The 112,941-nt window shown below is 62.1% G+C and carries 110 protein-coding genes and 1 tRNA gene (2 of these 111 cut by a window edge); 47 read left to right on the top strand and 64 right to left on the bottom strand.

Annotated elements, in window-relative coordinates; all coding sequences use genetic code 11:
• Positions 1–1,621, top strand: the 3' portion of a protein-coding gene (locus EOA19_RS06345; protein ID WP_128303043.1) for an EAL domain-containing protein. The gene continues 521 nt to the left of window position 1, outside the view; the window shows 1,621 of its 2,142 coding nt (coding positions 522–2,142); its start codon lies off the left edge, out of view; the stop codon is at positions 1,619–1,621.
• A gap of 12 nt (positions 1,622–1,633) precedes the next feature.
• Here EOA19_RS06345 and EOA19_RS06340 read toward each other — a convergent pair whose 3' ends face one another.
• On the bottom strand, positions 1,634–2,524 hold the full coding sequence (locus EOA19_RS06340; RefSeq protein WP_128303042.1) for a fatty acid desaturase family protein: 891 nt from the start codon (positions 2,522–2,524) through the stop codon (positions 1,634–1,636).
• 111 nt (positions 2,525–2,635) lie between these two features.
• Between EOA19_RS06340 and EOA19_RS06335 the strand changes: the two genes are divergently transcribed.
• Positions 2,636–3,547: a LysR substrate-binding domain-containing protein gene (locus EOA19_RS06335; RefSeq protein WP_128303041.1), complete on the top strand. Its 912-nt coding sequence runs from the start codon at positions 2,636–2,638 to the stop codon at positions 3,545–3,547.
• Between the two features lie 18 nt (positions 3,548–3,565).
• On the opposite strand, the gene EOA19_RS06330 is transcribed toward EOA19_RS06335, so the two are convergent.
• The 5 genes from EOA19_RS06330 to EOA19_RS06310 form a co-directional block, all read right to left on the bottom strand.
• Positions 3,566–3,838 carry a DUF3303 family protein gene (locus EOA19_RS06330; RefSeq protein ID WP_127268533.1) on the bottom strand — a complete coding sequence of 91 codons (273 nt, stop codon included), beginning with the start codon at positions 3,836–3,838 and terminating at the stop codon, positions 3,566–3,568.
• A gap of 18 nt (positions 3,839–3,856) precedes the next feature.
• Positions 3,857–5,320, bottom strand: coding sequence for a RimK family protein (locus EOA19_RS06325; protein WP_023812882.1), 1,464 nt, complete (start codon positions 5,318–5,320; stop codon positions 3,857–3,859).
• On the bottom strand, positions 5,320–6,423 hold the full coding sequence (locus EOA19_RS06320; RefSeq protein ID WP_127257394.1) for a peptidase C39 family protein: 1,104 nt from the start codon (positions 6,421–6,423) through the stop codon (positions 5,320–5,322). Before EOA19_RS06320 ends, EOA19_RS06325 begins: the two co-directional genes overlap by 1 nt.
• Positions 6,424–6,733: 310 nt before the next feature.
• On the bottom strand, positions 6,734–7,525 hold the full coding sequence (locus EOA19_RS06315) for an anti-sigma factor (RefSeq protein WP_023812880.1): 792 nt from the start codon (positions 7,523–7,525) through the stop codon (positions 6,734–6,736).
• Positions 7,522–8,040: an RNA polymerase sigma factor gene (locus EOA19_RS06310; protein ID WP_023812879.1), complete on the bottom strand. Its 519-nt coding sequence runs from the start codon at positions 8,038–8,040 to the stop codon at positions 7,522–7,524. Before EOA19_RS06310 ends, EOA19_RS06315 begins: the two co-directional genes overlap by 4 nt.
• Positions 8,041–8,259: 219 nt before the next feature.
• Between EOA19_RS06310 and EOA19_RS06305 the strand changes: the two genes are divergently transcribed.
• Both EOA19_RS06305 and EOA19_RS35810 read left to right on the top strand, forming a co-directional pair.
• Positions 8,260–8,511 carry a type II toxin-antitoxin system Phd/YefM family antitoxin gene (locus EOA19_RS06305; RefSeq protein ID WP_023812878.1) on the top strand — a complete coding sequence of 84 codons (252 nt, stop codon included), beginning with the start codon at positions 8,260–8,262 and terminating at the stop codon, positions 8,509–8,511.
• A gap of 179 nt (positions 8,512–8,690) precedes the next feature.
• Entirely contained in the window at positions 8,691–8,900 is a 210-nt protein-coding gene (locus tag EOA19_RS35810; RefSeq protein ID WP_245273265.1) for a hypothetical protein, read from the top strand.
• A 50-nt stretch (positions 8,901–8,950) separates the two neighbouring features.
• On the opposite strand, the gene EOA19_RS06295 is transcribed toward EOA19_RS35810, so the two are convergent.
• The 14 genes from EOA19_RS06295 to rpoZ form a co-directional block, all read right to left on the bottom strand.
• Positions 8,951–11,695: a DUF2339 domain-containing protein gene (locus tag EOA19_RS06295; protein ID WP_128303040.1), complete on the bottom strand. Its 2,745-nt coding sequence runs from the start codon at positions 11,693–11,695 to the stop codon at positions 8,951–8,953.
• 112 nt (positions 11,696–11,807) lie between these two features.
• Positions 11,808–12,326 carry a PaaI family thioesterase gene (locus tag EOA19_RS06290; protein ID WP_128303039.1) on the bottom strand — a complete coding sequence of 173 codons (519 nt, stop codon included), beginning with the start codon at positions 12,324–12,326 and terminating at the stop codon, positions 11,808–11,810.
• The gene (gene recO / locus EOA19_RS06285) at positions 12,323–13,099 is read right to left on the bottom strand and encodes a DNA repair protein RecO (RefSeq protein ID WP_023812875.1); all 777 of its coding nucleotides are present in this window, start codon (positions 13,097–13,099) and stop codon (positions 12,323–12,325) included. Before recO ends, EOA19_RS06290 begins: the two co-directional genes overlap by 4 nt.
• Positions 13,100–13,231: 132 nt before the next feature.
• Complete coding sequence (locus EOA19_RS06280) at positions 13,232–14,389, bottom strand: porin (protein WP_023812874.1); 1,158 nt, start codon at positions 14,387–14,389, stop codon at positions 13,232–13,234.
• An 811-nt stretch (positions 14,390–15,200) separates the two neighbouring features.
• Positions 15,201–15,335: a hypothetical protein gene (locus EOA19_RS36375; protein WP_281040470.1), complete on the bottom strand. Its 135-nt coding sequence runs from the start codon at positions 15,333–15,335 to the stop codon at positions 15,201–15,203.
• A 190-nt stretch (positions 15,336–15,525) separates the two neighbouring features.
• Positions 15,526–16,452, bottom strand: a complete 927-nt coding sequence (gene era, locus EOA19_RS06270) for a GTPase Era (RefSeq protein ID WP_128303038.1) — start codon at positions 16,450–16,452, stop codon at positions 15,526–15,528.
• A complete protein-coding gene (gene rnc / locus EOA19_RS06265) occupies positions 16,449–17,201 on the bottom strand; it encodes a ribonuclease III (RefSeq protein ID WP_128303083.1) in 753 nt (250 codons plus the stop codon). Before rnc ends, era begins: the two co-directional genes overlap by 4 nt.
• Positions 17,201–17,950 carry a signal peptidase I gene (gene lepB / locus EOA19_RS06260; RefSeq protein WP_013532585.1) on the bottom strand — a complete coding sequence of 250 codons (750 nt, stop codon included), beginning with the start codon at positions 17,948–17,950 and terminating at the stop codon, positions 17,201–17,203. Before lepB ends, rnc begins: the two co-directional genes overlap by 1 nt.
• A gap of 78 nt (positions 17,951–18,028) precedes the next feature.
• Positions 18,029–18,442, bottom strand: a complete 414-nt coding sequence (gene acpS, locus EOA19_RS06255; protein ID WP_128303037.1) for a holo-ACP synthase — start codon at positions 18,440–18,442, stop codon at positions 18,029–18,031.
• A complete protein-coding gene (locus tag EOA19_RS06250; protein ID WP_128303036.1) occupies positions 18,439–19,038 on the bottom strand; it encodes a DUF2062 domain-containing protein in 600 nt (199 codons plus the stop codon). The genes acpS and EOA19_RS06250 overlap by 4 nt, the downstream gene beginning before the upstream one ends.
• Positions 19,039–19,293: 255 nt before the next feature.
• A complete protein-coding gene (locus EOA19_RS06245; protein WP_128303035.1) occupies positions 19,294–19,695 on the bottom strand; it encodes a VOC family protein in 402 nt (133 codons plus the stop codon).
• Positions 19,696–19,745: 50 nt separating this feature from the next.
• Positions 19,746–20,324 carry an orotate phosphoribosyltransferase gene (gene pyrE / locus EOA19_RS06240; protein ID WP_128303034.1) on the bottom strand — a complete coding sequence of 193 codons (579 nt, stop codon included), beginning with the start codon at positions 20,322–20,324 and terminating at the stop codon, positions 19,746–19,748.
• 50 nt (positions 20,325–20,374) lie between these two features.
• Positions 20,375–22,603 (bottom strand): bifunctional (p)ppGpp synthetase/guanosine-3',5'-bis(diphosphate) 3'-pyrophosphohydrolase, encoded by a 2,229-nt coding sequence (locus EOA19_RS06235; RefSeq protein WP_023812864.1) that lies wholly within the window; start codon positions 22,601–22,603, stop codon positions 20,375–20,377.
• Between the two features lie 128 nt (positions 22,604–22,731).
• Positions 22,732–23,133, bottom strand: coding sequence for a DNA-directed RNA polymerase subunit omega (gene rpoZ, locus EOA19_RS06230; protein ID WP_023812863.1), 402 nt, complete (start codon positions 23,131–23,133; stop codon positions 22,732–22,734).
• Between the two features lie 324 nt (positions 23,134–23,457).
• On the opposite strand from rpoZ, the gene EOA19_RS06225 reads away from it, so the two are divergent.
• The 4 genes from EOA19_RS06225 to EOA19_RS06210 are packed head-to-tail and all read left to right on the top strand — an operon-like array spanning position 23,458 to position 25,373.
• A complete protein-coding gene (locus tag EOA19_RS06225; RefSeq protein WP_023812862.1) occupies positions 23,458–24,039 on the top strand; it encodes an NYN domain-containing protein in 582 nt (193 codons plus the stop codon).
• 11 nt (positions 24,040–24,050) lie between these two features.
• Positions 24,051–24,707: a uracil-DNA glycosylase gene (locus EOA19_RS06220; protein WP_128303033.1), complete on the top strand. Its 657-nt coding sequence runs from the start codon at positions 24,051–24,053 to the stop codon at positions 24,705–24,707.
• Between the two features lie 58 nt (positions 24,708–24,765).
• Positions 24,766–25,077: a type II toxin-antitoxin system RelE/ParE family toxin gene (locus EOA19_RS06215; RefSeq protein WP_023812860.1), complete on the top strand. Its 312-nt coding sequence runs from the start codon at positions 24,766–24,768 to the stop codon at positions 25,075–25,077.
• A complete protein-coding gene (locus EOA19_RS06210) occupies positions 25,068–25,373 on the top strand; it encodes an addiction module antidote protein (protein WP_023812859.1) in 306 nt (101 codons plus the stop codon). The genes EOA19_RS06215 and EOA19_RS06210 overlap by 10 nt, the downstream gene beginning before the upstream one ends.
• 55 nt (positions 25,374–25,428) lie before the next feature.
• On the opposite strand, the gene EOA19_RS06205 is transcribed toward EOA19_RS06210, so the two are convergent.
• Genes EOA19_RS06205 through dapA form a run of 3 tightly spaced genes read right to left on the bottom strand, consistent with a single transcriptional unit; the run spans position 25,429 to position 27,538 of the window.
• Complete coding sequence (locus tag EOA19_RS06205) at positions 25,429–26,136, bottom strand: GH25 family lysozyme (protein ID WP_128303032.1); 708 nt, start codon at positions 26,134–26,136, stop codon at positions 25,429–25,431.
• Between the two features lie 15 nt (positions 26,137–26,151).
• Entirely contained in the window at positions 26,152–26,631 is a 480-nt protein-coding gene (gene smpB, locus EOA19_RS06200) for an SsrA-binding protein SmpB (RefSeq protein ID WP_013532594.1), read from the bottom strand.
• 25 nt (positions 26,632–26,656) lie between these two features.
• Positions 26,657–27,538, bottom strand: coding sequence for a 4-hydroxy-tetrahydrodipicolinate synthase (gene dapA, locus EOA19_RS06195; protein WP_023812857.1), 882 nt, complete (start codon positions 27,536–27,538; stop codon positions 26,657–26,659).
• Between the two features lie 408 nt (positions 27,539–27,946).
• Here dapA and EOA19_RS06190 point away from each other — a divergent pair, with 408 nt between their 5' ends.
• Both EOA19_RS06190 and EOA19_RS06180 read left to right on the top strand, forming a co-directional pair.
• Positions 27,947–29,998 (top strand): lytic transglycosylase domain-containing protein, encoded by a 2,052-nt coding sequence (locus EOA19_RS06190; protein ID WP_128303031.1) that lies wholly within the window; start codon positions 27,947–27,949, stop codon positions 29,996–29,998.
• Positions 29,999–30,275: 277 nt separating this feature from the next.
• The gene (locus tag EOA19_RS06180) at positions 30,276–31,175 is read left to right on the top strand and encodes an alpha/beta hydrolase (protein WP_128303029.1); all 900 of its coding nucleotides are present in this window, start codon (positions 30,276–30,278) and stop codon (positions 31,173–31,175) included.
• Between the two features lie 59 nt (positions 31,176–31,234).
• On the opposite strand, the gene EOA19_RS06175 is transcribed toward EOA19_RS06180, so the two are convergent.
• On the bottom strand, positions 31,235–32,329 hold the full coding sequence (locus tag EOA19_RS06175) for a site-specific integrase (protein WP_128303028.1): 1,095 nt from the start codon (positions 32,327–32,329) through the stop codon (positions 31,235–31,237).
• A gap of 234 nt (positions 32,330–32,563) precedes the next feature.
• Positions 32,564–33,739, bottom strand: a complete 1,176-nt coding sequence (locus EOA19_RS06170) for a porin (protein ID WP_128303027.1) — start codon at positions 33,737–33,739, stop codon at positions 32,564–32,566.
• A gap of 471 nt (positions 33,740–34,210) precedes the next feature.
• Here EOA19_RS06170 and EOA19_RS06165 point away from each other — a divergent pair.
• From EOA19_RS06165 to EOA19_RS06155, 3 genes are all read left to right on the top strand, one after another.
• Positions 34,211–34,301: transfer RNA gene (locus EOA19_RS06165), tRNA-Ser, on the top strand.
• 233 nt (positions 34,302–34,534) lie between these two features.
• Complete coding sequence (locus tag EOA19_RS06160; protein WP_128303026.1) at positions 34,535–34,777, top strand: GIY-YIG nuclease family protein; 243 nt, start codon at positions 34,535–34,537, stop codon at positions 34,775–34,777.
• A 123-nt stretch (positions 34,778–34,900) separates the two neighbouring features.
• Positions 34,901–36,088 (top strand): porin, encoded by a 1,188-nt coding sequence (locus tag EOA19_RS06155; protein WP_128303025.1) that lies wholly within the window; start codon positions 34,901–34,903, stop codon positions 36,086–36,088.
• 168 nt (positions 36,089–36,256) lie between these two features.
• Here the strand turns inward: EOA19_RS06155 and EOA19_RS06150 are convergent, their stop codons facing one another.
• On the bottom strand, positions 36,257–37,936 hold the full coding sequence (locus EOA19_RS06150) for a sulfotransferase (protein ID WP_128303024.1): 1,680 nt from the start codon (positions 37,934–37,936) through the stop codon (positions 36,257–36,259).
• A 127-nt stretch (positions 37,937–38,063) separates the two neighbouring features.
• Between EOA19_RS06150 and EOA19_RS06145 the strand changes: the two genes are divergently transcribed.
• Positions 38,064–39,176 carry a pyridoxal phosphate-dependent aminotransferase gene (locus tag EOA19_RS06145; protein ID WP_128303023.1) on the top strand — a complete coding sequence of 371 codons (1,113 nt, stop codon included), beginning with the start codon at positions 38,064–38,066 and terminating at the stop codon, positions 39,174–39,176.
• Between the two features lie 36 nt (positions 39,177–39,212).
• Here the strand turns inward: EOA19_RS06145 and EOA19_RS06140 are convergent, their stop codons facing one another.
• Positions 39,213–40,205: a helix-turn-helix domain-containing GNAT family N-acetyltransferase gene (locus tag EOA19_RS06140; protein ID WP_128303022.1), complete on the bottom strand. Its 993-nt coding sequence runs from the start codon at positions 40,203–40,205 to the stop codon at positions 39,213–39,215.
• 163 nt (positions 40,206–40,368) lie between these two features.
• On the opposite strand from EOA19_RS06140, the gene EOA19_RS06135 reads away from it, so the two are divergent.
• The 6 genes from EOA19_RS06135 to EOA19_RS06105 all read left to right on the top strand — a co-directional run bounded on the left by EOA19_RS06135 (position 40,369) and on the right by EOA19_RS06105 (position 47,042).
• Positions 40,369–40,653 (top strand): acylphosphatase, encoded by a 285-nt coding sequence (locus EOA19_RS06135; protein ID WP_128303021.1) that lies wholly within the window; start codon positions 40,369–40,371, stop codon positions 40,651–40,653.
• A gap of 70 nt (positions 40,654–40,723) precedes the next feature.
• Positions 40,724–41,374, top strand: a complete 651-nt coding sequence (locus EOA19_RS06130) for a TetR/AcrR family transcriptional regulator (RefSeq protein WP_128303020.1) — start codon at positions 40,724–40,726, stop codon at positions 41,372–41,374.
• A gap of 67 nt (positions 41,375–41,441) precedes the next feature.
• Positions 41,442–42,605: an isovaleryl-CoA dehydrogenase gene (locus tag EOA19_RS06125; protein WP_128303019.1), complete on the top strand. Its 1,164-nt coding sequence runs from the start codon at positions 41,442–41,444 to the stop codon at positions 42,603–42,605.
• A gap of 2 nt (positions 42,606–42,607) precedes the next feature.
• Positions 42,608–44,215, top strand: a complete 1,608-nt coding sequence (locus EOA19_RS06120) for a carboxyl transferase domain-containing protein (protein ID WP_128303018.1) — start codon at positions 42,608–42,610, stop codon at positions 44,213–44,215.
• A gap of 195 nt (positions 44,216–44,410) precedes the next feature.
• Positions 44,411–44,779, top strand: a complete 369-nt coding sequence (locus tag EOA19_RS06115; protein ID WP_128303017.1) for a hypothetical protein — start codon at positions 44,411–44,413, stop codon at positions 44,777–44,779.
• A 280-nt stretch (positions 44,780–45,059) separates the two neighbouring features.
• Complete coding sequence (locus EOA19_RS06105) at positions 45,060–47,042, top strand: acetyl/propionyl/methylcrotonyl-CoA carboxylase subunit alpha (protein WP_128303016.1); 1,983 nt, start codon at positions 45,060–45,062, stop codon at positions 47,040–47,042.
• Between the two features lie 76 nt (positions 47,043–47,118).
• Here the strand turns inward: EOA19_RS06105 and EOA19_RS06100 are convergent, their stop codons facing one another.
• Both EOA19_RS06100 and EOA19_RS06095 read right to left on the bottom strand, forming a co-directional pair.
• Positions 47,119–48,240, bottom strand: a complete 1,122-nt coding sequence (locus tag EOA19_RS06100) for an ABC transporter substrate-binding protein (protein WP_127270990.1) — start codon at positions 48,238–48,240, stop codon at positions 47,119–47,121.
• Positions 48,241–48,634: 394 nt separating this feature from the next.
• Entirely contained in the window at positions 48,635–48,901 is a 267-nt protein-coding gene (locus EOA19_RS06095) for a sel1 repeat family protein (protein ID WP_013532614.1), read from the bottom strand.
• Positions 48,902–49,350: 449 nt separating this feature from the next.
• Here EOA19_RS06095 and EOA19_RS06090 point away from each other — a divergent pair, with 449 nt between their 5' ends.
• The 5 genes from EOA19_RS06090 (at position 49,351) to EOA19_RS06075 (ending at position 53,008) form a co-directional block, all read left to right on the top strand.
• Positions 49,351–49,692 carry a DUF2147 domain-containing protein gene (locus EOA19_RS06090; protein WP_023812839.1) on the top strand — a complete coding sequence of 114 codons (342 nt, stop codon included), beginning with the start codon at positions 49,351–49,353 and terminating at the stop codon, positions 49,690–49,692.
• Between the two features lie 225 nt (positions 49,693–49,917).
• Positions 49,918–50,076: a hypothetical protein gene (locus EOA19_RS35215; RefSeq protein WP_164892865.1), complete on the top strand. Its 159-nt coding sequence runs from the start codon at positions 49,918–49,920 to the stop codon at positions 50,074–50,076.
• A 39-nt stretch (positions 50,077–50,115) separates the two neighbouring features.
• Positions 50,116–50,310 carry a hypothetical protein gene (locus tag EOA19_RS06085; protein ID WP_128303015.1) on the top strand — a complete coding sequence of 65 codons (195 nt, stop codon included), beginning with the start codon at positions 50,116–50,118 and terminating at the stop codon, positions 50,308–50,310.
• Positions 50,311–50,426: 116 nt separating this feature from the next.
• Complete coding sequence (locus EOA19_RS06080; RefSeq protein WP_245486076.1) at positions 50,427–51,890, top strand: AMP nucleosidase; 1,464 nt, start codon at positions 50,427–50,429, stop codon at positions 51,888–51,890.
• Positions 51,891–51,991: 101 nt separating this feature from the next.
• Positions 51,992–53,008, top strand: a complete 1,017-nt coding sequence (locus tag EOA19_RS06075; protein ID WP_245486074.1) for an endonuclease/exonuclease/phosphatase family protein — start codon at positions 51,992–51,994, stop codon at positions 53,006–53,008.
• Positions 53,009–53,012: 4 nt separating this feature from the next.
• Here EOA19_RS06075 and EOA19_RS06070 read toward each other — a convergent pair whose 3' ends face one another.
• From EOA19_RS06070 to EOA19_RS35210, 3 genes are all read right to left on the bottom strand, one after another.
• Entirely contained in the window at positions 53,013–53,612 is a 600-nt protein-coding gene (locus EOA19_RS06070) for a DUF922 domain-containing protein (protein WP_023812834.1), read from the bottom strand.
• 129 nt (positions 53,613–53,741) lie between these two features.
• On the bottom strand, positions 53,742–55,421 hold the full coding sequence (locus EOA19_RS06065) for an electron transfer flavoprotein-ubiquinone oxidoreductase (RefSeq protein WP_127292621.1): 1,680 nt from the start codon (positions 55,419–55,421) through the stop codon (positions 53,742–53,744).
• A 63-nt stretch (positions 55,422–55,484) separates the two neighbouring features.
• Positions 55,485–55,631 carry a hypothetical protein gene (locus tag EOA19_RS35210; RefSeq protein ID WP_155930595.1) on the bottom strand — a complete coding sequence of 49 codons (147 nt, stop codon included), beginning with the start codon at positions 55,629–55,631 and terminating at the stop codon, positions 55,485–55,487.
• A 10-nt stretch (positions 55,632–55,641) separates the two neighbouring features.
• Here EOA19_RS35210 and EOA19_RS06060 point away from each other — a divergent pair, with 10 nt between their 5' ends.
• Positions 55,642–56,286 (top strand): hypothetical protein, encoded by a 645-nt coding sequence (locus tag EOA19_RS06060; RefSeq protein ID WP_128303013.1) that lies wholly within the window; start codon positions 55,642–55,644, stop codon positions 56,284–56,286.
• 187 nt (positions 56,287–56,473) lie between these two features.
• Here the strand turns inward: EOA19_RS06060 and EOA19_RS35205 are convergent, their stop codons facing one another.
• Both EOA19_RS35205 and EOA19_RS06055 read right to left on the bottom strand, forming a co-directional pair.
• Positions 56,474–56,635, bottom strand: coding sequence for a hypothetical protein (locus EOA19_RS35205; protein WP_164892863.1), 162 nt, complete (start codon positions 56,633–56,635; stop codon positions 56,474–56,476).
• 35 nt (positions 56,636–56,670) lie between these two features.
• Positions 56,671–57,048 (bottom strand): hypothetical protein, encoded by a 378-nt coding sequence (locus tag EOA19_RS06055; RefSeq protein WP_128303012.1) that lies wholly within the window; start codon positions 57,046–57,048, stop codon positions 56,671–56,673.
• A 352-nt stretch (positions 57,049–57,400) separates the two neighbouring features.
• On the opposite strand from EOA19_RS06055, the gene EOA19_RS06050 reads away from it, so the two are divergent.
• Together EOA19_RS06050 and EOA19_RS06045 are read left to right on the top strand one after the other, a co-directional pair.
• Complete coding sequence (locus EOA19_RS06050; RefSeq protein WP_128303011.1) at positions 57,401–58,270, top strand: uracil-DNA glycosylase; 870 nt, start codon at positions 57,401–57,403, stop codon at positions 58,268–58,270.
• A gap of 54 nt (positions 58,271–58,324) precedes the next feature.
• Positions 58,325–59,137: a helix-turn-helix transcriptional regulator gene (locus EOA19_RS06045; RefSeq protein WP_128303010.1), complete on the top strand. Its 813-nt coding sequence runs from the start codon at positions 58,325–58,327 to the stop codon at positions 59,135–59,137.
• Here the strand turns inward: EOA19_RS06045 and EOA19_RS06040 are convergent, their stop codons facing one another.
• Together EOA19_RS06040 and EOA19_RS06035 are read right to left on the bottom strand one after the other, a co-directional pair.
• Entirely contained in the window at positions 59,138–60,115 is a 978-nt protein-coding gene (locus tag EOA19_RS06040) for a DMT family transporter (protein WP_128303009.1), read from the bottom strand. It abuts the gene before it with no gap.
• Positions 60,112–62,418 carry a xanthine dehydrogenase family protein molybdopterin-binding subunit gene (locus tag EOA19_RS06035; RefSeq protein WP_128303008.1) on the bottom strand — a complete coding sequence of 769 codons (2,307 nt, stop codon included), beginning with the start codon at positions 62,416–62,418 and terminating at the stop codon, positions 60,112–60,114. Before EOA19_RS06035 ends, EOA19_RS06040 begins: the two co-directional genes overlap by 4 nt.
• A 156-nt stretch (positions 62,419–62,574) precedes the next feature.
• Here EOA19_RS06035 and pepN point away from each other — a divergent pair, with 156 nt between their 5' ends.
• The 3 genes from pepN to EOA19_RS06020 all read left to right on the top strand — a co-directional run bounded on the left by pepN (position 62,575) and on the right by EOA19_RS06020 (position 68,093).
• On the top strand, positions 62,575–65,220 hold the full coding sequence (gene pepN, locus EOA19_RS06030) for an aminopeptidase N (RefSeq protein ID WP_128303007.1): 2,646 nt from the start codon (positions 62,575–62,577) through the stop codon (positions 65,218–65,220).
• A 182-nt stretch (positions 65,221–65,402) separates the two neighbouring features.
• On the top strand, positions 65,403–67,724 hold the full coding sequence (locus tag EOA19_RS06025) for a PAS domain-containing sensor histidine kinase (RefSeq protein ID WP_128303006.1): 2,322 nt from the start codon (positions 65,403–65,405) through the stop codon (positions 67,722–67,724).
• A 108-nt stretch (positions 67,725–67,832) separates the two neighbouring features.
• Positions 67,833–68,093, top strand: coding sequence for a type II toxin-antitoxin system prevent-host-death family antitoxin (locus EOA19_RS06020; protein WP_023812822.1), 261 nt, complete (start codon positions 67,833–67,835; stop codon positions 68,091–68,093).
• 485 nt (positions 68,094–68,578) lie between these two features.
• Here the strand turns inward: EOA19_RS06020 and EOA19_RS06010 are convergent, their stop codons facing one another.
• The 4 genes from EOA19_RS06010 to EOA19_RS05995 form a co-directional block, all read right to left on the bottom strand.
• The gene (locus EOA19_RS06010; protein WP_128303005.1) at positions 68,579–71,539 is read right to left on the bottom strand and encodes a bifunctional [glutamine synthetase] adenylyltransferase/[glutamine synthetase]-adenylyl-L-tyrosine phosphorylase; all 2,961 of its coding nucleotides are present in this window, start codon (positions 71,537–71,539) and stop codon (positions 68,579–68,581) included.
• Complete coding sequence (locus EOA19_RS06005) at positions 71,539–73,017, bottom strand: HAMP domain-containing sensor histidine kinase (protein ID WP_023812819.1); 1,479 nt, start codon at positions 73,015–73,017, stop codon at positions 71,539–71,541. The genes EOA19_RS06010 and EOA19_RS06005 overlap by 1 nt, the downstream gene beginning before the upstream one ends.
• A 7-nt stretch (positions 73,018–73,024) precedes the next feature.
• Positions 73,025–73,699, bottom strand: a complete 675-nt coding sequence (locus EOA19_RS06000) for a response regulator transcription factor (protein ID WP_023812818.1) — start codon at positions 73,697–73,699, stop codon at positions 73,025–73,027.
• Positions 73,700–74,049: 350 nt separating this feature from the next.
• Positions 74,050–75,603: a Do family serine endopeptidase gene (locus EOA19_RS05995; protein WP_128303004.1), complete on the bottom strand. Its 1,554-nt coding sequence runs from the start codon at positions 75,601–75,603 to the stop codon at positions 74,050–74,052.
• 196 nt (positions 75,604–75,799) lie between these two features.
• Here EOA19_RS05995 and EOA19_RS05990 point away from each other — a divergent pair, with 196 nt between their 5' ends.
• Together EOA19_RS05990 and EOA19_RS05985 are read left to right on the top strand one after the other, a co-directional pair.
• Positions 75,800–76,069, top strand: coding sequence for a CopG family ribbon-helix-helix protein (locus EOA19_RS05990; protein WP_023812816.1), 270 nt, complete (start codon positions 75,800–75,802; stop codon positions 76,067–76,069).
• Positions 76,066–76,374 (top strand): type II toxin-antitoxin system RelE/ParE family toxin, encoded by a 309-nt coding sequence (locus tag EOA19_RS05985; protein WP_128303003.1) that lies wholly within the window; start codon positions 76,066–76,068, stop codon positions 76,372–76,374. The genes EOA19_RS05990 and EOA19_RS05985 overlap by 4 nt, the downstream gene beginning before the upstream one ends.
• Here the strand turns inward: EOA19_RS05985 and EOA19_RS05980 are convergent.
• From EOA19_RS05980 to EOA19_RS05940, 9 genes are all read right to left on the bottom strand, one after another.
• Positions 76,371–76,835, bottom strand: a complete 465-nt coding sequence (locus EOA19_RS05980; protein WP_128303002.1) for a cytochrome c-type biogenesis protein — start codon at positions 76,833–76,835, stop codon at positions 76,371–76,373. The two genes, EOA19_RS05985 and EOA19_RS05980, sit on opposite strands and share 4 nt — an antisense overlap.
• Positions 76,832–78,823 (bottom strand): heme lyase CcmF/NrfE family subunit, encoded by a 1,992-nt coding sequence (locus EOA19_RS05975; RefSeq protein ID WP_128303001.1) that lies wholly within the window; start codon positions 78,821–78,823, stop codon positions 76,832–76,834. Before EOA19_RS05975 ends, EOA19_RS05980 begins: the two co-directional genes overlap by 4 nt.
• A gap of 32 nt (positions 78,824–78,855) precedes the next feature.
• Positions 78,856–79,299 carry a cytochrome c maturation protein CcmE gene (gene ccmE / locus EOA19_RS05970; RefSeq protein ID WP_023812812.1) on the bottom strand — a complete coding sequence of 148 codons (444 nt, stop codon included), beginning with the start codon at positions 79,297–79,299 and terminating at the stop codon, positions 78,856–78,858.
• Positions 79,300–79,307: 8 nt separating this feature from the next.
• Positions 79,308–80,447 carry a c-type cytochrome biogenesis protein CcmI gene (gene ccmI, locus EOA19_RS05965; RefSeq protein ID WP_023812811.1) on the bottom strand — a complete coding sequence of 380 codons (1,140 nt, stop codon included), beginning with the start codon at positions 80,445–80,447 and terminating at the stop codon, positions 79,308–79,310.
• Between the two features lie 93 nt (positions 80,448–80,540).
• Positions 80,541–80,978, bottom strand: a complete 438-nt coding sequence (locus tag EOA19_RS05960; RefSeq protein ID WP_023812810.1) for a hypothetical protein — start codon at positions 80,976–80,978, stop codon at positions 80,541–80,543.
• Between the two features lie 186 nt (positions 80,979–81,164).
• Positions 81,165–82,598, bottom strand: a complete 1,434-nt coding sequence (locus EOA19_RS05955) for an ATP-binding protein (protein ID WP_128303000.1) — start codon at positions 82,596–82,598, stop codon at positions 81,165–81,167.
• Positions 82,582–83,247 (bottom strand): response regulator transcription factor, encoded by a 666-nt coding sequence (locus EOA19_RS05950; protein ID WP_023812809.1) that lies wholly within the window; start codon positions 83,245–83,247, stop codon positions 82,582–82,584. The genes EOA19_RS05955 and EOA19_RS05950 overlap by 17 nt, the downstream gene beginning before the upstream one ends.
• Before the next feature lie 118 nt (positions 83,248–83,365).
• A complete protein-coding gene (locus tag EOA19_RS05945) occupies positions 83,366–83,668 on the bottom strand; it encodes a hypothetical protein (RefSeq protein WP_127257297.1) in 303 nt (100 codons plus the stop codon).
• 175 nt (positions 83,669–83,843) lie between these two features.
• Positions 83,844–84,251: a DUF3168 domain-containing protein gene (locus EOA19_RS05940; protein ID WP_128302999.1), complete on the bottom strand. Its 408-nt coding sequence runs from the start codon at positions 84,249–84,251 to the stop codon at positions 83,844–83,846.
• Between the two features lie 290 nt (positions 84,252–84,541).
• Between EOA19_RS05940 and EOA19_RS05935 the strand changes: the two genes are divergently transcribed.
• Positions 84,542–85,327 (top strand): fumarylacetoacetate hydrolase family protein, encoded by a 786-nt coding sequence (locus tag EOA19_RS05935; protein ID WP_128302998.1) that lies wholly within the window; start codon positions 84,542–84,544, stop codon positions 85,325–85,327.
• Here the strand turns inward: EOA19_RS05935 and EOA19_RS05930 are convergent.
• From EOA19_RS05930 to EOA19_RS05910, 5 genes are all read right to left on the bottom strand, one after another.
• Complete coding sequence (locus EOA19_RS05930) at positions 85,324–86,130, bottom strand: ABC transporter permease (protein ID WP_128302997.1); 807 nt, start codon at positions 86,128–86,130, stop codon at positions 85,324–85,326. The genes EOA19_RS05935 and EOA19_RS05930 overlap by 4 nt on opposite strands.
• Positions 86,130–86,963 carry an ABC transporter permease gene (locus EOA19_RS05925; protein WP_128302996.1) on the bottom strand — a complete coding sequence of 278 codons (834 nt, stop codon included), beginning with the start codon at positions 86,961–86,963 and terminating at the stop codon, positions 86,130–86,132. Before EOA19_RS05925 ends, EOA19_RS05930 begins: the two co-directional genes overlap by 1 nt.
• Before the next feature lie 25 nt (positions 86,964–86,988).
• Positions 86,989–88,104 carry an ABC transporter substrate-binding protein gene (locus EOA19_RS05920; RefSeq protein WP_128302995.1) on the bottom strand — a complete coding sequence of 372 codons (1,116 nt, stop codon included), beginning with the start codon at positions 88,102–88,104 and terminating at the stop codon, positions 86,989–86,991.
• A 67-nt stretch (positions 88,105–88,171) separates the two neighbouring features.
• On the bottom strand, positions 88,172–89,266 hold the full coding sequence (locus EOA19_RS05915) for an ABC transporter ATP-binding protein (RefSeq protein WP_128302994.1): 1,095 nt from the start codon (positions 89,264–89,266) through the stop codon (positions 88,172–88,174).
• Between the two features lie 119 nt (positions 89,267–89,385).
• Entirely contained in the window at positions 89,386–90,282 is an 897-nt protein-coding gene (locus EOA19_RS05910) for a LysR substrate-binding domain-containing protein (RefSeq protein ID WP_023812801.1), read from the bottom strand.
• 84 nt (positions 90,283–90,366) lie between these two features.
• On the opposite strand from EOA19_RS05910, the gene EOA19_RS05905 reads away from it, so the two are divergent.
• The 6 genes from EOA19_RS05905 to EOA19_RS05880 all read left to right on the top strand — a co-directional run bounded on the left by EOA19_RS05905 (position 90,367) and on the right by EOA19_RS05880 (position 98,233).
• Positions 90,367–91,950 carry an amidohydrolase gene (locus EOA19_RS05905; RefSeq protein WP_164892862.1) on the top strand — a complete coding sequence of 528 codons (1,584 nt, stop codon included), beginning with the start codon at positions 90,367–90,369 and terminating at the stop codon, positions 91,948–91,950.
• Between the two features lie 22 nt (positions 91,951–91,972).
• Positions 91,973–92,905, top strand: a complete 933-nt coding sequence (locus EOA19_RS05900; protein ID WP_128302992.1) for a dimethylarginine dimethylaminohydrolase family protein — start codon at positions 91,973–91,975, stop codon at positions 92,903–92,905.
• 238 nt (positions 92,906–93,143) lie between these two features.
• The gene (locus EOA19_RS05895; protein WP_128302991.1) at positions 93,144–94,583 is read left to right on the top strand and encodes an FAD-binding oxidoreductase; all 1,440 of its coding nucleotides are present in this window, start codon (positions 93,144–93,146) and stop codon (positions 94,581–94,583) included.
• 230 nt (positions 94,584–94,813) lie between these two features.
• Positions 94,814–96,967 (top strand): penicillin-binding protein 1A, encoded by a 2,154-nt coding sequence (locus EOA19_RS05890; protein WP_128302990.1) that lies wholly within the window; start codon positions 94,814–94,816, stop codon positions 96,965–96,967.
• 119 nt (positions 96,968–97,086) lie between these two features.
• Positions 97,087–97,671, top strand: coding sequence for a DUF1214 domain-containing protein (locus tag EOA19_RS05885; protein WP_128302989.1), 585 nt, complete (start codon positions 97,087–97,089; stop codon positions 97,669–97,671).
• On the top strand, positions 97,664–98,233 hold the full coding sequence (locus EOA19_RS05880) for a DUF1254 domain-containing protein (RefSeq protein ID WP_128302988.1): 570 nt from the start codon (positions 97,664–97,666) through the stop codon (positions 98,231–98,233). The genes EOA19_RS05885 and EOA19_RS05880 overlap by 8 nt, the downstream gene beginning before the upstream one ends.
• Here the strand turns inward: EOA19_RS05880 and EOA19_RS05875 are convergent.
• The gene (locus EOA19_RS05875; protein WP_128302987.1) at positions 98,230–98,418 is read right to left on the bottom strand and encodes a hypothetical protein; all 189 of its coding nucleotides are present in this window, start codon (positions 98,416–98,418) and stop codon (positions 98,230–98,232) included. The genes EOA19_RS05880 and EOA19_RS05875 overlap by 4 nt on opposite strands.
• A gap of 188 nt (positions 98,419–98,606) precedes the next feature.
• Here EOA19_RS05875 and EOA19_RS05870 point away from each other — a divergent pair, with 188 nt between their 5' ends.
• Positions 98,607–99,644: a hypothetical protein gene (locus EOA19_RS05870; protein WP_128302986.1), complete on the top strand. Its 1,038-nt coding sequence runs from the start codon at positions 98,607–98,609 to the stop codon at positions 99,642–99,644.
• On the opposite strand, the gene EOA19_RS05865 is transcribed toward EOA19_RS05870, so the two are convergent.
• The 3 genes from EOA19_RS05865 to EOA19_RS05855 all read right to left on the bottom strand — a co-directional run bounded on the left by EOA19_RS05865 (position 99,622) and on the right by EOA19_RS05855 (position 102,701).
• On the bottom strand, positions 99,622–99,969 hold the full coding sequence (locus EOA19_RS05865; RefSeq protein WP_128302985.1) for a DUF1491 family protein: 348 nt from the start codon (positions 99,967–99,969) through the stop codon (positions 99,622–99,624). The genes EOA19_RS05870 and EOA19_RS05865 overlap by 23 nt on opposite strands.
• A gap of 229 nt (positions 99,970–100,198) precedes the next feature.
• The gene (locus tag EOA19_RS05860) at positions 100,199–100,996 is read right to left on the bottom strand and encodes a peptidoglycan-binding protein (protein WP_128302984.1); all 798 of its coding nucleotides are present in this window, start codon (positions 100,994–100,996) and stop codon (positions 100,199–100,201) included.
• Complete coding sequence (locus EOA19_RS05855) at positions 100,971–102,701, bottom strand: ATP-binding protein (RefSeq protein WP_023812790.1); 1,731 nt, start codon at positions 102,699–102,701, stop codon at positions 100,971–100,973. The genes EOA19_RS05860 and EOA19_RS05855 overlap by 26 nt, the downstream gene beginning before the upstream one ends.
• 536 nt (positions 102,702–103,237) lie before the next feature.
• Between EOA19_RS05855 and EOA19_RS05850 the strand changes: the two genes are divergently transcribed.
• On the top strand, positions 103,238–103,591 hold the full coding sequence (locus tag EOA19_RS05850; RefSeq protein WP_023812789.1) for a DUF5330 domain-containing protein: 354 nt from the start codon (positions 103,238–103,240) through the stop codon (positions 103,589–103,591).
• Positions 103,592–103,691: 100 nt separating this feature from the next.
• Positions 103,692–104,120: a SufE family protein gene (locus EOA19_RS05845; protein WP_127292519.1), complete on the top strand. Its 429-nt coding sequence runs from the start codon at positions 103,692–103,694 to the stop codon at positions 104,118–104,120.
• A gap of 141 nt (positions 104,121–104,261) precedes the next feature.
• Here EOA19_RS05845 and EOA19_RS05840 read toward each other — a convergent pair whose 3' ends face one another.
• A complete protein-coding gene (locus tag EOA19_RS05840) occupies positions 104,262–104,687 on the bottom strand; it encodes a MucR family transcriptional regulator (RefSeq protein WP_128302983.1) in 426 nt (141 codons plus the stop codon).
• A 440-nt stretch (positions 104,688–105,127) separates the two neighbouring features.
• Positions 105,128–105,496 carry an SH3 domain-containing protein gene (locus tag EOA19_RS05835; protein WP_128302982.1) on the bottom strand — a complete coding sequence of 123 codons (369 nt, stop codon included), beginning with the start codon at positions 105,494–105,496 and terminating at the stop codon, positions 105,128–105,130.
• Between the two features lie 180 nt (positions 105,497–105,676).
• On the opposite strand from EOA19_RS05835, the gene EOA19_RS05830 reads away from it, so the two are divergent.
• The 3 genes from EOA19_RS05830 (at position 105,677) to EOA19_RS05820 (ending at position 108,990) form a co-directional block, all read left to right on the top strand.
• Positions 105,677–107,800: a S9 family peptidase gene (locus tag EOA19_RS05830; protein ID WP_128302981.1), complete on the top strand. Its 2,124-nt coding sequence runs from the start codon at positions 105,677–105,679 to the stop codon at positions 107,798–107,800.
• On the top strand, positions 107,797–108,423 hold the full coding sequence (locus EOA19_RS05825; RefSeq protein ID WP_023812785.1) for a LysE family translocator: 627 nt from the start codon (positions 107,797–107,799) through the stop codon (positions 108,421–108,423). Before EOA19_RS05830 ends, EOA19_RS05825 begins: the two co-directional genes overlap by 4 nt.
• A gap of 159 nt (positions 108,424–108,582) precedes the next feature.
• Positions 108,583–108,990: an SET domain-containing protein-lysine N-methyltransferase gene (locus tag EOA19_RS05820; protein WP_023812784.1), complete on the top strand. Its 408-nt coding sequence runs from the start codon at positions 108,583–108,585 to the stop codon at positions 108,988–108,990.
• Here the strand turns inward: EOA19_RS05820 and EOA19_RS05815 are convergent.
• The 4 genes from EOA19_RS05815 to EOA19_RS05800 all read right to left on the bottom strand — a co-directional run bounded on the left by EOA19_RS05815 (position 108,987) and on the right by EOA19_RS05800 (position 112,292).
• Entirely contained in the window at positions 108,987–109,937 is a 951-nt protein-coding gene (locus EOA19_RS05815; protein ID WP_128302980.1) for a cytochrome c, read from the bottom strand. The genes EOA19_RS05820 and EOA19_RS05815 overlap by 4 nt on opposite strands.
• A 9-nt stretch (positions 109,938–109,946) precedes the next feature.
• On the bottom strand, positions 109,947–110,384 hold the full coding sequence (locus EOA19_RS05810; RefSeq protein ID WP_023812782.1) for a cytochrome c: 438 nt from the start codon (positions 110,382–110,384) through the stop codon (positions 109,947–109,949).
• Between the two features lie 326 nt (positions 110,385–110,710).
• Positions 110,711–111,307 carry a superoxide dismutase gene (locus EOA19_RS05805; protein ID WP_023812781.1) on the bottom strand — a complete coding sequence of 199 codons (597 nt, stop codon included), beginning with the start codon at positions 111,305–111,307 and terminating at the stop codon, positions 110,711–110,713.
• A 106-nt stretch (positions 111,308–111,413) separates the two neighbouring features.
• Positions 111,414–112,292 (bottom strand): branched-chain amino acid aminotransferase, encoded by an 879-nt coding sequence (locus EOA19_RS05800; protein ID WP_127292503.1) that lies wholly within the window; start codon positions 112,290–112,292, stop codon positions 111,414–111,416.
• 157 nt (positions 112,293–112,449) lie between these two features.
• Between EOA19_RS05800 and EOA19_RS05795 the strand changes: the two genes are divergently transcribed.
• A protein-coding gene (locus EOA19_RS05795) for a haloacid dehalogenase type II (protein WP_128302979.1) crosses the window boundary here: on the top strand, positions 112,450–112,941 show its 5' portion. 171 nt of this gene lie beyond the right edge of the window; 492 of the gene's 663 nt are visible here — the first part of the coding sequence; it begins with the start codon at positions 112,450–112,452; its stop codon lies off the right edge, out of view.

Here is a 112,941-nt window from a genome sequence, read left to right as displayed (position 1 = left end):
GCTGATGTATGACGCCGACGGCAAGATGATCGTGCGCAACGGGCGTTTCCTAGAACTCTACAACGTCACCGCGGCGGACTTCCCGCTTGGAACGACGCACCGCGACGCGCTCGAACGATTGCTGGAACTCGGCATCTATACGAAGATCGATGTCGACAGCGAAGTCGCCAAGACCGAGGCCTGCCTGGTGGCGAAAAAAATGCATTCGGCCTATCGGCATCTTACAGACGGCAGGACGGTTCTGGTCACCCGCCAGCCGATGAACGGCGGCGGTTGGGTGGCGACCTTTGACGATGTTACGGAGCGCCGCCGTACCGAAGAGCGCATGACCCATCTTGCGCATCACGACATGCTGACCGGACTGCCCAACCGCTCGATGTTTCGCGAACGGCTCGACCTTGCGCTGGAGGACACGGCGGCCACGCCGCTGGCGATCTTCTCGCTCGATCTCGATCGCTTCAAGGCGGTCAACGACACTTGGGGACATCCGGCCGGCGACTGGCTGCTGAAGAGCGTGGCCGAGCGGCTGCAGCGCTGCCTTCATAATGAAAACGACGTCGTTGCCCGCTTCGGCGGTGACGAATTCGTCATCATCCAGTTCAATTTCAAGGGCATTGCCAATGCTGAAAAACTCGCGAAGCGCATCATCGAGACAATAGGAAAACCGTTCCGCGACAAGAGCCGCGAGATGCATATCGGCATCAGCCTGGGCATAGCGGTTTTCCCCGACGACGGTGGAGATGCCGACACGCTGCTGAGGAACGCCGATACAGCGCTTTACCGGGCGAAGAGCGAAGGGCGCAATCAGTATCGATTCTTCGAACCCGGAATGGACGCTATGGTACAGGCACGGCGTGCGCTGGAGATCGACCTCGAGACCGCGCTGCCGCGCCAGGAATTCGACCTCGACTTCCAGCCCATCATGAACATCGCATCCGGGGAGATCGTCGGCGCGGAAGCCTTGATGCGCTGGCATTCGCCGACACGCGGCACGGTGGCGCCGGACAGCTTCATTCCGGTCGCCGAAGACACTGGATTGATCGTGCCGCTTGGCGAATGGGCGCTGAGGAAAGCTTGCACGGCGGCGGCCGACTGGCCCGCCGGCCTGCGCGTCGCGGTCAATGTCTCGGCCGTGCAACTTAAAAGCGGCAGCTTCGCCCGCAGCGTCATCTCGGCGCTGGCTTTCTCCGGCGTGCCAGCCGATCGGTTGGAACTGGAGATAACCGAAACCGTGCTGATGGACGAAAGCGAGGCGGTGCTAAGGACGCTGCGGCAGTTGCGCGAACTCGGCGTCCGCATCGCGCTGGACGATTTCGGCACCGGCTATTCCTCGCTCGGCTACCTCAGGCGTTTTCCCGTCGACAAGATCAAGATCGATCGTTCGTTCATCCACGACCTGGGCAATCGTGACGCCGCGGCGATCGTTCGCACCGTCATCGGGCTGGGCGCCGAGCTTGGCATCACTGTCACCGCCGAGGGGGTCGAGACCGAGGTGCAACTCGACATCCTGCGCGGCAATGGCTGTACCGAGGCGCAGGGCTATCTGATCGGCGTGCCGTCAACGGCCGCCGAGATCCAGCGTCTGTTGAAATCCCGAGCGCTCCACAGCCAGACCGGCTGAGGCCGGCCATCGTCAACGCAGCGTGTCGATGTATTTGCCGTGGAAGCTGACATAGCCGGGCTCGACCACCTTGAGATGCCGCCCGATCAGTGCATGAAACTGCGGCAGTTGATGAAACGGCACGCCGGGATAGGCATGATGCTCGGCATGGAACGGCATGTTCCACGCCAGCTTGCGGACCAGCCAGTTGGTCAGCGTGGTCCGGGTGTTCTCCAGCATGTTGGCGACGAACGGACAACGGCCGTGCTCGGCCAAGAGATAGAGGCGCAGAAACGGCTGTCCCAACAGCGCGGGCAGGATCCAGACATAGAGAAGCACCGAGAGCTGGAAATAGACGGCCAGCAGAATGACCACGGCATAGAAGGCAATCATGGCACGCGCCTCGATGCGCACCTTGTCATAGCCCTTGGGTGGAACGTAGCTTTCCCGGCCGCGGTCCATCGCGTTGGCATAAAGCGTCTTGAGGTGGCCCCACCACAATGGAATGCCGGATATGTGGACAAGATATTGCCGCCATGTCTCCGGTTTGGGAAAGGCCAGTTCCGGGTCGTTCTGCGGGTCCTGCGTGTATCGATGGTGGGCGAAATGGAAATAGCGAAACCAGTCCGCCGGCAGCGCGATCGCCAGGCTGCACACCCGCGCCATGGCATCGTTCAGCCATTGCGACTCAAAGGCCGTGCGATGGACCGTTTCGTGCAGCAGCGTGAACAGGAAGACGATGAGGAAACCTTGCGGCAGCATCAGCAGTGGCCAGAACGGCACCTTGACGGCGATCAGCGATCCGACGACCACGATCGCGCCCCAATGAGCAGCAAGCTGAACGAGGCCCGCAACATCAGACTTGGCGGTCAGCCGATTGCGCTCCTCCTGCGTCAGCGATGAAATTACGTCACGATGATCCACGTGCTTCGATCCAGACTGGAGTTTGATGAACCCACTGTAGCCAATGAACAACCTTTCCAAAAACGACGATTTCTGCAATCTAGATAAGCTGAACTTATCTATTCGGTGATTATGGCCGTACCTCCCTCTCTCAAAGGGCTTCAAGCTTTCGAGGCTGCGGCCCGTATAGGCAGCTTTGCCGCGGCGGCGGAAGAGCTTTCGGTGTCGGCCGCTGCCGTCAGTCAGCTCATCCGCACGGTCGAGGAGCAGATGGGCCGCAAGCTGTTCCACCGCGTCAACCGGCGCGTCGTCCTCACCGAGGCCGGCGTCGAGATGCTGCCCAGGCTGACCATGGCCTTCCAGGAGATCGGCAGCGTCGCGCGCCAGCTGGGCGGCGATACGTTCCGCCCACGCCTTGTGGTGTCGGTGCCGCCATCCATGGCCATGGGTTGGCTTTCGCAGCGTCTCGCTGGTTTTGCCTCAAGCCATGGCGTCGTCGACATATCGCTCAGAGGCGACGACGACCCGGTGCCGTTCGACCGTGAACTGATCGACATCAGGCTCTCCTATGGGCCGCATTATCGCGAGCACCCGACCGAGGACATCGTCCAGGACGCAGTCTATCCCGTGTGTGCCCCCGGGCTGGCGGACACAATCAAACCCGAGGGCCTGGCCAGCCTGCCGCTTATCCACACGGGCTGGGGACCGACTGGTGCGTCCTTTCCGTCCTGGCACAACTGGTTCGAGGCGGCCGGCATCGAGCCCGGCCGGGCAGCGCAGCGGGGCCTCTCGGCCAACTCATCGCGCGCGGCACTCGACCTTGCCATTTCGGGATTGGGCGTGGCGCTGGCGCAAGGGATCTACTGTGCCGCGGCGCTGGCAGACGGCCGACTTGTCAGGCCCCTCGCCCAGGCACTGGAGCTGCGCCAGCCCTATTGCCTGACGATCCCGGAGCGCAGCGCCAGGCGCGATGTCGTGGCGGCGTTTCGCCTGTGGCTGATCGACGAGTGTCGGCGCGCAGTCGGCTCGCCGGCACTGCGTTGACGTAGTGTGCGGCGATGATCAGAGGTGCCCGCTCAATGCCTCAGCCATGTCCTTGTTTGTCGCCACGGGGATGATCTCGAACTCCACCAGATCCGCCCATTCGATGACCCAACGCTGCAGCAGTGTGACGTCATCGGTCTCCACCAGCAGGAAGCAGCGGCTCATGTCCGCCGCGATCCAACTGTGGTGCACGAGAAGCTCGTCAGGTTTCAGGCGGCCGCGGTCGCGAAAGCGGCGGTAGATCTCCTTGCGATCGCAGCCGGTGAAATCCTCGATGACGATGAACTGCATGTTCTACCCCCGATCAAATTACCGCCCCGGCCGGTCCAGCCGCTCCAGGAACCACTGCGTCAGCCGCACCCAGACCTCGTCCTTCTCGCCGGAATCCTCCCAGCCATGGTCGAGGTTGGGATTGTCGTTGACCTCTATGACGAAGACGCCGTCCTTGGTCTCCTTGAGATCGACTCCATAGAGCCCGTCACCGATGCAGCGCGCCGCCTTCACTGCCGTCTCGACGACATGCGCCGGCGTTTCCTTTAGCGTGAAGGTCTTGATGCCGCCCTGGTCGGGCTTGCCGTTGGCCTTGTGGTTGACGATCTGCCAGTGCTTCTTGGCCATCAGATAGTGCACGGCAAACAATGGCTGGCCGCCGAGCACGCCGACGCGCCAGTCATACTCGGTCGGAATGAATTTCTGCGCGATCAGAAGGTCGGAATCCTCCAGCCATTCGGTGGCCAGCGTCTTCAGTTCCTCGAAATTGGCGCATTTCTTGACGCCGCGCGAGAACGACGAATCCGGGATCTTCAGCACCAGCGGAAAGCCCAGGGTCTGCGCCGCCAGTTCGAGATCCGAGGTGCCGGCGATCATCACCGTCGGCGGCACCGGCACCTTGTTGTAGGCCATCAGCTCGTTGAGATAGACCTTGTTGGTGCAGCGGATCATCGACAGCGGATCGTCGATCACCGGCATTCCTTCCTGCTGGGCGCGGCGGGCGAAACGATAGGTGTGGTTGGAGATCGAGGTGGTCTCGCGGATGAACAGCGCGTCGTAATTGGCGAGCTTGGCGAGGTCCCGTTTGGTGATCGGCTCGATTTCGACGCCCATCTTCTCGGCGATCTTGGCCCAATAGCGCAGCGACGATATCTCCGAGGGCGGCAATTCCTCATGCGGGTCGACCAGCGTGGCGAAGGTGTAGCGCGCCGGCGTGCGGCCCTTGGTGTCGCGCCATTCGCGGTTGGTGTAGGTCTCCAGGCACTGGATGAAGCTTTTTTCCTCGTCCTCGGTCATCCGCGCCAGCGGATGGAAACCGATCTTGCGGATCGAGGCCCATTCGGCGCTGTCCTTGATGTGGACTTCGAGCGCCGGCGCGCGGAACCAGTCGAACAGAAGTTTGGCGAAGCGGTCCCAGATTTTCGACGGGCCGATGCCGAAGAAGATGCAGACCTTTTGCGGAAAAACGTCGCCGAGGTCCTTGCGGCATTTGTTGAGCGCCAGTTCCAGTTCCGGCAAAGCGTGTTCATAGAGCTTGCGCTCCGACAGGTCGATCATCGTCTCGACGGTCGGGATCACCTTGTGGCCGCGCGAGCTTGCCAGCAGCGACGCATAGTAGCCGCGGCTCTGGTAGGCGTAGTTGTTCGACAGGTTGATGACCTTCGGCCGCTGGCCGCGAAACAGCGACGGATGCGCAAGATAGTCGCGATTGGTGATGATCTTGTGTGGTGTCGCCACCTGGTCGAGATCGCTCTGCCTGCCGGTAAGGATGACCCAGGTCATTATCTGTCACGCTTTCCCAGAGTGATGGCGGCACGCAGTCCATCGCGACCGAACTGCGCCATGTTCATGAAGATGCCGTAAGGCACGGGAATGTTGGCTGCATCAAGGATGGTCTCCTGCCTTTCATCCTCGACCCAAGGGTCGTGGATCAGGATATGGTCGCCGTCATCGCCGATCGCCAGCACCCAGTGCGGCACCTTCTTGCCGAACATCAGGAAGCCGCTGATCAGCACCAGCACCAGCTTTCCCCCAGCGATCGCAGCGCGGATATCGTCGATTGTGAATGCACGGTAATTCACCGGGATACCGTAAAGTTCCGCGCGTCGGCGAAAGTCGACCTGGGCCAGTTCCATCACCCTGCGCTTGTCCTCACTGCGCACCGATTGCAGGAACAGCGCGCCATAGAAGGAAACGTAGATCTCCACCGCGAGCCCGCTTTCGTAGCCCGAGACAGCAAGGCCGAATGGCTCGCAACCACCGGGACCCGACATCATGAAGACGGTCGTCGCTTCACGCCACAGGCGGATTTCCATGACCGGATCCGGCACGAAGCCGCGATCGAAATTGGCCATCGCCATCATCAGGCAGCACGGGCCGCAGGTGAATTCGCAGGTCTGCGGGTAGAACGGAACCTTGGTGGCGATCGGAATGTCGCCACGCAAGGTCTTTTCGTAGCGAAGTGCCGTTTCGCCATCCTCATAGTAGCCGGGCTCACGGCCGATCTTGCGATAACCGGCCCGTTCGTAGATGCGGATCGCGCGGCTGTTGTCCTCGCGAACTTCGAGGCGCAGCATCATGCGGTCGTGCTCGAAGGCGGCATCTTCGGCGGATCCGAGCAGCATGCGGCCGACACCCAGTCCGCCGAAAAACGGACTGGTCGCAATCGAGTAGAGGCGCGCCACGCCGCTGCCCTTGCGAAACAGCACGATCGCATAGCCGGCCACGCGGCCGTCGACTTCGGCGACCAGCGTCTCGGCGGTTTCACGCTCGATGAACAGGCGGAAGGAGCGGCGGGAAATACGGTCGCTTGAGAAAACAGCTTTCTCAATGGCGGCGAGATCATCGACGTCAGACGCGCGGGCCGTGCGGATCTCGGCAGGCATGCGGCTTCAGAAAACCTCGATTGGTGGTGGAAATGGCCCTACTCGAACACGTCCTTGACGCCAACCAGGGCGTTGGGAAAACCGGCGTCCACCTGGGCGCACGAAGTCCGCTCCACCACCTTGAATCTTCGCCTCGGGTTTCCAAAAACCGTTTCCGATTTTCGGGGCGATGCGACGGCATTCATCAAGCGCTATCGCACCTCGATTAGGGCCGAATTGTGACAAATCCGACGCCGGCCCGACGGGCGCAAAAGGTCCTTCGGCCGGATCAGCATTCGCGCATCGACGGCACCGGCAAAAGCGATGCCGTTCAGCTTGCCAGCCCGTTTACAAGTTGCGTGTAGGCGCTCCTCGCGACCTCGGCCAACCGCTCGCGCGGCAAGGAGCCGACCACGGCACAGCCATAGCCCTTGTCCAGCCAGTAGACGGCCTCGGGTCCGTCTTGCGCGGCGGCGTAGGTGCCCTTGGCATTCTCGGTCGATTCCGTGGTGACGAACAGCGAGATACGCTGCCCATTGCCGTCCTCGTAAAGCAGCATGGCGGCCTTGCTCTCGCCTGCCGGCAACAGCCGGCCGCCGACCAGCTGGAATCCGTCGGCGGTCAGGTCCGGCGCCACCAGCTTCAGCCCTATCCGGTTGGACAGCCAGGTCTGCAGATGGTCCTTGTCGCTGGCCGGCACCTCGACGGCATGCCGCTTTTCGGCGGCATAGATGACATGGGCCGCGATTGCCTGCTCGGCCAGCCGATCTTCCGCCGGGTCCTCCTGGCCGATGCCATCGATGCCGGCAAAGTAGCCACCAAGTCCGCCAGTGACCAGAAGCACGGCGGCAGCAGCGGCAAGCCACCAGCGTGAGCGTGGCACAGATGCCTTGACCGGCGTCTCGCCAAGCACGACCTTGCGCAACCGCGCAGGCACGGCTTCGTCCAGCACGTCGGCGAAGGCGGCACGCAGCGCCGCTCGGTCGGCGGTGAAACGGGCGCTCTTGGCCTTCATCTCGGGATTGGCGTCGAGCCAGGCATCGTAGGCCGAGCGCTCATCGCCGGGCAGCTCGCCATCGAGCGCCATGTGGATGTCACGTTCGGAAAAGTCGCGGCGGATCATTTCTCGACGATCCTTATCGCCCGGCGGCGCGCCGTGTCGTCCAGCAACCCGCGCAATTCCTCACGCCCGCGCGCAATGCGCGACATCAGCGTGCCCGCAGGCACGCCCAGAATGTTGGCGGCTTCGGCGTAGGAAAAACCTTCGATGGCAACCATGACAAGGGCTGCGCGACGGTCGGGGCTGATCGCCTGCAATGCGTCGATGATCTCGCGCGAGGCAATGCTCTCCATCTGCTCGGCCGGCTGGGCAACGGCCTCGCCCGCCTCCAGCGGCAACATCGCCGCCTCGCCGCGACGGTTCACCTTGCGCATCTGGTCGATGAACAAATGATGCATGATCGTAAACAGCCACCTCCGGGGGCTTTCTCCTGTCTGCCAATTGTCGAGCCGCACGAGCGCCCGCTCGAGGCAATCCTGGACGAGATCGTCGGCAGCGTCGCGGTCGCGCAAAAGCGAGCGTGCGTAGCGGCGCAGGCGCGGTATTTCGCCAAGGATTGCTGCCTTCTTTTCGTCCATGACCGCTGGTTTTCGAGGTCGCCCTTGTTGATCCGATTGAACGCGCCTTCCGGGCGCGGCGCAAGCGGCCAGCGCGAAGCGGTCCGCCGCTCCGGTCACCCAAGCAATGAGATAACGCTGGCTGGTGCCGATTTATTCCCGACCGGAAGGCAGCGGCAAATCGATTGCTTAGATACGTAAAATATGCACAATAGGTGAAATACGTATGAGGACCACCCGATGAAGCAGTTCACCTTTTCAGACATGAACCGGGCGTCCGGCGAAATTCTCGAAACGGCAATGATCGAGCCTGTCGCTCTCACGAAACGTGGCAAGGAGAAGCTGATCATCCTGTCAGCCACCCAATACCGGCAGCTCGTCAGTTCGCCTCATGCCGTAGCCTACACGCTTGAGGACGCGCCGGACGAGATCCACGATGAACTCATGTCCGGATTGGAGGCCATCACAACCGGCGACAAGCCGGATGCTTAAGCCCGGCGATTTGCTTCGATACTACTATCTATGGGCGCGGCAGGCTGATGTCGGCGAGGAGTCCGGCCGCAAGGCGCGGCCCGTCTGCATTGTGGTTAGAACGCCCGGCAACGCCTGCCGCACTCTTCTTGTTCCCGCTCACTTCGCAAAAGCCCGACCAGTCCCACACGCATGTTGCCGTGAGCGAAATCGAGTGCCGCAGAGGTGGGCTCGATTTTCCGTCGTGGCTGATTCTAGACGAGTACAACCGCGTACAAGTCGACGAAGCTTATGATCTGGTCACGACGAAGCCAATAGGCCCCTTCAGCCCGGCGTTTGTCCGCAAGATCGCGGGCCTCATCAAAGAGGCAGTCGTACAACGCCGCGTGCGTGGCACCATCCGAAAATAGCGAATAGGCGGTCCATGAACCGGTAAGAACTGTTCACGGAAGCAAGCGTGTCATCCCTCCTTCGCCGCCCGCGTCAGCAGCCGCTGATAAAACAGTCCGATGCCGATCAGCACCGCGCCGAGGCCGATGAAGGACAGCGCCCTGAGCACTCCCTCCAACTCCGACATGTCGAAGATGAAGACTTTCAGCACGGCGATCGCGATCAGCGCGGCCGAGGCAATTCGCAGCACCTGCGACTTCAGCCAGACGCCGGCGGTGAGCAGCGCCACACCGATGACCAGCCAAAGCGCCGAGTAGGTGTAGGTTTCCAGCTGGCCGAGGCCGCTCCACAAGCCGATGAACTCGCCCTTGAACAGACGCCTCACCGAGAGCGTGGCATAGGCGAAGGCAAGTGCGGCAGCCACCACAGCCAGCATCTGCGCATACCATTTCGGCCGCTTGTCCCTGGTGTAGAGCGCCAGTCCCCCGGCGGCGATCGCCGGCAGGAGATAGGCGAGGAACAACAGGTTGAACACCGGGATGCGGCCGGTCGATTCGTCGGTGAACAATGGGTTCAGCAAGACGAAATGCCTGACAACGATGAAGGCGACCGAGGCCACACCGGCGGCCATCGAACCATAGCGCAGCACCGAGCTTGGCGAGCGCATGTCGATGGCGACCAGGATGGCGCCGGCGCCAATGGCGATCAGCGTGTAGATCGACTGTTCGGCGAGCGTCATGGCACCCGTGTCGATGACGCCGCCGTGCATGGCGTGGCGCACCAGCATGGCGAGCGTGAGCAGCGCAAACAGCGCCGCAGCCGCCTCCATGGCAAGGCGCGGCCGGCCATTCGTGGTGCGGGCGAGCTGCCAGGCGGCGAAGCCGAAGGCCAGCGCCGGCACGCCGTAGCCGGGCAACAGCCAGTTGAAGACCGGTGTCCTCGACAGGAACCCGGCGCCGACAATGGTCGGGTCGAAAGCGACGCGGCCAAGCACCGCGATCACAGCGCCGACCGAAATCCAGCCGAGCACCGGATAGGCGCGCCGGCGCGTGGCCAGCGCCGGCACGATGGCCGCCGCACCGAGCAGGATGGTGGTCCAGCCGGAATCGAAAGCCATATGCATGAGCAGGAGCCCGGCGATGGCCGCGCCGCCCAGGGCAAACGACACCGCGACACCGCCCTTGAGCGGCGGCTCCTCGGCCCGCGCGATCCACTCGCCACCGGCGGCGAAAATGACGACCAGCAGTGCCGCCGCGGCAGCGTAGACAAAGTCACGGTCGAGATTGCCGAAAGTGAACCAGAGCGCCAGCAGGACGACCAGCGGGACGATGACGCCCCACGCTGCCCATGAGGCCGCGCGGATCTGCGTGCCGGCGGCGAACCGGCGTGCGGCCCAGAAGCCGGCGCCGATGAAAACCAGGCCAAGTACGATGCCGATGCGCAAGGTCAGCGCGTTGGACGTGGCCACCGGCAGTCCGTCGACGCCCAGGGCACCGCCCGAAAAATCGGAAGCGATCGAGGTTGGCGGGATGATGCCGAGATAGATCAGCACCATGACCAGTCCCGCGGCATAGAGGAGCGGCAGCGCCAGCGGACGATAAAGCGCGACAGCCACCATTGCGGCGATCACCACCGCGCCCGGCAAGGCATCGCCGGCGGCTGCAAAGACCGGGTCGACCGACAGGCCCAGCGCCGAGAATGCGATGAACAAGCCAGGCACGATAGACGGCCAGTCGAAAACCCTGGCCGGCCCGGTTTCATCGCCACGGCGAGCGAGCCAGACAAGGGCCAGCACAGCCAGCGTGACGGCGTCGATGAACAGGATGGCGGAGAGGTTCGCCCCCGGCGCATCGGTCATATAGAGGATGGTCCAGACACCGGTGCCGAAAAAGGCGGCCGCGATCAGTAATTTCCAGTCGCGCATGCGGGCGATGACGCCGGTCGCTGCGAGCACGATCGCGAGATAGCCGAACAGCGCCCAGGGACTGGGTGCCTGCGAGGCGACCAGCACTGGCGTCACCATGGCGCCGACAAGGCCGATGCCGGCCAGCGCCTGGCCATGGACAAGGGCTGCCGCGATCGTCGCCACCCCGATGACGCCAAGCAGAATGAAAGCAAGTGCCGGGCCGATGAAGCCGTAAATGCCATGCGCGGCATAGACGGTGCCGAACAGGATGAAGGCACCGGCCGCGGTCAGGATCGCCGGGATATAGGCGCCGGCAGCGCCTTGCACCGGTACTTTGAAGCCGGTGCGCCGGATGAACTCGCCGCCGGCGACCAGCACAAGGCCGAGCACGCCGGCCATGGTCAGCCGCACGCCGGGACCGAAAATGCCGGCTTCGATGGTGTAGCGGATCAGGAACAGGCCGCCCAGCGCCAGTGCGATGCCTCCGACCCAGACCGCCCAGCGGGTGCCGAGCGCGGTTTCGACATCGGATTGGCGGGCGGCTTTCGCCGCTCCGGGAAGCTCCGCGGTATCCACCGCCTTCGGTGCAGGTTCTGGAGCGGTCCACGGCCCGGAGACGATCTCGCCGGTCGAGTCTTCCGTGTCCGTGGCTGGCGCCGGGGCGGTGACCGCTGCGCTTACCTCCGGCGGAACGATATCGGTCGCAGCCGCTGCGTCCGGAGCCATGTCGGCGGGCGCGTTGTCGTCCACCTGTTCGGACGACTGGGCCGCAGGCAGCACGGCACCGGAAAGGACCAGGCTGCGCAGCGCGCCTAGTTCACGCTCGACAAGGCCGATGCGGCTCTGCTGGCGCGAAATGATGACGAACAAGGCGATGATGGCGACAAGGCCGATCAGGCTTTCAAACATGGCGGTTCCCCCAAACCAGGCCAGTTTTCACTGACATTCGTCGTACTGACATTCAAATGCGGCGGCCAAGCGGCCAGAAAATCCAAGCTCGGAAAACTCAACGCGCCGCCAGTCAACGCGCCGCCAGATTGGCGGCCGGAAAGATCGAGCATGTTTCGGTGCCGAAAGCCAGCAGCTTGCCGCCGGCATCCTTCAACGTCGCTTCCGACACCGCCAACGTGCGGCCCTTGTGAACAACCCTGCCCTCGCACACCACCTCGCCGGTCCTCGGCGTGATGGGACGCGTCAAATTCACCTTGAACTCCGCCGTCGTATAGGCCTCGCCCTTTTCGAGCAGCGTCTGCACGGCACAGGCCAGTGCCGAATCGAGCAGCGTCGCCGCCCAGCCGCCATGTACGCTGCCCAGCGGATTGAGATGGCGCTCGCTCGGCATGCCACGAAAGACAGCGCGCCCTTCCGAGACTTCGGTGAGAGTGAAATTCAGCTGAAAGGAAATCGGCGGCGCCGGATACTTGCCGTCGACGATGCGCTGCAGCAATTCCAAACCGGTGTGTTTCAGGATGTCGGCGTGCGGAATGGTGCCGAGGCCGAGCGGTGAGACCCGGCCAGGATAAAGTTCGACCTCGCTCATGTGATGATTTCTCTGGCTGCGTCCTCGCCAGCTATGGCCTTGCCGCGCGCGTGATGTTTGCGCAAGGCGGCGAGGAAGCCGGTACGAGCGTCTGGCGGCTCGAAGCCGCGCGGCTCATAGACATGGCGGTTGAAGAAGAAGCCGGTGAGCCGGAAGGCGTCCTCGACCGCTGCCGCATCGGCGCGCAGGCCGGAGCCGCGCTGCAGGAAAGCCGGCAGAGTCAGCATCTTGTCGCGCCAAGGCAAACCGGCTTCGCGCGATACCGCGCGTCCCGACTTCGGCGAGACATAGGCCAGGTCCTGTCGCGTGCCGGTGGCGGCACATTGACTGAGATCGAGGCCGAAGCCGAGTTCGTCCAGCACCAGAAGCTCGAAGCGCGCCACCAGTTCGCCGGCAATTTCGGCATCGTCGAGATGGACGATCATTACGGCAAGCGTTTCGTAAAGACCTTCGTGCGCATCGCGCTCGGGCAGCAGGCGCAGATGCGCGGCCATGGTCTGCAAGCCGTAGACGGCGACGGCGCTGTCCATCAGCCGGGCCGCGTTCATCTCGATCGCTTCGGCCTGGAACGTGCCGAGGTGCTCGTCAAGGCGCGCTCGCCACAACAGGTCGACACGGTTGCCGGGCTGGAGAACAGGCTGCTGCTTGCGCGAACGGCCGCCGCGAACAAGGCCGAGATGACGGCCATGCGCTCGCGTCAACACCTCGAGAATGGCGCTGGTTTCGCCATGCTTGCGGGTGCCGAGAATGATTCCCTCGTCGCGCCATTCCATTTCAGGAGCTTTTCACCGATCGGGTGGCGAAATCAAGGTATCGGCTTGGCCCTGTGTAACTCTCATGCCAATGGCATAAAAAACCGCCCGCAGCGATGTGCTGCGGGCGGGCTGGTGAGGTCAGTCGATCTGTTAGAAATTGCGCTGGAAGCGAACGATGCCGCCGACGCTGCTCTTCTTGTCGGCCTTGGTCCAGTTGTTGAAATCGAAGTCGTCGAATTTTCCTGCATTGAGGTAATCGACTTCGGCCGTGATCGTGTAACCGGGGACGATGGTGTAGGCAACGTTGGCCGCGACGCCGAGGTTCTTCCAGTCGTCATAGGAGACCTGGGCGTTGAACGAGGTCTTGTCGTTGAACTTGTAGGTGCCGCCGCCCCAGATCGCCCAGTTTCCGCCCCATGGCTTGTATTGGGTACGGCCTGTGCCGAAGTCGTTGATGTTGTCGTTGGTGCCGTAGCCGCCCATGACGAACAGCGTCAGTTCCTTGCTGACGTTGACGTCCAGACGGACCTTGCCGGACACTTCCTCATAGTTGCTGTCATAGGCCACGACGCCGGTGATCGCACCCCAGTCGCCCTTGTACTTCAAACCGCCGACAACATGCGGAACGTAGCTGTCGATCGTGTTGACGGCGGTGCCTTCTTCGAGCGAGACCACGCCCGTGAAGCCGCTGCCTGCGTCGAAGTAGTAGCTGATGAGGTTGGTATCCTTGACACCATACGGGATGAGCGTGTCCTGGATGACATTGCCGGCATAGCCGATGAACTGGTCGTATACCGTTTCATCCTTGCCGACCCGCAGGCCACCGAGCTGGATCCAGGCGAAATTCAGCGAAGTCTTGCTGGTTCCATCTGCCTTGTTATTGCCGGCTTGCCAGCCAGTGCTTGAGCTTCCGTCATAGTCGCCAGAGGAGTTGCCGAACTGGAACCGGGTCTCGGTGAAGGTCTTCAACGTGCCGAGCTCGGTTTCCTGGCCGGTATAAGTCCTCAGCGTGAAGCGCATGTTCTTGTAATAAGTGTCGTGCCTATCGCCGTCCATGTGATCGGCAACGTTGTTGACACCATCGAACGTGCCGGAATCGCCGACGCCCATGTCGTAGCGGAGATAGCCGCCGATGCGCAGGCAGGTCTCGGTGCCCGGGATGTAGAAGTAGCCGGCGCCATAGACGTCGCAAATCTTGACGTATTCGGCAGGTTCCGGCTCGGCAACGACGACAGCGTCCGCGGCGCGCGCGCCGCTGGCCGCGATCAGGGCCGCGGCTGAGCCGAGAAGGAGGCTCTTGATGTTCATTTTCTGACCTCTCCAGTCATAGTTATAAATGGCTTCGGATTTGTGGCTGGCGGCAATGTTTTCCCGCCTCACCCCCACAGCGAAAAAGGCTCGCATCGCTCGCCCTTTTCAGCGGCGAACATACCCAACGATCATCTGTCTTCAATGACGATTTCTCGAATAATGCCAATTCCTTGAACAGATTAATACTGTGTTGCACAAATAACACTTGCGAATCCGACGAGTGGCACAACTGGCACAATGTCATTTATTAAATATATATACCGATACTTTCGCGGCTAAATACAATTGTGACGTGCTATATTTCCAAAATGACCGCATAATGCGGAATATCTACCTGATTTACGCCGAAATCGCCTGAATCTTGCCGCCCCCTTTATCGTCAGATGCCGCCGATCCGCCAAACCCACTTTGATACCGAGGCGAAAAGCGGGATGACGCCTCCAAGCCTGTCTGCCTCTTCCAAAGCGATCGAAATTCCCTGGAGCGCCGTCGCTTCGCTGATTGTGACAGCAGCCAACCGTTGAAAAACGATTCCTCCGTAACGCCTCTCAATCGACCTTGGCGGCGCAGGCGACGTGATCGCCCGCCTCGATAGGCGGATTGGCATACATAGGTCCTGGAAAGCATCGCTTCGGCCAGAATGTCCCTGGTCACGCCATGCGATGGCGGATGGTCCGGCGACAGGATCAGGGTTCTGGTTGGCTAGAGCGGCTTATCGTTCGGCGCTTCACGCCCGCGCGTGATCGGCAAGCACTTCATCGACTACGTGCCAGGATTTTTCAACCTCGACGGGATTGGTGCCGATGTGTCAGGCGACCGTGATCAGCGCTTTGCACATCATCGCTTCGTCGGCGGGAAGGCCGGCGCAGAACGCTTCCCGGCTTTTGCCCTCGAAAAGCGTCCAGGCAATTGCCAGATCACAGGCGGGATCGCCCTTTTCCACCTCATCTCGTCGCCAAGATAGAAGCCTCAGCTGCCAATCTCGACCGGCTTGACCGCAAGATCACTCCTGCGTGGCGACCAGTCGGCTGACAAGCGCCGTGTCGATGTTCAGATTGCTGACCATGGATCTGGAGCGATTTATTTGAACTCTCCGAAAACCGCTTGCCGCTGTCGCTACGCGGACCTTCGGTCTAGCGCGGAAACTCGAGCCCCATTTCGCGGTAGCGCTCGGGGTCGTCGCCCCAGTTCTCGCGCACCTTGACGAAAAGGAACAGGTGCACCTTCTGTTCGAGGATGCCTGCTATCTCCATGCGTGCCGCCTGGCCGATGGCGCGGATGGTCTCGCCCTTGTGGCCGAGAACGATCTTCTTCTGGCTGTCCCGCTCGACATAGATGGTCTGGTCGATGCGCACCGAGCCGTCCGGCTTCTCTTCCCATTTCTCGGTCTCGATATGCGAGGAATAGGGCAGTTCCTGATGCAGCCTGAGATAAAGTTTTTCGCGGGTGATCTCGGCCGCGAGCTGGCGCATCGGCAGGTCCGAGATCTGGTCTTCCGGATAGTACCAGGGACCGACCGGCAGAGCCTCGGCCAGGTAATCGAGCACGTCCTTGCAGCCGGAACCAGTCAGCGCCGAAACCATGAAGGTGCGCTTGAACGGCACCCTTTCGTTCGCTGCCGCCGACAGAGCCAGCAGCGCTTCGTGCTTGACGCGGTCGACCTTGTTGAGGATCAGCACCATCGGCTGGCGCACATCCTTCAGCCGTTCGAGGATGGCGTCGGCGTCGCCCCTGATGCCGCGCTCGGCGTCGATCAAAAGCAGCACGATATCGGCGTCCTTGGCCCCGCCCCAGGCGGTGGTCACCATCGCCGTGTCGAGCCTCCGCTTCGGCTTGAAGATGCCGGGCGTGTCGACGAAAACGATCTGCGCATTGTCATGCGTGGCGATGCCGCGCACGATGGCGCGGGTCGTCTGCACCTTGTGGGTGACGATCGACACCTTGGCGCCGACCAATTGGTTGACCAGCGTCGACTTGCCCGCATTGGGCGCGCCGATCAGGGCAACGAAACCGGAATGCGTGGGGGCAGCTTCCGTTGCCGGTTCTTCGGTGGCGGTCATGCCGCACTCCCTTCACTTGAGCGCGCGCGCTCCGATTTTTGGGCCGACGTGGTGGCCCAGACGCCTTCGCGCAAAAGAAATGCCGAAGCCGCCGCTTCTTCGGCAACCCTGCGGGAGCCGCCAGTACCGCTTATCGGCGCAAAGCCGCGGACCTGCAAGGACACGGTGAAGACGGGCTGGTGGTCCGGGCCTTCGCGTTTCTCGATCACATATTCGGGACGCGCATCGCTGGCCTTGGCAATCCATTCCTGCAGATCGGATTTCGGATTGAGCGGTTTTGCGATCACCGTATGCGAGCGCGGTTCCCAGTAGCGCAGGACGAACCGCCGCGCGGCCTCGATGCCACCGTCGACGTAAACCGCCGCGATCAGGGCTTCTACCGCATCCGCCAGATAGTTTCCGCCCGAGCCACGCGACCGCATCTTCAAGGCAGAATCGGCGCGGACCAGATCTTCGAGCTGCATTTCGATGCCGATTTCCGAGCATGTCCGCGCATCGACCAGCGCATTGAAGCGCGGCGCGATTTCACCTTCCGGCGCATCGGGAAATTTCTCGAAAAGCATATCGGCGACGACAAGCCCGAGCACGCGGTCGCCAAGAAATTCAAGACGTTGGTTGTTGGTGGCCGCCTTGACCGCGCTGGAATGCGTCAGGGCGGTCTCGAGCAAACGGACATCCTTGAAGACGTGGCCGGTCTTGGCCTTCACCAAACCGGCCAGAGTTTCGCCTGTCGGACGCTTCAAAGCCATCAATTGACGAAGTGGAACAGGCGCGAAGCGCGCATCAGCGACGGCCATTTCCAGATTTCGAGAGGGCTCGCCTTGCCGGCGATCGAGAAGAAAACAAGATTGGCGCGGCCAACCAGATTTTCCGCGGGAACGTAGCCGACGGTGAAACGGCTGTCGGCGGAATTGTCCCGGTTGTCGCCCATCATGAAATAGTGGCCGGGCGGCACGTCGAATTCGCGGGTGTTGTCGCCGATCGAGTTCGAATTCAGGTCGAGCGTGTCGTAGCTGACGCCGTTGGGCAAGGTCTCACGATACACATCGATCGGTCGCGATTCTTCGGTGATGTCGGGATTGTCGATCTGGCCTGTTTTCACGCGGGGCACGCCGACGCCGTTGATGAACAGCTGGCCGTCCTTGACCTGGATCTTGTCACCCGGCAGGCCGACAACGCGCTTGATGTAGTCGACGGACGGATCAGGCGGGAACTTGAAAACCGCTACGTCGCCGCGCTTCGGCTCGGAGCCCCAGATGCGGCCTGAAAAAATATCGGGTCCGAAAGGCAGCGAGTAGCGCGAATAGCCATAGGACCATTTGGTGACGAACAGATAGTCGCCTTCCAAAAGCGTCGGCCGCATCGATCCCGACGGGATCGAAAAAGGCTGGAACAGCAGCGTGCGGATGACCAGGGCGAGCAAAAGCGCCTGGACGATGACGCTGACGGTCTCGCCAAGCCCGCCGGATTTCTTCTCGGATTTTTCAGCCACGCTCATGTCGTCCTCGATTGTGCGTTGGATGGTATAGAGTCTCGGCGCGCGCTGGGCAACGTCAATGCCGGTCGTCAGAGGCAATCAATGTGGCGCTTCTTCGACGGGCAGCGCCTCGATGATCACAAAGGCTTGAGCGAGCGGGAAATCATCCGTGATGGTGAGGTGGATTGCCGCGCGATGGTCTTTTGGCAGGATTTTGTCCAGCCTGGCCTGCGCTCCTCCGGTCAGCGCCATGGTCGGCGCGCCACTGGGCAGGTTGACGACACCCATGTCGCGCCAGAACACGCCCTGCGCCAGACCGGTGCCCAGCGCCTTGGCGCAGGCCTCCTTGGCAGCGAAACGCTTGGCATAGGAGGCAGCACGCGCCTGCCGGTTTTCGGAGCGGGCCTGTTCGATCTCGGTGTAGATTCTCTGGATGAAGCGCTGGCCGTGACGCTCCAGCGACTTTTCGATGCGTCTGATGTCGATCAGGTCGCTGCCGATGCCGATGATCATCGCGCAGTGGAACCGATGCTTGCGCCTGGATGGGACGATTGCGCATGCCGGCTTGCACGCTCGGCCAGACGCTTGCGCCGCTGTTCGCGGAAAGCGTTCATCCCCCAGCGCGTGATGGCGTAGAACAGTAGCCCGAAGGCGAGCCCGAGCGGAACCGCGCCGATCAGCATCGGTTCAAGGACCGGTTTCCACAATTGCGCGAAGGAGAGGTTATGCAGCATCTCGCCCAGATGTGCCGGCGGCCCATGCGTCGGCAAGCGGTCATGCAGGATGAGCTTGCCCGTTTCCCACGACGCGCCCCATAGCAACGGGAAGGTTAGCGGGTTGCCGAAAAAGACCGCGCCAAGCGCCGCCGCCACCAGATTGCCGGCGATCACCCAGCACAGGAGGGCAGCGATGATGAAATGGAAACCGACGGGAAAGAATGAAGCGAAGACACCGGCCGCAACACCGGCCGCAACCGCATGCGGTGTGGCCTTCAGCCGCAGGATGCGCTTGGAAAAATACTGAAGCGAGCGCGAAAACGAGCGGCGCGGCCAAAGGTAGGTACGCACCCGCTCATAAAGGCCATCAGGCTTGCGGCGTCGAAAAAGCACTCTGTTCCCGTTCCACAGCGCCCGCAACGGCATCTTCAGCCGGGCGTGGCAGCCACATCTTGCGCTTGACTATCACCCTATGGCAATCGCCACCTTATATAACGACGCGCTGGCGCAAGAACAACCAAACACCTTCTATGCGCCGCGCTTGTCGCCGCCCTTCGGGGCGGCAGGTCTTGCTTCGAACATTGGATAATCGCGGCGAATTTAGGGAACCGGCAGTCGCATCGCCGAAAGGCGCATCGCCGCCGGCGGCTACCGCAGGTATTCGCTGACCTCGACCAGATTGCCGTCTGGGTCACGGAAATAGACCGACATCATAGGACCTCTAGCCCCGACACGTTCGACCGGGCCGAGTTCCACCGCCACACCATTGGCCGCGAGGCGGGCACGGACCTCATCCAGTGGCCGGTCGGTGATCAGGCAGAAATCACCTGATCCTGATGTCGGCGACTTCGCCTTGGGCTCGAAAGTGCGGCCGACGTCATGCACATTGATCTTATGGGTACCGAAAGCCAGCGCCGTCGGCCGATCCGCCGCGTCGATGCGCTCAAAACCCAGCACGCGCTGGTAAAACTCACAGGTCGCTTCCAGCGAAGCGACCGTCAGCACGAAATGATCGATGCCGGCGATCATTTCCAATCTGTCTTCACGCATGTCGCTTTCCCCAAAACCGCCGCACACTGTTGGGCGAAAAAAATGCCCCGTCAGATGTTGCGGCTGCCGGGCTTGATCGCCGGGATGGCGGCAAGCTCCGGCGGCAGCCGGTCGACCGGATAGGCCGGGACCTCATACTCGGCAAGCGCGATGAGCGGCACACCGACATCGGTCTTGCCGGCCGAACGGTCGATGATGCAGGCCGCGGCCGCCACCTCGGCGCCAAGATCGCGCAGGCACTCGATGGTCTCGCGGATCGACAGGCCGGTGGTGACGATGTCCTCGACGATGACGACACGCGAACCCTTGGCGATCTCGAAGCGGCGCAGGCGGAACTCGCCGCCTTCCCGCTCGACCCAGATCGCCGGCACGCGGAGATGACGCGAGGTCTCATAGGCCGGGATCAGCCCTCCGATCGCCGGGCCTACGACATAGTCGATCTTGCCTGGCACGCCAGCGCGGATCTTCTCGGCCAACGCCTTGCACAGAAGCTCGGTCTTGTCGGCATGCATGAACACGCGCGCCTTCTGCAGGAAGACCGGACTGCGCAGGCCCGAGGTCAAAATGAAATGCCCTTCCAGAACAGCACCCGCCTCGCGGAAAATGCCCAGCACTTCATCGGTGTTCATGTCTGCCTCTTTTTGATTGACCATGACTTTGTCCGAAACCGGAGCATGGTCTAGCCATTGACGCGTCTTGCGTCGCTGACGCTCGAATTGTCCTTGAGCTGCGACAGCAGCCGGTTGAGGTGCTTGAGATCCCAGACTTCGAGATCGATCAGCATTTCGGTGAAGTCGGGAGCAGTGCGCACCATCGACAGTGTATGGATGTTGGCGTCGTTCGAGGCAACCACCTGCGCTATATCGGCGAGTGACCCCGGCGCGTTGATGGCGGTGACCGATACGCGCGCCGGAAAGCGTTCCTTGGTGCGCTCGTCGATGTCCCAGCGCACGTCGATCCAGCGTTCGGGCTGATCGTCGAACGCCTGCAGCGCCGGCGACTGGATCGGATAGATGGTGATGCCGGTGCCCGGCTGGACGATGCCGACGATGCGATCGCCAGGCACCGCCCCTTCCGGCGCGAAGCGCACCGGCAGATCGCCGCGCACGCCGCGGATCGGCACGGCGCCATCGCGTGGCTGGTCCTTGTCCTTGCGCGCGGCACGACCCGGAATCTGGAACAGCATGCCGGCGGCATTGCGGATCTTCGACCAGCCCTCCTCGCGCGGCTTGGGGACGGCCGTGGTGACGCGCTCATCCTTGTAGTCGGGGAATACCGCCTTCATGACGTCGGTGGAGGCGAGCTCGCCGCGCCCGACGGAGGCCAGCACATCCTCGATGTCCTTGCGCGCCAGCCTGTGCAGCACCTGCTTCAGGCTCTCCTTGGTGAAGGTCTTGCCGGCACGCTCGAAGGCGCGTTCCAGGATGCGGATGCCGAGACCCGAATATTGCTTGCGGATGGCATTCTTGGTGGCACGGCGGATGGCCGAGCGCGCCTTGCCGGTGACGACGACCGATTCCCACGCCGCCGGCGGAACCTGTGCCTTGGAGCGGATGATCTCGACCTCATCGCCGTTCTTCAGCTCCGTCATCAGCGGCATGATGCGGCCGTTGACCTTGGCACCGACGCAGGTGTCACCGACATCGGTGTGCACCGCGTAGGCGAAGTCGATCGGTGTCGCGCCGCGCGGCAGCGCAATCAACATGCCTTTCGGGGTGAAGCAGAACACCTGGTCCTGAAACAGTTCTAGCTTGGTATTTTCGAGGAAATCCTCGGGATTGTCGCCTTCGGCAAGCTGCTCGATGGTGCGCCGCAGCCAGGCATAGGCGTTGGTTTCCTTCGAAATCGCGTGGGCGGCGCCATTCGTCTTGCCGCCGGTGTCCTTGTAGATCGAATGGGCAGCGACGCCGTATTCGGCGATCTTGTTCATCTCTCGGGTGCGGATCTGCAGTTCGACACGCTGGCGCGACGGGCCGACGATGGTGGTGTGGATCGACCGATAATCGTTCTGCTTCGGCGTCGAGATGTAATCCTTGAAGCGGCCCGGCACCATCGACCACGCGGTGTGGATGGCGCCAAGCGCCCGGTAACAGTCCTCGACCGTATCGACGACGACGCGGAAGCCGAAAATATCCGAGAGCTGCTCGAAGGACAGTGCCTTGGCCTCCATCTTGCGGAACACCGACCACGGCTTCTTCTGCCGGCTCTTCACGCCGGCGTTGATCGCATGCTTCTCGAACAGCGTGGACAGCGCTTTTTCGATGTCCGTCAGCACGCCCTTGTTGCGCTCGAAGATTTCGGCAAGCCGTGCGGTGACGGCGCGATAGGCCTCCGGATTGATGAAGCGGAAGGCGATCTCCTCCAGCTCCTCGCGCATGCCTTGCATGCCCATGCGGCCGGCCAGCGGCGCGTAGATATCCATCGTCTCCTCGGCGATGCGCAGGCGCTTGGCTTCCGGCATGTGGTCGAGGGTGCGCATATTGTGCAGGCGGTCGGCGAGCTTGACCAGCAGCACGCGGACATCTTCTGAAATCGCCAGCAGGAGCTTTCTCAGGTTTTCCGCCTGCTCGGCCTTCTTCGAGACGAGATCGAGCTTCTTCAGCTTGGTCAGGCCCTCGACCAGCTTGCCCATTTCGGGGCCGAACAGATCGTCGATCTCGGCCCGTGTGGCGGTCGTGTCCTCGATCGTGTCGTGCAGCAGGGCGACCGCGATCGTCGCCTCGTCCATATGCATCTCGGTGAGGATGGCGGCGACTTCGAGCGGGTGCGAGAAATACGGGTCGCCGGAAGCGCGCTTCTGGTGGCCATGCTTCTGCATGGCATAGACATAGGCCTTGTTGAGCAACGCCTCGTTGACGTCAGGCTTGTAGCGCTGGACGCGCTCGACAAGCTCATACTGACGCATCATGGGCGGGATCTCGCGGTGCTGAAATGATTGATGCGCCGCACTAGCGTACGGCGCATCCCATAGATAGCCACGAAACTGACTGGACGGAAGTGCCGGAAACGTATTCCAGGCAGGTCCAGAGCGCTGGCTTAGTAGTCGTCGCTCTTTTCCGGCGGCACCAGGCCCTCGATGCCGGCCAGGAGGTCTTCCTCGGTCATCCGGTCGAAGGTGACGTTCTCCTCGGTGTCATCGGCGTCGGTGGCCGCAACGGCGGCGCCGGTCTGATCGGCAATCGCCTCGCCGTCGGCTTCGGGCTCGTCGACCTCGACATGCTTCTGCAGCGAATGGATCAGATCTTCCTTGAGGTCGTCGGGCGAAAGCGTCTCATCGGCGATCTCGCGCAGCGCCACGACCGGGTTCTTGTCGTTGTCACGCGGCACGGTGATCGGCGCGCCCTGGCTGATCTGGCGGGCGCGGTGGCCGGCCAAGAGCACCAGCTCGAAGCGGTTGTCGACCTTGTCGATGCAATCTTCAACGGTTACGCGGGCCATGGATTGCCCCTTTCATGCGATGGATTTGATGGAAAACAGGCGCGGTCCATAACCCGAACGCCGCCAAAATACAAGCATCATGGCAATGGCCGGGCTGCATGGCGCCCAAACCTTGGTTCAAACACCCGATTTGGCAAAACCTGTCTGTGGTTATGTGTTCGGTGTCCCGATCACAATTGCTTGCAGTACAGCACGCACCCTTGGATTGCCGCGAAACTGGCGCTATCTCGGATGGCATGGAGGTCAGCCGGTTTATTATGAGCCTGACCGAACGCTATCGCATTTCGTTTAGACGGCCGTTTATTTCGAGAAGGAATATTTTCCATGTTCGACCCTCGTGAAAAAATCGCCCTATTCATCGACGGCGCCAATCTTTACGCGACGTCGCGTGCACTCGGCTTCGACATCGACTATCGCAAGCTCCTGTCGAGCTTTCAGAAGCGCGGCTATCTGTTGCGCGCCTATTATTACACGGCGCTGGTCGAGGATCAGGAATACTCCTCGATCCGTCCGTTGATCGACTGGCTCGACTATAATGGCTTCAAGGTGGTCACCAAGCCGGCCAAGGAGTTCACCGACTCGACCGGTCGCCGCAAGATCAAGGGCAATATGGACATCGAGCTTGCGGTCGATGCGCTGCAGCTCGCCGATGTCGTCGACCACTACGTCATCTTTTCCGGCGACGGCGACTTCCGCACGCTGGTCGAGGCGTTGCAGCGGCGTGGCCGCAAGGTGTCGATCGTCTCGACCATGGCCTCGCAGCCGCCGATGATCTCCGACGACCTGCGCCGCCAGGCCGACCATTTCATCGACCTGATGACATTGAAGAACGAGGTCGGCCGTGATCCCTCCGAGCGGTCGGTGCGGCGGCCCGAGCCGGCCGAAGTCGACGAGGACGATTACTGAGGCCAGTCGCCTTGACCGCCCTTTCCGCCTCCGAACCCGGCCGCGATTGCCCGCTCTGCCCGCGGCTGCATGACTTCATCGCCGAATGGCGGCAGCGCGAGCCGTCCTGGTTCAATGCGCCGGTGCCGACTTTTTTGCCTCCCGAAGGTGACGCGACGGTCCAACTGCTGATCGTCGGGCTGGCGCCCGGCCTTCGCGGTGCCAACCGAACGGGCCGCCCGTTCACCGGCGACTATGCCGGCGACCTGCTCTACTCGACGCTGATTTCGCACGGTTTTGCACGCGGCGAATTCAAGGCCAGACCCGACGACGGATTGGAGCTTGTCGGCACCGCGATCACCAACGCGGTGCGCTGCGTGCCGCCGGAGAACAAGCCGGTGGGCGCAGAGATTGCCACCTGTCGGACATTCCTGGTGCCGACGATCGCGCGGTTCCCCAATTTGCGCGCCGTGCTGGCACTGGGATCGATCGCGCACCAGTCGACCGTGCGGGCACTGGGTGGGCGCGTCGCCGCCTACCCGTTCAAGCATGGCGGGCAGCTGCCGGCCGGTGGCGTCACGCTGTTTTCGAGCTATCACTGCTCACGCTACAACACCAATACCGGCGTGCTGACCGAGGCAATGTTCGTCAGCGTTTTCAGCCAGATAGCGGCGTTCTTGGGCAAGTAGGCACGATAAGCAATCAGCTTCTCCCCTTGACAATAGTCAACCATGGTTTACAGTTACCATGATGCAGGTTTTCGAAACCGATACATTCAAACGCTGGCTCGAAGACCTCCGCGACGCGCAAGCAAAAGCCCGCATTGTTCGGCGCATCGACCGACTGACTGTAGGCAATCCGGGAGACGTCAAGCCCGTTGGCGAGGGCATAAGCGAAATGCGGATCGACGATGGTCCTGGCTATCGCATCTATTTCCTCCAAGCAGGCAACTTGTGCGTGCTGCTCCTTTGCGGTGGCGACAAAGGAACGCAAAGCAGAGACATCGCAGCCGCAAAAAAACTCGCCAAGGAATGGAAGGACAAGGCAATATGGCAATGAAAGTCACAGCCTTTGACGGGGCCGAATATCTCGACACTCCAGAGGCAATCGAAGCATATCTGGCAGCGACGTGCGAAGATGGCACCGCAGCGGAGATTGCTCATGCGCTTGGCGTCATTGCGCGTGCGCAGAACATGACGAGACTTGCCGAGAAAGCCGGTATGACGCGACAGGCTCTCTACAAGGCCCTGAGCGGCGAAGGGAATCCCGAATTCGCAACGATCATGAAAGTGGCCGAGGCGCTTGGTCTGAAACTGACCTTCGTGAGCGCGCAGGCAGGACGGAACGCTGCGTAACACGAATCAGCGCGCCGACATTTGGTTCTCCATCTCGCCAGCGGAATTCGTCTGATCAAGGTGCAGCGAACAGCTCGGCCAATTTCTCCGGCCCACCCTGGAGCACATTCAGGTCGACATCGCCGTTGATGCCGTCGACGCGACCCCTGTGGTGGTACTGCCAGTAGACCCAGTCGTCGCGATCCGGCTCCAGGAGCAATGAGCGGAGCCAGAGCGGACGGGCAGCAATCCGCGCTGCATACGCTTCCGCTGCGTCGTCGGTCAGATAGACCACCGCCGGCTTGCCGAACGCCGCCTCGACTGGAGCGAGGAACGCGGCCAGTTCGGCGTTCAATTGTTCGGGCGTCGGCCGCTGCGGGCAGTTGCCGCCGAATTCGATATCGACCACGGGTGGCAGCAGGGGCTGATCGTGCGGCACCACCGAGATGAAATTCTTCGCCTGGTCCGCACCCGGCCGGCAAAAGGTGAAAAAGTGATAGGCGCCGACGGCGAGACCGGCGGCCCGGGCCTCTTCCAAATTCCGTGCGAAAGCATCATCGACATGATCGCCGCCTTCGGTCGCCTTGATGACGGCAAAGGCGACATCGTCGGCGGCTACGCGCCGCCAATCAATCTGGCCCTGATGATGGGAGACGTCGATGCCCCTGACCGGATATTTATCGCGATCCGGCGAGAATGTGCGGAAGTAGAGATAGCCGCCTGCCGTGATGAGGCACACCGAGACCAGGCTCGCTAGACCGAAAAGAACAATCCGGTTCGTCAAGCGAATGGCCCCAGCCTACCCACGCTCTTTTAAGAGCCGGCCCTTCTCGCGCGACCAGTCGCGCTGCTTCTCGGATTCGCGCTTGTCGTGCAGTTTCTTGCCGCGGCCGACGGCGAGCAACAGCTTGGCGCGACCCTGGTCGTTGAAATAGATTTTCAGCGGCACCAGCGTCATGCCTTCGCGGTCGACACTCTGCGACAGTTTCGCCATCTCGCGCTTGTTGAGCAGCAGCTTGCGGCGCCGGCGCGGCTCATGGTTGAAGCGGTTGGCCTGCAGATATTCCGGCAGATAAGAGTTGATCAGCCAGATCTCGCCGCCTTCGACCGAGGCATAGCTGTCTTGGATGTTGGCTTGGCCCTGGCGCAGCGACTTGACCTCGGTGCCGGTCAGCACCAGACCGGCCTCGACCGTGTCGAGCACCTCATAGGAAAACCGCGCCTTGCGGTTTTCCGAAACGGTCTTGTTGTTGGGATCGGCTTTTCTGACTTGATTCATGATGCGGAGAGGTGGCGCCTCATCCCTAATTAATCAAGCCGGCGTGCTTCATCGCCGCATCGATCTTGTCGGCGGTCGACTGTTCGACCGTCATTAGCGGCGAACGCAGCACATTTTCGACCTTGCCCAGCTTCGACAGCGCATATTTCGCCCCGGAAACGCCAGGTTCGATAAAGATCGCCTTGTGCAGCGGCAGCAGACGATCTTGCAATTCCAGTGCCTTGGCGCTGTCGCCGGACAGCGTCGCCTCCTGAAATTCCGCGCACAGCCGCGGCGCGACATTCGAGGTCACCGAGATGCAGCCGACGCCGCCATGCGCGTTGAATCCAAGCGCCGAAGCATCCTCGCCCGAAAGCTGGATAAAATCCATGCCGCACGTGGCGCGCTGCTCGGAGACCCGTTCGACCTTGCCGGTGGCATCCTTGACGCCGACAATGTTCTTGAAGTCGTGCGCAAGCCGCCCCATCGTCTCCGGCATCATGTCGATCACCGAGCGCGGCGGGATGTTGTAGATGATGATCGGCAGCTTGGTCGCCCTGGCGACCGCCGCGAAGTGCTCGTACAGGCCGCGTTGTGTCGGCCTGTTGTAATAGGGCGTGACAACGAGTGCAGCATCCGCACCGGCCTTCTCGGCATACTGCACGAGGCCGACCGCTTCCTCGGTGTTGTTGGAGCCGGCGCCGGCGACGACCGGAACGCGGCCCTTGGCCACCTCGATACACACCTTGACGACCTGGCGGTGCTCGTCATGCGACAGTGTCGGCGACTCGCCGGTGGTGCCGACCGGCACCAGTCCAGTCGTGCCCTCGCCGAGTTGCCATTCGACGAATGCGCGAAAGGCTTTCTCGTCGAAACGCCCGCTCTTTTCGAACGGTGTCACGAGCGCAGTAAGCGAGCCTCTCAGCATATCGTCCAACTCCTTGGGACTTGTTTGTTCATGCATGCCGTTGCCCCAAAACCGGTGTCCACTTTTGGGCGACATGCATCTTTAGTTCATGCATGTCGTCGTCCCAAAACCGGTATCCACTTTTGGGCGACATGCATCTTTAGTTCATACATGCCGTTGCTCCAAAACCGGTGTCCACTTTTGGGCGACATGCATCGGTGTTTTATCGTGCGCGCCTTCTAGCCGAAAGCGAAGCGGCGCACCATAGTCTCGACATGGTTGCGCGGCAAGCATTTGCCATGGTGCCAGCAAACGCAATTCGAACGGCCTCGCTAACTCTTTGTTTACGAGCTCTTCACGACCTAAGTTTAGGCTTCGAGGCATCTTCGCCTGCTTGTGGAATGCCAGGACAAGGAAAGACTTAAGGTCATGCCGGGCGGTCGGCCTCACATTCTCGCGCTGCTTGGCGCCACGCTCGCGCTGATGCCGGGCATGGCGATCAGTGGTAGCGTGGACGTACGGGTCACCTCAGCCATTCCGATGCCAGGCGCGGCAATTGCGCTGCCAGACCTGCAGGACAGGACGCGACAGGCGCCCTTGCCGGACGTCGCCCCCCTGAAAAGCGGGCTGGACGCGCTGGCGGCGGGCGATAGTCCCCGCGCTCGTGGAGTGCGCGATGCCCTTCCGGCTCAGTCGCTCGACCAGCACATCCTTGCCTGGGCGATCGCGCTTTATGGCGGCGACAAGGTTCCTAGCGGCGATATCACTGCTGCGGCCAGGATGCTGCCCAACTGGCCGGGGACCGTCGCCTTGCGCAAGAACAGCGAGCGCGCGCTCTTTCGCGAGAACCCTGCCCCCGACATCGTTATCACGACGTTCGACGGCAGCCAGCCGCAGACGTTCGAAGGTGTGATGGTTCTTGCCCGTGCCTATGTGGCGTCGGGCAATACCGAAGCGGCGCGTTCCGTGCTGTCGCCATTCTGGCGCGCCGCGATCCTGGAGGCCAAGGACGAGGCGGCGCTGATCAAGGAATTCGGCAGCCTGATCCCGGCCGCCGACCACCGCTTTCGCATGGAGCGCATGTTCTATGCCGACCGCGCGAATTCCGCCCTGCGTGTCGCCGGCCTTGCCGGTGCCCAGCAGCTCGCCGATGCATGGGCGGCGGCCGACAAAGGCGACAAGAACGCGCCCAAGCTGCTGAAGGCAGTGCCGGCAATGCAACGTTCGGCCGGCTACTTCTTCGCGCAGGCCGAATATCTGCGCAAGCAGGAGGATTTTGCCGGCGCTGCAGCCATTGTGATGCAGGCGCCGACCGATCGCGACGCTTTGGTCGATCCGGATGCCTGGTGGGTCGAGCGCCGGGTGTTGTCGCGCGAACTGGTCGACCAGGGCGACATGAAGACAGCCTACCGGATCGTCGCAACGCACGCCGCCGAAAGTGCCACCAACGCGGCAGATGCTGAATTCCACGCCGGCTGGTATGCGCTGCGCGGCCTGAACGACCCAAAAACCGCGGCAACGCATTTCGCCCGCATCGCCGACCTCGCGCAGGGGCCGATGACGCTGTCGCGTGCCTACTACTGGCTCGGCCGTGCCGCGGAAGTCGGCGGTCCGGGCAGCGCCAAGGACTACTTTGCGCGCGCCGCTGCCTATGGCACGACATTCTACGGCCAGCTTGCCGCCGAACGCGTGGGCCGGCAGGCGCTGAACATCGTCTATCCCTCGCCAAGTGCAGCCGACCGGCAGAATTTTGCCGGCCGCGAGGCCGTCAGCGCCATCAAGCGGCTGCAGGAGGCGGGCTACGACCGCTATGCCGAGACGCTCTATCGCGACCTTGCCGGGCAGTTGACCAGTCCGGGAGAACTGGCGCTGCTGGCTGTCCTTGCGGAAAAGCAAGGGAACCATTTCATGGCGCTGAAAATCGGCAAGATCGCCGGGGCGCGCGGTATCGATGTCGGCGCATTGTCGCATCCGCTCGGCGTCATTCCCGATTCGGCCGACATTTCCGGCTCGGGCAAGGCGCTGGCCTATGCGATCGCCCGCCAGGAAAGCGAATTCAACATCGGCGCCGTGTCGAGCGCCGGCGCGCGCGGGCTGCTGCAGCTGATGCCGGGAACCGCAAGGCAACTGGCGAAGAAGGCCGGGCTGCAGTTTTCGCAAACACGGCTGACCACTGATGCCGGCTATAACGCGACGCTTGGTTCGGCCTTCCTCGGCGAACAGCTCGACCGCTTCAACGGCTCCTACGTGCTGACCTTCGCCGGCTACAATGCCGGCCCCAACCGGGCCAGCCAATGGGTGGCCAGGTATGGCGACCCACGCGGCAAGGACATCGACGCGGTCGTCGACTGGATCGAGCGAATTCCCTACACGGAAACAAGAAGTTACGTTCAGCGCGTGATGGAGAATTACGAAGTCTACAAGATGCGTATTTCGGGCAAATACGACATTGTCGGGGATCTAGTGAACGGGCGGAGTTGACGGCTCGAGAGGCGACTTCGTCGAAGCTGGAGATCTCCCCCCTTGCGGGGGAGATGCCTGGCAAGGCAGAGGGGGGTGCTGTCCCTCGGCCTATCAGTTCAATGGCTCATTCCCAGTAATGGGCCAAGGTTGGCAATCCTTCACACCCCCCTCTGGCCTGCCGGCCATCTCCCCCGCAAGGGGGGAGATCGGCAGCTTCAGCGCCCCGCCCTCTATTTGACCATCCCCGCGCTCGCCTGTAGCAGTCGGCTGAGGCATGGCGGGAGAGAGAATCCAGATGTCGAGCACCAAAGGCTTTTCCGACTTTTTCTACGCTGCACCCGATAGGCTTCGCCTTCATGCGCGCATCTATGGTGAGGCCAATACCGGATCCTGGCCGGTTGTCTGCCTGCCTGGCCTGACCCGCAATGCCAGGGATTTTCACGAGCTGGCGCTCTATCTGTCGACGGATGCGGCAACTCCGCGAAAGGTCGTGGCCTTCGACTACCGTGGGCGCGGGCAGTCAACCTATGATCCCGACGTCAAAAATTACAATGTCGGCGTGGAGGCTGGCGACATCCTGGCCGGGCTGACGGCGTTGAACATCGGAGAAGCGGCCTTCATCGGCACCTCGCGCGGCGGGCTGATCATCCATCTGCTCGGGATGATGCGGCCATCGGTCCTGAAAGCCATTATTTTCAACGACATCGGACCGGTGATCGAGACGGTCGGACTTGCCCATATCCAGTCTTATCTCGAGCGCGACCCGGCACCGAAAACCCGCACACAGGCGGCGGCCGCCCAGCGCAGCGTGCATGGCGAAGACTTCTCCGCCCTTGCCGGCGCCGATTGGGATCGGATGGCATGGGCTCTCTACCGCGAAACGGATGGTGAGCTGGTGCCGGATTTCGATCCGAAGTTGGTGGATACCGTGGCGAGCCTCGATCTGACGCAGAAGCTGCCTGATCTATGGCCTCAATTCGAGGCGTTGGCCGCCATCCCGTTGCTCGCCATACGTGGTGCCAATTCGAGATTGCTGTCCATAGACACGCTCAACCAGATGAGAGAGCGCCATTCCATGATGGAGACGATCACTGTCGAGGGCCAGGGCCATGCGCCATTCCTCGAGACCGGCAGCCTGCCGGGCGACATAGCCGCTTTTCTCGACCAAGCCGAGCGGAAGAATATCCCGAAGTAAATCCCATGACCAAACAAGGTCACGGGATAGCTACAATAGTATAGACAGGATTCTTCAGCCTACTTGGCTTTTGAATTTTTCCGAGCCGTTTTCGGCGACTCCTTTGCGGCGGCGGCTGCCTCGTCCCTCTTTTTCCGCCCTGCCGTCGGCGACGAAGGCGTCGTCATAGGCGAAGGAAACATGGAGCCTTCAGCGCGATTGCCGCCCGGCTGAGTCGATCGAGGTGTTTCCAGCACGATGACACAGCCATCGAGATCGTTGGTGGCCAGATGCGCGTAGCGCATGGTCATCGACAAGGTCTGGTGGCCGAGCCACATCTGCACGCGCCGGATGTCGATGCCGCCCTGGACAAGGCGCGAGGCGCAGGTATGGCGCAGTATGTGCGGCACCACCTGGTCGTCGGCGCCGAGGCCGACTTCGGCCTTCGCGTCGTTCCAGATGGCACGAAACTGTGCCTGGCTGAGCTTGGTGAACGGTCCTTTGGGCCGGCGACCCTCAGTGGGAGGCAGCTTGATGACCTCCTTGACCCGCTCGGTCATCGGGATGGTGCGGCTGCGGCCGGATTTGGTGATCCAGAAACTGACGCGATGCTCCTGGATATCGTTCCAGATCAGCCCAAGCGCCTCGCCGAGACGGCATCCGGTGTCGACCAGGAAGACGGAAAGCCTGTAGGCATCCTCGCTGCGGCTCTTGATGGCGGCGAACAGCCGCGCCTCTTCGTCCCTTTCGAGGAAGCGAATCCGACCCGCCCGCTCCTTCTGGCGGCGGAACTCGGGCAGGCTGTGGATATCCCCCATCTTGTGAGCCTTGCGCAGCAGTTTGCTGAGGGCAGCCATCTTTCGATTGATGGTTGCGTTGCTGTTGCCGCGCTGGCGCAAGGTGCCGATAAGGTTGTCCAGGGTACTTTGGTCAAAGGCGCTGAAACGCTCCCCAAGGAGGATCTCGTCTATTTCGCCGATGAACGAGCTGACATTATACTTATGCCGCCCATCATCCCATAATATGTCCCGATATGCTGAAAAAAGATCTCCGACCCGATGCGACTTTACTTCTCTAATCTTGTTGTAGGTATATCGAATCTTCGGACTTTGAGAAGAAAACATCGAAAAATGATCAGAGGACTCACCCTCTTGAATCGCTTCGTTCGTCATCATTTGCCACACCCCCGAGTGGGATAGGTCAGCCCTACCCGCTTGGAAGCGTCCTTTCAAGAGATTTTAATCACGCAGTTGTGATTTCATCCGCCCATCAGCAGATCCCACGAAACCACTCCACGGATTCATTCAGCTACCGTTACCCCCATCCTTCCGTTTGCCTTGATCCAGTCACGAAACAAAACAGCCCGGGCGTTGTGCCCGGGCTGGATTTTATCTGTAAGGAACCAGCCCTTAGAACGAGCGCTGGAAGCGGAGCATGCCGCCAATGTTGCTCTTCTTGTCGGCATTGGTCCAGTTGGAGAAGTCGGCCTCATCGAAATTGCCTGCGTTGAGGTAGTCAACTTCGGCCGTCACGGTGAAGCCCGGGACAACGTCATAGGCGATATTCGCAGCGATGCCGAGATTCTTCCAGTCATCATACGAAATCTGGGCGTTGAACGAGGTCTTCTCGTTGAACTTGTAGGTGCCACCGCCCCAAACTGCCCAGTTGCCGCCCCACTGCTTGTAGAAGCCGCGACCGCCAGCCGCAAGGGTATAGGTCGGGTCGTTGAGGTTGTCGTCGGTACCATAGCCACCAATGATGAACAACGACAACTCATTGGAAACGTTCACATCCAAGCGAACTTTGCCAGCGACTTCTTCGTAGTTGCTGTCATACGCAACGACACCGGTGATCGCGCCCCAGCCCTGTGTCCACTTCACACCACCGACGACGTGCGGAACGTAGCTGTCGATCGTGCCCTTGCCGTAGAAGCCATCTGTGCCGCCGCCCGCGCCTTCTTCGAGCGAGAGAACGGCGGAGAAGCCGTTGCCCGCGTCGAAGTAGTACTGGACGACGTTGGTGTCGAAATCGCCGTAGGGAACCAGCGTATCCTGGATGACGTTGCCGGCGTAGCCGATGAACGTGTTGAAGGCCGATTCGTCCTTACCGACGCGCAGGCCACCGAGCTGAATCCAGGCGAAGTTCAGCGAGACGCCCGAGTTGCCAGCAGTATTGTCAGTGTCGGTGGCATTGGTGGCATAGTCGTTGCGGTTGCCGAAATTCCAGCGGGTCTCGGTGTAGGTGTTCAAGGTACCGAGCTCGGTCTCCTGGCCGGTCCAGGTCTTCAGCGTGAAGCGGGCCTTCTTGCGCCAGGTATCGTTCTCGGAGCCATCCTGCACGTCGAGGGTCCTCGCACCATCGAACGAGCCGACATCGCCACCGCTGATGTCGTAACGCACATAGCCGCCGATGCGCAGGCAGGTTTCGGTGCCGGGGATGTAGAAGTAGCCAGCGCCATAGACGTCGCAAATCTTGACGTATTCAGCGGGTTCCGGCTCGGCGACGACGACGGCGTCGGCGGCGCGCGCACCGGAAACTGCGATCAGGGCCGCAGCGGAGCCGAGGAGAAGGCTCTTGATGTTCATTTTCTGACCTCCAGTCAAAAGTTAAAAAACGGGTCTGGGTATTCTTTGCTGAAGGACAGCGTTCCCTGCCCCATCCCCACTACCGAAAAAGATGCGCACCGCGCCGCTCCTTCGAAATCGACATTACCCATGAGCCGGCGGCGTTCAACCACGATCGTACCGGCGAAAGGGCTGTTCGGATGCTATCCCCTGGCGTTGTTGCACAAATGACACGATTTGGCCTCACTCGGAAAGCTCTCGTTAACCATCTGCCCCTCCGCAACCCCTTGTTTGCGGGCGAATCCGGCGACCGCCCGACGGAATCAAGGCCAACCCCCGAGTCGCTAGCCAGGAAACTGCCGCAGAACCGCCGCATCCGTGGAAAGCCGCGGTTCGCTGCGTTGTTATTTTTCCACATAATGACTTCTTTTCCGAGATAATGGCTGGGGCTTGTTGATTGTGCCGGCGCTTTTCTTTATCCAGCGGCGCAACGGAGAGGTGGCCGAGTGGTCGAAGGCGCTCCCCTGCTAAGGGAGTAGAGGTCAAAAGCTTCTCGTGGGTTCGAATCCCATCCTCTCCGCCATCCTGCTTCGCTCTTCGAGCTTCGCAGGACAAGTCCAGACCTCTGCGCGAAGCAGGATGCCCTCCGAAGCCTCGGCGAAGGAGGGCCTAAAACCTTAGCAAAAACAAGGTTTTCTCCTTGTGCTGTGCGCTTGGCAGGACGAGTCCAGACCTCTGCGTGACCCCAGCAAAAGCAGGAGTTGGCAGGGCCGCCTTCCCCGAGCCAGGATACTCACTTGGTTAAGGGGGTGGCTCGTGTGCTACGTATACCTGCTGGAAAGCAAGGCTACGGAAGGTGAGCGCTACATCGGCGTCACTTCAGACCTGAAGCGCCGACTTGCCGAACATAACGCCGGAAAATCCAGCCATACATCCAAGTTCATGCCATGGCGGATCGTCACCTATATCGCCTTCTCGAATCGAGCCAAGGCGACCTCGTTCGAACGTTATCTCAAATCCGGCTCCGGACACGCTTTCGCCAGCAAACGTCTTTGGTGATTGTTCGCGCGACGGCGGAAAATCCAATATATTTTCGAAAAACTATGGAGCCTCAATCACTTAACGCATAAAAGCATGTTGCCGGTTCCGCTGTTTCGTTCGATTCTGACTGGAGGTCAGAAAATGAACATTAAGAGCCTTCTCCTCGGCTCCGCTGCGGCCCTGATCGCAGTTTCCGGTGCGCGCGCCGCCGACGCCGTCGTCGTCGCCGAGCCGGAACCCGCTGAATACGTCAAGATTTGCGACGTCTACGGCGCTGGCTACTTCTACATCCCCGGCACCGAAACCTGCCTGCGCATCGGCGGCTATGTGCGTTACGACATCGGCGCTGGCGACGTCGGCTCGTTCGATGGTGCTCGCAGCAACGACGTGCAGGACGGCAAGAACCAGGGAGCCTGGTACAAGAACACCCGCTTCACGCTCAAAACCTGGACCGGCCAGGAGACCGAGCTCGGTACCTTGAAGACCTACACCGAGACCCGCTTCAATTTCGGCAACAGCAACGGTGATCCCGACTTTGGCCCGAACGATGCGCACAACAAGGACGTATCGCTGAACTTCGCTTGGATCCAACTCGGCGGTCTGCGCGTCGGTAAAGACGAATCGGCCTTCAACACGTTCATCGGCTACGCCGGCAACGTCATCCAGGATACGCTGGTTCCCTACGGCGACTTCGACACCAACGTCGTCCAGTACTATTTCGACGCAGGCAATGGTTTCTCGGCCGTGCTCTCGCTCGAAGAAGGCTCGGGCGCTGGCTCTGTCGACGATCTCGGCAACGGCAAGTATGGCGTTGGCACGATCGACAGCTATGTTCCCCATGTCGTCGGCGGCGTGAAGTGGACCCAGGGCTGGGGCGCGATCACCGGTGTCGTTGCGTATGACAGCAACTACGAAGAAGTCGCTGGCAAGGTTCGCTTGGATGTGAACGTTTCCAACGAGTTGTCGTTGTTCATCATTGGTGGCTATGGCACTGACGATAACCTCAACGACCCGACCTACAATCAGCCCGCGGGCGGTCGAGGCTTCTACAAGCAGTGGGGCGGCAACTGGGCAGTTTGGGGCGGTGGCACCTACAAGTTCAATGAGAAGACCTCGTTCAACCTTCAGGCGTCTGCTGATGACTGGAAGAACGTCGGCGTCGCAGCGAACGTTGCCTACGACATCGTCCCCGGCTTCACCGTCACGGCCGAAGTTGACTATCTTCACGCCGGCAAGTTCGATGAGGGCAGCACGGATAACGTCGCCTGGACTCCGGCCGACAAGAAGAACAGCGTCGGCGGCCTCCTCCGCTTCCAGCGCTCGTTCTAACGGACCGAGCCTGACTGAAATCTAACCCGGCGGGCAACCGCCGGGTTTTTCGTCTGTCGCGCCTTTTCAGATCTTGCAGGTGTCGACCTGCCCAATGGCTGGACTGCCCAGATTGCCGGAGCAGGCGACGCGGTGTCGACTGACGATGCTTGAATTTCCAGATTCAGATCAGATATGGGCCAGATCGCCCAGGGCATCGATCAAGGGCTGGATCTCGCTTTCGTAATTCTTCCACTGCTTGACGGAAGACTTATAGATCGGCTGGCGGACCTGCCAATTGCTATAGGTGTTTACGGAGCCGCCCCTGTCAAAAAAGCGCAAGCAGATATCGTTCCAAGGTAGTCCGAGATAATCTATGAGACAGCGCGACTGCTTTTCTTGATTTTCAATCAATGTCTCGTACCGGTTTTCGAAGATACGGCCCGGGAAAATCTTGTCCCAATGCCGCATCAGACGATCATACTCCCTGTAGTAAAGCCCCAGTGTCTCCAGATCGGCGCTGTAGCTATGCGCTTCATTGAATTGAAGGACAAAGCAAGAGATACAGTTATCAATGGCGTCGCGGCGACAATGAATGATGCGGGAGTTGGGGAAAAGGATGCCAATCAGGCCGACCAGCTCGAAATTGTGAGGCATCTTGTCGATAATTCGAAGCGCATCGGGGGCCCGCTCGCGCAGATAGGCAAGATGTTCCGCAGCAAGCGCCCTGGACAGCTGTGGAGTCATCGATGCGATCGCCTCACCTGGGCTTATTCCGGATCCATACCTAAGATCGAGTCCATTCGATGTGCGTCTAAGCTTTGTTAACTCGCCAGCGCCATGAACATAGGGGTGGCTGGCGCAGATCTGCTCAGTCAGTGTTGTGCCCGAGCGAGGCATCCCGACTACGAACACGGGCACCTCCGAGACATTGCCACAAGCAGCTCTTGAAGCCACCAAATCCGGTGTAAATGTTTCGATCAGGGCGTCGATCCAACGACGATAGGATTGAAGATCGAACCTGCTGCCGCCGGCTTGATTTCCTCTTCTGAAGTGTCTCATCGCCTCCTTGTAGCGACCGAGGTCGTTGAGCAACTTTCCGGCCGCGTGATGCAGCGCCGTCGCTCCCTTGGACCCGTGGTCGGGGTCTTGAAGCTCCGTCAGGATCGCAGCGAGTTCTGGTGGCTCTTCAGTGAATTTGTGCGTGCGTACAAGTGCGTTGTAGGCAGCAGGTATCGCGATGCGCCGATCTATTGCCTCTTTGAGATGAACCGCGGCTTCGTCCATACGGCCGAGGCTTGCCAGCGCACGAGGCAGCCCCAACCGGGCCATGGGATGATCTCGATCGACCCTGAGCGCCTTCTCAAAGAGCGGCAGCGCCATTTCCCCCTTGTCAAACGAATTGTATGCATCGCCCAAGGCGCAAAGCGCTTCCACCAGATCCGGCTTCAACGTCAGTGCGTGCTGAATGTGTTTGATCGCCGGTGTAAACTCGCTGAGCCTCAAATAGGCTTGACCGAGGCTTAGGTGATAGTAGGGATTTAAAGGCTCCTGCGCGATCGCCCGAGCAAAATACCGTAGGACCTTTTCGTCATCGTACCCGATCCCCAGCGTTCCCAGTATATAAAGGGCCAGCGGATGTTCGGGCGTTCTCGCCAGGACGCGATGACAGAGTTCTTCCGCATCAGGCAGTCGATTCTCTTGCTGGAATTCGAGCGCCTGCCTCAACATCATGTCGTTGGCCTGAGCGCGAGACGGAGCTGCTTTTGCAGGCTTAGGATTCGGTTGCCCAATCTTCGGCGGTGCGCCCTTCGGCGCTGGTTGGGTATTAAGGTGCTTAGCCCAAGCTGGCGGCAATCGGTTGCTCATTCTATTCTGCTAACAAAATGGATCGGCTAAATCCAGTGCGGCATTGTTATCCTGTGCGGCATTGTCGGCTTGCACCGAACATGCCTCCACGCTAGCAAGAAGACCGTTTTGCAAGCGAGCTTCCACCATGCATCAGCGCCCTCCCCTCATGCCGCTCATCGCAGCGCTTCCCTCGACGGTGCCGTTTGTCGGCCCCGAAGCGCAGGAGCGCGAGCGTGGCCGCGCTTTCCGCGCCCGCATCGGCGCCAATGAGAGCAGCTTTGGTCCCTCGCCGCGCGTCATCGCCCGCATGGCCGAGATCGCCGGCGACATGTGGATGTATTGCGATCCCGACAATCACGATCTGAAGGTGGCGGTCGCCGTGCATCACGGCGTAAAGGCCGAGAACGTCGTTGTCGGCGAAGGCATAGATGGCCTGCTCAGCCTGGTGGCACGCATGTATGTCGCGCCCGGCGATGCTGTGGTCACCTCGCTCGGCGCTTATCCGACCTTCAACTTCCACATTGCCGGTGTCGGCGGACGGCTGGTGATGGTCCCTTACGAGAACGACAAAGAAAGCCTGGACGGCCTGCTGGCGGCGGTGCGCAGGGACAAGGCCCCGCTGGTCTATCTCTCCAACCCCGACAATCCGATGGGCAGCTGGTGGGAGGCGAGCGAGATCATCGGCTTCATCGAGGCGCTGCCGCAAACCACCATGCTGGTGCTCGACGAGGCCTATAGCGAACTCGGACCGGCCTCGGCGCTGCCGCCGATCGATATCTCCAGGCCAAACGTCATCCGCATGCGCACCTTCTCGAAGGCTTATGGGCTGGCGGGCATACGCTGCGGCTATGCGATCGCCGAGGCCCAGGTGATCCGCGACTTCGAGAAGATCCGCAACCATTATGGCGTCAGCCGCATGGCGCAGATCGCCGGCGTAGAGGCGCTCGCCGATCAGGACTATCTCAGAAGCGTGGTGGCGCGGGTCGCGGCCGGCCGCCGACGCATCGCCGGCATTGCCGAAGCGAACGGGTTGAAGCCACTGGCGTCGGCGACCAATTTCGTCACCATCGATTCCTGCGGCGATGGCGCCTTCGCGCTGAAAGTTCTGCAAGGCCTGCTGTCGCGCGACGTCTTCATCCGCAAGCCGATGGTGCCACGGCTCGACCGCTGCATCCGCGTCAGCGTCGGCCTCGATCACGAACTCGATATTTTTGCCGAGGAGTTGCCTGGCGCGCTGGCAACGGCGCGGGGAAACTAGGGTTGCGTCTGCAAGCAGCCCAGCAGCAAAAGCTGCCTACAAATCCATTTCCCAGGTCTGGCCGGTCAGATCCTTGCCGAAGCTGTGGTGGTGCTCCTGCGAGACCAGCGTGAAGCCGGCACGTTCGTAGATGGCGCGCGCCGCGACGAGGATGTCGTTGGTCCACAGCACCAGCTTGGTGTAGCCGCAAGCCCGGGCCTGGTTCACGCATTCCGCGACCAGTCGTTTGCCGATGCCGAGGCCGCGCGCCGACGCCTCGACATGCAGCATTCTCAGCTTGGCCACTTCGTCGTCCTGATGAACAAGGGACACCGCGCCGACCGGCTGACCACCGCGCTCTGCGATCCAGCAGAAATCGCGGCCGGGCACGAAATTGCGAATGAAATCGGCGCCGATCTCGGCCAGCATGGCCTCGAACTCGATCGTCCAGCCATATTCCTCGGCATAGAGTTGGGCCTGGCGCTGCACGACCCAGCCGACATCGCCGACGCGATGCGGCCGCAACGTAACCTCGCTGCTTTCACGGGTGGGATCGCCCAGCAATTCCCCCGCCTTGCGCAAGGCGCTGCGCAGTTCATGCAACCTGTCGTCGGGGACGCTTTCGATCAGCCGCGCCGTGTCCCGATCGGCCGCCGCCTGCAGCCTGGCAAGCGCTGCCTCGCCCCGTGGGGTCAGCGAGAGTACCCTTCGGCGCCGGTCAGCCGGGTCCGTTCTGGCCTCGGTCAGCCCCTGGCCCGCGAACTTGCGCAGGATCCGCGTCAGATAGGCGGCATCGACACGCAACTGTCTTGATATTTCGGAGGCCGCCGGGCCATTCTCCAGCCGAAAAGCCCCAGCCAGGAAACCTCGCTCGCCCGCGATTTCGGCGGAAGCCGGGTTGCTGCGGTGACCCAATTCGAACAGCACGCGCGCCTCGGTCAAAGTGAATGCACTTTGTGTCAGCGTCTCGTCGAGAAGGCCGACGGTGCGCGTGTAGAAGCGATTGAAGCGCCTGACATCGGCCACCAATGCGTTGCGTTCGTCCAACATCCAGCCAACTCCCAATAGGGCAGCTCCATTTTTCAAAATTAATGGACTGAGTCAATGAAATTTCAAAGCCAGAGGGCCCAGCTATTGCGTCGTGCGCGCAACTCTCATGTTGCATTCCCTGAGCCATGCACCAGATTTTAACGAGACAGGCTTGGAGAGATTCATGACTGGTCATCGCAGGAAAGTGCAGGCGCGCATCTACGGCAATGTGCAAGGCGTCGGCTTCAGAGCATGGGCCCGGGATGAGGCCACAGGCCTTGGTCTTGCGGGCTGGGTTTGCAATGAAGCGGATGGGGCCGTAACGACGCAAATTGCAGGCCTTGATGAAGCGGTCTCGACAATGATCAAGCGCCTCTGGGAAGGGCCGGCCGGAGCTTCTGTTTCCAAGGTCGACATCGAGGAGTTGGTGGCAGAAAACGCCTCTGTTGGGTTCAGGATCGTTGCATGAAGGTGAGTTTGGATTGGCGTCTTGAATTAATTGAACGTTCGTTTTATTATTGCTTCGCAGAGGAGCTGACATGGCACGCACCGCTGGGTCCGATGGCGAAAAGACAGAAGCGACCATCCGTGAGGCGGCGGTCAACCTCATCGCGCGCCTTGGCTACGAAGCGATGTCGATGCGCCAGTTGGCCGCCGAGGTCGGCGTCCAGGCAGCCGCGCTCTACCGCTACTTTCCAACCAAGGAAGAGCTTCTGTTCACGCTGATGCGCGAGCACATGGAAGGTCTGGCCACAGCATGGGAAGCAGCCCGGCCGGCGGATGGAGATCCGGCGCAACTGCTCTCCGCCTATGTGCGCAATCACATCGCCTTTCATATCGAGCGACGGCACGCCACGCATGTGTCGAACATGGAATTGCGCAGTCTGTCGCCCGAACGGCTGACACAGATACTGCGTATGCGCACGGCTTACGAGAAGGAGTTGCGCGCCATCCTGCGCGACGGCGACGAGACGGGCGCTTTCAGCATCGACGACACCGGGCTGACGGCCATGGCGCTGATCCAGATGATGACCGGCGTCATCGTCTGGTTTCGGCCGGGCGAACGGCTGTCCATCGCGGAAGTGACCACGACATATCTTTCAATGACAATGCGGCTCGTCGGCGCGAAGATCGACGCCTACAGCGCCGCGCGTCCCTTCGGACGCGCAAAGGACGCTGCAGCATTTTGATTTCGCGCATGATCCCTTTCCGAAAATCAAAGTCGATTTTTCGGGGTCAGGCGCAGGGAGGAGAAAAATGTACACCAACACGCTCAGCTTCGGGCATGACGAGGAGATCGAGGCGCTGCGCGACATGGTGCGGCGCTTCGCCCAGGATCGCATTGCGCCGATCGCCGCCGACATCGATCGCTCGAACGAATTCCCGGCGCATCTGTGGGGCGAACTCGGCGCGCTCGGCCTGCTTGGGATCACCGCCAACCCCGATTTCGGCGGCAGCGGCATGGGTTATCTCGCGCATGTGATCGCCGTCGAGGAAATCTCGCGCGCTTCGGCCTCGGTCGGCCTCTCCTACGGCGCCCACTCCAATCTCTGCGTCAACCAGATCAACCGCTGGGCGACGACGGCGCAGAAGGAAAAATTCCTGCCGCCACTGTGCTCGGGCGAGCGTGTCGGCGCGCTGGCGATGTCGGAATCCGGCGCCGGCTCGGACGTCGTCTCGCTCAAGCTGCGCGCCGAAAAGCGCAACGACCGCTACGTGCTCAACGGCACCAAGATGTGGATCACCAACGGGCCTGACGCCGAGACCCTGGTCGTCTACGCCAAGACCGACCCGGACCTGAAATCGCGCGGCATCACCGCTTTCATCGTCGAGAAGGCTTTTGCCGGGTTTTCCGTGGCGCAAAAGCTCGACAAGCTCGGCATGCGCGGCTCCAACACCGGCGAACTGGTGTTCAGGGATGTCGAGGTGCCCTTCGACAATGTGCTGCATGAGGAAGGGCGCGGCGTCGAGGTGCTGATGTCTGGCCTCGACTATGAGCGCACGGTGCTCGCCGGCGGCCCGATCGGCCTTATGGCGGCGTGCCTCGACGTGGCGGTCCCCTATGTGCACGAGCGCAAGCAGTTCGGCCAGGCGATCGGCGAGTTCCAGCTGGTGCAAGGCAAGTTGGCCGACATGTACACGACGATGAACGCCGCGCGCGCCTATGTCTATGCCGTCGCCGCAGCCTGCGACCGCGGCCAGACGACACGCAAGGACGCCGCCGGCTGCGTGCTGTTTGCCGCCGAGAAGGCGACGCTGATGGCGCTCGACGCCATCCAGCTGCTTGGCGGCAATGGCTACATCAACGACTATCCGACCGGCCGCCTGCTTCGCGACGCCAAGCTCTATGAGATCGGCGCCGGCACCAGCGAAATCCGCCGCTGGCTGATCGGCCGCGAGATCATGGCGGAGGGGGTGTAGGTATGGCCACATTGCAAACCCAGATCTCCCCTTCCTCCGAAGCATTCCGCGCCAATGCCGAGCGCATGCGGGCGCTGGTCGCCGACATTGCGGAGAAGGCGGCCACCGTCGAGCGCGGCGGCTCGGAGGAAGCGCGCGAGCGGCATGTTTCGCGCGGCAAGCTCCTGCCGCGCGAGCGCCTCGCGCAATTGCTGGATGTCGGTTCACCCTTCCTCGAGATCGGCCAGTTCGCCGCTTGGTCGATGTATGGCGAGGAGATTTCGTCGGCCGGCATGATCGCCGGCGTCGGCCGCGTCGAGGGCACCGAGGTGATGGTCGTCGTCAACGACGCCACGGTGAAGGGCGGCACCTATTACCCGCTGACGGTGAAGAAGCATCTGCGGGCGCAGGAGATCGCGCTGCAGAACAATTTGCCTTGCATCTACCTCGTCGATAGCGGCGGTGCCAACCTGCCCAATCAGGACGAGGTGTTTCCCGACCGGGAGCATTTCGGCCGCATCTTCTACAACCAGGCCAACATGTCGGCAGCCGGCATTCCGCAGATCGCCTGCGTCATGGGTTCCTGCACGGCGGGCGGCGCCTATGTGCCGGCGATGTCCGACGAGACGATCATGGTGGGCAACCAGGCGACCATCTTCCTCGGCGGTCCGCCGCTGGTGAAAGCAGCGACCGGCGAGGATGTCAGCGCCGAGGATCTCGGCGGCGCCGATGTGCACACCAGGCTCTCCGGTGTTGCCGACCACTATGCGCTGGACGACGACCATGCGCTCGCCATCTGCCGCCGCGTCGTCAAAAACCTGAATCGGAACAAGACTGTAAGCCTAAACTTACAGAGATCGATTCCGCCGCTTCATCCGGCGGATGAACTCTACGGCATCGTGCCGACCGACCTGCGCCAGCCCTATGACGCACGCGAGGTGATTGCGCGCATCGTCGACGGTTCCGAATTCGACGAGTTCAAGCAGAATTACGGCACCACGCTGATCACCGGCTTTGCCCATCTCCATGGCATGCCGGTCGGCATCATCGCCAACAACGGCGTGCTGTTTTCCGAAAGCGCGCTGAAGGGGGCGCACTTCATCGAACTGTGCTGCCAGCGCAAGATCCCATTGGTCTTCCTGCAAAACATCACCGGCTTCATGGTCGGTCGAAAATATGAAGCAGGCGGCATCGCCAAGGACGGCGCCAAGCTGGTGATGGCCGTTGCCACCGCCCGCGTGCCAAAGGTGACGATCATCATCGGCGGTTCGTTCGGCGCCGGCAATTACGGCATGTGCGGCCGCGCCTATTCGCCGCGCTTCCTGTGGATGTGGCCGAACGCCCGCATCTCGGTGATGGGCGGCGAGCAAGCAGCAACGGTGCTTGCCATGGTCAAGCGCGAAGGCATCGAGCGCAAGGGCGGGGAATGGAGCGCCGAGGAAGAGGCGAAATTCAAGAAGCCGATCCTGATGAAATACGAGCATGAGGGCCATCCGCTCTATTCGTCCGCACGCCTCTGGGACGACGGCATCATCGACCCTGCGAGGACCCGCGACGTGCTGGCGCTCAGCCTGTCCGCTGCGCTCAACGCCGAAATCGAGGACACGCACTTCGGCGTGTTTCGGATGTGAGAATGGACGGTCAACTTCGACGGACAAACGGCGGAACTATACCAGCAGGCCGTTGCTGCCGTGCGAAAAGGCTGAACTGTATGGAACAACCGATTCATCAGCATAGGCGGCTTCGAATCTCAAACAGTGAACTGGCGGCGAGGCAAAATATTCGATACTGCTTATCCAGCATGGGGCAATGGGGACGGGCTGGAAATGAAACTGAAATATTGCCAGGGAACGGCTGCTTCGATACTTTCTGTATTTCTAATATTAACATCGACCGGCATCGGCTCGGCGGAATCGCTCGCGGGACGCAAGGGAGACGTGCGTTTTCCGCCGACCTTGGGTTCGGGCGAATGCAACGTTGCCTACAAGGGCTACGTCGCGGCGAGCGGCCATTCGGCCTACGCCACAACCTTTTATTCGCGTGTCGTCGACCTCTACATTGTCTGCGGGACGAAGCTCAACGCGCCGTCCCAGAAGGCGGCGGAAGAGACGGCGCTGCGCAATTGCCAGGCCGGCTTGACACGGTGGAAGCTCAAGACCGCGAGTGGCGGCTGCGCAATTTCGTCATCGAAATAGATACTACCGACCGCAAGGTAGAGCACTCCCTTGGTAAGGGAGAGGTCTACGCCGAGGGCTGGAATGGCTCGCTGGACAGTACCCCCCTCTGTCCTGCCGGACATCTCCCCCGCATGGGGGGAGATCGACTGTCGCTATCGCTTTCGCCAAATTCCAACATTGAAAGTTCGCAGCGAGGGCAAAGCTGCCAATCTCCCTCCTTGCGGGGGCCGGCAGGACAGAGAGGGGTGTTCAAGCGCCCTGCTTCCCATGGACTGCGAGCCTTACATGCGGAGGCTCCATGTTTGCCAAGATCCTGATTGCCAATCGCGGCGAGATCGCCTGTCGTGTCATCCGCACGGCTCGGAAACTGGGTGTGCGCACTGTCGCCGTCTATTCGGATGCCGACGCGAGATCCCTGCATGTCGAGATGGCCGACGAGGCGGTGCATATCGGCCCCTCGCCCGTCGGCGAAAGCTATCTGCGCGGTGACAAGATCATCGCCGCGGCCTTGACTACCGGCGCACAAGCCATTCATCCCGGCTACGGCTTCCTGTCGGAAAATCCCGATTTCGTCGACCAGGTGACGGCGGCGGGGCTCATTTTCATCGGCCCGTCGGCGGCCTCGATCCGTGCCATGGGGCTGAAGGACGCGGCCAAGCGTCTGATGGAAAAAGCCGGCGTTCCGGTCGTTCCGGGCTACCATGGCGAGGCGCAGGAGATCGTGCTACTTGCCTCCAAGGCACGCGAGATCGGCTATCCCGTGCTGATCAAGGCACGCGCTGGCGGCGGCGGCAAGGGTATGCGCCGGGTCGAGCATCCCGATGAGTTTTCCGAAGCGTTGTCCAGCGCGCGGCGCGAGGCGAAAGCTGCGTTCGGCGACGACCGTGTGCTGGTCGAAAAATATGTCGACAAGCCGCGCCATATCGAAGTGCAGGTGTTCGGCGACAATTTCGGCAACGCCGTGCACCTCTACGAGCGCGACTGCTCGGCGCAGCGCCGCCACCAGAAGGTGATCGAGGAATCGCCCGCGCCCGGCATGACCGAGGCTTTGCGCAAGGCGATGACGGATGCGGCGGTGAAGGCCGCCAAGGCGATCAATTATTCAGGCGCCGGCACCATCGAGTTCATCGTCGATGCCTCGCAAGGCCTGAAAGCCGACCGCTTCTGGTTCATGGAGATGAACACCCGTCTGCAGGTCGAGCACCCCGTCACCGAAATGGTGACCGGCACCGATCTGGTCGAGTGGCAGTTGCGGGTCGCCAGCGGCGAAAAGCTGCCGAAGACGCAAAGCGAGATCGCGCTTACCGGCCATGCCTTCGAGGCGCGCATCTATGCCGAGGACTCGGCAAAAGGTTTTCTGCCGGCAACGGGCACGCTGCATCATCTGAGATTTCCAGACGCGGCCCCGCAAGGCGCCACGATGCGCATCGAGACCGGCGTGCGGGCGGGTGACGCCATCTCGCCGTACTACGATCCGATGATCGCCAAGCTGGTCGTCCACGCCACGGACCGCCAGGCGGCTCTGGAAGCGCTTGGCGCGGCGCTATCCCGGACCGAGATCGCCGGCTCGACCGTCAACACCGCCTTTCTTGCCGCTCTCGCCGCCGATCCGGATTTCGCCGCAGGCGACGTCGACACCAGCCTGATCGCCAGGTACCAGACGGCGCTGACCGAGGTCGCGCCGCCAAGCGGAGAAACCATAGCCGCGGCCGCAGTCGCAGCCTCGGGGGCCGGAGCATCGCCGTTGTCAGACGATCCGTGGTCGTCGCTTGCCGGTTATGCCCATTTCCACAGCGTGGCGCGACGCACATGGTTGAAGTTCGGTGAAGACGATATCGCGGCGAAGGTTTCGGTGCGGCCGGATGGGCGCTTCCAGGTCGCGCTGGACAAGCCCTATGACGACACCAATTCGCATGATTTTCGCTCAACATCACGCCTCGCCCACTGGCCAGGCCACATCACCGTGTTCGAAGGCGCCGTTGGCTACACCTTCGCCGTGCCGGACCCGTTGGCACGGGCCGATGAGGCGGCGGCAAGCACCGGCAGCCTGCGCGCGCCGATGCCGGGACTGGTCAAACTGGTGCGCGTGGGAAAGGGCGATACGGTGATCAAGGGCCAGCCGCTGCTGATCCTCGAGGCGATGAAGATGGAGCACACCATCGCCGCGCCGCATGACGGCGTGATCGCCGAGATCGCCACCGAGGGCGCGCAGGTGACCGACGGGACGGTGCTGGTGCGGTTCGTCGGGGAACAAGCCGCCTCGACCGCTGTAGCCAGCTGACGGTTCGAAGGTAAAAAGAAAATGGCCGGGACGGACCCGGCCATTTCTCTACGCTACTTGGTCGCCAAGTCGGCGATTACTGCGCGATCGGCGCGTATTTGCCGTCATGCCACTGGTTGATGTCGTAGCTGGCATTCTTGAGATCGCCCTTCTCGTCGAAGGTGACATCACCGACAACGGTGCTGATCGGCGTGCCGTTCTTCAACGCTTCGGCAACCTTGGCCGGGTCGTCGCTGCCGGCACGCTTGATGCCTTCGGCGAATGCCTGGATGGTGGCGTATGAGAACAGCGTGAAGCCCTCCGGCACGAAACCGCCGGCCTTGATCTTCTCGACGGCAGCCTTGGCTTCCGGCTTTGCCTGCGGATCCGACGGGAAGACGAACATGGTGCCCTCGCCGGCCGGGCCAGCGACCTGCCAGAATTCCGGCGAGGCGATGGAGTCCGGCATGATCAGCTGGAACTTCAGGTTCTGTTCCGCCGATTGACGCAGGATCAGGCCAGCTTCAGGATGGTAGCCGCCGAAATAGACGACGTCGGCTTTCAAGTCCTTGAGCTTGGTGACGAGAGCCGAATAGTCCTTCTCGCCAGCGTTGATGCCGTCATAGTAGACCTCCTTGAGGCCGCCGGCATTCATCGTTGCCCTGACGGCGTCAGCCACGCCCTGTCCGTAGGCGCTCTTGTCGTGCAGGACGACGACATTCTTGCCGGCAAACTTCTTGGCGATCCATGGGCCGATGAAGGCGCCCTGCGCATCGTCACGCGTGTATAGGCGCATGATCGTCGGCCAGCCGGCCTTGGCTGCCGCATCGGTCAGCACCGGGTTTGACGAGGCCGGGCTCATCATCAAGGCGCCGGCTTCGGCATAGACGGCCGAGGCCGGAATGCTGGAACCCGAGCAGGCATGGCCGTCGATGAACTTGACGCCATCGGCGACGACGCGGTTGGCAACCGACACGGCCTGCTTGGGATCGCATTGGTCGTCTTCGATGCTCAGCTTGATCTGACGACCGTCGACACCGCCCGCGGCGTTGATCGCATCGGCGGCAGCCTGTGCGCCCTGCTTGAACTGATCGCCGATGGTGGCGAGCTGTCCGGTCATCGGGCCCACCACCGCAAAGGTGATGTCGTCTGCGAATGCGACCGGCGTGCTCAACATCAGGCCGAATATGGCCGCGTTCAAAATACTCAATTTTTTCATGATGGTAGAACTCCTCCACTCACGCGCGGCCGCCCCGGCCGCGCTTCTTCCAGAGAGGCCGGACAATTTCACCCTTCATTGAGCCTGTCTAGGCGCATTGGCGCCGCTCGATTGGGCCTGCAAGACGTCATCCACGCAAAAAGCCACGCCAGCCTTGTTCCGGCTGGTCGTGACTTTTTTTGCCCGTCGAGCAATCTCCGGGCGCTCTCGCGCCTAAGAATCCCGCTCGCCTTCCCCGTGTCGCGCACAGCTGAGCCTTGCGGCCTGCCGCGTTCTTTCTCTTGCCTTCGCGACCGTCTTGCGCGGCCTTCAATTTCGCCGGGTCTGGCCGTCTGTGCGGCCTTGATCCCGGAGCTTCCCTGTCTTCGATGGACCTGTCTGCGATTGGCAGATTTTAGTGCATGGTCATCCATTCGCGGGCTTCGCGAAGCGCCGTGGCGATCTCGACCTTCGACATGGCGGCCGACAGTTCCGAGCGCAGCTCGGCGGCGCGGGCCGAGCCCTTGATTGCGGCGATGTTGAACCATTTGTGGGCGGCAACGACATCGGTCTCGCAATCGCGGCCGGTCGCATACATCATGCCCAATTCGAAAAGGATGTCGGCCTGGGCAGTTGCTCCCATGGCGCCGAAACCTGCTTCAAGCATTTCAAAACGTGCCATTTCAATCCCCTGTTTTCCGGCCCCTGTCAGGCTTCCGAGAGCTGCCTTCTTTCGTCTTGCCGGCTGCTCTTCCGATGCTTTCGAGAATGCCGTGCAGGCTTGAATCCGCCGTTAAATGGCGTGCTTAATTTGAGGAAAACAAAGCTAAAACAAGAGGTAAACGCCGAAATTCGTTAAGGATACAAACCCAGCAATCCAGCCTGCTTGCGTCAAATTTGACGAGAGTTTTCTCACGCGGAGGCAAGACTTCGCTAACCACGGCAGACAAAGGCGATGCGCCGAACGTTTCATTTCGTCGTCGAGGAGGCGCTTTCAGGCGGCTTCAAAATCCCAAAGTCTTCCGCTACGGCACCGCTTTTGTTTTGCCGGGAGCTGGATTAGCTTACGTTTGCGTAAGCGGCAGACCGGCGAGGCGGAGCGTCCGGCCGGACATCCACAGGGAGGAAGACATGTTTCGAAAACTGAGCCTGGCCCTTGCGGCCACATTGATCGTGGCGGGTGCGGCATGGGCCGATCCGATCGAAGGCAATTGGAAGACGCAGGCCGGCGAAACCGCGGCCATCGCCGGCGGCGGCTCGTTTTCCATCACCCTCAGGTCCGGGAAATATGCCGGCAAGACCATCGGCTCGCTCAAGGCGACGGGCGACAACAAATATGCCGGCAACATCACCGATCCGGCAAACGACAAGACCTATTCGGGCAAGGCGACATTGTCGGGCAGCTCTCTCAAGATGAGCGGCTGCGTGCTCGGCGGACTGATCTGCAAGAGCCAGACCTGGCACAAGCTCTGATCGACCGCACCCTTACGACATGATGACGGGGCCTCGACGGGCCCCGTTTTCGTTTTGTCGACACATCCTGCGCCGGTGATGCTCGATACCCGCCGGCGGCTATCCAAACCGACGCCGGCGCCGTCGAAGCCCCGTCAACCATCTTGAACCGCAGATGAACGCCGGCATCAGAGCCGGTTCAGTTGCATCAGGGCATTCTCCGGCGTGTTGAAGGAGACCGACCCAATGCTTGCTCGCCGCTTCACCATCGTCTGCCTGCTGGTGAGCCTGTTTGGAATGTTCTTCGCCATCCTCGTCGCCGAAGCGGGCCGTCCGGCCCGCGCCTGGGACGAAGCCAGTTCCGGAACCTGCCGCCTCGCCTGCCCCACCCATCTTCGCAACTGAACAAAGAACCAAGACCTCGAAAAGAAAAGCTGAAACACCATGAACCGCATCGCCGCCAACGCTCTCAAGACCATTCGGCTTCTGCCGCGGGCGGCGCTTATCCTGGCGGTTCTGGCCGCTCCGGTTCTGGCCGTGCCGATGATGCGCTCCGATGCCGGCTCGACGATCGACGCACCTGCCCTGAAGAAGTCCGGCGTCGGCTTTGTGCTCCTGGTCAGCCTGCAGCGCGGTTGAAGAAAAACGGCGCTTTGGCCGCCTTCGGTCGCGACACCCCTCCCAAGTGCCGATCCAAGTCTCTATATTGAGCCATGGAAAAGCGAATCTACCCACAAGCCATCGAATCTGTCGTCATGCCGGAGCCTTTTGGCCGGCAAAGCTTTGATAGCGCCGAAAAAGCCGTCAAGGCACTGCAGGCGCTTTACGACCGCAACACCAAATTCCTGCGCGACTCCTTCGCAGAGCTGGCGGCAGCAGGCGGCGACAATGGCAAGCGCTACCGGGCCTTCTATCCGGAGATCGGCGTCACCACCAACTCATTCACCCAGATCGACTCGCGCCAGGCCTATGGCCATATGCCGACGCCTGGGCATTTTTCCACCACCATCACCCAGCCGGGCCTGTTCGAAAGCTACCTCGTCGAGCAGTTGCGCCTGATCATGCGCAATCATGGGGTTGCGGTCACGGTGTCGGAATCGACCACACCCATCCCGCTGCATTTCGCCTTCCTTGAAGGCACCCATGTCGACGGCGCGACGGCAGAGCGCATCAAGCGGCCGATCCGCGACCTGTTCGATGTGCCGGATCTCGATGGCACCGACGACCAGATCGCCAACGGCACCTTCGAAGTCGCCTTTGGCGAGCCGAGGCCTCTGGCGCCCTTCACGGCGCAGCGCATCGATTATTCGCTGCACCGGCTGTCGCACTATACGGCGACCACGCCGCAGCAGTTCCAGAACTTCGTACTGTTCACCAACTATCAGTTCTACATCGACGAGTTCGTCGCCCGCGCCCGCGACCTGATGGCCAATGGCGGCGGCGGATACACGGAGTTCGTCGAGCCGGGCAATGTCATCACCAAGAGCGGGCAAAGCGCGCCCAGCGAAGGCGTTGCACCGCCGCGCCTGCCGCAGATGCCGGCCTATCACCTGAAGAAATCGGGACATGGCGGCATCACCATGGTGAATATCGGCGTCGGGCCTTCCAACGCCAAGACCATCACCGACCATATTGCGGTGCTGAGGCCGCATGCCTGGGTGATGCTCGGCCACTGTGCCGGCCTGCGCAACACCCAAGCGCTGGGCGACTATGTGCTGGCGCATGCCTATGTGCGCGAGGACCATGTGCTGGACGACGATCTTCCGGTCTGGGTGCCGATCCCGCCGCTGGCCGAGATCCAGGTGGCGTTGCAGGAAGCCGTCGCCGAAGTCACCGGCCTTACCGGCTACGACCTGAAGCGCATCATGCGCACGGGCACCGTCGCCACCATCGACAATCGCAACTGGGAACTGCGCGACCAGCGTGGCCCGGTCCAGCGTCTGTCGCAATCTCGCGCCATCGCACTCGACATGGAATCGGCGACCATCGCCGCCAATGGCTTCCGCTTCCGCGTTCCCTACGGCACGCTGCTGTGCGTTTCGGACAAACCGCTGCATGGCGAGTTGAAGCTGCCCGGCATGGCGACCGAATTCTACAAGCGCCAGGTGGCGCAGCACCTGACCATCGGCATCAGGGCGATGGAGAAGCTCGCGGAAATGCCGATGGAGCGGTTGCATTCGCGCAAGCTCAGAAGTTTTTCGGAAACGGCGTTCCAGTAGGCCGGTTCCACGCATCGCATGGGCATTTCGTCATCTTGATTGGGCCGCATTTCTGCCGATAAGCAGACGGCATGGAGAGAGCGAGCTTCGGGACATTGCTGATGTCGGTTGCATTCCTGGCAATGCTGGCCTGTTCGATCGCGCTGGTGGCCGGGTTTTTCGGAACGCTGCATCCGGCCTTCGATTCCTTCTCGCATTTCCGCGTCCACCTTGCCGTGCTGATGGCGCTTTGCGCGTTGCCGCTGCTGGCCACGACATTTCGTCTGCAAGCGGCCGTGGCACTGCTTTTTGCCGTGGCGGCCTTCGCCACCACTTCCGGCTCGCTGTCCTTCTCCCGCCTGTGGCCGGTTCAGGCCGCCTATGAAGCCAAGAACGAAGACCGGGCGATCTACAAGCTGCTGCAGATGAACCTGCGCTACGACAATCCAACGCCGAAGAAGGTGCTGTCGCTGATCGGCCGGACCAGTCCCGACGTGATCACCCTGGACGAGGTATCGGCGATGTGGGCGACCGAGCTTGGCTATATCAGCAGCGCCTATCCATACCGGATCCTCTGTCCCTATCCCAACGGCATATTCGGCGTCGCGCTGCTTTCGCGGCGGCCCTTTGCCGCCGGCACCGAGGCGCGTTGCGAAAGGCGCGGCGCCATGGCGACAGCGACCGTCGACTTCGGCGGCATCGACGTGGATGTCGCCGCGATCCATCTCAGTTGGCCGTGGCCACGCGAGCAGTACTGGCAGATCGGCGAGTTGACGGAGCCGCTTTCCGCGCTCGGCGAGACGGCCATCATGGCGGGCGACTGCAATGCCGCGCCGTGGAGTGCCGCCGTGCGGCGGGTCGCGGCGCTTGGCGGGCTGACCGTGATGCCGTCCGCCGATCCGACCTGGATCCCCATCAAGCTGCCGGACTTGCTGCGGCGCTTCGCCGGCCTGCCGATCGACCAGGTTTTCAGCAAGGGCGGCGTGACCATCCATTCCGCGACACGGCTGGAGGACACGGGCTCGGATCACCTTCCGGTCCTGGTGGAGTTCTCACTCAGGCTGAACCAGCAAAAGCCGCTTGATGAACATGAAACCGCGACCGCGGCCATAAGCCAGACCGATAAGACGCCAGGCTGAAGGATCAGGGCCTGACCAAAGCGATGACGAGATGCTGGACGTGGCCGCCATCGCGATGCTCGCGCGCATCGAAAGCGAGCTGCTTGGCCTCATATGCGGCATTGGTGGCCTTGATACGTCGCTGTGCCTCGCGACGTGTCTTGTAGCAGAACCGGTCGTCGGCAATCCTGAGGCCGGAGATCGATCTTTCCGTGGCCCGCATCATCTCCCTGGCGATGCGGCCGTGGGTTTCCTCATGGGCGCGGACGCCGGCGAAGAACCGCGTCCAGCGCTTCCGGAGCGTCGGCGTGGTGGCCGAGGCGACACGCGGAAACGTATAGAAGAGATTGAGCGTGCCGTTGGCACGCCGCAAGCGGCAAACGCCATTGTCCTGGCTGGTGTCAAGGTCCCAATCCACCGCGTAGCCGGTCAGCGCGATGGCATGCGTCATGAAGCCGTGCTTCGGCCCCTTGCGGTCCATAGCCTGCATCAGCGCCAGCCCCGTGTTGCCGGTGATGTCGTAGGTCCGCGTCTTGACCACCACCCTGGTGCCGGCCGAGGCCGCCGAAGCCAAACCGAACAGCGCACCGATCGCCACAAGGCATGCCAGAACCGCCAGGCGCATTGGCCATCTCCTTATCGTCAAGGAATGGAACCATAAGCGTGCGGCAGTTTCAACAGTCCTAATGTTTCACATGCCACGGGAGACCCCGAGCCGTCGTCGGGGTCTTTGCACGCTGTGGCCGGCGCGGGCCTACATGCCCTGGTAGACCGGGCCTTCTCCGCCTTGCGGCGGCACCCAGTTGATGTTCTGGTTCGGGTCCTTGATGTCGCATGTCTTGCAGTGGACGCAGTTCTGCGCGTTGATGACGAAGCGCACATCCTTGGCCGTGGGATCGGCGGCGGCATTGCCATCCTTGTCGACCCACTCGTAAACCCCGGCCGGACAGTAGCGCGTCGAGGGGCCCGCAAAGACATCGTGCTCGGACCGCTTCTGCAGTTCCATGTCGCCTACAAGCAGGTGGACCGGCTCGTTTTCCTCGTGATTGGTGTTGGACAGGAACACTGAGGACAGCCTGTCGAAGGTCAGCACGCCATCGGGCTTCGGATAGGCGATCTTCTTGTGCTGGGCGGCAGGCTCGAGCGTCGCATAGTCGGCCTTGCCATGCTTCAGCGTGCCGAAGGGCGAGACACCGAACAGCGTGTTCAGCCACATGTCGAGGCCGCCGAGGCCGACACCGACGATCGTGCCGAAGCGCGACCACAGCGGCTTGACGTTGCGCACCTTCTTCAAATCCTTGCCGATGTCGGTCGCGCGCCAGGCTTCCTCGTAGGAAGCGAGTTCGTCGTTGGCGCGCCCGGCACCGATCGCCTCTGCGACATGCTCGGCCGCCAGCATGCCGGACAGCACGGCATTGTGCGAGCCCTTGATGCGCGGCACGTTGACGAAGCCCGCCGCACATCCCATCAGCGCACCACCGGGGAAGGAGAGTTTCGGCACCGACTGCCAGCCGCCCTCGGTGATGGCGCGCGCGCCATAGCCGAGGCGCTTGGCGCCGTCGAAAGTCCCGCTGATCGCCGGATGGGTCTTGAAGCGCTGGAATTCCTCGAACGGCGACAGATAGGGGTTCTTGTAATTGAGGTGGAGGACGAAGCCGACCGCCACCTGATTGTCCTCGAGATGGTAGAGGAACGAGCCGCCGCCGGTCTTCAAGTCAAGCGGCCAGCCGAAGGAATGCTGGACCAGCCCCGGCCGGTGGTTCTCCGGCTTGACCTGCCAGAGTTCCTTCAGGCCGATGCCGTATTTGCCCGGTTCGCGGCCATCGGAAAGCTTGTACCTGGCGATCAGTTGCTTGGCGAGCGAGCCGCGAGCGCCCTCCCCGATCAGCACATATTTGCCCATCAGCGCCATGCCGGGTGCGAAGCCCGGACCGTGCGTTCCGTCCTTCTCGATGCCCATGTCGCCGGTGACGACGCCGGTGACGGCGCCTTGCTCATTGTAGAGCAGGCCGGCAGCGGCAAAGCCCGGATAGATCTCGACGCCGAGCGCTTCGGCCTTGGTCGCCAGCCAGCGGCAGACATTGCCGAGCGAGACGATGTAGTTGCCATGATTGTTCATCAGCGGCGGCATGAAAATGTTGGGCAGGCGAAACGAGCCGGCAGGGCCAAGGACCAGGAAATGGTCTGATGTGACCGGCGTCTTGAAGGGATGGCCGTCCTCATCGCGCCAGCCCGGCAAGAGCCGGTCGATGCCGATCGGATCGACAACGGCGCCGGAGAGGATATGGGCGCCGACCTCACCGCCCTTCTCCAGGACGACGACCGAAAGCTCGGGATTGACCTGCTTGAGGCGGATGGCAGCGGCGAGGCCCGCCGGTCCGGCGCCGACGATAACCACGTCGAATTCCATGCTTTCGCGTTCGATGTCGCTCATCAACCCCTCCGCACTGGCTTATCCCATTCGGGTATCTTGCTGGCTCCCGCGCTGCATAGCGCATCAATTGACGACAGGAAACCGGCGCATACGTGACAATGCCGTTTTGGCCAAAAAGTCGCGCATTGCGAGGCTGGAAGACTGCTTTTCGCCCGGCATTGCCTGCGAGGCGCGCGTTTTTAATTGTTCGACGGCTTGCTTATCGGCCATACTTCACGCCATGCGCATTCCTGGGCCAGCCGGCTTTTCATCGACGCGCTTTCTTTTCCCGCCCGGCCGGATCCGCCGGGCGCTCCTTTTGGCCCTTCTGATGCTGGCGCCGCATCACGCTGCCGCCGACGAAGTGAAGGTCTGGGCGGCAGGCGCCTACTCCTTCTCCGACGAGCTTGGCGGCTTCCGCATCACCGGCGCCTCGGGCATCGGGACGAAGGGCGATCCGTTCGTCATCACCGAAGAGCTGAATTCGTCAACGCCGGTGACGCTGACGATCCGCACGACAAAGCCGATCCAGGCCTTCGGCAAGGCCGGCGAATTCGCAAACGGCATGATGTATATGCGCATCGATGTGCTCAACAACAGCGGCCAGGCCTGGGTCGAATTCCAGTTCGAATTGCAGGAGATCCTGAATCGGCCGAGCGTGTTCGGCGACGGGCTTTCCTTCGACCAGCGCAACAAGACGCCGGACAATATTTTGTCGAGCAATTTCGCCGATTTCGATCGCGATTTCGAACCCTATGACCGGCTGCTGTTCCGGAATGGCAAGGTCGACCCGTTGAAAACCGCCAGGTTCGAATTCCTGATGACCGACTACACGCCGCGCTGGACCTTCTATCTGGTGCAGGATCCGCGCATACCGACGGGGTGAAATATGCCGGTATCTAAGCGATGCCGGCACGCGAACGGTGGCTCCCTGCGCTCCCGGCTGCGGCAAAGATGCGGGCCCCGCTGCGGGAATATTCGACTGTGATCGCCAACTAGTTGGCCGTCTCCGGATCAACGCCAAGCGGGGCGAAACGCTGGGCAAGCAGGTTGGTCAGCGGCGTTGAGGTCGATCAGCCCCGAATCCCCTGCAGCCGCGTGACGACGGTCAGATCGCTGATCACGTAGGACACCGGTTCGAAATTCGGCTGCACCTCGATCTCGGCGCTACCGCTCGACAGACGCGTGGCCAGCACATTGGAAGGCGCGGGCCGGAGGGTGTGATTCCGATCCATTCGCTGAGAGACGCCCGTGGCGGTAGGGGCGGGTATTACATGTCGGCTATTTCAAGAGTTTTAAACATAAAACTAATACTGCCACGACCTCGCCCCCGGCCAGAGCTGCCGCCCCCAAGATTAAGATTAATATTTGCCAAAATCAATTCGCCTATGAGATTTGTGCTTATGTCTCCTATTCTTACTCCTTCCAAATCAATAACGTCTATGAAATACGTGGTTGCCCCTCCAAATATTAAGCTGCACGGTCTCTTAACATATCCACAGCTGCCTTCGTAATTCCAATTCATATCCGGTGTAACCAGCTTCGCAGTCTGACTATCGAAATCGATATTTATTCGGTCCAAACTAACATCGTGGAATGAAAAGGAATTTATGAAATCCTCTGGTTTGTCGATTTTCTCCGTTGCCATTACAATATCCGATCTGTGTAAGTGCAGACACCCGCACACTTGTCTTTTACTCCGAATCTCAGCCTGCCACCAGCGCGCCGCCCAAGTATGCGGTGAGAGTGCACTATTTCCTTTGACCGCTGTCCAACAATTCCGTTGTTCGACTCATGTTTGGAACGCATACATTCGGTGAAGGTGCGCATTCCGGGTCCACTCTTGATGCATGGACACGTGGGATAAAAGTGCACGCCTTCCTGATGACCGACTATACGCCCAGATGGACCTTCTATCTGGTGCAGGATCCGCGCATACCGACGGGGTGGAGCAAGAGGCCAGCCTTGCAAATTGCCGCCACGCGGACGAATGTGAATCCATGACTGCTGCTTCCCCAAACAACAGACCTGATATTGCCGACCTGCTGGCCTTTTATGCCAGCGCGGGCGTCGACGAGGCGCTTGAAGACCAGCCGGTGAACCGGTTTGCCGAGGTTGCGCCAAAGCCGGCGGAGCGCGCGCCGACCGCGGCGCCTGCGGGCGGCACCGCCGCACAGCCGCGTTCGACAAATCGCCCCGAAGGGGGCGACAGGCCAAATGCGCCACCTGTTTTGCGCGCACCGTCGGCCACGGTTCCCGACGAAAATCAGGCAGCACTTGCCCGCCAATTGGCAACGACGGCAACAACGCTTGACGAGCTTCGCCAGCACATGGCGGCGTTCGACGGCTGCAATCTCAAGGCCACCGCCAAGAACCTGGTGTTCGCCGACGGCAACCCGGAAGCCGCCGTCATGCTGGTCGGCGAGGCACCCGGCCGCGACGAGGACATCGAGGGCCTGCCCTTCGTCGGCCGATCGGGCCGGCTGCTCGACCGCATGCTGGCGGCGATCGGGCTCGACCGTACTTCAGTCTATATCGCCAATGTCATTCCCTGGCGGCCGCCGGGCAATCGCACGCCGACGCCGCACGAAACCGAGATCTGCCGGCCCTTCATCGAGCGGCAGATCGAACTGGTCAATCCGAAGGTGCTGATCAACCTTGGCGGCCCGTCAGCCAAGACCTTGCTCAACACCTCGGAAGGCATATTGCGGCTGCGCGGCAACTGGCGCGCCCACACGACGGCGTCCGGCATCGCCATCCCGGCCATGCCGACGCTGCATCCGGCCTATCTCCTGCGAACCCCGTCGCACAAGAAGCTGGCGTGGCGGGATTTCCTCGAAGTCAAGGCGAAGCTGCGCGCGCTCACCTAGCGATAACCTCGCAGGTAATTGAAATGCACGCCTCTCCGGCCTAGTCATTCACTCATGACAACAGCCCAAACCTCCGCCGGCAGCCTCATTCGCGAGTGGCGCACGCGCCGCCGCATGTCGCAGCTCGACCTCGCGATGGAGGCCGAGATCTCGCAGCGACATCTGAGCTTCGTCGAAAGCGGCCGCGCCGCGCCCTCGCGCGACATGGTGCTGCATCTGGCCGAGCAATTGTCGATACCGCTGAGGCAACGCAATCAATTGCTGCTCGCCGCCGGTTTTGCGCCGAGCTTCGGCGAACGCTCGCTGACCGACACGACGCTGGCGCCGGCGATGGCGGCCGTCGAGATCGTCCTCAAAGGCCACGAGCCGTTCCCGGCACTCGCCGTCGACCGCCATTGGAACCTGGTCTCGGCCAATGCCGCCATTGCACCCTTCCTTGACGATGTCAGCGAGGCTTCGCTGCTGACGCCGCCGGTCAACGTGCTTCGCCTCAGCCTGCATCCCGGCGGCATCGCACCGCGCATCGTCAACCTTCAGGAATGGCGAACGCATCTGCTCGAGCGCCTGAAACACCAGAACGACGCGAGCGGTGACCCTGTGCTGGTCGAATTGGAGCGCGAATTGCGCAGTTACCCGTCCGGCTTGAAAGGCAGCCGGCCGGTGTCCGTCGAGCCAAATGCCATCGTGCATCCGCTCAGGCTGGCGCATGGCGATCAGGTGCTGTCGTTCATCAGCACCATCACTGTCTTCGGCACGCCGCTCGACGTGACGCTTTCGGAACTGGCGATCGAATCGTTTTTCCCCGCCGATGAACAGACGAGGACAGTGCTGGTTCGGTTGGCGAAGGAGCGAGCCGAGCTGTCGTAATCACCCTTCAGGCAAAGACGCCTTGCGCGTGCGGGTGCGCTCCAGGCCAAGCTGGCGTTCGCGCCAGATGATGAAGATGCCGGCGGCGACGACGATCAGGCCGCCGACAAGCATATGGAGCGTGGCGACGTCGCCGAAGACGAGATAGCCGACGACGACGCCGAGGATCATCGAGGTGTATTCGAACGGCGCCACCACCGAGGCCTCGGCATGGCGATAGGCCGCCGTCATCAGGATCTGGCCGAGGCCGCCGCAGAAGCCGGCGGCAACAAGGAGAGCTGCCTGGAGCGGCGTCAGCGCCTGCCAGCCGAATGGCAGCGACAGCAGCGACATGACGCTCGCCGTCACAGAAAACCACAGCACGATGGTCGCTGTGCGCTCGCTTTGCACGAGATTGCGCACCAAGAGCATGGCGACGGCCGAGATCGCCGCCGCGACAAGAGCGGCCATGACGCCGAGCACTTCCTGGTCGTCGAGCGCCTCGTCTGAACTCAGCAGCGTCAGTTCCGGCCAGGAGATGATCAGCACGCCGACCAGGCCGACCGCGACCGCACTCCAGCGATAGACACGGATGGCCTCGCCGAGGAAGATGGAGCTGAACACCACCACCAGCAGCGGCTGCGCGTAGTTCAGCGTGATCGCTTCCGGCAGCGGCAGTCGGGTCAACGCAAAAAAGCCGAGCCCCATGGCGCAGACGCCGACCAGGCCGCGGGCGATGTGGTTGAACGGACGCCTGGTGGTGAAGGCAGTGCCGAGTTCTTTCCTGAAAGCCAGGAAGGCGATGATCGGGAAGATGGCGAAGAAAGAGCGGAAGAAGACAATCTGGCCGGCCGGAACCGTGCCTGCGGCTTTGATGCAGGTCTGCATGCCGACGAAGACCGCCACCGACACGATCTTGAGCATGATGCCGGTAAGCGTGTCGTGCCCGCCGGCATCATCGCTGGCTGTGGCCGGGGGGCTGCCGGGGCCTGCTGTCACGCTCCCGACGCTTCTCGGATCGTCGCCCAGATACGCGCGGGCGTTGCCGGCATGTCGATGTGCTTGACGCCATAAGCGCGCCAGAGCGCGTCGGTCACCGCATTGAGTGCCGCCGGGGTCGAGCCGATGGTGCCGGCCTCGCCCGCGCCTTTGATGCCGAGTGCATTGGTGGTCGAAGGCACGTTGCGGGTCTCGAAATGGAAGAACGGGAAATTGTCGGCGCGCGGCATGGCGTAATCCATGAAGCTCGCCGTCAAAAGCTGTCCATCCTCGCCATAGATAGTGTCTTCGGTCAGTGCCTGGCCGATACCTTGCACGACGCCGCCATGCACCTGGCCGGCGAGCAGGATCGGGTTCACGGTGACGCCGAAATCGTCGACGATGGTGTAGCGGACGATCTCGGTCGCGCCGGTGTCGGGATCGATCTCGATCTCGCAGATATGGGTGCCGTTGGGATAGGTGCATTCGTCCTGCACGAACTCGCCAAAGCCCTTGAGATCGTCCGGCGTCTTGGCGGCCTTGGCGATAGCGGAAAAATCGAGCGAGCGATCGGTGCCGACGATGCGGGCGACACCGTCGGACAATTCGATGTCGCCGGCAGAAGCCTCCAGTTCGTCGGCTGCGATGCGCTTGATCTTGTTGGCCAGATCCTCGCCCGCGCGGGAAGCCGATACACCCCCCAGCGGTATGGAGCGCGAGCCGCCGGTGCCGCCGCCAGCCTTCAATTCATCGGTATCGCCCTGGCGGACATGGATCTTGTCGATGTGGAGATTGAGCTTTTCCGACAGGAACTGCGCATAGGCGGTGGCATGCCCCTGCCCGTTGGTCTGGGTGCCGATCTTCAGCGTCACCGTGCCGTCGCCATTGAGTTCGACGAAGGCCGGCTCCGAGCCCGGAAAGGCACAGGCCTCGATATAGGTCGCCATGCCGAGGCCGCGGATTTTTCCACCGACCTTCGATTGCGCCAGCCGCTCAGGAAACGCTTTCCATTCGGATTGCTCGATGGCGCGCTCCATATGGCCTTCGAATTCACCATTGTCGTAAAGGCGACCGGTCTGCGTCCGGTAGGGAAACTGCTCCGGACGGATGAAGTTGCGGCGGCGGATCTCCTCGACAGGCAGGCCGAGATCGTGCGCGCAGGCGTCGACGAGCTTTTCCAGCAGGAACGCTGCTTCCGGACGGCCGGCACCGCGATAGGCATCGACCGGGCAGGTGTTGGTGTAGAGGCCGGTCACCGAGACGTCGAGCGCCTGGATATCATAGACACCGGTCGACATGGTGACGCCGATATAGGGGATGAACGGACCGTATTGCGAGATATAGGCGCCGATGTTGGCGAGCAGGTCCACCTTCATGCCGAGAAAGCGGCCGTCCTTGTCCAGCGCCATCTCGGCCGTGACGAAATTGTCGCGCCCTTGCGCGTCGGTCAGGAAGTGTTCCGTGCGGTCGCCGGCCCATTTCACCGGGCGGCCAAGCCGCTTTGCCGCTTCCAGCACCAGCGGATATTCGCGGTAGACGAAGCTCTTCGGCCCGAAACCACCGCCGACATCAGGCGTGATGACGCGCAGCTGGTCCTTCTTGATCTTGAACACGCTGGCCAGGATATACTGCATGGAGTGCACGCCTTGCGACCCGGTGGTCAGCACGAAGCGCTTCTCCTCGACGTTCCATTCGCCGATCGCGGAGCGCGGCTCCATGTAGTTGCACACCAGCCGGTTGTTGACGAACTCGATGCGGGTGACATGGGCGGCCTTGGCGAAAGCCGCTTCGGTCTTTTTCTTGTCGCCCATGTGGTAGCTGAAGGCGCGGTTGGAACCAAGCTCCGGCCAGACCAGCGGCGTGCCTTCGGCCAATGCCGTTGCCGTCCCGGAGGCCGCATCTTCGCCGTCATAGTCGACATCGATCAGTTCGGCGGCATCCTGCGCCAAGGCTCGGCTGTCGGCGACGACGAAGGCAACGGCATCGCCGACATAGTTGACGCGGTCGCGGCACAGGATCGGGATGTCGCGCGTCGGAGCCTTGGTGCCGTCCGGCTGTTCCTGCATGACGCCGGATTTCAGATCGCCGAGATGGGCAAGATCCTTGCCGGTCAGCACCAGATGGACGCCAGGTGCTGCCTTCGCCGCCTCGGTCGAACCGATGGTGAAGCTGGCCTTGGCGACCGGCGAGCGCAGGACATAGCCATGCAGGACGCCAGCCGGCTGGATGTCGTCGGTATAGCGGCCCTGGCCCTGGATGAAGGCGGCATCCTCGCGCCGCAGCACGGATGCGCCCATGCCGAATTTCGGTGTGACGACGGTCATGGATGCCTCGTGATGATGACAGGAGAAGGAACGCCTGAAATAGGCATTGCCTCAGTTTTGTCGAGGGGCGGTTTCGTGTAAAGAGCGCGGACTTCAAATTTCTTGGACCAGCGGACACAATCCGCCGCCAACGCAATCGACAGGAAAACCCACGGAATGCGCACGGACACCGGCCAGGTCTTCAAACTCGAAGACTATCGCCCCAACGACTACCTCATTCCGAAAACCGACCTTACCTTCCGCCTTTCGCCAGACGCAACGCGTGTCACCGCCGTGCTCACGATAGAGCGTCGTGACGACGTCTCCGTGTCGGCACCGCTGGTGCTCGACGGCGACGGGCTGACCCTCAAGCGCATAGAGATCGACGGCAAGAAGGTAAAGCCGGCGGATCTGCTGGCGACGCCCGATCAACTGACCATCTTCAAGCCGCCGGCGGCGCGTCGCTTCCAGTTGCTCATAGAGACCGAGGTGGCGCCGGCCGGCAATGAAGCCCTGATGGGCCTCTACCGCTCGAGCCATGTCTACTGCACGCAATGCGAAGCCGAGGGCTTTCGCCGCATCACCTATTTTCTCGATCGTCCCGACATCCTGTCCGTCTACACGGTGCGCATAGAGGCAATACGTGACGAAGCGCCGCTGCTCCTGTCCAACGGCAACCCGGTCGACAGGGGCGACCTCGGCGACGGCTGGCACTATGCCGTGTGGCACGACCCTTTCCCCAAGCCGTCCTATCTGTTCGCATTGGTGGCCGGCAATCTCGGCCAGGTTGCGGACAGTTTCGTCACGCTATCGGGCCGCACGATCGAACTCGGCATCTATGTCGAGCCCGGCAAGGAGAAGCTGGCCGGCTACGCGATGGATGCCCTGAAGCGGTCGATGAAATGGGACGAGGAGGCGTTCGGCCGCGAATACGATCTCGACGTCTTCAACATCGTCGCCGTGTCCGACTTCAACATGGGCGCGATGGAGAACAAGGGCCTCAACATCTTCAACGACAAATATGTGCTGGCCGACCGGGAGACCGCGACGGACGCCGATTTCGCCAATATCGAGGCGATCATCGCGCATGAGTATTTCCACAATTGGACAGGCAACAGAATCACTTGCCGCGACTGGTTCCAGCTCTGCCTGAAGGAAGGCCTGACGGTTTTCCGCGATCACGAATTCTCTGCCGACCAGCGTTCGCGCGCGGTCAAGCGCATCGCCGAAGTGCGCACCTTGCGCGCCCACCAGTTTCCCGAGGACCAAGGTCCGCTGGCGCATCCGGTGCGGCCGCGCCGCTACCGCGAAATCAACAATTTTTACACCGCGACGGTCTACGAGAAGGGCTCCGAAGTGGTGCGCATGATCCGCACAATTCTCGGTGCCGACGTCTTTCGCGCCGGCATGGACCTCTATTTCGAGCGGCACGACGGTGACGCGGCGACGATCGAGGATTTCATCAAGGTGTTCGAGGATGCGTCCGGCCGCGACCTGTCGCAGTTCGCGCTCTGGTATCATCAGGCGGGAACGCCGAACCTGACGATCAGTTCGACGCACAATCCGGCCGCGCAAGAATTCACGCTCGAAATCGAGCAGTCGGTGCCGCCGACACCGTCCGAAAGCCGCAAGCGGCTGATGCACATCCCGCTGGCTTTCGGCCTGATCGGCGCCGGCGGCAAGCCTGTGCCGTATAGCGGCGTCGAAGGCGCCAGCGTCGAGGACGGCGTCATCCATATCCGCAAGCGTCGCCACATGGTGCGGTTCTCAGGCGTCACCGAGCGCCCGGCCGTGTCGCTCAACCGCGGCTTTTCGGCGCCGGTGACATTGTCCGTCGAGCAGAAAGCCGACGACCAGTTCTTTCTCGCCCGCCATGACAGCGACGCCTTCTCGCGCTGGCAGGCCTTCAACACATTGCTGACTGATGCACTGATATCAGCCTTCCGCGAGGTCCTCGGCGGCAAGCAGCCGGCCTTTGCACCGCGGCTGATCGAACTCGCCGGCAGCATCGCCGGTGACGAGACGCTGGAGCCGGCCTATCGAGCACTGGCGCTGGCATTGCCCGGCGAAGCCGACATCGCCCGCGACATCGGCAGGAACATCGACCCCGATGCCATCTATGCCGCTCGCGAGGCACTGGCGTTGGCGATCGGCACTGCGAACCGGGACGTTTTTTCGGGCCTCTACCGCAGCCTTGCCGACAGAGAAGCGTTCAGCCCCGACGCGGCGAGCGCCGGACGACGCGCCTTGCGCAACACCTTGCTGGATTATCTGTCGCTGCAGCCGGGTGGAGCAGCACTCGCCGCCGGGCATTTCCAGTCGGCGACCAACATGACCGACCGCGCGGCAGCACTTGCCGTGCTCGCGCATCGTCACCACGGTTCGCCCGAGACGGTCGAGGCGCTGGCGGCTTTCGAGACGACCTATGGGTCCGACCCGCTGGTCATGGACAAATGGTTCCAGATCCAGGCCAGCGTTCCGGGGCCGCAAACCGTCGACACCGTGAAGGCCCTGACCAACCACCCGGCCTTCTCGATGGGCAATCCAAATCGAGTTCGCTCGCTGATCGGCACCTTCTCCAGCGCCAACCAGACCGGCTTCCATCGTGCTGACGGCGAAGGCTACTGGTTCTTTGCTCAGACTGTGCTCGAGGTCGAAAAACGCAACCCGCAAGTGGCGGCAAGGCTGGCGACGGCGCTCAGATCGTGGCGTTCGCTCGAACCTTTGCGGCAAGCCAAGGCCAGGGAAGCGCTGCTGTCGATCGCCGGCGCCGAAAACCTGTCGGCGGATCTGCGCGATATCGTCGAGCGCACGCTGGCTTAGGGAGAGCGATCTCCCCCCTCGTGGGGGAGATCGACCATTTCGGCGTTATTTTAGTCGATTTTTAATCTTTTTTCGCCGGACCACTGGACAAGGCGAATCACCTTTGATTCTTTACTGACGATTCGGATGTGCGGCGTTTGCCGGATCACCAAGCAGCATAGGCAATTCGGGGAGTGCCATTTATGGCGAAGGCGGACGCGTGGGGCGCGCCCGGAGGGACGGTTTTTGCGCATCGCGAGACGCGCGGCGACGGTCTTGCCGGGAATACGCGGCTCATCGCCGAACCGGCCTACCGGCGGCTTCTGGCCGCCGAGCCGCTGCTGCGCCGATCAATACCCGCCCTCATCATCACATTCCTGATCGTCATCGCGGCGCTGCGCGTGCTGTCACTGATGAACGAGCGCGACGATGTCGAGCGCAATGCCAAGGCGATCCTGACGCTGGCGGCGGGCCAGCTGGCCAGTTCGCTCGCCACCACCTCGGAAACGGTGCCCGGCGCCATACAGGATCTGCTGGAGACCACCAGCCGTCAGGGCGCGATGGGCCGCAGCCATGTGCTTGTCATCACCGACAGCGCTTTCAAGATCGTCGCGGTGACGCCGCGCTCGATGCCATGGCAGGGCCATTCGCTGGACGGCCTCGTCGAGGGCGGCCAGCCCTTGTTCATGTTCGGCGATCGTGCCGGCGTCATGGACGTCAACATCGACGGACGGGACTGGTACGCGGCGGTCAGCCTGGCGGATGGCGGAAAGGGCGCATCGGCGGCCCTGGTGCCACAGGACGCGGTTTTCGATGCCTGGCGCAAGACCGTTTCGCTGAACGTCACCCTGTTCGTGCTGACGGCCGGCGTGCTGATCGTCATCCTCTATGCCTATTTCGGCCAGGCCGCGCGTGCGCAGGCGGCCGACCGCATCTACCTCGAAGCGCATCAGCGCATCGACATGGCGCTGGTTCGCGGCCGCTGCGGCCTGTGGGACTGGGACATGGTGCGCGGCAAGATGTACTGGTCGCGCTCGATGTACGACATGCTCGGCTACAAGCCGTGCGAAACGATGCTGTCCTTCGGCGAGGTCGATCAGATCATCCATCCCGAAGACGGCGACCTGTTCGAGCTCGCCAACAGAATTGTCGCACGCGAGATCGACCATATCGACCAGGTGTTCCGGATGCGGCATTCCGACGGCCAATGGGTCTGGATGCGCGCGCGGGCACAAGTCATCGATCCGGAGGCCCCGGAGATCCAGTTGATCGGCATCGCCGTCGACGTCACCGAACAGCGTCATCTGGCGCTGCGTTCCGAGGCGGCCGACCTTCGCCTCAGAACGGCGATCGAGAACATCAACGAATCCTTCGTGCTGTGGGATTCGACGCAGCGCCTGATCATGTGCAATTCCAAATACCAGCAGGACAACGGGCTTTCGGACCGCGACGTGATGCCGGGCACCGCGCGCGCGGCGCTGGAAGAACGCATGCTGGCCTTTGCTTCCGAACGGCGGCTTGCCCACACCAGCGGCCTGCAGGGCGGCGCCACTTTCGAGCGGCAGCTGGCCGATGGCCGCTGGCTGCAGGTCAACGAACTGAAGACCCGGGACGGCGGCATCGTCTCGGTCGGCTCCGACATCACCCAGATCAAGCTGCACCAGGAGAAGCTGGTCGACAGCGAGCGACGGCTGATGGCAACGATCCATGATCTCAGCCTCGCGCGGCGGGCCGAAGAGGAGCGTTCGCGCGAACTGGTCGACCTCAACCGCAAATACATGAAGGAAACCGAACGCGCCGAAGCGGCGAACCGGGCCAAATCCGAATTCCTGGCCAACATGTCGCATGAGTTGCGCACGCCGCTGAACGCCATCATCGGCTTCTCCGAACTGATGGAACAAGGGCTGTTCGGCCCGCTCGGATCGGAGCGCTACGAGGAATATGCCACCGACATCAACAGCAGCGGAAAATATCTGCTGGGCGTCATCAACGACATTCTCGACATGTCCAAGATCGAGGCCGGCCAATTCTCGCTGGACCGGGAAGAGATCGATCTTGGCCCGCTGATCAGCGAAACGGTTCGCGTCGTCTCGCTGCAGGCGGCGCAAAAGGCCATCACCGTGGAAACGCGCATTGCCGATGCGCTGACGCTGGTCGCCGATCGCCGCGCGATCAAGCAGATCGTCATCAACCTTTTGTCCAATGCGGTGAAATTCACCGGCCAGGGCGGCCACATATCGGTCAGGGCCCGCAACACATCCGGCGCGCTGGTGCTGACGATCGAGGACAATGGCTGCGGCATTCCCAAGGAGGCGCTCGGCAAGCTAGGACGGCCCTTCGAGCAGGTGCAGAACCAGTTCTCCAAGAGCCATGCCGGGTCTGGCCTTGGCCTTGCCATCTCACGTTCGCTGGCCGAGCTTCAGGGCGGCGCGCTGAAGATCCGGTCGAGCGAAGGTGTCGGCACGATCGTGTCGGTGCGCATTCCGGTGAAGAGGGCCCTGCCGGCGATCAAGGTTGCAGCGTGAATATTTTATCACCATCCCAGGCCTGATCCCACCTCATGGACGCGAGGTGAAACGCTTTGACAAAGTTATCTATTTTATCCACCTTAGATAAGAAAGGTAGACTTTGTCATGCGAGTGACTTCAACAGAATTCCAGCAGAATGTCGGGCGTTTTCAGGACGCTGCCCAGCGTGCGCCGGTCGCAATCACAAAGAATGGCCGGACCCACACGGTACTCCTGTCGGCGGCGATGTTCGAGGTGTTGGTCAAGGGACGAGTCGCCCGTAACGCGGAAGAACTGGATGATGAGACGCTGAACGCCATCGCCGAAAGCGCCGTACCGAGCGAATATGCCGGGCTCGATGCGATGCTCAAAGACTGGACACCGTGAGCCTGCCCAAACCTATCCCGGGTCTGGTGATTTCCTATTCTTACCTCTGGGTGAGAGAACACGAAAGGGTGCCGAAGAAGGTCGCAAAAACCGACCATGCGCCATTGTCGCCGCGCGCCGGGTCGTGGAGGGCCGTGAAGTCATAACGGTCGTTCCGGTCACACACTCGCCACCGGCTGATCCTGCCGATGCAGTAGAAATACCTGCGCCACTCAAAGCCCATCTCGGCCTCGATGACACGCCGTCATGGATCGTCGTGACCGAAACCAATGACTTCCTCTGGCCGGGTCCCGATCTCAGGCCCATCGCGGGAAGCAAACCGTCCCGATTCGACTATGGTATGCTGCCGCCGCGCTTCTACGCCTATCTGCGGGAGAGAATTTTGCAGGCTCACGCACGCCGCGCGCTCCGGCAGATTCGGCGAACAGAGTAGCTGCATGAGACTGGAAAACACGAAACGTCTTCAATTCCAAGGGACGATCGCTTCACGGTGATCCCGAACGAAACAAAAGATCAAAGTCCTTCCTGACCTTCTGCGACGTCTCCTTGAGGTGTGCTTCCAGCACACCGAAATCCGGCAAGTCGGTCACCGCCAGAAGCAGATCCGAAAGCCCCGGCGGAACGTCGTCGCGCTCGAAGGCTCCGGTGAGGCACAGCCGCGTCATCTGGGTCAGTGCAAGATAGAGCGCGTAGGCATCGCCAAGCTCCTGCCTTATCCCGGCATCGGCGAAGCCCGATGCAAGGCGCGACAGGATCTCGGCGGTGCCGGTGGCGCGGCGCCCGGTCTCGACCTGCCCGGTGATGACGGCCACCTGGGCGATGAATTCCAGATCGATCAATCCTCCGGGAATAAGCTTGATGTCCCAGAGATCGCGCGGCGGCTTTTCCTTCTCGATCATGGCCCGCATGTCCGCAGCCTCGGCCATCACCTTGGCGGCGTCGCGCGGCTGTCCAAGCACCGTCGCCACTTCCGCTTCAACCTCGCCGCACAGGCTGGCGTCGCCGGCAATGGCGCGGGCGCGGGCCAGCGCCATGTGCTCCCAGGTCCAGGCCTCCTGGCGCTGGTATTTCTTGAAGGCATCGATATGGGTGGCCACCGGCCCCTTGTTGCCGGACGGCCGCAGGCGCAGGTCGAGTTCGTAGAGCACGCCCTCCGCCGTCGGCGCCGACACCGCCGCGATCAGCCTTTGCGTCATGCGGGTGTAGTAATGCGAAGGCGCCAGCGGCTTGTCACCGTTGGACTCTTCGGCATCCGGCGCGTGGTCGTAGAGCAGGATCAGGTCGACATCCGATCCGGCAGTCAACTCGCGGCTGCCGAGCTTGCCCATGCCGAGCAGCGAAACCACGCCGCCGGCAATGGTGCCGTGGCGTGCCGCGAATTCGGCCGTCACCGCCTTCAACGCAGCCTCGATGGTGAGATCCGCCAGATCGGAAAAGGCGCGGCCGGCCCGCGCCGGATCGATCGAGCCGGCGAGCAGCCGGACACCAATCAGGAATTTCTGCTCGGAGGCAAAAATGCGCAGCCGGTCGAGCACATCCTCGTAAAGTCGGTCGCCCTCGACGAAGGCGGAAAGTCGCGCCGACAGATAGGCGCGGTCCGGTAGTTCGGTGAGCAAGGCCGGGTCGAGCAAACCATCGAAGACATGCGGCCTGCGGGTGATGATCGCCGCCAGCCGGGGGGCGGCCCCCATGATCGTCGCCAGAAGCTTCAGCAGGGCAGGATTGGACTGCAGCAGGGAGAACAGCTGGATGCCAGCCGGCAGGCCGGCGAGAAACTCGTCGAAGCGCATCAGAGCTTCGTCGGCCCGGCGCGTCTGGCCGAAGGCGCGCAGCAGCGCCGGCGTCAGTTCCGTCAGCCGCTCGCGTGCCTCCGCCGACTGGGTGAGGCGATAGCGGCCGAAATGCCAGCCACGGATGACGCGGCAGATGTCGCTTGGCCGCTGAAAGCCGAGCCCGTGCAAGGTCTGCAGCGTATCGGGATCGTCGACATCGCCGGTGAAGACCAGGTTGCCGATGCCGGTCGACAGTTCGGGTGCTGTTTCGAACAGTGCCGCGTAGTGACGTTCGACCTGCTGCAGCGAGGCACGGAACGCTTGAGAAAAGGCAGAAGCATCGGCAAAGCCGAGCATGTAGGCGATGCGCTCCAGGCCTTCATCATCTTCCGGCAGCGTGTGCGTCTGCTCGTCGGCAACCATCTGCACGGCGTGTTCGACGCGGCGCAGGAACCAGTACTGGCGGGCGAGCGCATCGCGCGCATCGGCGGTGATCCAGCCGCGGGTCGCAAGCTCGCCGAGCATCGGCACGGTCTCGCGGCCACGCAGTTCAGGGAAGCGTCCGCCGGCGATGAGCTGCTGGGTCTGGACGAAGAACTCGATCTCTCGAATGCCGCCGCGGCCAAGCTTGACGTTGTGGCCTTTGACCGCAATCTCGCCATGGCCCTTGTGGGCGTGGATCTGGCGCTTGATCGAATGGACGTCGGCAATCGCCGCGTAGTCCATGTATTTGCGCCAGATATAGGGCTGCAACTCCTTGAGGAAGGCCGCACCCGCGGCCAGATCGCCTGCCACCGGGCGTGCCTTGATCATCGCGGCGCGCTCCCAGTTCTGGCCGCGTGCCTCATAGTAGCGCAATGCCGCCTCGACCGGGATCGCCAGCGGTGTCGAACCGGGGTCTGGGCGCAGTCTCAGATCGGTGCGGAAGACATAACCGTGTTCGGTGCGGTCCTGCAGGATGCGCACCAGGCGGCGCGTCAGCCTCGAAAACAACTCGGTGGCGTCGAGCGGATCGACGACGGCGGGCGCTTCCGGATCAAAGAAAACCACCAGATCGATGTCGGAGGAAAAATTCAGCTCATGCGCGCCGAGCTTGCCCATGCCGAGCAGGATCCAGCCCGACTGTTTCGAAGGATTGCCGACATCCGGCAGTTTGAGTTTGCCCTGGCCATGCGCGTCACGCAGCAGGAAGTCGACGGCCGCACGGGTGCAGGCGTCTGCAAGATCGCTCAATCGCCGGACCGTCAGCGCCGTTTCGGCCTCGCCGGCAAGATCGGCCAGCGCGATCAGGAAATGCGCCTCCGCCTTCCACTGGCGCAGCTCCATCATCAGGCCGGATTCCGAGACTGCTTCGGTTAGATGCACCTGGTCGATGGCGGCGCCGATCGCCTTCAGCCGAGCCTCGATCGTCTGCTCGAACAGCCCGTCCAGGATTTGCGGCCGGCGACGTGCGGTATCACGCAGGAACGGCGACAGATCGAAGACGGCGGCAAGGAAATCCTGGCCCTCCCCTTTGCCTGCCAGGAACTTGGCCAGCCGCGTCAGTCCTTCTTCGCGCGCGGCGGAAGCGATCTCGGCCAGTTCCAACCGCGCACGGTCCTTGTCGAGCGGAGCAAGCTTGGCAGCCGGCTTCAGCAGCCATCCAGTCTCCACCCGCTTCGCTGCAGTGCTCATCAGTGATCCTCCCGAGCCGGGAAACTCATGACCACGGATAGTCCAGGATTGCCAGGCAAGAGTTCAAGCCGGCCATTGTGGAACGTCATGACCGCCTTGGCGAGGCTGAGGCCAAGACCGGAACCCGGCTGCGAACGGCTCTTCTCCAGCCGCACGAAACGTTCCGTGGCGCGGGCGCGGTCGCCATCGTCGGGAATGCCGTGTCCATTGTCGGCAACGGACAGGCGAACGTCCGCACCGGCTCGCTCGAGCGTGACGCGCACCGCCGGCTGGGCATTGGCGCCGGTGGAATATTTGATGGCGTTGTCGACGATGTTCGACAGCGCCTGGCCGATCAGTTCGCGGTTGCCGTTGACGGACACCGCCTCGCGCGCGTCTGCTTCCAGTGACACGCCTGCCTCTTCCGCCACCGGCTCGTAGAGTTCGACGACATCGCGCACGGCCTCCGCCAGATCGACGCGGTTGGTGTTCTCCGAGGAGTAGCCAGCCTCCAGCCGGGAAATCATCAGGATGGCGTTGAAGGTTTTTATCAACTGGTCTGACTCGGCAATGGTGCCTTCCAGCGCCTGCCGGTAATCGGTGGGCTTTTGCTTGCCCGAAAGCGTCGCTTCGGCCCGATTGCGCAGCCGGGTCAGCGGCGTCTTCAGATCATGCGCGATGTTGTCGGAAACCTGCTTCAGGCCTTCGTTCAGCGCGGCGATCCTGGCCAGCATGGCATTGAGATTTTCGGAGAGCCGGTCGAACTCATCGCCAACCCCCGTCACGGGCAGCCTGCCCGACAGATCGCCGCCCATAATGCGGCGGCTGGCTTCCGACACGCTGTCGATGCGCTTCAGCGCGGCGCGGCCGACAAAAAACCAGATCAGCAATCCGCCCAGCCCCATCATGCCGAGCGCCAGCATCAGCGCACGGCGGATGACCGCACGAAACCGCTCCGGCTCGCCAAGGTCGCGGCCGACCAGCATGATCATCTGGTTCGGCAGCCGCAGCACCAGCGCTATGGCGTTGTGGCCCTTTTCGCCCTGCGCCTGCGCATCGTTCTGCTCGGATTGGGTGGTGGTACCCTGCTCGGCGGGAAGGTTGCGCAGGCGCTCGAGCTCTCCCTCGCCAAAGCGCTGATAAGAGAACGGACTGCTGGTCCAGCCTTCGTTCTCGAGAACGCCCGGCTCCAGGCTCTGCACATTGCCGGTCAGGATTTGGCCGTTGGCGTCGGCGATCAGGTAAAGGTTGGCGCCGGGCTGGCGCGAGCGCTGTTCCACCACGCGTACCAGGATCGGCAGGCCACCGCGCTGATAGGCGCGGGCAAGGCCGAGCACTTCGTCATTGATGGTCTCCTGCGTCTGTGCGGTCAGCATTCGCGCCGACAGCGACGTCATGTAGAAGACGAGCGCCACCGCGCAGAGCGCGAAGAGCAGGAAGTAGAGCGCCGAAAGCCGCGCTGCCGTCGTCTTCATGATGGCTGGCACGGAAAGAGCCATGCCGCAGCTAGCCGCTCTTCAGCATATAGCCGGCGCCGCGAACCGTATGCAGGATGGGCTTGTCGAAGCCCTTCTCGATCTTGCCGCGCAGCCGCGAGACATGGACGTCGATGACATTGGTCTGCGGATCGAAATGGTAGTCCCAGACATTTTCCAGCAGCATGGTGCGTGTCACCACCTGGCCGGCATGCCGCATCAGATATTCGAGCAAGCGGAATTCACGCGGCTGCAATGTGATCTCGCGTGACGCACGGCGGACCGAATGCGACAGCCTGTCGAGTTCGAGATCGCCGACGCGGTAGACGGTTTCGGCTTCCTTGGCGCTGGCGCGACGGTTCAGAACCTCAACGCGGGCGAGAAGCTCGGAGAAGGCATAGGGTTTCGTCAGGTAGTCGTCGCCGCCGGCGCGCAGCCCCGTGACCCTATCATCGACCTCGCCGAGCGCCGACAGGATCAGCACTGGCGTTGTGTTGCCCCTGGACCGGAGACCGGCAATGACCGACAGGCCGTCGCGACGCGGCATCATCCGGTCGATCACCATCACGTCGTAGTCGCCGGCGTCGGCGAGCGCAAAGCCGGTTTCGCCGTCACCGGCGACATGAGCGGTGTGACCGGCCTCGGCAAAGGCTTTCTGCAAGTAATCCGCAGCCTCGCGATCGTCTTCTATGACGAGAATCTTCATAGGGCTGTTATACGCGATTTCGCCGGAAGGTTGAGTGGCAGACATCTGCATTGTGGCCTTTGCCAAAGCGCACCGCGATCAAGATTGCCCGAAGCCGTGCGCGATAAAGCTGCTCGCCGCCGATGTCGTTTGCATCGGATCGCGGAAGCGCTTTTGAAAGTGTGCGGCAGCGGACGATGGGAAGCCCGCTGCCGCCGGGGGAAGGCGCGATGACTGACTAACGCGCGCTCCTCCATGCTTTCCCGCACGGCGGCTCGGGGTATTGAAACTGCCGCACTGGAAAAGTCCAACCTGCCGCCGGAACGCCCTCACCCACCTGGAAAGGCCGAGAGAACGCTCCGGGACCGACCTCAGCCTTTGGCGACGGGCAGCGCGACGAACCGATTGGTGTCGTCGCGGGTGATCTGCATCAGCACTGCCTTGCGGCCGGATTTGACTGCTTCGGTCATCGCCTTGGTGACGTCTTCGATGCCATTCACTTCGTTGGAATTGACCGACGTGATGACGTCGCCCGGCTGGATGCCGCGATCGGCGGCGTCGCTGTCGGGATCGACATCGGTCACCACCAGCCCCTTGCCGTTTTCAGACTTGGTAACGGTCAGGCCGAGATCGGCCAGCGTGTCGGGCTTGGCCGGGGCGGCGGGCTGCTGCTGATCGACAGAGGCCTGCTTGTCGCTCGAAGGCAGTTTGCCGAGATCGACCTTGACCGTCTGGCTCTTGCCGTCGCGCCACACGGTGACGTCGACCGACTTGCCGGGCGAATAGGCGCCGATCAGCCGGGCCAGTTCCTTCGGCGAAGCGACATCCTTGCCGTCGACCTGGGTGATCACGTCACCGGCCGTGATGCCCGCCTTCTTGCCGGGACCATCGTCCTGGGCACTGGAAACCAGTGCGCCGTTGTTGGACTTCAGACCAAGCGACTCAGCGATGTCGGAGGTGACCGGCTGGATTTCCACACCGAGCCAGCCGCGCTGCACGGAACCGCTCTTCATCAGGTCCTGAACGACCTGCTTGGCGGTCGAAGCGGGAATGTCGAAGGCGATGCCGACGCTGCCGCCTGACGGCGAGAAGATCGCGGTGTTGATGCCGACGACCTGGCCGTTGAGGTTGAAGGTCGGACCGCCAGAATTGCCGCGGTTGACCGATGCGTCGATCTGGATGAAGTCGTCATAAGGGCCAGCGCCGATGTCACGGCCGCGGGCGGAGACGATGCCGGCGGTGACGGTTCCACCAAGGCCGAACGGATTGCCGACGGCCACCACCCAGTCGCCGACGCGAACCTTGGAGTCATCGGCGAAGTCGACATAGGTAAACTTGCCGACGCCGTCGACCTTAAGCACGGCGAGATCGGTGCGCGGGTCGGTGCCGATCAGCTTGGCGTCGAGCTCCTTGCCGTCATGCATCACCACGGTGAAGGCCGAGCCTTCCGAAACGACGTGGTTGTTGGTGACGAGATAGCCGTCATCCGAGATGAAGAAGCCCGATCCCTGGGCAACCGGCCGCGGCTGGTCGTTGTTGCGGTCGCGGTGGCTGAAGCGCCTGTTGCCGCCACCCTGGCCGTCCTGGTCACCAAAGCCACGGAATTCCTTGAAGAAGCGGCGCAGCTGTGGATTGTTGGGCAGGTTGTTCATGCCATCCTGGTCGTCGGACGGGTCGGAGCCATCATCGGCGGCCGGGCTGATCTTGGCCTTGACCTTGACGCTGACAACGGCGGGAGAAACGCGCTCGACGACATCGGCGAAGCCCGGCACCTGCGGCGCCTCGACGCGCACGGCATCGGCCAGAACAGGGCTGGTTCCGCTGGTCAGCGCGCCGACGCCGATCGCACCGGCCACCGCGACAGATGCGACGGCAGCCATGAGACGCTTGCGGGTGACCGAATATGAATTGGGGGCAATATTCATGGATTACTTATCCTCTTTCAACGGACGCTGCTTGGTCGGCATCCTCAGGAAAGGAGAATTAGAGCGGCACACATTACAGCGCCATTTCCGACACATGAAACTTTGGTAATGTTTGGGAGTCAGGGGACGTACAATCCCCTTGGCTGCCATGTCCGATGTGCTATCTTGTACACAACTCAGCACAAGGCTTTCATAAATGACAGCAAGCACCACCATGACCATCCGGGTCTCTCCCGAAACCAAGCTGAAGCTGGAGCGGATCGCCACCGACACCCGGCGTAGCAAATCGTTCCTCGCCGCCGAGGCGGTCTCGGCCTACGTCGATCGCGAACTCGATATCATTGAAGGCATCAAACGCGGCATGGAAGACGCGGCGGCTGGCCGTGTCGTGCCTCACGACGATGCGATGGCGGAAATCGACGCAGTCATCGAATCGGCGGAAGCCAGGCGCTTGGGCAAGGCGTGAAGCGGTTCGTCGCCTGGTCGCGAGAAGCGCTGGACGATCTTAAGCAGCAAGTTGCCTTTATCGCTCAGGACAATCCTGCTGCCGCCCGACGCCTGGCGGATCGTATTCATGAAATGGGCCAGGGCCTTGGTGAGATGGCGACGGGCCGCCCAGGCCGAGTGACAGGCACATATGAGAAGCTCATCGACCGCCTGCCCTACATCATTGCCTATGAGTTGCGCCCAATCGCTGGCCGTCAGAGCGTCGTTATCCTGCGCGTCATTCACACGTCGCGAGACTGGCCCTCGGAGGAATGGCCAAGCTAATTGCCTAGTATCTTGTCCAGCGCCGCCTGTTCCTCAGTGGTCAACGCATTGGTCGCCAGCACGCGGCGCGACCGCGCGGTCAGCACGATGAAAACGCCTCCTATCAGCAACAGCAGGACGGGCGTGCCCCATAGCAACGCATTGCGCAGGTCGAAACGCGGCTTCAGCAGCACGAACTCGCCATAGCGCGAAACCACGTAGTCCATGACCTGCTGGTCGGTGTCGCCGGCGACGAGGCGCTGACGCACAAGGACGCGCAAGTCGCGGGCAAGGTCGGCATCGGATTCGTCGATCGACTGGTTCTGGCAGACCATGCAGCGCAAGCCTTCCGACAGCGCCCGCGCCCGCGCCTCCAGCGTTGGATCAGGCAGCACCTCGTCAGGCTTCACCGCCGAGGCCGTGCCGGCAAAGAACAGCGCCAGCAGCAGGATAATGGAGGTCAGAGAAAGCCGCGCGTTCATGGCAGGGTCGCGGATGGCACCGCGCTCGCCTGCTTGCGCCGCCGCGACGGCGCGCCGACGCGCAGGCGCCGGTCCATCAGTGACATCGCCGCGCCCGCCATCATCATCAGGCCGCCGCCCCAGATCAACGTCACCAGCGGTTTCCACCACAGACGGACGACGACGGAACCGTCATTGCCCTCGTCGCCGAGCGAGATGTAGAGCTGCGAGAAACCAATCGTCCTGATGCCCGATTCCGTCGTCGTCATCTGCCGCACCGGATAAAACCGTTTGGCGGAGCTGATTTCGCCAACAGGGCTGCCGCTGACGCCGATCAGTTCGAAGCGGCCGAGATCCTCGCTGTAATTCGGTCCCTGGGCCGGATGAAGCCCGACGAAACGCAGCGTATGGCCGGACAGTTCGACGGTCTCACCGGCATGCATCGACAGGATCTTCTCGGTGCCGAAGCAAAGTGTGCCGACGATGCCGAGCGTGGTCAGGCCCAAGCCAAGGTGAGCGAAGGCGGTGCCGAAGACCGAGCGCGGCAGGCCGAGCAAGCGCCTGACCATGATCCCCGCTGCGACATTGCCGACCCCCGATTTGACGGCGAGGTCGGTGAGCGCGCCAAGGATCAGCCAGACGGCAAGGCCAACGCCCAGGGCTGCAAACACCGAGGCGCCGTCGATGAACAGAACGGTGACCAGCGTCGCCAACAGCGCCGCTGCAAAGGCCACCATAAGGCGCTGCGCGACGGCGAAGACATCGCCGCGCTTCCAGGCCAGCAACGGCCCGAACGGAACCACGAGCAGCAGCGGCACCATCAGCGGTCCGAAGGTGAGATTGAAGAACGGCGCGCCGACCGAGATCTTGTCGGCTGAAAAGGCTTCGACGGCGAGCGGATAGAGTGTGCCGACGAGGACGGTCGCCGTCGCCGTCGTCAGGAACAGATTGTTGAGGACCAGCGCCCCTTCTCGGGAAATCGGTTGGAACAGGCCGCCGGTCGTCAGCCGGGAAGCGCGCAGCGCAAACAGCGCCAGCGAGCCGCCGATAAACAGCGTCAGTATGCACAGGATAAACACGCCGCGCGTCGGATCGGTGGCAAAGGCGTGCACCGAGGTCAGCACGCCTGAACGCACGAGGAAGGTGCCGAGCAGCGACAGCGAAAAGGTCAGGATGGCGAGCAGCAGCGTCCAGATCTTCAGCGCCGAGCGCTTTTCCATGACGATGGCCGAATGGAGCAGCGCGGTCCCCGCCAGCCACGGCATGAAGGAGGCGTTCTCGACCGGATCCCAGAACCAGAAACCGCCCCAACCGAGCTCGTAGTAGGCCCAGTACGATCCCATGGCGATGCCGCCGGTCAGGAACATCCAGGCGACCAGCGTCCACGGCCGCACCCAGCGTGCCCAGGACGCGTCGATGCGGCCTTCGATGAGAGCGGCAACCGAGAAGGAAAAACAGATCGAGAAGCCGACATAGCCGAGATAGAGAAAAGGCGGGTGAATGGCGAGGCCGAGATCCTGCAGGATCGGGTTGAGATCGCGGCCTTCGATCGGCGCCGGATTGAGCCGGATGAACGGATTGGACGTCGCCAGGATGAACAGGAAGAAGGCGGCGCCGATGGCGCCTTGCACCGCAAGCACATTGGCGCGCAGCGTCGCCGGCAGGTTGGAGCCGAAAGCGGCGACGAGCGCGCCGAAGAAGGTCAGGATCAACACCCAAAGCAGCATCGAGCCTTCATGATTGCCCCAAGTTCCGGTGATCTTGTAGATCAACGGCTGCAAGGAATGCGAGTTTTCCCACACGCTCGCCACCGAGAAATCGGAGCTTGCATAGGCACTCGCCAACGCTGCGAAGGACAGCGCCGTCAAGGCAAAGCCGGTCACTGCGACCGGACCGCCGACGGCCATGAGGCGCTGGTTGTTCAGGCGCGCGCCAAACAGCGGCACCACCGTCTGCACCAGCGAAAGCGCAAACGCCAGGACGAGGGCGAAATGTCCCGTTTCAACCATGCCCGTGATCCATTGTCGCTCTCATGCCGGAGCTATTCACTCTTGTTCTCCTGCCAGACGCCCTTGGCCTTGAGGCCGTCCGCAACCTCCTTGGGCATGTAGCGCTCATCATGCTTGGCCAGCACGCTATCGGCAACAAAAACCCCGTCCGGGCCGAAAGTACCCTCGGTGATGACGCCCTGCTCTTCGCGGAAAAGGTCGGGCAGGATGCCGGTGTAGGTGACCTTGACCGATTTGTGCGTGTCGGTCACCGAAAAGCCGACCGTGGCCCCCTGCCCGCGCTGGATCGTGCCTTTTTCGACCAATCCACCCAACCGGATGCGCTGGCCAGGCTGAACACTGGCGGTGGTGAGATCGGCCGGCATGTAGAAATAGGAGGCCTTCTGGCCAAGCGCGTAAAAAGTCAGCCCGGTCGCGGCAGCCAGGAAGACCAGCCCGCCCGCGATCACCGACAATCGTTTCTGCTTGCGCGTCATGTCTTGTTCTACTCCGTCGCCGCAAGCCCAAGCGAAGCGGCAAAGGCAGTGAATTTCTTCGCCTGGTCGCTGTCGGCTCCAAAGACGGCAATGGCGCGACCGAGCGCCTCACGCGCCTGATCGGCCTTGCCGAGCACGACATAGGAACGAACGAGCCGCATCCATCCTTCCGGATCGCGCGGATTTTGCCGCAGTTTGTCGTCGAGGCCGGCAACCATCGTATTGATCATGGTCTCCCGGTCCTGCGGCGACATCGAGGATGCGGCGTCGACATCGCCGGCATCGGGACCGTTGGTGGCGCCGCCGGAAGCGACGTCGGAGCTTCCGGATTTGGCGAGCGCCTGCTCGACGGCACCGCGCCATGGCGAATCCGGCGGCAATCTGTCCAGCATCGCCTGCCATGCCGTGGTCGCTTCCTTGGCGCGACCCTCCTGCGCCAATGCCATGGCCAGGTAGAAGCTGGCCTTCGCATTGGCCGGATCGAGCTTCAGGGCTGCTTCGAAAGCATCCTGGGCATCGGCCGAGACAATGCCGCCTGCCGCGCTGGCGATCGCCTCGCCGAGACCGGCCTGGCGAACGGCGCTGTCGCCATCGAGCCGAATGGCGTTGCGATAGGCTCCTGCCGCGTCGGAAAAGCGCTGCATGCGCAGATAGACCGGTGCCAGCACGTCCCAGCCCCTGCCGTCAGTGGGATTGGCGGCCAGATGGGCTTCGGCCCGCGCCACCAGCTCGTCGACCGAACTGTCGGCAGGATTCTTGGCCAACCGCTCGCTGAGCGGTTGCGACGGCAGGTCAGGAGAGCCAAGCTTGACATAGAGCCCCCAACTGACCAGCGGCACCGCCAGCACGGCTACGGTTGCCACCAGCCTTGCCGTGACCGGCGCTCGGCCAGGGTTTGCGCCGCCGACGGCACCCGCATTGTCAAGGCGAAGGATGCGGCGAGCGATCTCGGCGCGGGCCTCGGCGGCTTCGGCCGGCTGGATCAAGCCACGCGCGGCGTCGCGGTCAAGCTCGGACAATTGGTCCCGATAGACTTCGAGATCATGTTCGCCGCTCGACGACGCGCCCTTGGCGCTGGCGGCCAGCGGCAGCAGCACCGCCAGGCTTGCACCCAGCGTGAGAATGGCGGCTATGACCCAGAACAGCATGGTTCTTCCAATACCGGCAGAGCTCTGCCGTGCCAACAGATGCATGCTGCGACGCTTTGACGACGCCAGCCGCCAATCGTCGGCAGACGGTCGTCAGGTCAGCGGCGTCCAGCTGCCATCGGCGTTGCGGCAAGCGGTTCCACGCGCCGTGACCCCGGCACCGGCGGAAAACACCGTCTGCGTGTACTGGCGGCAGTCCTGCGAACCGACGCGGTACGGCTGGGCCGGAACCACCTCGCCGTAGCGCGAAGCCTGAGCGCCCTTCCACGTCACCTTCTGGCCACTGGTCGTATATTCTAGCGCCTTGTATTCAGCCTCGAGCGCGCTGCGCTTCTCGGTCTCGCTGAGGCCGTTGCCGATCGCCCCGCTGATGAGGCCGCCGCCCATCGCCGAAATGATCGTCGTGGTCACCTTGCCGCTGGAAGGAGGTGTCGAGGCCGGTGTCACTGCCACGGTTGGACCCTTGCCGCTCAAGGTGGTGCAGCCGGAAACAGCCAGCAATGCGGAAACGAGAGCGACGCGAATCTTCATGCCAACAACCGATTTTCTTGAGTGGGAGCCTGCCATGGATGCGCCGGGGGCCGCGTCATCGGAGAAGTTGGCGTGGCCATAGTATTGATATTTGTCGGAAATTTGGCCGCTGGCCGCTGCAGGACCAATCGACATGCCGCCCAATAACATCTCCCGTCCCTCTATGTCGATTGGCCCTAGTGAACATCACTGAAGGCTCCGCAATCGCACCACCGCCTTCAATCCGCCCATACCGGACCGTTCGAGCGCCAGAACGCCTCCATACTCGTTGACAAGGTCTGCGACAATGGCCAGCCCCAGACCTGTTCCGGGCTTTGTCTCGTCCAGACGCCGTCCTCGCTTCAGCGCCTCGCGCGCCTTGTCCTCCGGAATGCCGGGACCGTCATCCTCTATGCCGATCTCGAAAAGGCCGGCCGGGTCGTCCTTGCCGGTCAAGGGCACGACCGAAACCTGCACCGCGCTCTTTGCCCATTTCATCGCGTTTTCAAGGAGATTGCCCAGCAACTCCTCAAGGTCCTCGCGCTCGCCGGCGAAGACGATCTCGGCCGCCGGCAGCGACAGCGACAGATTTGTCCGCGGATTGAGCTTCTGCATAACCCGCACCATGCGCTGCACCAGCGGCGTCACCGGCGTGCGGTAGACGACGCTGTCGCGTTGTGCCGCGACGCGGGCGCGCTGGAGATAGTGTTCAACCTGCTTCTGCATGGAAGCGGCCTGTTCGGCGATCAGCTGCCCCTTGGCACCGCCGAGCGCGCGGCCCTCGTTGAGCAGCACCGCCAGCGGCGTCTTCAGCGAATGGGCGAGATTGCCGACCTGTGTTCGCGACCGTTCGACGATGCGCCTGTTGTTTTCGATCAACGCATTGGTTTCGTTGGCAAGCGGTTCGATCTCGGCTGGGAACTGGCCGTCGAGCCTCTGCGCGGTGCCCTCGCGCACCATGGCAAGCGCGTTCCTGACCCGGCGCAACGGCTGCAGGCCAAGCAGGATGGCGATCGCGTTGATGGCGATCATGCCGACGCCGAACAGGGAGAGGTAAGTCAGCAGGCGACGCTGGAAGGTAGCGATTTCCTGTTCGAGTTCGCTTTGGTTGCCCATGACGCGGAAGCGCGCGGCGCGGTTCTTGGAATCGAGAACGAATTCGCTCTCGAACACTTCGAGCTGCTCACCATCGATGCCTTCGGTCGGATAGCTGCGCTGGAAGCTGGCGTTGAACGGCACATCGGCAACGCTCGGCGACGGGATGTTTTTCAACATCGAAGACGAATGAAGATCACCATGCACACCTTCCGAAGCGGGCTCCACCGACCAGTACCAGCCCGAATTCGGCTCCGAGAACCGAAGGTCGCCGAGGTCTGGCGCGCCAGTCAGCGCCCCGCTGTCGGAGATGCCGATCGAACCGATCAGGTTGAACAGATGCGCCGAAAGCAGGCTGTCGAAGCCGCGTTCGCTGGCCTGGCGGTAGAGCGTGGTTATCAACGTGAAGATGACAACGAGCGTCACGATCGCCCAGACCGTGGAAAAGGCGATGACGCGGAACGTCAGCGAACGCGGCCACAAACGCAGCGAAAGCGGCGCCCTTGCGGTTGGTTTGAGCGGTTCCGAGTTACGCCTCCGGCTCACGCATGCGGTAGCCCATGCCGCGCACGGTTTCGATCATGTCGATGCCCATCTTCTTGCGCAGCCGCCCGACAAACACCTCGATGGTGTTGGAATCGCGGTCGAAATCCTGATCGTAGAGATGCTCGACCAGTTCGGTCCGCGAGACGACCTCGCCCATATGGTGCATCAGATAGGCAAGCAGGCGGAATTCGTGCGACGTCAGTTTCAACGGCACGCCGTCGACATCGGCCTTGGAGGCCTTGGTGTCGAGACGCAGCGGCCCGCAGGTCAGTTCGGACGAGGCATGGCCGGCAGCCCGCCGGATCAGGGCCCGCAGCCTGGCCAGCACCTCCTCGATGTGGAACGGCTTGGTGACGTAGTCATCGGCGCCGGCATCGATGCCGGAGACCTTGTCGCTCCAGCGGTCGCGCGCCGTCAGGATCAGCACCGGCATCTTGCGGCCGCCGCGTCGCCAACGCTCGACCACGCTGATGCCGTCCATCTGCGGCAGGCCGATATCGAGCACGACGGCGTCGTAGGGCTCGGTGTCGCCAAGGAAATGGCCTTCCTCGCCGTCGAAGGCGCGGTCGACGACATAGCCGGCATCGACCAGCGCATCCGATATCTGCCGATTGAGATCCTTGTCATCTTCGACGACGAGTACACGCATGCGGAGTTCGATACCTGTTGAAGAGCTTTACCTGTTGAAGAGCTTTGTCAGATTGAAGACTGGGGCAGATATAGGCCGATTCCGGCGGCCTGGGAAACGTAGCCTAAGGTTGATTGGATCAGTTCAGCGGAACGACGATTTCGGAACGGCGCGGACGTTGTCCGTCCTTGCCCGGAACGAGCACGACGATGACACAGACCGGCTGGCCGCCGCGCGTCGACTGCGAGGCCTTGGCCAGCGTTCCGCCATTCTGTTCGGCCACCTGTTGGCCGATGGCGTAGCAATCGGACGCCGCCAGTACGATCGGACTGGCCAACTCGGGCGGCGCGATGACCGGCATCGCCATCGCCTGCGACGCGAACAGCCCGGCAGCACAAAGCGCCAGTGTCGCGGTTCGGAAGTGGGAGCGAAGCGTTTTCATGACCGGCGTTGTAACGCATCGGTGCTGAACGTGAAATGAACGGTGAACGCCGCTGAAAACATCCTCGCCACACCCCTGCAACGCGAGACAGTCAATCTGGAATTTCACCGCCTCGAACAGGTGAAATCCCGCGAAAGCCCAGTCTAGACTCCGTTTTGACCATATTGAAAGCGCATCAGGCATTTTCCTGGGTTATCGCGCGAAAACGCAGCAGCCCGTGATGCACGAGCAGATCCTCGTCATGGCGGGCTTCGGCAAATTCCAGCGACAGTCGTGTCTGGCCGCGAGGGCCGATCACCAATGCTGCGTCGGCAAGGCGCGCCTGGATGGCGGCCATGATGGCTAGCGTTTCGGCGTCGCCATGGGCTTTCGACCAGACATGCAGCGTAATCAACTGATCGTCGGTGTTCTCGGCGCCCGTATCCCAGTCAAAAGCGGAGGTATGGCCGCAGGTCACGTACGGAAAAGCGGCATTCTCGGTTGGCCGTTCGAGCAGTCCGGCGCCGCCCAGCAAGGCCGATAGCGATGCATCGCTTTTCAGCCTGAGAAACAGTGCCTGCTGTAAATCGCCTGGCGCGGTCATCGTCTTTTCCTCCGGTTCCTGCGCTGCCGACTATTGCTTTTCGGAAGCCCGCGTTCTGCGTGTTCTGACAGATATAGCCATTCGACGCGCGGAGGCGATGGCGATTCGTCATCGGAATGATGGATGCCGATGATCTCGAAAGGGCGACTTTGCCAACACCATCGTCCGCGGGCACCGAGCTGTGAACATGGACTCTCGATTCCTGGTCACATATTCTCGCTCCATACAAGGTCGCATGACGCAATGTTCCTTGCCGTTTTTGATCCACGAAGCCATTTCGGAAGCTGATGATGCTCGATGCAGAAAAGACCAGGGCTGCGTCGCGGCTGTTGGTAGGCCACTGGGACAAGGGCACCCGTCTCGACGCCATACCTGAGGCGTTGCGCCCACAAACACGGATCGAAGGTTACGCTATCCAGTCGCACGTCATGGATCGCTCGGTGGCCCCTCTTTTCGGCTGGAAGATTGCCGCCACCAGTCTGGCCGGACAAAGGCACATCAACGTCGACGGCCCGATGGCCGGACGTCTCCTGGCCGAAAAAGCGGTGGAGGTCGGCGGGACCGTTTCCCTGGCGACGAGCAAGATGCGCGTGGCCGAGATCGAGTTCGCTTTCCGCTTCGGCCGCGAGCTGCCGCCTCGTCCGGCACCCTATGAAATCGCCGAGGTGATGGAAGCCGTGGCGACCTTGCACCCGGCGATCGAAATTCCGGACTCACGCTATGACGATTTTTGCGCCGTCGGGGCGCCGCAACTCATTGCGGACAATGCCTGCGCCAATCTGTTTGTCATCGGCGAGGCGGCGGACGACTGGCGAGACGTGGACCTTGCAAAGCACCCCGTGGTCGCCTCCGTTTCCGGAAGGCCGCAACATAGCGGATCGGGAGCAGCCGTGTTGGGCGATCCTCGCATCGCGCTCACCTGGATCGTCAACGAGCTGTCGGGCCTGGGCATAGCGCTCCAACCGGGACAGGTGGTGATTACAGGTACCTGCGTGACGCCGATTGGGGTCGAGGCCGGCGACGAAGTCATTGGCGATTTGGGCAGGTTCGGCAGCGTCTCCGTGCGGTTTGTCTAATAGCCCCCACGCTGCCTGGCCACGAAACTGCGCACCGCCAGCACCAGAACGGTGATGATGATCAGGATCACCGAGAGCGCGGCGATCGCCGGGTCGATGTTGTCGCGCAGGCCCATCCACATCAGCCTGGGCAGCGTGATGGCGTTGACCGAGGTGATGAACAGGGTGACGCCGATTTCTTCCCAGGACAGCACGAAGGAGAGAAGCGCCGCGGTAATGATGCCGAACTTGATGTTGGGCATGATGATGCGGGTGGCGCGCTCCCACACAGTGGCGCCTAAGCCCCGCGCGGCAAGGTCGATGCGGCGGTCGAGCTGGCTGAGCGAGACCAGCATCAGCACCGTGGCGAAGGGCACGGTCATCACCGAATGCGCCATGGCGACGCCAAGCCAGGTGTCGTAGCCGAAGAACGCGCTGAAGCCCGAGATCGAGGTCAGCAGGAAGTAGAGCGTGATCGCCGAGACCACCGGCGGCACCACCATCGGCAGCAGGACGAAGCCGACCAGGGCTGCGGTAAAGCGCGGCTGGAACATCCAGACGCCAAGGCTGAAGCACAGCGCGAGCACGGTTGAAAAGGCGCTGCTGACGACACCGATACGGATCGAGAGCAGGATCGATTGGAACCAGCGCGGGTCCTCGACCAGCGCCCGGTAGTGGCGCAGCGACAGTTCGCCCGACGGCATAGCCAGCATGCGGCTCGGCGTCAGCGACACCGGGATGACGGCGAGCAGCGGCATCAGCAGGAACAGCGCCACGAAGGCGGCGATGATCAGCGAGACAGGACCGGGGCGGTAGGTCGGCATCAGATCAACTGCTTCGGTCTGACATAGCGGAACAAAAGCGCCATCAGCGCGCCGACGAACAGCACCAGCACGACGCTGATCGCTGCACCCAGACCCCAGTCCGGGCTCTGGAAGATCCTGAGATAGATCAGCTCGGCGATCATGACGCTGCGGCCGCCGCCGAGGATCGCCGGCGTGACGAAGAAGCCGAGCGAGAAGACGAACACGATCATCGCCGCGCCGATGATGCCGGAGCGCGTCATCGGCACGAACACCGTCCAGAAGGTGCGCATGCGGCTGGAACCGAGGCCACGCGCAGCTAAAAGCACGCGGTCGTCGAGGCTGCGCATGGAAGATGCCAGCGGGAAAACGGCGAAAGGAATGAGGAAGTGCGTCATGCCGACGATGACGCCGAATTCGTTGCGCACCAACGCCAACGGTTCGGAAATGAAGCCGATCGCCTGCAACCAGGTGTTGATCAGGCCGCGATTGGAGAGCAGCGCCACCCAGCCGAAAGCACGGGTCAGCACGGAAATCCAGAAGGGGACGAGAATGCAGAACTCGGCGATCAGGCGCTGTGCCGGGGTTCCACGCACCCAGACGACGGTGATGGCGTAGGCAGCTGCCACCGAAACGACAGTGACGACCGCCGCGATGCGCAGCGTGCGGATGAACACCGACTGCACGAGATCGTCGGTGAGCAGCGCCTCATACTGGCCGAGGCCGGGCGTCGGCAGTGTAAAGCTCCATTTGACGACGCCGAGAAACGGCCAGGCATAGGTCAGGACAAGAAACAGGAGCAGCGGCGCCATCAACAGCGCCGCGCCCATCCTGTCGGAGAGATAGGATCTCATTTCGACCCGATTACCCCGCCCCTGATCAGGCCGAGATGATCTTGGTGTATTCGTCGAGCGCCGGCCCATAATTCTTGGCGTACCAGTCCATGTCGAGCGCGATCTGCTTCTTCATGTTCTCGGGATCGACCGGATTGATGCGCTTCTTGTCGGCGGGGATCAGCGCGTCTGCCGCCGGGTTTGCAGGACCTTGGCCGAGCTTGTCGAACATGACCAGCTGCTTTTCAGGGTCCTGGGCACTGGCGATGAACTTCATCGCAGCGTCCTTGCCGCCGGGGTTGCCCTTGAGCACGGCCAGCGCGCCGGGCGAGATCAGGCCCTGGTCCCAGATGAACTTGATCTTGCCGCCCGAATCCTGCTCGATCAGCGAGGCACGGGTCGACCAGACGATCGCCATCGAGGCCTCGCCATTGAGTAGCACGCTCTGGCTTTCGGCGCCGCCGCCCCAATAGGCAACGACGTTTTCCTTGAAGGCGGCGATCTTGTCATGGGCGCGCTTGAGGTCGAGCGGGTAGAGCGACGCAGGCGCGATACCGTCGGCGAGCAGCGCCGCTTCCCAGCTCGACACGCCCCATTTGTAGAGCGAGCGCTTGCCGGGGAATTTCTTCACATCGAAGAAATCGGCCATGCCGGTCGGCGCGTCCTTGCCGTACTTCTCGGAATCATAGGCGATGACATAGGAGAAGAAATAGGTCGAGGCGGCGTATTCCCAACCAAAGCCGGGCCGCATCTTCTTCTTGTCGACGATGTTGTAATCGATCGGCTCGAGAGCCCCTTGGGCGCCGAGCGTGATGGCCGAGAACGGGTCTACGTCGACGAGATCCCAGGTCGGCGCGCCGCTCTTGAACTGTGCGGCGATGGCGCCTTCGGTCGGACCCGAACCGTCCATCTTGACGGTGATGCCGGTGTCCTTGGTGAAGGCCTGGCCATAGGCGGCATCGTAGGCGGTGATGGCATCGCCACCCCAGTTGACCAGCACAAGTTCCTTGGCCTGCGCAAAGGCACCTGTCGAGCGCAGCAGCATCGGCGTGCCGGCCAGCACGAGTGCCGCCAACTGTGTGAACTGCCGGCGCGAGATCTCGCCGCGACCTGCCCTGGCGGACAGGCTATCGATGGCTTGTTTCTTGGTATCATGTGTCATGTCAGTTCCCCTTTTTTGTTGTTGATAGTGCCGGAAAGCGGTCTGCGATGTCTCGCCACACCGCTTGTCATTGTCCTCCATGCGGAAGAAGGAAACCCTTTTCCGCCGGCCAGGTGAGCCAGACGGAGTTACCCTTGCTCAACGCCGCGGCAGCCACCTCGTTCGGCACCGAGACCGTGACCTTGGCGCCTTGCCGCGTTGTCAGGTCGAGCCGCGTTGCAGCACCTAGGTAGGTGGAGTTGGTGGCGGTAGCGGCGATCCCATTCTCACCATCTGCCGCCTCGCCCGATATCGACATGTATTCGGGCCGGATCGCCAGGATGGCATCGCCGCGCACGAGTTCGGCCTTGCAGCCCATGCTGACCGCGCGGTCTTCGCACAGGCCGGTCGAGCCATTGCCGGCGGGCTTGACCCCCTTTAGCGGCAGCATGTTGATCTCGCCAAGGAACTCGGCGACGAAGCGGTTGTCCGGCCGGTCGTAGACCTCGTCGGGCGCTCCGACCTGCAGCAGCTTGCCATGATTGAAGATGGCGACGCGCGACGACAGCGCCAGCGCCTCGCTCTGGTCGTGGGTGACGAAGACGAAGGTGGTGCCGGTCTCCTGGTGCAGTCGCTTCATTTCGGCCTGCATCTGGCCGCGCAGGCCCTTGTCGAGCGCGGAAAACGGCTCATCGAGCAACAGCACGCCCGGTTCGAACACCAGCGCACGGGCCAGCGCCACGCGCTGCTGCTGGCCGCCCGACAGTTGCGCCGGCAGTTTCTTCTCGTGGCCCTTGAGGCCGACGCGCTCGATCATCTCGCCGACACGGCGCTTGATGTCGGCGGCCGATTTCTTGCGGACCTTGAGTGGGAAGGCGATGTTGGCTTCTACGCTCATATGCGGGAACAGCGCGTAGCCCTGGAACACCATGCCGGCGGCGCGTTGCTCTGCCGGCCGGTCGGTGATGTCGACGCCGTCGCTGAGCAGCTTGCCCTCGGTCGGCTGCACGAAGCCGGCAAGGATCATCAGGAAGGTGGTCTTGCCCGAACCGGACGGCCCGAGCAGGGTCAGGAACTCGCCACGGCCGATATCGAGCGACAGATTGTCCAGCGCACGGAACGAGCCGAAGCTCTTGCCGATCCCGATTGCCTTGATCTCTGCGGCACGGCCGGGTTGCTGCATACTGCCCTTTCCCTAACGCTTTTCGAAATCGTAGGCAGGGTGCCGGCTCACCGCAACCGAATAGTTTTCGCCTGATCGGCAAATTCCATTCATCTATGGCGAGATGTCGCCACCTGCACTCAATACGGCAGGATGCGGTTCTCCTGGAGTTTCGACCGCAGCCATCCTGCGAACGCTTCCAGCACCGGATGCGAAGCCTTGGCGTGTTCGGAGACCAGGAAATAGGAACGCGGCGACTTGATCGCGATGTCGAACGGCCTGACCAGCCGGCCCTCGCTCAGCGCCCGCCGGCTGGTCAGTTCGTCGCCCATGGCGATGCCCTGCCCGGCAATCGCCGCCGAGAAGACGAGGTTCATGTCCGAAAAGAAGATGCCGCCCTCAATGTCGGGGTTTTCCACCTTGGACAACGCCAGCCAGCGCGCCCAATCCTCGGTGTCATCGAGATGCAGCAGGTTGGCGCGCAGCACGTCCGACGGCCGGGAAAAGCCGCCGATCTTGTTGAGCAGCGTCGGGCTGCAGAGCGGCGTGAACGAGATTTCGCAGAGCGGTTCGACCGCCCGGTTCGGCCAATTGCCGACACCGAACGCAATGAAGGCATCGGCGTCGGCGTTGCTGACATCGTCGAGCCGGCGCGGCGTCAGGATGCGCAGCGCCACGTCGGGATACATCTGCCGGAACTCGCCGATATGGGTGCACAAGAACAGCGAGGCGAAGCCGGGCGTGCAACTGACGGCGAACGAGCCGCCGACGCCGGTGCCGGCATCACGCGTCACCGCATCGCCCAGAACGGTCAGCGCCTTGCGCACGTCGCTGGCATAGCGCTGGCCGCGCGGCGTCAGCGCCACGCCCTTGCCGATGCGTTCGAGCAGGTCGAAGCCGAGGTCGCGCTCCAGCAGGCGAAGCTGATGGCTGACAGCGCTGCGGGTCAGGTGCAACTCGTCGGCGGCGCGCCAGACGCTGCCGTGCCGGGCGAAGCTGTCGAGCGCGCGCAGCGCTTGTGTCGATGGTATACGCAAGGAGCCTCAGGTGAACCGAATTTGCACGAACCGGGAAAACATATCACTTTTTAGCGAACCGCTTCACTGCTTTCTTCTCATGCCATGGAGAAACCGGTGGCCACCTCGGCGCAAGCAACCGCCCTTGCCTGTCTCGACGGCATCCAGCCGTTGTTGTCCGCGTGGACACGCACCATCTTCGATTTCGGCGAAACCGCGTGGCGCGAGTATCAATCCGCCGCCTGGTATGTGGAGCGACTGAAACTCGAAGGCTTTTCCGTCGAAGAAGGCTCCGGCGGCATGCCGACCGCCTTCTGCGCGCATTGGACCAACGGCCCCGGCCCGACCATCGGCATGTACGCCGAATACGACGCGGTGCCGGGCAATTGCCAGGATGCCGCTACGGTCGAGCGTCCGCGCCGGGGACTTGGCAACCAGGCCGGCGGCCATACCGACCCGCATTCCGGCCTCGGGATTTCGAGCCTCGGCGGGCTGCTGGCGACCAAGGCAGCGATGCAGCGCCACGGCATATCAGGCACGCTGCGCTTCACCGGCGAGCCGGCGGAAAAGGTGCGCGGGTCAAAGCCGATCCATGCCGCCAAGGGCTACTATGACGGCCTTGCCGGCATGATCTCCTTTCATCCGTTCTACATGCTGCCGCTCTGCAACACGGCGCGCTGGGACACGCATTGCGGCGCGGCCTACGCGATGATCTATCGCTTCATCTGCGACCAACCGGAGCGCTGGGCGCTGGCTGCGGGTGCTGCACCCATTCCGCAAGCACATTCGGCGGCGCGCGCCCCCGGCGCCAACGACGCATTGTTGATGATGTACATGGCCTCCAAGGCTCTGCGCGATTCCATGCTGCCGCATCAGGGCGGCTGGTCGATCAGCGAAGCGATCCTGACGGCGGGACAAGCAACCGCCGACAATTTGCCGGCGGGGCTGGCCGAGATCCAGTACATGATCCGCGTGCCGACGCTTGCCATGGCCGAGCAGGTCACCGCGGTGCTCGACCGCAATGCCGAGGCGGCGGCAGCGATGAGTGGTTGCCGCACCGAGCGGCATTGGGTGTCGAAGTCACGGCCGGGACTTACCAATCATGTAATGGCCGAAATCGCCTATGAAGCACTGTCGACGGTCGGGCCGCCGCGCTGGGACGAGGACGCCAAGGCAGTCGCGCGCGAAATACAGGTCAATGCCGGGCGCATGGCGAGCGACGAGCCGTTCATCGAAGAGTTGGAGCGCTTGATCGAGCCGCAGGCGGCGGAAGCGATCCTGCGCCGCGACCTGCCGCCCTCGCAAGTCAACTCGACCTCCGACGATTACACCGACATGTCGTGGCATGCGCCGACGGCGCGCTTCTATGTCGCCCGCCCGGCGCTGCGTTCGGAGACCGGCTATCCCTATCCGTCATGGGTGATGAATGCGTTGGGCGGTATTCCCGCCACCATCGACCCGATGGTGGCCTGCGCCTCCCGCACGATCGCGCTCGCCGCCCTTCGCCTGCTCGAGGACAAAACCGCCCGCGATGCGGCGATGAATGAATTCGTCGCCCGCACCGGCGGCGGCATAGGCGGCTCGAACTGGATCGCGCCGCTCTGCGACTACGAGCCGCCGATTGGATTTCGTTGGCCTGAATATGTCACCACCCCACGCGGACGCGACTGGTGGATACCGAGCAATTAGACACCCTCACGAGGAGCACCCCATGACCGTTCATGACCGCATTGTCGCCGAGCCGTTTTCGCTGCAGCGCCGCAACCCGGCCGGCGGCACCAAGCCGCTGACCGCCTGGGGCTTCGCCAACGAGACCGACGTGCTGACCGACGTCCTGCTCGGTTCGCCCAATTTCCTGCGCCATCTGTCGACCAGCTCGCTGTCGCGAAAGCATCTGCGCGAGGCACCCTGCAACGTCCAGATCGCCCAGGCGCAGCACAAGGACCTGGTCGCCGCCTACGAGCATTTCGGCGTCAACATCCACTGGCACGAGCCGACGCCTGAGCTGCCGATGCAGGTCTATTCCCGCGATTCCAGCGTCATGACGCCCTACGGCGCCTTCATCACCGCCATGGCCAACTGGTGGCGGCGCGGCGAGAACTATGCCGCGATCCGCACCTACGAAAAGCTCGGCATCCCGATCTACGACATGGTCACCGCAGGCACGTTCGAGGGCGGTGACTTCAACGTCATCGAGGATGGCGTCGTGCTGATCGGCTGCGGCGGCGCGCGTACGCAGGAGGAAGGTGCTCGCCAGGTGCAGGCCTGGTTCGATAGGGAAGGTTGGGAAACCCGCATCGCCTTCATCGACGAGTATTATGTTCATATCGACCTGATGGTGGTGCCGATCGCCGAAAAACTGACCGCTGTCTGCCTCGCCTGCACCGAACCCGGCATTGTCGACTGGTTGAAGGGCAAGGGCCACGAGATCATCGACGTGCCGTTCCAGGATACGATGGCCCTCGGCTGCAACTTCATGTCGCTGGGCAGGGACCGGGTGATCGCGCCGACCTCCAGCCAGGCGCTGATCGGTCAGCTCAAGGCGCGCGGCTTCGAGGTCGCGGCCGTCGACATGAGCGAGATCTCGAAGACCGGCGGCGGCATCCACTGCATGGCGCAGGCGCTGAAGCGCGAACCGGCCTGAGGAGTGGGATAGCGCTACGCTGCTTCGCTCACATTCGTCAGCATGATCGGCATCCGGGCGGCCGAGGGTGCAAGGTCGCGCGCGCAAAACGGCTGAGATCGCCGGCTGGCGGCACCGTGTGCCCCGCTTGCGAGTCGCAACGCTGCCCGATGCGAAACTTGCGCGATAACTAATATAAGCGCACAGTAAAAAACGTCTTTTGGGAGAGGACAGCTCATCTGCAAATCGGGAGGAAACCATGAACACCATGAGCCTCACCACGCTTGAACGCGGCAAAACGACAGTCGACGCCGCAGCCCTGGAAGCGTTTTCGGCACAATTGCGCGGCAAAATGCTGAGCGAAGGCGATGCCGCGTATGACGAAGCACGGACCGTCTGGAATGCCACGGTCGACCGGCTGCCCGGGCTGATCGTGTGCTGCGTCGGAGCTTCCGATGTCATCAGTGCCGTGAATTTCGCCAGGGAGAACAGGCTTCTCGTCTCGGTGCGCGGCGGCGGCCACAACATTGCCGGAAGTGCGGTCTGCGATGGTGGCCTGATGATTGATCTGTCATTGATGAAATCGGTGCGGGTCGATGTCGCTGCGCGGCGGGCATGGGTCGGGCCTGGCGCGACGCTTGCCGATGTCGACAAGGAAACGCAGGCCTTCGGGCTGGTGGTACCGACCGGCATCAACTCGACCACCGGCATATCCGGCCTGACGCTGGGTGGCGGCTTCGGCTGGATCACCCGCAAATTCGGCCTGACCATCGACAATCTTGCCTCCGTCGATGTGGTCACCGCCGATGGCAAACTGCTCCGGGCCAGCCATGCCGAAAATCCGGACTTGTTCTGGGCGCTGCGCGGCGGCGGCGGCAATTTCGGCGTCGTCACGGCATTCGAGTTCGAACTCCATGAGTTTGGACCGCAAGTGCTGGCGGGGCTTGTCGTCCATCCCTTCGCCGATGCCGAAAAGGTGCTGCGGGAGTATCGCAAGGCGCTCGAGACCGCACCTGACGAGTTGACCTGCTGGGTGGTCATGCGGCAGGCGCCGCCGCTGCCCTTCCTGCCCGCGGAGTGGCATGGCAAGGAGGTTCTGGTGCTGGCCATGTGCTATTGCGGCGACATCGAGGCAGGCGAAAAGGCGACGCAAAAACTTCGAGCCATCGGCACGCCGATTGCCGATGTCGTGGGCCCCAGCCTGTTCACCGGCTGGCAGCAGGCATTCGACCCACTGCTCACGCCCGGCGCCCGCAACTACTGGAAGAGCCATGACTTCACCGAGTTTTCCGAGGAGGCGGCTGCGGTCGTCAGGGGGGCAATAGCCAAGCTGCCGGGACCCGAATGCGAGATATTTATCGGCCATGTCGGCGGCGCGGCAGGTCGCGTCAAGGCGGATGCAACGGCGTTCCCACAGCGCAGTTCGCATTTCGTCATGAACGTTCACGCCCGCTGGCGCGAACCCACGATGGACAAGGCTTGCACCGACTGGGCTCGTTCAATCTACGAGGCGGCCAAACCTTATGCCGCCGGCACCGCCTACGTGAACTTCATGCCGGAGGACGAGGTCGACCGGGTCGAAGCGGCCTATGGTGGCAACCATCGACGGCTTCTGGAAATCAAGCAGCGCTACGACCCGCTGAACCTGTTCCGCATGAACCAGAATTTGCGTCCGAAAGAAAGCTTGCGAGCCGCATGAGGCGCGCCGTGCTGCAGTGATAAAAAGCTCACGCCTCCGCTGGAGGCGCGGGCACATGCTGTTGGCGCCGGGCTGTATTCTCGGGCCGGCCCATCAGCAACAAACCCAATACTGTGTCTTCGCCGCCCTTGTGAGTGCTGGAAAAATGGAGGAATAGTCTTCCGGAATGCATCGCCCTGAAATTGCCGGTTTGCGGTTCTCAGGTCGTGCAATTGCTAGCCGGATTCCGAATGGCCAGTCCCGAACCGCGCAAAAGAAGAGGTCCGATCGCCGCCCGGCTGCTGGCGCTCGATGCGTGGATCGATTCCTCGCTCTACGAGATCGGCTTCAAGGCGCGCCAGTTCTGGGAATCGGCGACGATCTTCTCGCGGCGCTTCCGCGTCAACGGCTGGCGCCGTGGCATCATCGAACTGTTGAGCGAAGGTTTCACGCTCGGCGCCGTCGGCATCGTGGTGATGCTGGCGCTGGCCATTCCGGCTTTCCAGGACACGGCCGGCAACTGGCGCGCCCAGGGCGACTTCGCCGTCACGTTCCTCGACCGCTATGGCAACGAGATCGGCCAGCGCGGCATCATCCAGCGCGATTCCGTGCCGGTCGACGAGATGCCCGATCACGTCATCAAGGCGGTGCTTGCCACCGAGGACCGTCGCTTCTTCGATCACTACGGCATCGATGTGCTCGGCCTTTCGCGCGCCATCTTCGAGAATGTGCGGGCGAACTCCGTCGTTCAGGGCGGCTCGAGCATCACCCAGCAATTGGCCAAGAACCTGTTCCTCACCAATGAGCGCACGCTGGAGCGCAAGATCAAGGAAGCCTTCCTGTCGCTGTGGCTCGAGGCCAATCTGTCGAAGAAGGAGATCCTGCAGCTCTATCTCGACCGCGCCTATATGGGCGGCGGCACGTTCGGCATCGAGGCGGCCGCCGACTTCTATTTCGGCAAGAGCGTCAAGGACCTGAACCTCGCCGAGGCGGCGATGCTGGCCGGCCTGTTCAAGGCGCCGACCAAATATGCGCCGCACATCAACCTGCCGGCGGCGCGCGCGCGCGCCAACGTGGTGCTGTCCAACCTTGTCGATGCCGGCTTCATGACCGAAGGCCAGGTCCTGCAGGCCAGGCTGCATCCGGCCGATGTCGTCGACCGCGGCGAACAGAAAAGCCCTGACTATTACCTCGACTGGGCATTCGACGAGGTCAAGAAGATCGCCAAGCCGGGCCAGCACTCGCTCGTCGCCCACACGACCTTCGACGCCAACATCCAGAAGGCGGCGGAAGAATCGGTGGAGTTCCACCTGCGCCAGTTCGGCAAGGAGTATAACGTCACCGAGGGCGCGGTCGTGGTCATCGAGACCAACGGCGCCGTGCGCGCCATCGTCGGCGGCCGCGACTACGGCGCCAGCCAGTTCAACCGCGCCACCAAGGCGCTGCGCCAGACCGGCTCGTCATTCAAGCCCTATGTCTACGCAACGGCGATGGAACACGGCTTCACTCCCAACTCCATTATTTCCGGCGGCCCGATCAGTTGGGGCAGCTGGTCACCGCACAATTACAACGGCGGATCGGCGGGCAACGTCACCCTGATCATGGCAATGGCGAAATCGATCAACACCGTGCCGGTGCGGCTGGCCAAGGATCATCTCGGCATTGGCCCGATCAAGGCCATGGCCGAGGCGATGGGTGTGGAATCGCCGATCGAAGCACACAAGACGATGGTTCTCGGCACCTCGGGCATGACCGTGATGGACCAGGCGACGGGCTACAGCGTGTTCGCCGACAATGGCTTCGTCGGCTCCCGGCACGGCGTCAGCCAGCTCGTCACCCGCACCGGCGAGGTGGTCTATGATTTCGCCAAGGATGCGCCGCCGCCGCACCGGGTGCTGTCGGAGCAGGCACTGAAATCGATGAACACCATGCTGGCGGCAGTGCCGGTGATGGGCACCGCGCGGCGGGCTCAACTTCCCAACATCGTCGTCGCCGGCAAGACGGGCACGACGCAATCCTACCGCGACGCCTGGTTTGTCGGCTTCACCGGCAACTACACGGCGGCGGTGTGGATGGGCAATGACGACTTCACGCCGACCAAGAACATGACCGGCGGCTCGCTGCCGGCGATGGTGTGGCAGCGACTGATGGTCTACGCGCACCAGAATATCGACCTCAAGCCGATCCCCGGCATCGACAAACCTTTCGTCGACGAGGAGATAGCGGCCAAGGCCGAGGAAGCGCTGAAGAAGAGCGACGAACAGGCGGCGGCCAATGCGGCGGCCGAGCGGCCGCCGGTGCTGTCCAGCCGCACGACCCAGACGCTGCGGGACATGACCACGCTGTTCCAGTCGGCCCCCGTCCTCAGTACGCCGCAACCGCCGGAGACGCTGTCGGCGCTGTGATCTTTCCGACTGGGCAGGTCTTTCAACTGGTCCGGGGCGGCAAATCCATCGGCCCGCTTGCCACGAGGCCCCGCGCCGCGATATCCCCGAGCGGCAACTCTTCGTGTTCCCGGCCCCTCATGCTCAAGAATGCCTTCCTGACGCTGCTTTCGCTTGCCATAGCCATCGTCGGCGGTGGCAGCAGCGTCTGGTATGCGCTGAAAGTCCAGGATGGTGTCGGCGCCATCCGGATCGGCCAATGGACGGCCTTTCCCGATATCGGCACGCCGGCCGCCGATCCCTATTCCAAGGCCCGTGTGGCGCGCGAGGGCGTACTTGCGCTCGGCCGCGCCGAAGGGCTGTCCTTCGTCGCCGAGCGCGACACGGGCGGCGCCGAGCTCAAGCGCGAATGCACCTACACAATCGAGGGTGGTTTTCCGACGGCACGGTTCTGGACGCTTTATGCCGCCGACCAGTCGCTCGGCGTGGTCGAAACCGGCAAACCCCGGCTGGCGGCGCTGCAATCCTATGGGGTGGTGCGCCAGCCCGACAATTCGGTGATCATTTCCGCCGGCCATCACCCGATGCCGGGCAACTGGCTGCTGACAGACGGCTCCGGCAGGATGTATTTCGTGCTGACCTTCTACGACACGCCGATCGCCAGCAGCACCGGCCTGTCGGACGTCTCGCTGCCGCAAATCGTCAAGGTCGGCTGCAATGCGTAGTTTTTACGCTGCGATGCGCGGACTTCTGCATGCCGTCCTGCTCGGCCTGCTCGGCGCCGGCATCGTGCACATCGCCGTGCTGCTGCTGGTGCCCGAGTTTTCCGAACGCGATGCCTGGTCGCGGCTGTCCATGGCGTCGGACCTATACAAGATGACGCGGCTCGATGCCGAGGCCGGTGGCGCGCCCGTGGTGAAATCCGTCGACCCGCTGTTTTACGCGACGGCCTGCCGGTTCGATCTGGGCGAAGGCATGGTCCGCGTCAAGGCACCTGGACATGTCCCGTTCTGGTCGGTCTCGGTCTATGACCGCAGCGGCCACAACATCTATTCCTTCAACGACCACACAGCGACCGGCGGCGTTCTGGATGCCGTCGTGCTGACGCCGGCGCAAATGATCGACGTGCGCAAGGACCTTCCCGAGGATCTTCAGGGGGCGATCTTCGTCGAAGCGCCGATCGAGGAAGGCATCTTCGTCATCCGCGCCTTCGTGCCCGACAGCAGCTGGAAGCCAATCGTGTCGCACTTCTTCGAACAGAGTTCCTGCGAGTTGCAGGACTTCTAGTGATGCGGGACCGGCTTCGTCCCTGGCGAGCCCGGCTTGTCGGGATCGACCGGCCGCACTTCGCCGGCACACGGCCGCTCGTAGCGGATGCCGGGAAAGATGATCACCGCCGCCGGCATTTCGACGGTTTGCTTTACTCTGGTGTTTGGTGCCGTACGCGGCACGAAAGACAGCACCATGCCCATGGTTCGCGCATTCCTCTCGGTTTCCCCGGAGCACAACGCAACGCCTCCAAATGTCATTAAGGCCGGCAGAGGGTTAACGGAACGCTAACGGATCGCCGCTAACTTGATCTTTGTTCTTGGCGCTCGCGAAACCGGCACAGTCCCGGTCGAGCGCGGCCAAGCTTGTGTCGAGTACGGGCGTATCCTTCGTGTCATCTTCGGACTTCAGGCAAATCGCGGTGCGAAAAGACTCGGGAAAGGCCGAAAGGCTGTTCCGCGCCGCAGTGTCGGCGTTTTGCTCGCTCACCCGCCCTTCACGCCGTGAGATTGGCCAACTCGAAGACCTGACGCTGCCGCTGTTCGACAATGTGTCCGTCGAATCTCGCCGTTACGTGGCGGCCGCCCTTTCCGAATGCGAATACGCCCCCGCCGCCCTGGTGCGCCGCCTTTGCGAGGAACCGGTCGACATTGCCGCGCCGCTGCTCATCCGCTCACGCGCCGTCAGCGACATCGATCTCATCGCCCTGATCGGGCGACATGGCCTGCCGCATGCGCGTGCCATCGCGCGCCGCAAGAGCTTGAACCCGACCATTGCTGATCTGATCAGGGCCCTCGAGAGGCCAACCCTGGTGCGTGCGCCGGACCCGGATGCGAACGCCGCTGCAGCAGACAAGATCGCGCCAGCGAGCGCGGAAAGCGCCTCCGGCGAGCTGGCCCGGGAACAGGCACTCGGCATCGCGGCTGAGAATGCACGGCGCAGGCTGCGCTCGATGATGCGCACCGGCGACGAGGCGGCAGCGACGGGCGCCGATCCTTTCAAGGGCGCCGACACCTATGTGAAATTGCGCGAGACAGCTCTGACGGGAAACGCCGCGTTCTTCCAAACCGCGCTCGCCGATGCACTCGATATCGATTTCGAGATCGCGCGATCGCTCACCGCCAACCAGAATTACGCCTCGCTGCTTGCCGCCTTACGCTCGCTCGACCTCAGCGAAGACAGGGCCTTCCTGATCACGGTTGCCGTCTATCCCAGCCAGTTCCCGCATCCGCAGGCTATCCGGACTTTCCTCGACCGTTACCGGCTGCTGCATCGCGAAGCGGCCCAGGACAAGATGCGGTCGTGGCGGGCGGGAACCCTTTCAAGGGCGGTTCGCGGCGCAGCACCTGCCAACAGCGATACAGGCACCGCTTCGAACAGCGACGATGCGGCTGATACCTCCGGCCTCAGGGCGTCTTCACGGAAATAAGCTCCTCGACGGGCACGGTGCCGGCCTCGATCTCGACCACCCAGATATCGGGATCGAACTTTTTCTCCCTTTCCAGCCTAGCGTCGAGCACCGCGGCATCCTCGCCGGCTCCGAGCAGAGTGAAAAACCGGTCGTCGGGCTTGGCCGAATCATAGCTTGTCTGCGGCGCCGGCCCGAACAGGGCAACCTCACCCAGCCTGCCCCGCGCCAGCACGAACACAGCGCCGGCCTCGGTCGCGCCGCGCTTGACCACGGCGGCAAATCCACCGGCGCTGAAAACCCGGCGCAACAGGGCCGAGACCCACAGATCCGATGTGACACGCATGAGAAAACTCCGCGAATGCATGTCGCCCAAAAGGTGGGTCCCGGTTTTGGAACAACGGCATGCATGAGAACAAGGCAGGCGGGTTCTCTAAAGTAGTTTGCCGTTTCAAGGAAACGGCAAACTACTTTAGCCCTTGTTTGACGCGATTCCGGACGGAAAACCGTTTCACACTTTTCCTAGAATTGCTTTGTCGATATTTCCCCCGCTGGGCGAGCCGTCGTTTCAGCCGTCAGTTGGTCAGGCCGATCTCGCGCATCTTGACGTAGACGATCTCATCGGGCTCGCCGGTCTGCGGCAGCCCGAACAGCGACTGGAATTCCTTGATCGCTGCCTTGGTGCGCGCGCCGACGACACCATCCAGCTGCATGTCGTCATTGCCGAACGCCTTGAGCCCGGCCTGGATCTTGACGATGCGGGCATCGGGCGCTTGCGTCGCGGCATTCGCCTGTCCGGAATTTGTCTGTCCCGAACCTGTCTGCAAAGACACCGGAACGGCGGCCGACGTATCCGGACGCGGCTGCGGCCTGGGTACCACGGAAGCGGTTTTCGGCGTCGCGCCCAGTTGATCGAGCAGAAGCGCGTCGATCTCGCCGGACGTGTTGAGCCCAACCTTCTGCTGATAGTCCTGGATAGCCTTGCGGGTGTTGGGTCCGGAAATGCCGTCGACCGTTCCCGAATAGAAATCGAGATCCTTCAATATGCCTTGCACCTGCTCGACAACCGGATCGCCCTTGATCGGTGCCGGCGCGCCGGATGGCCGCACGATGTTGAACGTCGTTTCCGGCTCGTCGGGCGCCGCGTGCGGAAAACCCGCAATGCTGCGGGTCGCGAAGAATGCGCCGGCATGCGGGAAAGGCTGGTACCACAAGGCATTTGCGGAGACGTAGAACAGCGCCACCAGGAATGCCGTCGAGCCGCCCACCAGGACAGGGTTGCGCGAGATCATGCCGCCGACGGCGACAGCGCCGTCCTGAAAGGCGTTGCTGCGGCGCTTGACCGCCTTAGCCTGTTTTGCGGAGCGAGCCATTTCTGTCCCCTTTCGCCATCGCTACAGGCATGGTCAGCACGCCGGCCTTCTCCGCCTGATGTCCCTTCGGTCCGTTCACCGGCAGGCTGATGGTCACCGTGGTGCCCTCGCCCGGCATGCTTTCGATGGACATCGTGCCTTCGTGGAGCGCCACCAGACCCTTGACAAGTGAAAGGCCAAGACCAGTCCCCTCGAAACGGCGGGTATAGTCGTTCTGGATCTGCATGAAGGGCTTGCCGAGATTGGCGAAATCCTCCTCGGCGATGCCGATTCCGGTGTCCCTGACCCAGAAATGCAGGCGCGAACCGATCCGCTTGGCACCGACGACGACGTCGCCGCCGTCGGGGGTGAACTTGATCGCGTTGGAGACCAGGTTGATGAGCATCTGCTGCACGGCGCGCTGATCGGCATTGATGTCGCCGGCGTCCGGCGCGATCTGCGCCCGCAGATCGATGTTCTTGGCCTGCGCCTGCAGTTGCATCATCGACTGGCACATGTCGACCGCTTCCGCGAACCGGAACGGCTCGGGTTCGGTCGCGTAAACGCCCGATTCAATCCTGGACACGTCGAGTATCGAGGTTACGACGGCGAGCAGATGCTGGCCCGAATCCCGTACCAAGCCGACATATTCCTTCTGGCGCGGATCCTTGAAGGCGCCGAACATCTCGTGCAGCAGCATATCCGAGAAGCCGATGATGGCATTCAACGGCGTGCGCAGTTCGTGGCTGACCACCGCCAGGAAGCGCCCCTTCGCCACTTCGGCGGATGCGGCCGCCTCATTGGCCGCCGCGAGATCCTCGCGCAACCGGCTGATCTCGTCATTCTCGCGCAGGACGAGCGTAAAGACGTCACCCTGTTCCTCACCACGCACCAGATCAAGCGAGAACGGCCGGTAATTGTCGGCCGTCAGGCTATTGCCGTTCTGAGGCAGCCGGATGCGCAATTCGAGCCGGCGCGACAGCGCACCGTCGCGCATGTCGGCCATCGCGCTGAGATAGGAAACGCGATCCGACAGATGGACGCGATCGAAGAGGCCGTTTCCGGACAGCAGTTCGGGCGGCAGTTTCAAAAGCGTGCGGGCCTTTGGCGACGCGTCCAGTACCTCGCCATGACGGGCAACGCGCAAGACCACCGCATCGATGATGTCTTCGAGCCGGTCGGCAGTGTCGACCACAGCCGCGTCGGCGGTGTTTTGAAACGCCGATGCACGCGGCATCAGTGTCAGCGCCCACACCAACGGCACCAGCCAGTGCCACGCCGCGATCTGCGCTCCTGCGAAAGGAAATACGGTTCCAGCCAAAGGCTGAGCCAGGATGGCGACAGCGGCCGACACGGCTCCCCACAGTGCTGCACGTCGCGAGCCGCCGATCCACCAGGCTTCGAAAGGCAGCGCCAAGACAAGCATGGCGACAGGCGAACCCAACCCGCCCGCGGCGGCAATGAGACTGCCGAGCGAAATGCCGGCCAGCACCAGGGCGACCCGACTCGCCATCGCCATCTTGCCGGTCGCCGCCACCAGCAAGGCGACGAACCAGCACAGGCCAAAGGCGGCGAAGATGGCGGCCATGGTGACGGCAACGCCCATGCCTGAAGTGACCAGCGTGACCGCGGCGCCGGCGGCAAAGAAAGGAGCGGCGAGCATGACGCCGATGAAACGGCGCTGGCGCTCGCGGTCGCTCCGCCCAAGGATGGACGGATGGACCATACGTTCGCAACCGGCAGAAATCGCGCCAGGCAATTCAACGTATCTGGCCTTGATTGAACTCAACTCAACGCACTCGCACTTGTCGTGGACAGCTCTGCTTTGCAGATGGTTCTGGTTGGCTTTGAAACTCGCATCCAGCGTTTAAGGAATGGATAAGGCAGGGCCGACCAAGGCCCTGGCCTGCGGCAAATATCGGGATGCCGGCCGCCGAAAGCACGGGCAAATGCAGCCATAGTAAACGGAGAGTTATCCGGCGACGGCACCTATCGGACAGACGCACACGGCACTCGGACTTCCACATTCCAAGAAAAATACAGGAAAATCATGGGGATATATGGTTATTTGTTGTTAAGGAAAATCACTGGCAATTGAGACAAAACGATTGCAGAACGCTTCGTCTCGAATTTGCCTAAAATTTGAGGAAAATTCTCTCTTTGCCTGCAAGCCGTCCTTTGCGCCTGTGTGCCAAGATCCTGCCTACAAAAGAGGTCATGCCATATGGATGCATGATCCGGTCACGACGAGAGGGCAAGGGCATGGTCTTCCTCATAAGAATGGCTTTCTGGTTTTCGCTGGTGCTGCTGGCGCTGCCGCTGACTGTCGGCCCCGATGAATCGGGCCGCGAAAGCGTCGGGCCGATCCAGGCCTTGTTTGCGGCACGCGAAGCGGTTGGCGATATCGCCGGCATTTGCGAACGCAAGCCCGATGTCTGCGAGACCGGCAAGTCGGCAATGCACACCATCACCGCCCGCGCCAAGGAGACCGCCAAGATCGCGGCAGCGATAATGGACGACAAGTCCGCCGCCAGCCCCGACACATCCACGATGACCGGCAGCCTGCCCGAAGAAATCGTCTTGCCCGAGACCGTCAACCTGCCGCCTCAGAATTAAGCCGTTTCGACGGCGCACCGCGGGCTGTCTGCCCTCTCGACGCCCGCGGTGTCCTTGTTTTTTCCGTGACGCGGCGCCGCCGCGTGACTATATCCGGGCCATGACCACCACGATCCAGACGATCCGCGACGATTTTTCGTTCCTCGAGGAATGGGAAGACCGCTATCGCTATGTCATCGAACTCGGCGAGGCGCTGCCGCCATTTCCCGACGAGCAGCGCAGCGCCGCCAACAAGGTGCCGGGATGCGTGAGCCAGGTCTGGCTGACCACCGAACGCGGGGCTGGAGCCGACCCAGTCATCACCTTCACCGGCGATTCGGACGCTCATATCGTGCGTGGGCTGGTTGCGATCATGCTGGCGCTGTTTTCCGGCAGGACCGCCAGCGAAATCCAGCAGACCGATGCGGAAGCGACATTGAAAGAACTCGGCCTCGACGAACATCTGTCGCCGCAGCGCGCCAACGGCCTTCGCTCGATGGTCAAGCGCATCAAGCGCGACGCCGAGGCAGCGCTCAAGCAGACCGCCTGACACCTCCACACCCGATCCGCGCGTCGCGGCGCGCAAAAATCAAACGGCGCCCGAAGGCGCCGTTGATGTCGATCCGATCTGGCTTATTTTAACGCAATTCCCAAGGGAAAGCTCTATGCGCTGGAATTGCTCTGGCAGCGATTACCGCGCTTTGCGCTTGCGGCCGAGGCCCATCTTCTTGGCAAGCTGTGACCGGGCAGCCGCATAGTTGGGTGCAACCATCGGATAGGTCGGGTCAAGGTTCCACTTTTCGCGATACTGATCCGGTGTCAGGTCATAGTGGGTCATCAAATGACGCTTCAGCGACTTGAACTTCTTGCCGTCTTCAAGGCAGACGATGTAGTCGTCATGAACCGACCGCTTCGGGTTGACCGCCGGCTTCTGCTTGTCGGCAGGCGACTGTTCGGCGGTTCCGCCCACACGCCCGAGCGCAGCATGGACATCGGATATCAGGTTCGGCAATTCGCCGACCGGCACGGGATTGTTGCTGACATAGGCGGCCACCACATCGGCGGTCAATTCGATCAGCGCATCGCTGTTTCTGGAAGGTGTTTCGACAATATCCATGGTCTTCGGGCCCCAACAAGAGTTACATCGATCTGCGCCCTTTTTTACAAGCAGGGCATCGCACGAATTTTGTGCAGGTAGAGTTTCTACGATTCGTGTCGCGGGCACATCAATGAGCGCGCAGACCAAGTAAGTCAATTCGGCCCTTACGCTATATTGAACGCTATTGATCAATTATTCCGCGATCAGCTTCAATCTTTCGTGCATTGTGTAATTTATCGATATTTCGCGCTCCCACCGGCGGCGGCTGACGTAACGTCAGATCGCCGTTACATTCATGGCAACTCACGAAACGGGTTTTAATGTTTGATCTTGCTTGGTATCGCTCGGGCAATATTGGTTGTTCATATTTGCCTACAAAACCACAGGTTGCCGTGGTCATACGCAAGCAATCATGCATGCCTGTCATCCAACCGATCGGCTGATTGCTGCCGCGTCAATCAATGCGGGGTGATGTATTTGCCATAGGCCCAGCCGGTGATGAAATTGCCGTTCTGGGCCGGATCATGCCAGACTTCGCACCAGCGATAGCGAATCTTCTGTTCCTGCTTCCATACCGGCTGGTTGGCGATGTCGAGCAGGTTTATTCCGCCGGTGCATCGCCCGGTCATCTGCAGAACGGTCCCGTTCGGATATCCCGCCTGCTTCTGGGATGTGCCCGAAGGGTATTTGCGTACGTTGAGCGTATCGCCGAACGGCACATTGGCCACTTGCCAAGCCGCGAATACGGTCGCATGAGACTGGCCGGCAAAGGCCAGAGTTAGTGAAGCAACGGCGAAAGCCGCAGCAGTCCGAGACCAAATAGTCATCATCTCTCCTCCCGGCTCATCTCCTGGAGCCGACACAACCCATACGCTGTGGCTCTTGAACCTGCCCTGAGCGGCGTGTTCATTCGCCGTTCAAGATATTCTCCATTTGAGATGGTCCATTCAAGATACTGGCCTATTCAAGATACTGGCCCATTCAAGATACTGGCAAAGCGAGACGCAATGACCAAGACATCCATATTTCCGATCGTCAGCCCGCCAGCGCCCGAGAAGCGGCCGGTTTCCGACACGCATCACGGCATCACGCGAACCGACGACTATGCCTGGCTGCGGGCCGGCAACTGGCAGGAGATGTTCCGCGACCCGTCATTGCTCGATGCGGGAATCCGCGCAGAACTCGAGGCGGAGAACGCGTACCAGTCGAAGCTGATGGCCGACACGGCCGAACTGCAGAAGCAGCTTTTCAAGGAGATGAAGGGCCGTATCAAGGAAGACGATTCTTCCGTGCCGATGAAGGACGGACCCTATGCCTATGGCTCGTCCTTCAAGCTTGGTGGCGAGCAGCCGCGCTATTTCCGCATGCCACGCGACGGCGGTGCCGAGCATATCCTGCTCGATGGCGACGCAGAGGCCGCGGGCAAGGCCTATTTCCGTCTTGGTGGTGTCGACCATTCGGCCGACCACGCAAGGCTGCTGTGGGCATTCGACGACAAGGGCTCCGAATTCTACACGCTTCGCGTGCGTGACCTTGCCGACGGCAGGGAGCTTGAGGACCAGATCCCCGACACCGGCGGTTCAGGTGTCTGGAACGCCGGCAATGACGGCTTCTTCTATACACGTCTCGATCCCAACCACCGCCCGTCGAAGGTGCTGTTCCATGCGCTTGGCGACAGCCCGCAAAGCGACCGGCTGATCTATGAGGAAACCGATCCCGGCTTCTTCATGAATGTCGACGGCACCCGCAACAACGAGTGGATCATGATCGGCATCAACGATCACGAGACCTCGGAATACCGCCTGATGCGCGCCGACGATCCGTTTGCCGAACCGAAACTGGTGTCGCCGCGCGAGATTGGCCTTCAGTACGAGTTGGAAGAAGGCGGCGATATCTTCTTCATCCTGACCAATGCCGACGGCGCCAAGGACTTCAAGATCATGACGGCACCAGCGGGCGATCCCGTGCGCGCCAACTGGCAGGAACTGGTGCCGCACGAGCCCGGCCGGCTGATCCTGTCGGTGATCGGCTTCAGGGATCACATGGTCCGGCTCGAACGCAAGGAAGGCCTGCCGCGCATCGTCGTGCGCGACCGGATCAACGGCGAGGAGCATCTTCTGTCCCTCGACGAGGAGGCCTTCTCGCTCGGCCTGTCGGGTTCCTATGAATACGACACCGAGATCATGCGCTTTTCCTACTCGTCGATGACGACGCCGGCCCAGGTGTTCGACTACAATATGCGCACCCGCGAGCGGGTGCTGCTGAAGACCCAGGAAGTGCCGTCCGGCCATGATGCGGACCACTATGTCACGCGGCGCCTGATGGCGCCGGCCAGCGACGGCGAACTGGTGCCGATCTCGCTTTTGCATCATCGCGACACGCCGCTGGACGGATCCGCGCCTTGCCTGCTTTACGGCTACGGCTCCTATGGCATCACCGTGCCGGCAGCCTTCAACACCAACTGGTTCTCGCTGGTCGACCGTGGCTTTGTCTTCGCCATCGCTCACGTTCGCGGCGGCAAGGACAAGGGCTATGGCTGGTACGATGACGGCAAGCGGGAGAACAAGATGAACACGTTCACCGATTTCATCGCCGTCGCGCGCCATCTGGTCACGGAGCGTTACACGGCGCATGACCGCATCGTCGCGCAGGGCGGTTCGGCCGGCGGCATGCTGATGGGTGCCGTCGCCAACATGGCGCCGGATTGTTTTGGCGGCATCGTCGCCGAGGTTCCCTTCGTCGATGTTCTCACCACCATGCTCGATGCGACCCTGCCGCTGACGCCGCCGGAATGGCCCGAATGGGGCAATCCGATCGCGTCCGCCGACGACTACCGGACCATTGCCGCCTATTCGCCCTATGACAATGTCGCTGATCACGACTATCCGCCGATCCTGGCGCTGGCCGGTCTCACCGATCCGCGCGTCACCTATTGGGAACCGGCCAAATGGGTGGCCCGGCTGCGCGACCGCAAGAGCGGGGACAATCCGGTTCTGTTCAAGATCAACATGGATTCCGGCCATGCCGGTGCTTCCGGCCGGTTTTCGCGGCTGGAAGAGATCGCCTACACCTATTCCTTCGCGCTGAAAGTGATGGGCAAGGCGCAGCTTACGGGAGCAACCAACAAATGATCGACCTCACCACCCTGATCGCTTACATCGCGGTCGTTTTCGGCTTCGTCTTCATTCCAGGCCCCGCCACCCTGCTGACGATCGCCCGGGCAACGAGTTCCGGAACCAAGGTCGGCATCGCGACGGGCGCCGGGATCGCTGCCGGCGATGTCTTTCACACCGTCATGGCGATGATCGGCATATCGGCGGTCATCGCCGCGTCGGCGACGCTGTTCATCGTCATAAAGTACATCGGCGCGGCCTACCTGATCTATCTCGGCATTCGCGCGATCATGGAGAAAACACCGGCCAATCCGGCTGCCGGCGCGCTTGCGATCTCTGCCGGCAAGGCGTTTCGACAGGCTGTCCTGACCGAAGTGCTCAACCCCAAAACCGCTCTGTTCTTCCTCGCCTTCCTGCCTCAGTTCGTGCGGCCTGAAAACGGAACGGTGATGCTTCAGATGGCCGCGTTGGGGGTCATCTTCGTCGTACTGGGCCTTTTCAGCACGGTCGTCTTTGCCGTGAGCGCTGGCCGGCTCGGCACGCTCCTGCGCCGAAATCCGTCAGTGTTACGATGGCAGGGCAAAGTTGTCGGCGGCATCTACTGCGCTTTGGGCGTCCGTCTGGCGCTGCAGCAACGCTGACTCCAGACGATGATCGACGCGCCCTTTCCGGAGGGCTGGGTGATCAGGGACTTTTTGAAGTTCCCGTTGCTCATTTTCACTCGCAATTGCGGTGACCGCGCGCTACCCAGTGCGCGGCTTTTCCCGGCCTGACAGCCTCCAATCGCGTAAAGGTCCATTATGCTGCTCGTCGACGTCTATCTCGACAAATCGCCTATCCAGGGAATCGGCGTCTTTGCCAAGAACCACATTCCTCGCGGCACTCTGATCTGGAAGCTGGACCCAAGGTTCGATCGGCTCATCGAGGTCGAGACTTATGAGCGCGTGGCCGGCCCGGTGAAGAGCTATCTCGATCGCTACTCCTATCCCGACCGCCGCGATCCGAACTACATCGTCTTCGAAGCCGACGACGCGCGCTATATGAACCATGCCGACGAGCCGAACTGCGACGTCTCCTCACCCGAGGAGAGCTTTGCGCTGCGCGACATCGCGCCTGGCGAAGAGCTGACCTGCAACTACAACCATTTCTTCGAAACGGGCTTCGATTTTCTCGGCGACCGCCACCTGTTATCCGCAGACCCGGTCTAGTTCGCCGTCTTCTTGCGGGCCGGATAGCCGTTTGGATGCGCCGGGATCGCCTTCAGATAGGCGGCGATGGCCGCACGGTCCTGCGGCGTCAGTTCGGCCATGTTCCGCTGGACGTCGACCATGGCGCCGCCGACCGAATCGAAATCGGGCGTGAAGCCGGTTTCGAGATAGTTGGCGATATCTGCCTCCGACCATTCGGCGAGACCGCCCTCGCCTGATGTGATGTTCGGCACGACGCCACTGCCTTCCGCGGCCACGGCGCCCGCCAGCCATTCGTTCTTCTTCGTGCCGCCCGCAAGATCGCGCGGCGTGTGGCATTCGCCGCAATGGCCTGGCCCTTCGACCAGGTAGCGGCCTGATATCACCGGATCAGGCGTGCCTTCGGGGAAGGCAACAACCGGCTGGTCGCTGAGGTAGAGCAATTTCCACAGGCCGATGCCGCGGCGGATATCGAAGGGGAAATCGAGCGAATTGCCCGCTGCCTTGCCGGCGACGGCCGGCAACGTCTTCAAGAAGGCATAGAGATCGCCAATGTCGGCCGGATTCATGCGCGCGTAGGATGCATAGGGAAACGCCGGATAAAAATGCTCACCAGAAGGCGACACGCCCTTCAGCATGGCATTGGCGAGGTCCTCGACAGACCATGCGCCGATACCGTCCTTGGGATCTTGCGACATGTTGGGCGGCACGAAGGTTCCGAAGGGCGTCTTGAGTTCGAGGCCACCCACGAGTTGAAGCCGGGCGTCGCCCTGTGAGCCCGGCTTTGCATGGCAGGATGTGCAACCGCCGGCATAAAAGATGCGCTTGCCCCTGGCTGCGTCGCCAGGACCGAGCTTGGCCAAGGTTTCCCTGTCGAGCCTCACCGGCGCCGACAGGACCCAGCCGGCAACTGCACCGACGCCGCCCAGAATGACGACGGCGCCGACAAGTTTCTTCAGCCATGCCATGGCTGGTGATCAGCCCTTCTTGATTCTGTAGCCTTGATGGCAGGTGCCGCAATCGGAGCCGATAGCGCCGACTTGCGCCTTCAGCGCGTCGGCATCGGCGGGAGCCGCAGCGACCGCAGCCTTGACGTCGGCGAGATATTTGTCCTCCGCTGCCTTGAAGCCAGCCATGTCTTCCCAGATCTTCGGCGAGGCCGTGGTGTCGCCGGTGTCGCTGCCGGCCGGGAACAGCGCATCGGCATCGAATTTGTCGGCATTCGCCTGCAGCGCCTGAAGTTGCGTCAACACAGCCGCCGCATCAAAGGGTTCCTCGCCCTTGACCACTTTCGACAGGCCGCCGACGATCTTTCCGCGTTCCTTCATCAGTGCCTGCCGATCGAGGATCGGGTCGGCAAAAGCCGCCGAGGCCGCGAGTGCGAGCATAGAGATGGCGATAACAAGCTTTCTCATTCAATTGGCTCCATGATGAAGGCATTTCGGGACAGGACGTTAACGGATGCATCAGGGGGAAAATTCCCTTCCCCCTGATGATTTTTGCCAGACCTTTGTTGTTACGGGAATCTCGACGCAGAAAAAGAAAAGCCCCGCTCGATGAACTGCCCCCCGAAAGTTGGGCATCAACCTTCGGGGGAGCAGTTCATCGCGCGGGGCTTCTCTACGATCGATCAGGACATCAAACGCGCTGTGTTCAAGCGGACTCGAACGACGCGGTTTGAGTCTTTGTTTTCGTGCATGTCGTTATCCCAAAACCGCTGCGCACTTTTGGGCAACATGCATCAGGCCTTTTCGTACAATTCGAGGACATGGTCCCAGTTGATCAGGCTATCGACGAACGCCTCGAGATATTTCGGCCGGGCGTTGCGATAGTCGATGTAATAGGAGTGCTCCCAGACATCGACGCCAAGGATCGGCGACGCGCCATGAACGAGCGGGTTCTCGCCGTTCGGCGTCTTCGAGATCGCCAGCTTGCCATCCTTGACCGAGACCCAGGCCCAGCCGGAACCGAACTGAGTCGTGCCGGCGGCAATGAAGTCGGCCTTGAACTTGTCATAGCCACCAAGATCGCTATCGACTGCCTTCTGCAAGGCGCCCGGCAGCTTGTTGCCGCCGCCGCCTTTCTTCATCCACTTCCAGAAATGGATATGGTTGTAGTGCTGGGCGGCATTGTTGAAGAGGCCGGCATTCTTGCCGAACGACTGCTTGACCACCTCTTCGACCGACAGATCACCCAAGCCGGCCTCGGCGGCGAGCTTGTTTCCGTTATCGACATACGCCTTGTGGTGCTTGTCGTGGTGATATTCCAGCGTCTCTTTCGACATGTAAGGCTGCAAGGCCTCATAGTCGTAAGGCAGAGCGGGCAATTCAAAGGCCATGGATAGTACTCCCTCGTGGAAAAATCCGGTGTCGATACCGGAGTAAGATAGGTCTGGAATGGATTGGGACAACTCCGGATGAAGCGTCGGTCGCCTTTTTATCCGCTCAAGCAGCGGAAGTCGAATGCGCCCAAGCCCAATAGAGTTCGCGCGCCTTTTTGGCCACCGGCCCGGGTTGCAGATTGCGATCCTCGATACGCGTGACCGGCACCACCTTGGAATGGTTCCCGGTCGAAAAAATTTCGTCCGCTTCGAGGAAATCTCGCACCGACAGCGTCTTTTCCGTGGTCCTGAAGCCATATTCGCCGAGCAGCGTTATCGTGCGCGAGCGGGTGATGCCGGACAGGAAGGTGCCGTTCGGCGCAGGCGTAAAGACGTGACCGTCCTTGACCAGGAAGATGTTCGAGGTTCCGGTCTCGGCGACGTTACCCAGCATGTCGAGCACCATTGCGTTGTCGAAGCCGCGCATCTTGGCTTCGAGAATGGCCCGACCGTTGTTGGGGTAAAGGCAGCCGGCCTTGGCGTTGGTCGGCATGGTTTCGATGGTCGGACGCCGGAACGGCGACACGGTCACCGAAAAGCCAGTCGCCGGAATCATCGGTGATTCATAGAGGCAAAGGCAGAAGCGGGTCGAGGCGGGATCGGCCGGCACGCCCATATAGCCGCCATGCTCGGCCCAGTACATCGGCCTGATATAGACCGCCGTCTTGCCGTCGAACTTCTTCAACCCATCCCATGTCAGCCCGACGATCTTGTCGGCGCTCATGTTCGGCTTCAGGCCGAGCGCGATCGCCGAGGAATTCACCCTGGCGGCATGGAGGTCGAGATCCGGCGCCACGCCTTCGAACCAGCGGCCACCGTCGAACACGCTGGTGCCGAGCCACATGGCGTGGCTGCGCGGCCCCAGAATGGCGACGTTGCCCTCGTGCCAATCACCATCGACGAAAGTCCATGTCGCGGATTGCGCCGCAGCCGCCAGTGTCATCGTGTCGTCCCGCCTCAATCGGTCTCGTGTGACGGCCATTGGAAGATGCTTTGGCGGGCGCCGTCAACCGGCATCATGGAGTTTTGTTGAGGCCAGTGCCGGGGCGCAATGCAATCAACGCTTGCACCTTGTCGCACCTGCCCTCAAAACTGTTGTCATGCAATACGCCGCCTATGTCTTCGACGCCTATGGCACGCTGTTTGACGTGCATGCCGCCGTGCGCCGTCATGCAGACCGGATCGGGCCGGACGGCCAATTGTTGTCGGAGATCTGGCGCGCCAAGCAGCTCGAATATTCCTGGGTGCGCACGCTGATGGGCGCCTATGCCGATTTCTGGCAACTGACCGAACAGGCGCTCGATTTCGCTTTGCGCAAGGTTCCCTCGGCCGACCCCGGCCTCAAGGCGATATTGCTGGATGCCTACTGGCGACTGGATTGCTATCCGGAAGTGCCGGCCGTGCTCAAGGCGCTCAAGGCTTCGGGAGCGAGGCTGGCGATTCTGTCAAACGGTTCGCCCGAAATGCTGCAGGCAGCGGTCAAATCCGCCGCGCTCGACCAGGTTCTGGATGACATCTATTCCGTCGACAGGGTGCGGCGCTTCAAGACCGATCCGGCTGTCTACGATATGGTCGCCACCGGCTGGCGCCTC

The sequence above is a fragment of the Mesorhizobium sp. M7A.F.Ca.US.010.02.1.1 genome (genome assembly GCF_004023085.1).
GTDB lineage: Bacteria > Pseudomonadota > Alphaproteobacteria > Rhizobiales > Rhizobiaceae > Mesorhizobium.
The sequence above is the reverse complement of the archived record's forward strand: the minus strand, read 5'-3'. Positions and strand labels throughout refer to the sequence as shown.

Bases quoted from the DNA above. Each gene is read 5' to 3' on its own strand.
- EOA19_RS06335 (WP_128303041.1), top strand. From the start codon at position 2,636: ATGGCCGTACCTCCCTCTCTCAAAGGGCTTCAAGCTTTCGAGGCTGCG.
- EOA19_RS06330 (WP_127268533.1), bottom strand. From the start codon at position 3,838: ATGCAGTTCATCGTCATCGAGGATTTCACCGGCTGCGATCGCAAGGAG.
- EOA19_RS06325 (WP_023812882.1), bottom strand. From the start codon at position 5,320: ATGACCTGGGTCATCCTTACCGGCAGGCAGAGCGATCTCGACCAGGTG.
- EOA19_RS06320 (WP_127257394.1), bottom strand. From the start codon at position 6,423: ATGCCTGCCGAGATCCGCACGGCCCGCGCGTCTGACGTCGATGATCTC.
- EOA19_RS06315 (WP_023812880.1), bottom strand. From the start codon at position 7,525: ATGATCCGCCGCGACTTTTCCGAACGTGACATCCACATGGCGCTCGAT.
- EOA19_RS06310 (WP_023812879.1), bottom strand. From the start codon at position 8,040: ATGGACGAAAAGAAGGCAGCAATCCTTGGCGAAATACCGCGCCTGCGC.
- EOA19_RS06305 (WP_023812878.1), top strand. From the start codon at position 8,260: ATGAAGCAGTTCACCTTTTCAGACATGAACCGGGCGTCCGGCGAAATT.
- EOA19_RS06295 (WP_128303040.1), bottom strand. From the start codon at position 11,695: ATGTTTGAAAGCCTGATCGGCCTTGTCGCCATCATCGCCTTGTTCGTC.
- EOA19_RS06290 (WP_128303039.1), bottom strand. From the start codon at position 12,326: ATGAGCGAGGTCGAACTTTATCCTGGCCGGGTCTCACCGCTCGGCCTC.
- recO (WP_023812875.1), bottom strand. From the start codon at position 13,099: ATGGAATGGCGCGACGAGGGAATCATTCTCGGCACCCGCAAGCATGGC.
- EOA19_RS06280 (WP_023812874.1), bottom strand. From the start codon at position 14,389: ATGAACATCAAGAGCCTCCTTCTCGGCTCAGCCGCGGCCCTGATCGCG.
- era (WP_128303038.1), bottom strand. From the start codon at position 16,452: ATGACCGCCACCGAAGAACCGGCAACGGAAGCTGCCCCCACGCATTCC.
- rnc (WP_128303083.1), bottom strand. From the start codon at position 17,201: ATGGCTTTGAAGCGTCCGACAGGCGAAACTCTGGCCGGTTTGGTGAAG.
- lepB (WP_013532585.1), bottom strand. From the start codon at position 17,950: ATGAGCGTGGCTGAAAAATCCGAGAAGAAATCCGGCGGGCTTGGCGAG.
- acpS (WP_128303037.1), bottom strand. From the start codon at position 18,442: ATGATCATCGGCATCGGCAGCGACCTGATCGACATCAGACGCATCGAA.
- EOA19_RS06245 (WP_128303035.1), bottom strand. From the start codon at position 19,695: ATGCGTGAAGACAGATTGGAAATGATCGCCGGCATCGATCATTTCGTG.
- pyrE (WP_128303034.1), bottom strand. From the start codon at position 20,324: ATGAACACCGATGAAGTGCTGGGCATTTTCCGCGAGGCGGGTGCTGTT.
- EOA19_RS06235 (WP_023812864.1), bottom strand. From the start codon at position 22,603: ATGATGCGTCAGTATGAGCTTGTCGAGCGCGTCCAGCGCTACAAGCCT.
- rpoZ (WP_023812863.1), bottom strand. From the start codon at position 23,133: ATGGCCCGCGTAACCGTTGAAGATTGCATCGACAAGGTCGACAACCGC.
- EOA19_RS06225 (WP_023812862.1), top strand. From the start codon at position 23,458: ATGTTCGACCCTCGTGAAAAAATCGCCCTATTCATCGACGGCGCCAAT.
- EOA19_RS06215 (WP_023812860.1), top strand. From the start codon at position 24,766: ATGATGCAGGTTTTCGAAACCGATACATTCAAACGCTGGCTCGAAGAC.
- EOA19_RS06210 (WP_023812859.1), top strand. From the start codon at position 25,068: ATGGCAATGAAAGTCACAGCCTTTGACGGGGCCGAATATCTCGACACT.
- smpB (WP_013532594.1), bottom strand. From the start codon at position 26,631: ATGAATCAAGTCAGAAAAGCCGATCCCAACAACAAGACCGTTTCGGAA.
- dapA (WP_023812857.1), bottom strand. From the start codon at position 27,538: ATGCTGAGAGGCTCGCTTACTGCGCTCGTGACACCGTTCGAAAAGAGC.
- EOA19_RS06190 (WP_128303031.1), top strand. From the start codon at position 27,947: ATGCCGGGCGGTCGGCCTCACATTCTCGCGCTGCTTGGCGCCACGCTC.
- EOA19_RS06180 (WP_128303029.1), top strand. From the start codon at position 30,276: ATGTCGAGCACCAAAGGCTTTTCCGACTTTTTCTACGCTGCACCCGAT.
- EOA19_RS06175 (WP_128303028.1), bottom strand. From the start codon at position 32,329: ATGATGACGAACGAAGCGATTCAAGAGGGTGAGTCCTCTGATCATTTT.
- EOA19_RS06170 (WP_128303027.1), bottom strand. From the start codon at position 33,739: ATGAACATCAAGAGCCTTCTCCTCGGCTCCGCTGCGGCCCTGATCGCA.
- EOA19_RS06155 (WP_128303025.1), top strand. From the start codon at position 34,901: ATGAACATTAAGAGCCTTCTCCTCGGCTCCGCTGCGGCCCTGATCGCA.
- EOA19_RS06150 (WP_128303024.1), bottom strand. From the start codon at position 37,936: ATGAGCAACCGATTGCCGCCAGCTTGGGCTAAGCACCTTAATACCCAA.
- EOA19_RS06145 (WP_128303023.1), top strand. From the start codon at position 38,064: ATGCATCAGCGCCCTCCCCTCATGCCGCTCATCGCAGCGCTTCCCTCG.
- EOA19_RS06140 (WP_128303022.1), bottom strand. From the start codon at position 40,205: ATGTTGGACGAACGCAACGCATTGGTGGCCGATGTCAGGCGCTTCAAT.
- EOA19_RS06135 (WP_128303021.1), top strand. From the start codon at position 40,369: ATGACTGGTCATCGCAGGAAAGTGCAGGCGCGCATCTACGGCAATGTG.
- EOA19_RS06130 (WP_128303020.1), top strand. From the start codon at position 40,724: ATGGCACGCACCGCTGGGTCCGATGGCGAAAAGACAGAAGCGACCATC.
- EOA19_RS06125 (WP_128303019.1), top strand. From the start codon at position 41,442: ATGTACACCAACACGCTCAGCTTCGGGCATGACGAGGAGATCGAGGCG.
- EOA19_RS06120 (WP_128303018.1), top strand. From the start codon at position 42,608: ATGGCCACATTGCAAACCCAGATCTCCCCTTCCTCCGAAGCATTCCGC.
- EOA19_RS06115 (WP_128303017.1), top strand. From the start codon at position 44,411: ATGAAACTGAAATATTGCCAGGGAACGGCTGCTTCGATACTTTCTGTA.
- EOA19_RS06105 (WP_128303016.1), top strand. From the start codon at position 45,060: ATGTTTGCCAAGATCCTGATTGCCAATCGCGGCGAGATCGCCTGTCGT.
- EOA19_RS06100 (WP_127270990.1), bottom strand. From the start codon at position 48,240: ATGAAAAAATTGAGTATTTTGAACGCGGCCATATTCGGCCTGATGTTG.
- EOA19_RS06095 (WP_013532614.1), bottom strand. From the start codon at position 48,901: ATGGCACGTTTTGAAATGCTTGAAGCAGGTTTCGGCGCCATGGGAGCA.
- EOA19_RS06090 (WP_023812839.1), top strand. From the start codon at position 49,351: ATGTTTCGAAAACTGAGCCTGGCCCTTGCGGCCACATTGATCGTGGCG.
- EOA19_RS35215 (WP_164892865.1), top strand. From the start codon at position 49,918: ATGCTTGCTCGCCGCTTCACCATCGTCTGCCTGCTGGTGAGCCTGTTT.
- EOA19_RS06085 (WP_128303015.1), top strand. From the start codon at position 50,116: ATGAACCGCATCGCCGCCAACGCTCTCAAGACCATTCGGCTTCTGCCG.
- EOA19_RS06080 (WP_245486076.1), top strand. From the start codon at position 50,427: ATGCCGGAGCCTTTTGGCCGGCAAAGCTTTGATAGCGCCGAAAAAGCC.
- EOA19_RS06075 (WP_245486074.1), top strand. From the start codon at position 51,992: ATGTCGGTTGCATTCCTGGCAATGCTGGCCTGTTCGATCGCGCTGGTG.
- EOA19_RS06070 (WP_023812834.1), bottom strand. From the start codon at position 53,612: ATGCGCCTGGCGGTTCTGGCATGCCTTGTGGCGATCGGTGCGCTGTTC.
- EOA19_RS06065 (WP_127292621.1), bottom strand. From the start codon at position 55,421: ATGAGCGACATCGAACGCGAAAGCATGGAATTCGACGTGGTTATCGTC.
- EOA19_RS35210 (WP_155930595.1), bottom strand. From the start codon at position 55,631: ATGGCCGATAAGCAAGCCGTCGAACAATTAAAAACGCGCGCCTCGCAG.
- EOA19_RS06060 (WP_128303013.1), top strand. From the start codon at position 55,642: ATGCGCATTCCTGGGCCAGCCGGCTTTTCATCGACGCGCTTTCTTTTC.
- EOA19_RS35205 (WP_164892863.1), bottom strand. From the start codon at position 56,635: ATGGATCGGAATCACACCCTCCGGCCCGCGCCTTCCAATGTGCTGGCC.
- EOA19_RS06055 (WP_128303012.1), bottom strand. From the start codon at position 57,048: ATGGCAACGGAGAAAATCGACAAACCAGAGGATTTCATAAATTCCTTT.
- EOA19_RS06050 (WP_128303011.1), top strand. From the start codon at position 57,401: ATGACTGCTGCTTCCCCAAACAACAGACCTGATATTGCCGACCTGCTG.
- EOA19_RS06045 (WP_128303010.1), top strand. From the start codon at position 58,325: ATGACAACAGCCCAAACCTCCGCCGGCAGCCTCATTCGCGAGTGGCGC.
- EOA19_RS06035 (WP_128303008.1), bottom strand. From the start codon at position 62,418: ATGACCGTCGTCACACCGAAATTCGGCATGGGCGCATCCGTGCTGCGG.
- pepN (WP_128303007.1), top strand. From the start codon at position 62,575: ATGCGCACGGACACCGGCCAGGTCTTCAAACTCGAAGACTATCGCCCC.
- EOA19_RS06025 (WP_128303006.1), top strand. From the start codon at position 65,403: ATGGCGAAGGCGGACGCGTGGGGCGCGCCCGGAGGGACGGTTTTTGCG.
- EOA19_RS06020 (WP_023812822.1), top strand. From the start codon at position 67,833: ATGCGAGTGACTTCAACAGAATTCCAGCAGAATGTCGGGCGTTTTCAG.
- EOA19_RS06010 (WP_128303005.1), bottom strand. From the start codon at position 71,539: ATGAGCACTGCAGCGAAGCGGGTGGAGACTGGATGGCTGCTGAAGCCG.
- EOA19_RS06005 (WP_023812819.1), bottom strand. From the start codon at position 73,017: ATGGCTCTTTCCGTGCCAGCCATCATGAAGACGACGGCAGCGCGGCTT.
- EOA19_RS06000 (WP_023812818.1), bottom strand. From the start codon at position 73,699: ATGAAGATTCTCGTCATAGAAGACGATCGCGAGGCTGCGGATTACTTG.
- EOA19_RS05995 (WP_128303004.1), bottom strand. From the start codon at position 75,603: ATGAATATTGCCCCCAATTCATATTCGGTCACCCGCAAGCGTCTCATG.
- EOA19_RS05990 (WP_023812816.1), top strand. From the start codon at position 75,800: ATGACAGCAAGCACCACCATGACCATCCGGGTCTCTCCCGAAACCAAG.
- EOA19_RS05980 (WP_128303002.1), bottom strand. From the start codon at position 76,835: ATGAACGCGCGGCTTTCTCTGACCTCCATTATCCTGCTGCTGGCGCTG.
- EOA19_RS05975 (WP_128303001.1), bottom strand. From the start codon at position 78,823: ATGGTTGAAACGGGACATTTCGCCCTCGTCCTGGCGTTTGCGCTTTCG.
- ccmE (WP_023812812.1), bottom strand. From the start codon at position 79,299: ATGACGCGCAAGCAGAAACGATTGTCGGTGATCGCGGGCGGGCTGGTC.
- ccmI (WP_023812811.1), bottom strand. From the start codon at position 80,447: ATGCTGTTCTGGGTCATAGCCGCCATTCTCACGCTGGGTGCAAGCCTG.
- EOA19_RS05960 (WP_023812810.1), bottom strand. From the start codon at position 80,978: ATGAAGATTCGCGTCGCTCTCGTTTCCGCATTGCTGGCTGTTTCCGGC.
- EOA19_RS05950 (WP_023812809.1), bottom strand. From the start codon at position 83,247: ATGCGTGTACTCGTCGTCGAAGATGACAAGGATCTCAATCGGCAGATA.
- EOA19_RS05945 (WP_127257297.1), bottom strand. From the start codon at position 83,668: ATGAAAACGCTTCGCTCCCACTTCCGAACCGCGACACTGGCGCTTTGT.
- EOA19_RS05940 (WP_128302999.1), bottom strand. From the start codon at position 84,251: ATGACCGCGCCAGGCGATTTACAGCAGGCACTGTTTCTCAGGCTGAAA.
- EOA19_RS05935 (WP_128302998.1), top strand. From the start codon at position 84,542: ATGCTCGATGCAGAAAAGACCAGGGCTGCGTCGCGGCTGTTGGTAGGC.
- EOA19_RS05930 (WP_128302997.1), bottom strand. From the start codon at position 86,130: ATGCCGACCTACCGCCCCGGTCCTGTCTCGCTGATCATCGCCGCCTTC.
- EOA19_RS05925 (WP_128302996.1), bottom strand. From the start codon at position 86,963: ATGAGATCCTATCTCTCCGACAGGATGGGCGCGGCGCTGTTGATGGCG.
- EOA19_RS05920 (WP_128302995.1), bottom strand. From the start codon at position 88,104: ATGACACATGATACCAAGAAACAAGCCATCGATAGCCTGTCCGCCAGG.
- EOA19_RS05915 (WP_128302994.1), bottom strand. From the start codon at position 89,266: ATGCAGCAACCCGGCCGTGCCGCAGAGATCAAGGCAATCGGGATCGGC.
- EOA19_RS05905 (WP_164892862.1), top strand. From the start codon at position 90,367: ATGGAGAAACCGGTGGCCACCTCGGCGCAAGCAACCGCCCTTGCCTGT.
- EOA19_RS05900 (WP_128302992.1), top strand. From the start codon at position 91,973: ATGACCGTTCATGACCGCATTGTCGCCGAGCCGTTTTCGCTGCAGCGC.
- EOA19_RS05895 (WP_128302991.1), top strand. From the start codon at position 93,144: ATGAACACCATGAGCCTCACCACGCTTGAACGCGGCAAAACGACAGTC.
- EOA19_RS05890 (WP_128302990.1), top strand. From the start codon at position 94,814: ATGGCCAGTCCCGAACCGCGCAAAAGAAGAGGTCCGATCGCCGCCCGG.
- EOA19_RS05885 (WP_128302989.1), top strand. From the start codon at position 97,087: ATGCTCAAGAATGCCTTCCTGACGCTGCTTTCGCTTGCCATAGCCATC.
- EOA19_RS05880 (WP_128302988.1), top strand. From the start codon at position 97,664: ATGCGTAGTTTTTACGCTGCGATGCGCGGACTTCTGCATGCCGTCCTG.
- EOA19_RS05875 (WP_128302987.1), bottom strand. From the start codon at position 98,418: ATGGGCATGGTGCTGTCTTTCGTGCCGCGTACGGCACCAAACACCAGA.
- EOA19_RS05865 (WP_128302985.1), bottom strand. From the start codon at position 99,969: ATGCGTGTCACATCGGATCTGTGGGTCTCGGCCCTGTTGCGCCGGGTT.
- EOA19_RS05860 (WP_128302984.1), bottom strand. From the start codon at position 100,996: ATGGCTCGCTCCGCAAAACAGGCTAAGGCGGTCAAGCGCCGCAGCAAC.
- EOA19_RS05855 (WP_023812790.1), bottom strand. From the start codon at position 102,701: ATGGTCCATCCGTCCATCCTTGGGCGGAGCGACCGCGAGCGCCAGCGC.
- EOA19_RS05850 (WP_023812789.1), top strand. From the start codon at position 103,238: ATGGTCTTCCTCATAAGAATGGCTTTCTGGTTTTCGCTGGTGCTGCTG.
- EOA19_RS05845 (WP_127292519.1), top strand. From the start codon at position 103,692: ATGACCACCACGATCCAGACGATCCGCGACGATTTTTCGTTCCTCGAG.
- EOA19_RS05840 (WP_128302983.1), bottom strand. From the start codon at position 104,687: ATGGATATTGTCGAAACACCTTCCAGAAACAGCGATGCGCTGATCGAA.
- EOA19_RS05835 (WP_128302982.1), bottom strand. From the start codon at position 105,496: ATGACTATTTGGTCTCGGACTGCTGCGGCTTTCGCCGTTGCTTCACTA.
- EOA19_RS05830 (WP_128302981.1), top strand. From the start codon at position 105,677: ATGACCAAGACATCCATATTTCCGATCGTCAGCCCGCCAGCGCCCGAG.
- EOA19_RS05825 (WP_023812785.1), top strand. From the start codon at position 107,797: ATGATCGACCTCACCACCCTGATCGCTTACATCGCGGTCGTTTTCGGC.
- EOA19_RS05820 (WP_023812784.1), top strand. From the start codon at position 108,583: ATGCTGCTCGTCGACGTCTATCTCGACAAATCGCCTATCCAGGGAATC.
- EOA19_RS05815 (WP_128302980.1), bottom strand. From the start codon at position 109,937: ATGGCATGGCTGAAGAAACTTGTCGGCGCCGTCGTCATTCTGGGCGGC.
- EOA19_RS05810 (WP_023812782.1), bottom strand. From the start codon at position 110,384: ATGAGAAAGCTTGTTATCGCCATCTCTATGCTCGCACTCGCGGCCTCG.
- EOA19_RS05805 (WP_023812781.1), bottom strand. From the start codon at position 111,307: ATGGCCTTTGAATTGCCCGCTCTGCCTTACGACTATGAGGCCTTGCAG.
- EOA19_RS05800 (WP_127292503.1), bottom strand. From the start codon at position 112,292: ATGACACTGGCGGCTGCGGCGCAATCCGCGACATGGACTTTCGTCGAT.